Origin of the sequence: Muricaecibacterium torontonense, assembly GCF_004793925.1 — a bacterium.
Taxonomy (GTDB): Bacteria; Actinomycetota; Coriobacteriia; order Coriobacteriales; family Atopobiaceae; genus Leptogranulimonas; species Leptogranulimonas caecicola.
Genome location: NZ_SRYE01000004.1, coordinates 1 through 115,343, shown reverse-complemented (window position 1 = coordinate 115,343; position 115,343 = coordinate 1). Strand labels below are relative to the sequence as shown.

The following is a 115,343-nucleotide window of genomic DNA, read 5'->3' as shown; positions in this document are numbered from 1 at the left end:
CACCACGGCAGTGCGCGACTCTTCTGCAGCCGACGGCACCCCCATTCACGCCGGTGACGTCATGGGTATCCAAGACGGCGCCATCACCCAGGTGGGCTCTGATGTCTGTGATGTGGCTTTCAAGCTCATTGAGGCTATGCAAACCCAGGAAGAGGGCGACACCCTCACCATCCTGGCCGGCCAAGACATGGATGACGACGTCTTCGAGGCCCTCTGCGATCGCATTGAAGATGCCATGCCCGATCTCGAAGTCGATGCTCACCGTGGCGAGCAGCCTCTCTACCCGGTGATCTTCTCCATCGAGTAAGCGAGGTGCTATGGGCTCTTCTCAGCTCACATTGGCACCTTCTGTCGACCGTCTAGCCCGCACTGCGGCGCTAGACGGCGACGTGTCTCACGTGCGTTTTGTGTCGGGAGAGCGCCTGGATGCCCTCCATCATCTAGGCATCGCCACCTTGCGGGACCTGCTGCTCTGGTTGCCCCGCAGATATCTGGATTTTAGCCATGTCACCACCATCTCTCACGCCGATGTGGGCACCCAATGCACCGTGGTGGGCGTGGTGGACAAAGTGGAGCTCAAGCGCCCCAGGCCCCGTCTCTCCATAGTTGAGATCTATATTCAGGATGAGACCGGGGTTCTACGGGCTTCATTCTTTAAACAGCCTTGGCTCAAGGACGCCTTCAAGCGCGGCGATACCGTGGCACTGTCTGGAAAAGTGACGTTTAACTACGGCTTCAAGCAGATGGCAAGCCCCTTCCATGAGGTGCTAAGCGCGCAGGATGGCAGCACCTTTGGGCGCGTGGTGCCTGTGCATCCCGTAGGGGAGGGCTTGTCGGCAGCCTGGATGCGCCGCATCGTGAGTGCCGCTCTGGGGACCTATACCTCAACTTGTGATTTTATGCCTGCTTCACTCGTGGCGGCCCACAGGCTTCCCGGATGGCTTCAGGCTATCCGTTGGGCGCAGTTTCCTCCCAGTCTTGCCGCGGCAGAGGTAGCTCGCAGGCGCTTGGCCTACGATGAGCTGGTGTGTTTGCAGGTGGCTCTGCGGGCACGCCATGCCCTAGAGGAGACTCAGCGTCAGGGGGTCACCCATACCGTGGACGGTCCTCATCTTGCGGCGCTTATAGAGGCATTGCCTTTTGAGCTCACTTCAGAGCAGCAGGCAGCAGCCCAAGACATCCTGACTGACATGTCCTCGCCTCTGCCCATGAATCGCCTGCTCTTGGGCGATGTGGGTACCGGCAAAACGGCTGTGGCGGCAGTGGCTATGGCGGCTTGCGCAGACTCGGGCACCCAATGTGCAGTGATGGCTCCTACCTCGGTGCTGGCCCGCCAGTACGCTGACAAGCTGGGGCCTGTGTTGGATGCTGCCTCCATTGCCTGGTGCCTTATCACAGGGGCGACGCCCGCCGACGAGCGTCGCAGCTACACCCAGGCTATCTCTGAAGGGCGGATCACCGTGGTCTTTGGCACGACGGCCATTCTCTCAGAGGACGTGCAGTTTGCATCGCTCTCATTGGCTATCGTGGACGAGCAGCATCGCTTTGGCGTGAACCAGCGAAGCGAGCTCAAGGCCAAGGGCGCGGTGGCAGACGTGCTTACTATGACTGCCACGCCCATTCCGCGCACCCTGGCGCTCTCAATTTACGGCGACGTGGAAGTCTCTTCTATCACTCAGCGTCCCCATCCTGGAGTGGGGTCCACCACCAAGGTGATCCCTCCTAGCTCGTTGGATCTGGCCTATGGCGCCATTGGGGAAGAGCTTTCCTGCGGCCATCAGGCCTATGTGGTCTGCCCGTTGGTAGACGACAGAGACGAGGGAGCCGAGCTCGAGGACGTCCCGCAATCCGGAGACGCCCCTCTCAAAAGCGCCACCGCTGCCTATGAGCAGCTCAGCCGCTCCGTCTTTCCTCATGCCCGGATAGCGCTTTTGCATGGGCGTATGTCGGCTGCCGAGAAGGACGACATCATGGGCGCTTTTCGCGACGGCGACATAGACATCTTGGTGTCCACCACCGTGATCGAGGTGGGCATCGACGTGCCCAATGCCAGCGCCATGCTCATCTATGACGCCGATCGCTTTGGCTTGGCCACGCTCCATCAGCTCAGAGGCCGCGTGGGCCGCGGGACGATCCCTGGCCGGGTGTTCTTGGAGACCTCGGCCAAAAAAGACTCCGACGCCCGCAAGCGCCTTATGGCCCTTGAGAAAAGCACCAATGGCCTAGAGCTGGCAGAGCTCGACCTTAAGCTACGCCACGAGGGTGACGTGTTGGGCTACAAGCAGTCGGGTATGGCGACGCTGCGCGTGGTGGACTTGGCAGCAGACGAAGATCTGGTTGAGGCGGCCCACAGCGATGTGGTAGCCCTTTTGGCCAAAGACCCCCAGCTTAAAGCTCCCGACCATAGGCTTTTGGCCCACGAGGTACGAGAGCGCTTTAGGCTGGCATTCGAAGAAGGGGGAGGGGCATGAGGATTGTAGGTGGGCTCTGGCGGGGCCGTCCGCTCAAAGCGCCAGAAGGTACCAGCGTCACCCGGCCTTCCACCGACAGGCTGCGCGAAGCCATTGCCTCCATGGTCCAATCCTATTTTGGCCTAGACCTAAGCGATGTCTCTGTGTTGGACGCCTTTGCAGGTTCTGGCGCGGTGGGCCTCGAGCTGTTGAGCAGAGGAGCCGTCCATGCCACTTTTATGGAGTCGGACCGCAAAGCCCTTCGCTGCCTCAAAGCAAACATCGCTGCATTGGGTTGCGATCCCGCTCGAGTCTCGGTGCTCACCGGAGACTCCGGGCGCCTGGCGAGCGTGCCGGCTTTGGAGGGCGCACCCTTCTCGGCAGTCTTTCTAGACCCGCCCTATGCCAAAGACCCTGAGCTCTCAGCCAAAGTGGTGGAATGCCTGCTGGCTGCAGGCCACCTGCAAGACGGGGCATTGCTGATTCACGAACGCGCGGCCGATGCCGCGCCTCTGCAAGTTGCAGGCGCTGCTTTAGTGAAGTCTCGCTCCCATGGGGGCACTGTGGTGGAACTGCTTAGGGTATCAGACTAGTGCTCTTATCTGTTGGCCCCAGACTTTTATGGACATCGCTATGACTAGCCAAAAGACCCCAATGACTTCTGCGCCGCTGCAACGAGTGGTGGTTCCTGGCACCTTCGATCCGGTGACCTTTGGCCATCTAGACGTGATAAGCCGTGCTCGACGCATTGCTCCTCATGTGACAGTGGCGGTGGCTGCTTCTGCCGATAAGGGCGGAACCTCCAGGGCTTTTAGCCTTGAGGAGCGCGTAGAGATGATCCAAGAGAGCATCGCCGAGCTCAACATCGATAATATCGACGTGAAGCCCATGAGAGGCCTTTTGGTGGATTTTTGTGCCAAAGAAGGCGCAGATGCGGTGGTAAAAGGCCTCAGGGCGGCCACGGACTTCGAGTACGAGCTCGCGCAAGCGGACCTCAATGTGCGTATGAGCCCCCACTTGGAATCCATCTTCATCATGAGCAATCCGGAATATGGCTATGTCTCTAGCTCGGTGGTGCGAGAGATCGCTTCTCTAGGCGGCGACGTCTCCTTTTTGGTGCCAGAAGGGGTCGCAGCACGTCTAAAGGAGCATTTTGGCACGGATTCTATGGTCTAACTGCGCGAACGGCCTTCCTGGCATGCAGCTTTGCTAGGATAGACAATGTATGCTTGCATGGATTCTTATAAGTCTTGCGGCCCCGCAAATCTCACTGTCGCCTGAAGGGAGCTCAAATGCAGCCAGGTGAAGAAATTGAAAACCTCGTGGCAGAACTCGAGGACACCATCAACACGGCCAAGCCGGCCTTTGGTGGCGGCGGTCAGCGCAAGATCGTCAACGCTGAGGACGTCTATCAAATCGTGGATGACATTCGCGCCGTCTTCCCAGAAGAATTCGCCACTGCCCGCCGCATCATCAAAGAGCAGCAGGAGATCTTGGCTCATGCCCAGACTCAGGCAGACTCCATCATTGCTGACGCCCAACAGCAGGCCATGATCCTTGCGGGCGATCAAGAGATCGTGCGGTTGGCTCAAAAGAATGCTGAGGATATCCGCGACGCTGCCCAGCAGTATGAGCGCGACACTCGCTATAGCGCAGAGGAGTATGCAGAGGACGTGCTGGCACGCCTGGAAGACAACCTCAAGTCCATCGTGGGCCAGGTGACTCGCTGCCGTCAGTCCATCGCAGAGAATGCCAGCGCTCGTACAGGTCAGCAGCAAAACTGGTAGGGTTTCATGAATTTAGATCCAATTATTATCTCTGTAGATGACCACCTGGCGAATCCGGGCGATTTTTGGCCCGTGGCTGGCCATATAGGCATCACAGGTTATGAGCTGGGCGACCACACCTTCCAGCTGCCTCGAGGCATCGACTATGACATTGTCCTCACCAACACCGGCGACGGGATCCTGGCGTCCGGTCTGGTGAAGGCCGACGTGGTGGGCACCTGCGATCGCTGCTTGGAAGAGGCTCGCTTTTCCATAGCCTCTGAGGTAGACGAGTACTTCCTCTTCGAGCTTCCTGCCAAAGAGGATCAGGCAGACGATGAGGACGACGTGGACTTCTCCTTGGTAAATACCGAGAACAACACCATCGATCTCTCCGACGCCATCAATGCCGGCATCATAATGGAGACTCCCTTTGTGGTGCTGTGCTCCCCGGACTGCAAGGGTCTCTGCCCTCGCTGCGGCGCCAATCTGAACGAGGGAGATTGCGGCTGTGCCGCCAAGAGCCAGGCTGAGCCTGACCCCATGAAGCCCTTCTCGGTATTGGCCCAGCTAAAAGAGGATGTGGCCCAAGAGACCGTTGCAGAGATAGAAGGCCAGGAGGCCGCCGATGAGGCAGCCGCAGAGACCTATGCCCGCACTATGGACGGAGTCCAAGAAGAAGGCGACCGCTGCTAACACCCAGTTCGCGGCGATGAGGCTTTCATTGGTTCCCAGCTGTGCAAATGTAGTGAATGCCTGGGGGTAAAAGCCCAAAATATTGGGCTTTGTGTAGACAGCCCCTCTGTGCGTGGTATAGTTACAGACCGTGTCTGTGCATACATCGCCCACGTGTGTGGATCGATAGATCGGAAGAGGTTCATCATGGCAGTACCTAAGCAAAAGAAGGGCCGCGGTGCCACTCACCGTCGTCGCTCCGCTAACAGCAAGCTTGCTATGCCCGCACGTTCTGTGTGCCCGCAGTGTGGCGCCGTAAAGCTCCCTCACCGCGTATGCCCCAGCTGCGGCTATTACCGCGATCGTCAGGTCATCGCTGTCGACTAGTGATCGCTGCATAAGCTACATGAGGAATGGCCGTCTTTAGGGGCGGCCATTTTTTGTGAGCAGGCATCTGCGGGTACCATTCCTGAAGCTGTGGGAATTTGGACGAGGAGAACGTTATGGATACCGTATGCGTCGATGCGATGGGCGGCGACCTGGGTAGCCAGGTGGTGCTTGACGGCATTGAGCTGGCCTTAAAGGCCGATAAGGACCTTCAGGTGCTCATTGCGGGCAATGGTGAGGTCGTGGAGCCTTTCTGTGAGGCGCATGAACGCGCATTGTCTCTGGTGACCACCGAGGTCATCGCCATGGACGAGCATCCCGTGAAGGCTGTGCGCTCCAAGCGCGACTCCTCCATAACCCGTGGCTGCATGGCGGTGCGCGACGGCGAGGCGCAGGCGTTCTTCTCTGCAGGCTCTACGGGGGCTTGCTTGGCGGCCGCCACCCTGTTCATTGGTCGCGACAAGGGCGTGTTGCGCCCGGCGCTCTCGGCGGTGCTCCCTGGATTGGATGGTCATCAAACCTGTGTGTGCGACTTGGGCGCCAATGCAGACTGCCGCCCGGAGATGCTGGTGCAATTCGCTCAGATGGCCTCGGTGTTGGCTCAGGTAGAAGCCGGATGCGGCCCCAAGCCTTCTGTGGGGCTGCTTTCCAATGGTTCCGAGAAGACTAAAGGTTCTGAGCAGGCATTGGCCTTTCACGAGGCCCTTGAAGCCGCCGGTGAAGAAGGACTCATCAACTTTGCAGGCAATTGCGAGGGCAACGACATCCTTATGGGCTCCTTCGACGTCATTGTGTGCGACGGCTTCACCGGCAACGTGGCTTTGAAAGCCATGGAAGGCACTGCAAAATACATCGCCGCATCGCTTAAGGCTGAGGCCAAAATGTCTCCGGTGGCGGCGCTGGGCGCCCTTATGATCAAGCCGGCATTCTCTTCCATTGCGGCTGGCCTTTCCGGCGACGAGCATGGCGGCGCCTGCCTTTTGGGCGTCAAGGCGCCGGTATTGGTGGGTCACGGTCACACAAGCCCTGAGGCCATCAAGAACGGTGCGCTGGCTGCGGTGCGCGTGATCCGCGAGGATCTAGTGGGAAAGATCGCAGCTCAGCTTTCCAGCCAAGATAAGTAAGGCTACTGCTGGCAGTGGTGGCCTTTATCGGCAGAAATAGATACGTGAAAGATGCGCTGAGAGCCTTTATGCCTTGGCTATGCACTACAATGCAAACCATCGCGAACAGGTGCTTCGGCGCTTGGAACCAAAGGAGCGTAGGGTATGAATAACGATGAGATTTTTGAAAAGGTTGCAGATATCGTAGCCGAGACCATGAGTGTCGACGCAGACGAGCTCACTGTTGAGACCACTTTCGAGTCCCTCTCGGCAGACTCGCTGGACCTCATTCAGCTGGTCAGCGCCATCGAGGAGGACCTGGGCATCACCATCGACGACGATGACCTGACCTCCATCAAGACGCTGGGCGACGCGGTGACTATGATCGCCAACGCACAATAGTGAATCCAAAAGCAACACCGGCCCAGGTCAAGGCCGCAGAGGCCATCCTGGGCCATCACTTTTCCTGTCGCCGCTATATCGAGAGCGCACTCACCCATCCCTCAGCCACCGAAGGTATGCCGGTCTCTGAGTGTTATGAGCGCTTGGAGTTTTTGGGCGATTCCATCTTAGGCGCCATCGTGGCCAAAGAGCTCTTCGAGCGCTACCCTTCCCTGGACGAGGGAGCCCTCTCAAGGCTCAAGACCTCCTTGGTGTCCGGAGAAACCCTTTCTGCCGTGGCAGAGGATCTGGGGGTAGGCCCTTGCATCGCCTTTGGCGCCTCTGAGAAGTCCAAGAGCGCCCGGGGCATGCATTCGGCGCTGGAAAACGTCTACGAGGCTTTGGTGGGCGCCCTCTATTTGGATGCGGGCATCCAAAAGACCCGGGAGTTCGTGCTGGGCACGCTGGAAGATCGCATCGACAACCATGAGGCGCAAGCTCCCTCCAACCCCAAGTCTGCCTTGCAAGAGCTGGTGCAGCGCACGCTCAAATGCGCTCCCGAGTATGTGGTGGTAGGACAAGAAGGACCTGCTCACGACCCTTCCTTCACCGTGGTGGTCAAGGTGCAGGGCATTCGTGTGGGTCGGGGCAGCGGCTCTTCCAAAAAGCATGCCAGCGCCCAGGCGGCGGCAGACGCCTTGGAACGCCTCACCAAAGGGCGTGCCGACGGTGCGCTGTGCGGCTCGGTGCTGGCCCACGACTTTGACGAGGAGGGGACGTGTACCTCAAGTCACTGACCCTCAAAGGCTTCAAGTCCTTTGCTGACCGCTCTTTGCTCTCCTTCGACCCAGGCCTCAATGTGGTGGTGGGTCCCAACGGCTCCGGCAAGTCCAACGTGAGCGACGCCATCCTTTGGGTGCTAGGGGAGCAATCTGCCAAGCAATTGCGTGGCCAAGCTATGGAAGACGTGATCTTCTCGGGGTCTTCTGTGCGTCCTGCAGTGGGTGTGGCTGAGGTCACGTTGGTGCTGGACAACTCGGCCCATGAGCTGCCGGTAGACTTTGACGAGGTGGCGGTGACCCGCCGCATGTATCGCTCAGGCGAAAGCGAATACCTCATCAACTCTTCGCCCAGCCGCCTCATGGACATCCAGGACATCTTGCATGACTCGGGCCTGGGCAAAGACACCCATTCCATCATCAGCCAGGGCAAGCTCGACAGCGTGCTCAACAGTCGGCCAGAGGACCTGCGGCCGCTTGTTGAGGAGGCTGCTGGCATCTCTAAGCACCGACGGCGCAAGGAGCGCTCGACCAGAAAGCTCAAGGCGATGGAGGAATCGGTGCGAAGGGCCCGTGACCTAGATCGCGAGATGCGTCGGCGTTTGCGTCCCTTGGAGCGCCAGGTGGACAAAGCCCAGCGCTACGCAGATCTGGAGAGCGAGCGCCAGCGTTTGGAGACCCTTTTGGCCGTGGACGACCTGCGCCGGCTTCAAGCCGAGTGGCAGGCGCTGGGGTCTCAGCGCGCAGAGGCAGAGGCAGCCGTGGAGCTGGCTCGCTACCGTTCGGAGGAAAAAGCCAAAAACTTGGAGAAGCTCCAGAGCCTGCTGGAGCAAAAAGGCCTCTTTGTGGGCGACTTGGGCGAGCAGCGCCGCCGAGTACAAGACCAGCTGGGGCGCCTTCGCTCTGACATGGGTCTTCTAGAGGAAAAAGGCCGCAACATGGTGGCGCGCCTCTCAGATACCCGCATGAATCTGTCTTCGCTTGATCGCCGCCACGATGCCGCCTTTGCCACCCTGGCCGAGGCCCAGCAAGACCTTCAGGAGGCCAAGGGGCGCCACCAGCTGCTCTCGGGCGAGCTCGAGTCTCTGGCTCCTGCCGCCAAGAAGGCTGCCCAAGACTTGGCTGACCTGGATTCCCAAGCGGCTCAGCTTGTCGCCGATCAGCGCATCGCCCAGCGCGCCAGCGACGAGGCGGTGCTTGCCCGGGCCCGTTTGCAGGAGCAGGTGGCCAACGCCAAGGCAGAAGATGACTTGTTCGCCCAGCGCATGGATGCCATCTCCGAGACTCTAGAGGCCTCAGAAGCCGAGCTTACCAGCCTTAGAGCCTCCCTGATCGAGCACACCCGTGCTATCGAGGAGGCCAGAGACGACGTTTCTGCTGCCGAGAAGCACCAGGCCTCCTCATCCCGAGCCCTCTCGGAGGCTCGGGCCGCCCAAGACAAGACCCAAGGTGCGTTGCGCGAAGCCCAGGCATCTCTCAAGGCTCTGAAGTCTGTAGCCACCCCTGTGGCTGCCACTTCCCGCATGGCTCGAATCCAAGAGGATGCGGCGCTCAAAGCCCTGGCAGCTCATACGGTGGCCTCAGAGTTGCACCTCTGCCCCTCTCTCGAAAAGGCTGCAGAGGGCTATTTAGCCGCAGGCCTCCAAGACATCGTGGCTTCCACGCCCCAAGACGCCCAGGCGCTCATCTCCTGTGCTCTGGCGGCTGCAAAGGCTTCCGGCGATGTGACGGTGCAAGTGGCGCCCACAGACGGTGGCGATGCGCCTAAAGCCCCTGCCTGTATGCCGGCTTCTGGAGCGGCGCCCTTCTTGGAAGAGATGGCGTCCCAGGGACTCAAGGCCGGCAGGTTGGAAGGCAGGCTTTTCTCGGCAGTGGCTGTGGTAGAAGATGCACGCAGGGTGCTGGAGGCCCATCTGGCCGAGCCTCGCTGGTCCTATGTGAGCCGCGACGGCGCGGTGGTTGCGGGGACTGATGGCCGCGTGCGCGTAGGCCTCCCTGCAGGCACGGACCGGGGAGCGTTGGAGCGCAACCGCCGCATCCACGAGTTGGAAGACTCCCTCCCTCAGCTGGAGGAGGCGCAAAAAGAGGCTTCGGCGGCCGTGGCGGCTGCCCGTCAGGCCACAGACGAGGCATGCCGCGCGACAGAGGCGGCCAAGAGCCAGCTTTCCTCCTTTATTGGCGAGGAGTCGAGTCTGCGCCGTGAGGTGGCTCGCCTAGAACAATCTCAACAGCGCTCTCAGGCCGAGCTCAAAGCGGTGTCTGAGCGCCGGGCCAAGGCTGCCGAGAAGACCGCAGACGCCACCCCGCGCATCGCGGAGCTCGACAGTCAGATTAAGGTCGCAGAGGCCCAGTTGGACCAGCTGGCTTCCCAGATAGCCGAGGCAGAGGAGCGTCGCCGCGACTTGGCGGCCGCCGAGGCCGAAGCCCGTGCGAACGCCAACGAGCGCTCGCTGGAACTGGCTACTATGGATGAGCGCATCCGCCATCTCTCGGTGACGGTGGACTCCATGGGCCGCGAGCTCGAATCGCTGGAACGCCAGCGGGTGGCAGCGGTGGAGTCAACCCGCTCACTGGAAGTGTTGCGCCTGCGTATCGACCCGCTGCACGAGCGTTACGAGGCCATTCATGAGCGAGTGCTTCAGTGGGCCGAGCGTCTGCGCGACACCGCCAGCCTTGCAGAGGCTGACTCAGATTCGCTCAAGCGCACCATCAACGATGCCAAGGCAGAGTCTGCTGCAGCCGCCAAAGAGCTCGAGGAAGCCAACAGCGCCTTGAACGCGCTGTTGGTGGAGGCAGGAAAGCTCGAGGTGCAGGTGCAAACGGCAGTGGAGGCCGTGCGTGCGGCAGGATCTATGCCCATAGAAGAGGCCCTGGAGCTGCCTGCGCCAGAAGATCGCGCAGCAGATGAGGCGGCGCTGGCTCGCACCAAGAGCGCCATCGAGCATTTGGGGCCGGTGAACCAGGTGGCCATGGAGGAGTACCGCGAGCTCAAAGAGCGTGCCGACTACATTGCCGCCCAGCTGGCAGACCTGGAGAGCGCCAAGGGCGCTTTGGACAAGATCACCTCAGCCATCGATCGCAAGATGCGTCGGGCCTTCCTGGAGACCTTTGCCACGGTGAATGGCTTTTTTGAAGAGATCTTTTCCATGCTCTTCCCTGGCGGCACGGCTCACCTCGAGCTCACTGATCCCGATCATCCCGACCAAACGGGTATCGAGATCGTCGCTCAGCCCAAAGGCAAACGTATTCCCAAACTGGCCCTCATGAGCGGTGGCGAAAAATCTTTGACCGCGTTGGCTTTGCTCTTTGCGGTCTATCGCACTCGCACGGTGCCCTTCTACGTCTTTGACGAGGTAGAGGCCGCCCTAGACGATTCCAATCTGGGCAAGCTCTTGGGCGCTATCGAAGTGCTTAAAGAATCTACGCAGCTTATCGTGATTTCGCACCAACGGCGTACCATGGAACAAGCAGACGTGCTCTATGGCGTCTCCATGCAAGCCGATGGCGTGAGCCGCGTCGTGTCTCAGCGCTTAGATCAACGAACCGGAAAGGTGGTGGATGTCTAACCATGGGATTCGCCGAACGCCTTAAAAAAGGTCTATCGCGCTCCCGCGAGGCCTTGAACGAGATCTTCTATTTTGGTGGCGAGGTAGACGAGGACTTCTGGGAAGACCTAGAAGACACCCTTGTCATGGGCGACCTGGGCGCCGAGGTGGCCATGAACGTCACCGACGACCTGCGCGAGCAGGCAGCCCGAGAAAACCTCACCACTGACCGCCAGCTGCGCCGGGCCTTGGCCAAGCGCCTGGCAGACGAATTCACCCCCATCGCCCGCGACCCCTTCGATGAGGCCCCTTCCTGCGTGCTCTTCGTAGGCATCAATGGCGCGGGTAAAACCACCACGGTGGGAAAGCTCGCCAACGCCGCTCGAGAGCAGGGTACCCCAGTGATCATCGGCGGCGCCGACACCTTCCGCGCTGCCGCCATCGAGCAGCTGGACGTCTGGGCCGAGCGCGCCCATGTGCCCCTCGTCACCCGCGATCGCGGTGCGGACCCCGCTGCGGTGTGCTACGACGTCCTCGAGGCTGCCGAGAAGGACAGCGCCCAGTTGGTGCTCATCGACACTGCCGGACGACTCCATACCAGCTCGGATCTCATGCGAGAGCTTGCCAAGGTGGTGTCGGTGACGCGAAAACGCGCCCAGATGCCCGTAGCGGTAGTCCTGGTAATCGATGCAACCACTGGTCAAAACGGCCTCAACCAGGCAAAGGAGTTTAACGATGCGCTGGAGCTGGACGGGCTTATCGTCACCAAGCTCGACGGCACTGCCAAAGGTGGCATCGCGGTAGCTATCAGCCACGATCTCAAGCTGCCTATACTGCGCATTGGCGTAGGGGAGTCCATCGACGATTTCCAACGCTTTGATGCAGCTGCCTTCTGCCGTGCGTTGGTTGGCGACGAATAAGGAGCTAAGGAGCTTTCTTCATGTTCAACAGTCTTTCCGATCGCCTCCAGGACACCTTTGACAGGCTGCGTGGCAAAGGCCGCCTTACCGAGGATGACATCAACGTCGCCATGCGCGAGATTCGCCTGGCGCTCCTTGAGGCCGACGTCAATTTCAAAGTAGTGAAGCGCTTTGTGGCCTCCTGCAAGGAGCGCTGCATGACCAGCGAGGTGCTGGAATCCCTCACGCCATCTCAAAACGTCGTGAGAATCGTGCTGGACGAGTTGACTGAGCTTCTCGGCAGCACCGAGTCCAAGCTGGTGCTCGCACAGAATCGCATTCCCAACGTCATTATGCTGGTGGGCCTTCAGGGCTCCGGTAAAACGACTGCTGCAGCCAAACTCGCTTACTTGTTGAAGAAGCAGAAGCGCAGCCCCCTTTTGGCTGCCTGCGACGTCTATCGTCCTGCAGCCGCCGATCAGCTGGCAACCCTGGGCGGCGAGATTGGCGTACCTGTCTATCGAGGCGACGGCAAAGATCCTGTGGCTATCGCCAAGGGCGCTGTGCAAGAAGCCGTGGATACCTTGCGCGACGTGGTCATTGTGGATACTGCTGGCCGCTTGCAGATCGACGAAGCCATGATGCAAGAGGCGGCGGCCATCAAAAACGCGGTTCGTCCCGACCAGGTACTCATGGTGGTCGATGCCATGACCGGCCAGGATATCGTGAATGTGGTCACCGAGTTTGCCGAGCGCACCGATTTTGACGGCGTCATCATGTCCAAGCTCGACGGCGATGCTCGCGGCGGCGGCGCGCTCTCGGTGCGCGAAGTCACCGGCAAGCCCATCAAGTTTGTCTCCATGGGAGAGAAGCCCAGCTCGCTGGAGGTCTTCCATCCCGATCGCATGGCCAAGCGCATCCTGGGGATGGGCGACCTCTACGGCATCATCGACGCTGCTCAACAGGCTGCCGACGAGGAGCAGATGGCCCGCGCCGAAAAGATGCTTCGCGAAGGCTTCACCATGGACGATATGCTTCACCAGCTGCAATCCATTCGCAAAATGGGTGGATTGTCCAAGATCATCTCTATGCTGCCTGGAGGCGAGCGCATGTTGGGGCAAACTCCAGATGCAGCCGACGAGAGCCAGTTGGTACGCATCGAGGCCATGATTCGTTCCATGACCCCCGAAGAGCGACAGCGTCCCAAAATCATCAACGGTATGCGTCGTTCGCGCATTGCCAAAGGATCTGGTCGCACTGTGCAGGAGGTCAATGCCCTCATCAAACAATGGGGCGAAATGAACCGAATGATGGGCAAGATCCGCGCCATGGCTAACGGAGGCGACATGAGTCCCAAGGCCATGAAACGCATGATGAACCAGATGGCCGCTGGCGCCACAGGCGCAGGGAAGAGGCGCGGAGGCGCCAATCCTTACAACCGCCGTTAGGCAAGGGAGCTTTAGGTACCCCACTCCGCGCGCACTGGCCGAGAAGGAATAGGGTTGGGTTCTTGCGGATCCAAGCCGGTTGATTGAGGGTCACGAGGTATCACTTATAGAACATTATGGAGCGCTGTCTTTGAGGGCAGCGCTCAATTTTTGTTGCGCGAGGTCTAAGTTTAGTGAGCAACAAACCCATGTGCCTTGGACGATTTAGATGCAAATAATTCGATGCAATAAAATAAGTATAGAAAGTATAATCATGTATGCTATGTGAAGGAGAACGATCGGGTATCGTTATCCGTTGACCTTCGGGAACTGTCCCTTGATAATGTTTCTCAGCTGGACCGCGCATCCATTGGAGGGGCGGCTTTTCTCGGCAAGGAAGCCGGTGAGGAGTTGAAAGAGTGTCGGCTGAGGCGCCCACCTTTGCGCATTTGATATAGGTGCTAAGTGAGCCAGTGGATAATACCAGGTATCGAAAGAAGATGCGGATATCTGGCTTACGGGAGCTTCCTTATGTCTAGGAGTGCTTCTGTAGCATCTAATACAACCAAAGTAGGACGCACCCTGCATAATGCATTATGTTGTGCCGTCCACTGTATTGGAAACCTTTCTTCTTGGGAGAAAGGGAGGGGAATCGCTATGGATGGAAAGATAAAGTAATTGAATATATAGACATAATAATGTGCGTGAGCATCTGTTAAATAGCTATGAGTAGATAATATGCGTGGATGCCTATGGTATATGGGTGCTTTGGACCTAAAGGCCTTCACTTGTTAATGAACCGCTGGCAGTGGTCTGGTCATGTTGTCCTAGTTGTATTAGTTCTCGCCTGGATTTTAGGCGCTCGTGTGTATGTGGTGAGAAGCGGGTCAATGCTTCCAAGCCTTGCGCCAGGCTCTCTTGTGATGACGCTGCCGGCAGATTATGACAACGTGCAGGTGGGATCCATCATTTGCTTTGATCGTGGGGGCCAATTAGTGGCTCATCGAGTTAAGGCCATCAGGGGATATGGCCTCGTTACTCAGGGAGATAACAATTCTTCCTTAGATCCCGGAACGGTAGGTAGAGAGGATTTAAAAGGCCGGGTGGTGACAGTTATTCCTGGAATAGGTTGGCCCATCTTGCTTATACGTGCGTTCCCCTTGGTTTTTGGGGGACTCGTGGCGCTGGTCTTTGCTGTCAGATTTGCCTGCCATTCGAGGAGTTGCCATAAAACCATTGGTTAGGAAGGGGTGGTTATGAATTGGATGAGTAAACGGGTGAGGATTCGGTCCTCTAGCAAGTTGCACAGGCGACGGGCAGCCATAGTGGCTTTTGCCGCTTTGTTGTTGCTCAGTGTGGGAGGTCTTTGGGCGTACTTTACCGACAGTCAGTCAGTTTCTAATGCCTTCACTGTAGTGAAATATTTGAAGATATCCATTGAGGAGCCAGCGTGGGATACCACTGACACTGACGGTGATGGAATTCCGGATGCCTCCCAAAATGTCACACCTACCAAGGAAGTAGCGAAAGACCCTCAAATCAAAAATGAGAGCGACACCGCAGTTTGGATGATCGCGCAGGTAAAGGTTCCATATGTTACTGTGGCCACTGCCACTGACGAAGGGGCCCGACAAGAAGAAGCGCCTCAGCAACTCTTCGAATGGGTTTTGGAAGAAGGGTGGATAGAGCCTGAGGAGCCACAGCTGGTAGACGATGGAGCGGCTATGCTCCATACCTATCTCGCAACGCAGCCGGTGGGAGTACACAAGTCCACTCCGCCCCTTTTTACCAAAGTGAGGTTGATTAATCTCATAGAAGGATCCTTTAGTGGACCTTGTTCAATCGATATTACTGGCTGTGCGATTCAGGCAGCGGGATTCGAGACACCCGAAGCTGCCTGGTCAGCCTATCAGACACAAAACGCATGAGAGGCGATGATATCTCATGCTTAAAAAACAAATTTGTATGATGAGTAGGCTATGGCATCAATGGTGGGGTCCTTCTTTGAGATCTGATGCAAATAGATCTCATATTGTAGGTGCTTTAATTGTGATCCTAGGAGTGGTGGCGCTTGGTTGCGGTGCGGTTTGGTCTTTTTTAACTACCCAATCTCAAGTGCAGCGCAATGATTTTAAAGTCGCGCTACAAACCATCGAGGTAGACGAAGAATTCGATCCCATTCCTGATGAGGAGGGCTGGGTAACAAAACGCGTGCGTTTTATAAATACCGGAGATTGTTCCTGCTTTGTGCGTGCGCTTATTACCCCCTCGATAGACGATGCTGCAACAAACTATAAATTTGATCTAGATGGATGGACTGCACCGGATGAGGATGGATGGCGTTATTGCTTGTCAGCCATTGAGCCTCAAGCTGCTACACCTTACGTCCTAGACGGTTTTACTGCTCACAGTTCCAGCGCCTTTGACATCTATGTGTTAGGCGAAAGCGTACAAGCCGAGGGGTTTCAAAGTCCCCAGGAGGCGTTTGAGGCTTTGAGAGGAAGTGAGCCTGGTGAGTAAGCAGATTAAGGGCCGAGGATTGAAGCTGAGGAGGCCGCTTTTCTCGGCAAGGGAAGAAGAGGATAAGAGAAAGTTTCTCAAAGGACTTTTCTTTGTCTTGACAGTAGCAGCAGTAACGGGCGTAAGTCTGGGAAAAGTGTCGCTACAGGCCTTGGGCGCCTCTGGAGATAGCTGGTCGTTTATCACCGGAGCATTTATGCACACCGTGGATATTGAGCTGGAAGATAAAGGCTTGACCTCGGAGCAAGTGGTGGGGGAGATAGGCCCTACTCATGAGGTGGATATCCACAATCGTGGTGCGAACTGTTGGATACGCATCTCTACCTCGATAGTTGATAGGAATGGAACAGCCCTCTTAATAAATGAAGTCCCCGAAGGTCAAGGGGAGTCTTATCGCAAGTGTGCGGATGGATATATCTACAGAATTGTGCCATTGGATGAGGGGGAGTGGACTAGCTGGCAAGAGACGGTCTTGGAGCCAGAAAATGATCTGCTTGAGGGCACAGAACGAACTCTAGTGACTCAAGTGGAGGCTATTCAGGCACAGAACTTCACTCCAGAGTTTGAATCGGATGCTCCCTGGGATGAGGTAGCTCCAGAGCCAGCAATATGGCAGGTCCAAGAGACCCTAGATGCCCACGGGGAGGTGAATGACCAGTGAGACGGATTCAAAAGGCTCTTGGATGGAAGAGAAAGACCTTATGGATCTTGTTTGTGATAGCCCTTTCTACAGTGTCGGGGGCTCGCAGTGCGTTGGCCATGAATGCTCATCTTAGCTATGGAGGTCCAGAAGGATTTAGCTGTGAGGCTTCATCTCTGATAGATAAGCTCTCTCGTGCGCTTCCCGGAGATAGTGATCTGGCTACTATTTGGCTTTCGAACGACTCTGATTATGCATTAGAGGCAGTGCTTAGTACTACGAATAATCATGAGATGAACCGGCAAGATTCTAACGCGCTGCTCTCGCAGGTATCGATGAGGCTATTGGATGAAGAAACAGTCCTCTATGAGGGTACTTTGGAGGGCGGTACATTGCTGGAGGGCGTTGTTTTGGCGCAGCTGCCTGCGCATAGCAGCCGAGCGATCACTTGTGAGATAGCTGTTCCATCAAGCCTTACCAATGAGCAAGCATTGGCTGGAGTCACCACAGAGCTGCTAGTTATGGGTCGTGAGCTACCCCCTGCGAGTTCTGAGCTACCTAAGACCGGTGACGATTCATTAGCAACTCCATTATTAGTGGGCTTGCTTTGTTTTGGTGGTTCCTTGGCGGCGCTCACAGGTTTAGTAGTGAGTGGAAGAAGACTACTATGAGAAGTAATTTGAATGAAATAGACATTAAGAGACTCTTGGGCTGCAAATTGCACCATTTGAGTCTGGTTGTATCTGCTGTAGGAATGTTGGTAGCTCTTCTCTGGCCACGACTGGCATTTGCTACATCGTTCAATGCCCAGATAGTAGATAGCTTTGACAATGCTCCTATGACTGAGGGCTATCTGGACCATATGAAAGGCAGGGCTCCTGATAGCGTTCAGTTAGCTCCACAGATCATTACTAAAGTTGATGGGGGAGAAACCGATTACTTGATAAATGATGCCTCCTATGTCTCTCCAACAAGCCCTAAAACAATCAATAATGCTGTAGTCTTGACATATAAAAATGCAGGAACAACCTTGCATGGACGATCACTTGATTTAAAAGTGACCATTGATGTGAGTTGGTGCCACAATTCCCCGGATGATACGGGCTATTATCCTTGTTTTTTATCCACTCCCTATAAAGATTACTACCTGCACCTGAGAGCCTCAGTTGGGTACGCAGATAGACCTGGAGGCCCAGGGGATGTGGCTCATCGCAATGGGATTAAGACTCATATTCGCTACTCCATTACCTATTCCGATACTCATGAGCCCTGCAAAGAAAAGATACTTATGTGGGTACAAGACCTTGATCAATCGACAATAGGCCCTTTTGCAAACGAGTCTCTTACCCTCCATTCGGGGTTTGACGGTGAATTATATGTATTAAGAAATACAAAACTTAGCTTTGAGGATCTCAAGCAGGGATATCTGCACTCTGCTCAAGGACCCGATGACGGACCTTTAACTAGCTTTGTAGGCTATATCACAGGAGGGTCTTGTGAGTTTACCTGGCAGGGAGAGAGCTGCAGCACGGCCATTGGAGCCATCTATCCGGCTACGTATCCACAGCTCAAAGACGATCCAGTCTATGCCCCTACAAAGGCTATTGAAACAATAGATGGCGAATCTCCCTCAGGCAATGCCCCCTATATACTCCAAGGACAATCTGTCACATTTCTAGTGCACCAAAAACTGCCCTACGTGGTGGAGGACAATAAACCAGTAATGACTCAGCTGGTTGATGATTTAGATTCTTGTTTAGATGCGAGTGCTGCCAAAGTCCAAGTGATAAGGCAAGGACGTGATGTGACTAGCAATTGGAAAGTGTCTATAGCGGGGCAAAGAATTACGCTTATGGCGCTCGATACCAGCCTTGCGACCTTGGATCTTGAATTTAGAATCACTGTCCCTGTTAAGCATGATGCGGCTGCTGGACACTACAGCAATCTTTCGCGCACCCTAGTTTCTACAAGAACGAAAAGAAACATCGAGCTAGAGAGCAACTCTGTGCAATGGAATGTGGGAGTGGTACCAAAAACGCTTCGAGTCACGAAGCGTTTGAGTGTCTGTGATCTCAACGACTTCCATGGAATTGCGGCATTTCCAATCGAGCTAAAGGTGTTGGGAAAAGAGGGGGAGGGCTGTCTGTTGAGAAAGATGATTGTGTTTAGTGGAGAAGAACCGGTGTCTGATGACGGGACAGTTTCTCAGCAGTGCACCTTTAACCTTGCGGATGCATCCATCGCTTATCCTTCTGAGCTGCAATTACGAGAAGTGCCCACTTCTAGATTCTGGCTTGAAGACTGTACAAGCGGTGATGACGGATCGTCCAAAAGTGACGGCATTCTGATTTGGGATTTGAGTCCAGGCAATGTGACAAGCGAGCAGCTATCTTGTGAATTGAAGAACTGTAAGACAGAGCACCGTTGGCTCAGCCATAGTGCGATGGCGACTAATACCGTCCAATCGCATCGATAGTGCCTATGGAACCTTGAGTGATAATTAGCACCTTGATAAAAGAATATTAGTGGGCTCCCAAGTAGTGACAATGCTTGGGAGCCCACTAAACATGGATCGAGTGAGATTTGGGCATGGCTAGTTATGCACTACCACAACTGTGCCTACGTTAATTAAGCCTGCAAGTTCAGCCGCCTTGTCGGGAGGTAGATTCACACACCCATGGCTCCCGTTGTATTCATAGATGTTAGAACCAAACTTGCTGCGCCAATCAGCATCATGAAGACCTACAGAGTTGCCTACAAAAGGCATCCAATAGGCCACAGGCGTCTCGTATTCAGGTTTTTTTGTCTCAGGGTCGATTTTCCCACGAAGCACAGAAGCGGGTGCGCTCTTATTAAAGTTGCTATTGATGAAATAGACGCCGGTGGGAGTCTGGTAGTTTTTAGCCGCATCACCAGAGACGCAATCGGTTTCCCAGACAAGGTTGCCGCTGTCGTCGTAATACCGGACATGTTGCTCGGAGAGATCGACGTCGACGTAAGAATTGCCCCAATCTCGTCCGCCGTCACCGGGAAGAATTTGTGCAGTTTGATAGGTGGGAACCTTGATAGTGGTGGTTTCACCTGCAACTACGGCTTCAGTAATAAGCGTGGCCAGAGATTTGGAGTCCACGTTCCAACCGTATGTGCCGCCAACTACCGTGACCTGTTTTCCATCTGGGCGAGTATAAGAACGCTCTGAACCCACAGTATCAAGCTCTTTGGAAAGCACATCGCGGCCCCAAGCAGTCACTGCATCAGCATCGAGAGTGGCCTCAAGGCTATCGTTGAGGGTTACCCAATCGATAATCTTGGAAGAATCGATGGTGCCTGCATTTTTGCCATCGAGATCCAGAGTGATTTTTGCAGAAAGAAAACCATTGGCAGCTTCGGCAGCTTGGGCCAGACTTTCGTCATCTTGAGTGATAGAAGCCTGTACTAAAACGTCATCTCCAAGCTCTACAGAGGTTTCCAGGGTGGAGAGGGCATCGTTAACCTGCTGTAAGACTTTATCGGTATCGACCTTTGTTCCTGCCTGCTCTGCTACTACGGCAAACATTGAAGAGCCTTTGTCAAAGGCGATGGTGGCGTTTACTGGGTCTTTAGCATCTTTGTTATGGGCCTCGCACGCCTCGTTAACCAAGGCAGCAACCTTATCCACGCTATAAGAAGATCCGCGGGCATGATCGATGGCATGAGGAATAAACACTTCAAATGGCCAGCCCCAAGGATGTGTCTCTTGAATGGCACTTTTGACATAGCTGGAGGCATCGAACGACAAGTCAATCTCATTTCCAGGAATGGAAAAATCCAGACCATTGCCAGAGACTTTGAGCACATAGGCGTCAGTTCTGTCGGAAAGACTGCCCGCTACCTCACTTATGCTTTTGAGAGAAACGTTGCGTCCCTGAATAGAAGTATTAGGCATGAAGAAGTGAGAAAAGAAGAAGCCGCCTGCCACATAAATAGCGGCAAGCGCCAAGACAGTAGCAAGTAAAGGTTTGAGGAAGGGAGGGAGCTTGCTAGGCTTTTTATGAGAAGATCCTGCCTTGTTGATCTTATTGGCAGAAAGGGTTCCAAACTTATTTTGGAATACCGATGCCTTGACTGCCAAGGCGCCGGTAGGGAAACCTTGGGCAAGATGAGCAGCATGGCCTTTAGGACTCAAGGGCATGAAAACTCTCTTTCATAGGTATAGCTTGCCGTGCATCGCAAGCGGAGGGTTACCGAATCAATGCCCCATATCGTAACCTATACCGGTAGGTAATAAGTCTGGTTAGTATATGTAATATTTATTAATAGGGATAGGGAAGCGGGCATTCATGGTCATTGAGGCATCACAGGCTGCTCATGCACCAGAACTGGATTATTTTCTCTCTCTTACCGACCACGAGTTGCGCAGGAGAAGAGAGGCAGAAAATGGCATCTTCATTGCAGAGAGTTCAAAAGTAGTGAAGTCTGCTTTAGATGCAGGTATAACGCCTTTGGCATTTCTTGTGGAAGATCGAAGATTAGAATCTATCGCTTCTCTTTTGGCACAAATTGATGATGAAGTGCCAGTTTTTTCTATGCCTCGTGACCAAATAAGTCAACTTGTAGGCTATCCCCATAATCGCGGGGTGCTTTGCGCTATGGAGAGGCCCGCTCCCCAGGATCCACGTATAATCTTAAATGACACCTCCTTGGTGGCGGTTATCGAGGATGTGACTGATACCACCAATGTGGGCGCGATTTTTCGATCAGCTGCTGCTTTGGGTGTAGATGCAGTCTTCATCACGCCACGTTGTGCCGATCCACTTTCCAGGCGCTGTGTGCGAGTTTCAATGGGTGCGGTATTTGATATACCTTGGGCTCGCTTTGAAGACTGGCCTGAACAAGGCATAGAGCTCTTCCATGAAACCGGTTTTGAAGTACTTGCCTGCGCACTTTCAGATGACTCTTGGAGTCTCGACGATCCTCGCGTGCACGAGATTGAACGGGTGGCGTTGCTGTTTGGAACCGAAGGCGATGGGCTGAAAGAGACCACTATTGCCCAGGCGGATCATGTAGTAAGAATACCCATGGCTCATGGGGTGGATTCGCTCAATGTGGCCGCTGCTTCTGCAGTGTTCTTCTGGGAATTGGCTTCGAAGAGGCGACACAAGTGAATGACGGTTTGTGGGCGTTTTCAACAGTCGCTCGACCATTGAACGATGTTCTCTAATAAATGTGGTTATATAGGCAAACGCCTGTTCCACAGAGAGGGAACCACGAGGCGGTTTTTTCTGTAGCCTGCGTCCTTGAAGGAGGCAACATCAGGCATGGATAATAAGAAGAAGCGTCAATCAATGATGCTCTATGTCATTATCGCGCTTATTGTCTTCGCGATATTGCGAGCCTTTGTGTATCCGTCAGTGATACCTAACACGGTCAAAGAGACTGACTATTCCACTTTTATCTCGATGGTGGATGATAACAAAGTAAATAAAGTGCAGCTTAATACAGAGACCGGGTCTATCGTCTTTGTAAGCGGCGAGGGCGATAACGCGCAAACCTACCGCACCAATCGATTCCCCGGTGACGATACGCTGGTCGAGCGCTTGGAAAAGCATAATGTTGAGTTTGCTGCAGAGATTCCGGACGGCAATGACAACTTCTGGCTTGCTTTGCTGCTTTACGGCTTTCCCTTCATTCTTATCCTCTTGGGAGGCTGGGCTCTCAACCGTCAAATGAAAAAAGCCATGGGTGACGATGGCCCCTCTATGTCTTTTGGTGGCGGCGGACTTGGCAATTTTGGCAAGTCCGGCGCAAAGGTGGTTGCCGAGAAAGAGACGGGAGTCACCTTTAAGGATGTTGCAGGTCAAGATGAAGCTAAAGAATCATTGGCTGAGTTGGTGAGCTTTCTCGAGAAGCCTCAGCGCTATGAGGCTATTGGCGCAAAGCTTCCACGCGGCGCTTTGCTCGTAGGCCCTCCGGGCACAGGTAAAACCCTTTTGGCTAAAGCTGTGGCTGGAGAGGCCAAGGTGCCCTTCTTCTCCATCTCCGGTTCTGAATTTGTCGAGATGTTTGTTGGTCGCGGCGCTGCCAAGGTACGTGACCTCTTCAAGCAGGCAAATGAAAAGGCTCCATGCATCGTCTTTATCGACGAGATTGATACGGTTGGCAAACGTCGTGATGCTGGTTTGTCCACCAATGACGAGCGCGAGCAGACGCTCAATCAGCTGCTCACCGAGATGGACGGCTTTGACAATCACAAGGGTATTGTGGTCATTGGTGCTACCAACCGCCCAGACACTCTGGACCCAGCCCTTCTGCGCCCTGGGCGTTTTGACCGCCGTGTGCCGGTGGAGCTTCCTGATCTTGCTGGTCGCAAAGCCATTCTGGCTCTTCATGCCAACGATGTGAAGATGACTGGCGATATCGATCTTGATGTCATTGCGAGGGCTACTCCTGGCGCATCTGGCGCAGATCTTTCGAACATCATCAACGAAGCAGCTCTTCGTGCGGTTCGTATGGGGCGCAACCGTGTGACCCAAGAAGACATTCAAGAGTCTGTTGAAGTTGTCATTGCAGGCGAAAAGCGCAAGTCTACCGTGCTTTCCGAGCGTGAGAAAAAGATCGTGGCGTACCACGAGATTGGCCATGCAATGGTGGCAGCGGCTCAAAAAGGATCGGCTCCTGTTTCGAAGATCACTATCGTTCCGCGCACTTCCGGCGCATTGGGCTACACCATGCAAGTAGAAGACGACGAACATTATTTGGTCACAAAAGAAGAGACAATGGAGCAGATTGCGGTAATGTGCGGTGGCCGTTCTGCAGAAGAGCTGATCTTCAAACAGATTACTACCGGCGCTTCAAATGATATCGAGCGTGCTACTAAGCTGGCACGCAACATGGTTACGCAATATGGCATGAGCGATAAGTTTGGCATGGTAGCGTTGGGGCAGGTGCAAAATCGCTATCTATCTGGGGACGCTTCGCTTACATGCTCAGAGGGCACTGCCCAAGAAATTGACGAGGAGGTCATGCACATTGTTGAGGAGGCTCACCAAAACGCCCTCAAGATTCTGCGCGAGAATCTCTTCAAGCTCCATGAGCTCGCACGCTATCTGCAGGTCAAGGAGACCATCACTGGTGAGGAGTTTATGAATATCTTTACCCGTGATAATGACTATATGCCTAAACCTGACGCTCAATAAGAACGCCGTAATAATCTAAGGCAAGCAAGGCGCCAGTACCATTTCCCTAAAGGAAATGGTACTGGCGCCATTCTGATAATAATTGAGTATTCGATAACTCTAAGTTAGCAATGCTGGCGAGTTAGCGCTTGGCCCGCTCTTTAAGAAGGCCGTGATTGTAAGAGTCTAGGAGTGCGCGCAACTCGAGAATGCGCTGGCGGATGGTTTCTCCCGTATCAGAGTCTTCTACAAGCAGGGGATGTTCTGCGACTTCAAATCGATCGGTGTCGCTCATGATGTCAGCATTGAGATCAAGCACATTACCAATGGAGGTAAAAGCACGATGTGCCTTGATGCGAAGGCCGCTTTTATCGGCAATAAGGGTATAGCCCGCGATGCCCGTAGTCTTGTGGTAAGCCTTACAAAAGCCGCCATCGATTACAATGTGATAACCACCCGAACGAACAGGGTTTTCACCGCTAGAAGCCTTTACTGGAGTATGGCCATTGATAATATGGCCTCGCTTGGGATCGGCACCAAATTCCCGTAGGACTTGTTTGCATACGGTGGGAGAAGAGATGAGATTCCAATATTCATCTCTGGGTTCGTGCCAACAAGATTCATCGGCTACAAGACTGCGCTCAAAGGTTTTGGTTATGCGACCGCAGAGCGGGGAGTGAAAGCCACAGTACAGATAGTACATAAGATCGAGCGACTCTTGGGAGGGATCCATCCAGGCCTGGCGCGCTTCGCGGTCAAGCCAGTCAAATAGGTCTCGGCCGGCGAGGCCATGGCCTCGGAGTACAAATCGAGGGAACAAGTCGTCTTCTGTCATGGGGACGCACCCATGGAAAAGCACGTTATTGTTGCAGACCTTATACATGCCACCATGCTCGTAGAGAAAGCCTATGTGAGCATGGAGCCTGTCGCTGGCTTCAAAGGCACTCGCCAGAGATTCGATCACCGCTTCCTCTTCTAATGTGAGCTGGCAAACATCCTCGCCTTGGAGTGTGGGAAGGTCGCAGGTGACTAATGGCACATCGCCTTCGGGAAGATGGATGCAGTCTTCCTCGATATCCACCAAAGGTAAAAGCAGGCGGTCGCCCATCTCAAAATCGGGATTTCGCCTAATGAGTTGGGCTTCGAGCTTGAACAAAATGATGTCGATGGCCTTTTCCATAGGGGAGAGCACATCGCCGTCTAAGTAGGTACGTTCTGCGAAAAGCGCCAGCTCGCGAAGGGAGATGCCATAGGCACTCTCAAGAATCTCCAGGTTGCCATAGCGAAGATTGTTTCTTACCACGGCAGCCTGGCAGACACGGGAGCCACAGGCAGCCCCCATCCATACGATGTCGTGATTTCCCCATTGAATATCGACACCGGCATAGTCCATGAGGCGATCGAGGATTTTGTCGGCATGGGGGCCGCGATCAAAAAGGTCGCCCACAATATGGAGTCGGTCGACTGCGAGACGTTTGATGAGAGAAGCTAAAGATTCCACGAAGTCAGGGCCACTGCCTGTATCGACAATAGTGTCGATAATGCGCTCATGGTAATGGGTTCGGGCATCGGGTTGGTCGATTTGGTCGCGAAGAAGCTCGTCGATGATATAGGCATAAGATACCGGCATGGCTTTGCGTACTTTGGATTGCGTGTAGGCAGAAGCAAAGTGCTTTGCTACACGCAAAAGACGCATAAGATGGGTACGCCACCAGCTAAGATCGATGATTCCAGCCTCGAACTCTTTCACCATCTTTTTGTCAGGATAATAGATGAGCGTGCAAAGGTCGTCTTGATCTGCTTGGCTTAGCTCACCTGCAAACTCATGGCGAACTCCTTCGCGAATGACGCCGGAACAGTTGTTAAGAATATGCTCAAAAGCGGCGTATTCGCCATGAACATCGCTCATGAAATGCTCGGTGGCTTTGGGAAGACCTAAAATAGCTTCGAGGTTGATAATCTCGGTAAACACTGCTTGGCGTGTGGGGAACTGCTCTGAGAGAAGCTCGAGACATCTGATCTCTGGATCTGTGGGGGTTTCGCGCATAACCATCTCCAAAAGCACCAGCTAAAAGCATTCCTATATATCAATATACTCTAGGAAAGAAGTGCCTGAAAAAGCCCCCTAGGTCTCTCCACATCTTGGATCGTCATGGGATAAAGGCGAAAATCGAGTAGGCCGTAGACTGCCTGAAACACTTGTTTTATAACTGGGTGCTATTATCTTGTGCGCCTATGCATATCTAATAAAGCAAGGGAGCCGCCCGATGGCCAATCAATACAAGAAGACCACCAATCTGCCCAAGACTGGCTTTCCCATGCGTGCGGGTCTCGCTTCCTCGGAGCCTCGCCGTTTGGCGAAGTGGGAAGAGAACGATGTCTACGAGCTTGCACGCTCGCAAAATGAAGGTCATGAGACTTTCGTTTTGCATGATGGCCCTCCCTATGCAAATGGTCCTATTCACCTTGGTCATGCTCTAAATAAAATAATAAAGGACTTCATCAATCGCTACCAAATCATGCAAGGTCGTCAGATTGCCTATGTGCCTGGCTGGGACTGCCATGGTCAGCCTATCGAGCATAAGGTAGAAGAGCACCTGGGCACTAAGAAGTTCAATGAAACCGATCCCTACGATATCCGCCAGCTGTGTCGGCGATTCGCGGTAGAGAATATTGACCTTCAGAAAGCCGGATTCCGCCGCTTGGGTGTGCTTGGTGATTGGGCACATCCCTATCTCACGCTTTCCAATACTCATGATGCAGCTGATATCGAGGTGTTCAAAAAGATCTGGGATAGTGGCGCCATCTATCGCGGACGCAAGCCTGTTCATTGGTGCACCCATTGCCATACTGCCCTTGCCGAGGCGGAGATCGAGTATGCCGATGTAACAGGCCCCTCCATTTATGTGGGCTATGCCATGAAGGAGCGCCCCGAAGGACTCGAGTCCATCGAAGAGCCTCTCTATGTGATGATTTGGACCACCACTCCTTGGACTCTTCCTGCAAACGCTGCCGTGGCCATGAAGCCCGAAGCTATCTATACCGCTATTAAACATGATGGGAAAGCTTATATTGTCCTTGCCGATCTTGCTCAGAAGGTCTGCGAGGTTGCAGGCTGGGATCTCGATTATGTGGAGGTGAACGGCAAGCCTTGGCAGGCGGTCTCTCACGAGCTTGAAGGTCTTACCTATGCTCAGCCCATCTTTGATGACGTCACCTGCAAAGTGATCTTGGCAGATTATGTGGGCACAGAGGACGGTACGGGTATCGTCCATATTGCTCCCGGCCATGGTGCTGATGACTTTTATGTAGGTGTCGAGAACGACGTGCCCATCATCATGCCGGTTGACGATGACGGCCGCTTCTATCAGGGGGATACCTATGGCACAGGTGGCCCTTGGAGCGGCATGGAAGTCACTGAGGCCAATCCCAAAATCATCCAATGGCTTGATGAGCGGGGCGTGCTTGTGCATGCGGGCAAGATCACTCACAGCTATCCACATTGCTGGCGCTGCAAGAACCCCGTGATCTTCCGCGCTACCGAGCAGTGGTTTGTCTCCATGGACGACACCCATCTACGCGACAACGCCTTGGACGCCATTGAGCATGATGTGCGCTGGTACCCTGCTCATTCGGCCAAGCGTATCTATTCGATGATCGAAGGCCGTCCTGATTGGTGCATCTCCCGCCAACGTGTCTGGGGTGTGCCTATCCCTGCTTTCACCTGCGCAGACTGCGGCGCCACTGTAATGAATGACGCGACCTTGGATGCCGTGATAAGGCTCTTTAATGAGAAGGGCTCTGACGCTTGGTTTATGGAAGATCCCTCTGAGTACCTGGGCGATGCGGACGTATGCCCCGAATGTGGAGGCCACCACCTTAAGGCCAACAAGGATATCTTGGATGTCTGGTGGGACTCGGGCGTCTCGCATACTGCTGTGCTTCAAAGTCGTCCAGAGCTGCGCTTCCCCGCAGATCTCTACGTCGAAGGATCTGACCAGCATCGAGGCTGGTTCCAAAGCTCGCTGCTCACCTCTATGGGCGCCTATGGGTGCCCCCCATTCAAAGGCGTGCTCACCAATGGCTTTACTTTGGATGGCCAAGGACGCAAGATGAGCAAGTCGCTGGGCAATACCATCGATCCCGGCGAGGTATGCGACTCTCTGGGCGCAGAGATTGTGCGTCTGTGGGTGGCATCCATCGACGCCACTACCGACATGCCTTGCGACAAGCAGATCCTCGAGCGTGTCTCTGATGCGTATCGTCGCTTCCGCAATACCTTCCGCTTCCTGTTGGGCGAGCTTGAAGGTCAATTCGATCCGGCTGTCGATGGAATTCCGTTCAACGAGCTTACTGCCTACGATCGCATGACATTGGCTCGTTTGGCCCAGGTACACCAAAAGGTGAGCGATGCCTATGCAGACTATCGCTTTAACCTTGTGTATCGCACGCTCTATGACTACGTGATCACCGAGCTCTCCAATGGCTACCTCAACGCCACCAAGGATCGCATGTACTGTGATGCTGCAGATTCTGTCACCCGTCGCAGTTGTCAAACCGTTTGGTACGAGATTCTCTCCATGCTCCTGCGCGACCTACAGCCCATCTTGGCCTATACCACCGACGAAGTACTCGAGTATGTTCCTGTCGCCATGCGTGAGGGCAAGGACTTCGCAGCATTGCTGTCATGGTATGAGGCTCCCACGCTTGACCAAGATGAGACGTTGCTAGCCGCCTATAATGCCCTGCTTGAGGTGCGCTCTGCCTACACCAAAGCCTATGAGGAGGCGTTGGCATCTGAGGTGATTACCGAGAAGACCACCCAAGCCACCAAGGCCCATGTGGTGCTTCCCCAAGACGATCCGGCGATGAAGTCGCTCTACGAGGTCATGGGTGGAGATCTTGCCGAGCCTTTGGTCTGCTCTCAGGTTCAGGTGTCCTTTGGCCCCGAGCTCAGCGTGACCGTTGAGCCTGCGGCTGGCGAAAAATGCCCTCGTTGCTGGAACTGGCGTGAACTTGGTGAGGATGGCCTATGCGATCGTTGCCATGAAGCCCTCGATGCTGAGCAGGGAGAAGAATAGGTGAAACATGCTCGCTCCATGGCCATCTGGTCTATTACTGCACTGCTTTGTGTGGTGGTAGATCAGGTGGTCAAGGCCTGGGCCTTAGCTAATCTTGTCCCCGGAAAACCTGTGACCTTCATCCCTCATGTGATGGATCTCCTGCTGGTGAAAAATACAGGAGCTGCCTTCTCCTTAGGGGAGGGAGCGGGCTGGCTCTTTATTGCCATAGCCCTCGCAGTAGTAGTTGGCATTGGCTATGAGATCTGGAAGCATCCCTCAACTCCCACTTACCTTCTTGTCATCGGTGGCGTTGTAGCCGGTGGTGGTCTTGGCAATCTAATTGATCGTGTGGCCCATGGCTGGGTATGCGACTTTTTTGCTACCACTTTTATGGACTTCGCCATTTTCAATATGGCAGATATCTTTGTATGCTGCGGCATTGGTGCGGGGCTTGTTGCCCTTTGGCATTGGGGCTCTCAGCAAGAGAAGGCAGCCAGAGCCAAAGACGCTGCTGCCGCGCGCTCTGTCAAGCTGGGAGATACATCCGTAGGCGCTGCTGATAGGCTGCGCAACTCCGCTAAGAAAGGCCGCTAGCCATGGCGGTGCTTACAGAGTTGGTCGACGATAAAGCCCATAACATGCGTTTGGATACGTTCCTTGCAAGTCTTGAGGGAGCTCCAAGTCGCTCAGCCTGCGCCAAAATCATCGAAGAGGGACATGTGACCATTAATGGCACCCCTGCTTCCTCCAAGTCTGAGCGCGTGCAAATGGGGGATTATGTACAGGCCGAGTTACCTGACCCTCAAAGCGTAAATCCAATACTTACGCCAAACCCCATTCCTTTGGATATTCGCTTTGAGGATGACCGTTTAATTGTACTTTCCAAACAGGCCGGCCTAGTATGTCATCCTAGCCCGGGCCATATAGACGACACTTTGGCAAACGCGCTTGTGGCGCACTGTGGCCCTGAGCATGTAGGGCTTTTGCAGGGAGAGGATCGTCCTGGCATTGTGCACCGTTTAGACAGAGACACCTCTGGTCTTATGGTGGCTGCAAAAGATGATGAGATCCAAAAGGAATTGCAAGATCTTATCCGCATGCGCACTCTCGATAGGCGCTATGTCACTTTGGTCCAGGGCTATATAGCTCCTGATAGCGGTATCATTGATGCAAATATTACCCGGTCGACGAGGGACCGTACGCGTCAAATGGCTACTGAGGATCCTGCTGCTCGTGGCGCCATCACTACCTTCGCCACTCTTGAGCGCTTTGAAGCCGGCCCAAAAGACGATGGCTATACCTTGGTAGAGTGTCACCTCTATACAGGCCGCACGCATCAGATACGCGTGCATATGGCTCATATACATCATCCAGTAGTGGGCGATCCTCTCTATGGTTTGGGTGATCTTAAAAAGAACCTAGGGCTTACTCAACAATTCCTTCATTCTTGGCATATAGAGTTCGAACATCCAGCGACTCATCAGTTGATTTCTCTGGCAGACACCCTTCCGGAAGATCTCTCACAGGTCCTGGAATCTCTCGAAGATAGGTCAATGGGAAAGACTGAGGCAGGGGAGCGCATCGTTTCCCAATTATTCAGTCAAGCCTCTCATTCGGCTTCTTGAGGCAATGAGGGGTCAGGACTTCATTCTTTGAAGCCAACTGCGCCACATAGGAAAGAGGTAATCGTGGATTTTGCCCGTATAGGATTCACTCCCATAGTGATCTTTAACTTCGTTACCTTGGTATTCTTTAGCGTGGCTTTCTTCTATCAGATCATCTACTTTTTTGTGGGCTTAAAGCAGGGAGAAGTGAAGCTCCCTGATGCAAAAAAGAACCATCGTTTTGCCTTCATGATTGCCGCGCATAACGAGGAAGTAGTCATAGGACAGCTAGTAAAATCCATTCAAGACCAAAATTATCCTTCTGAGCTTATCGATATCTATGTGGTTGCGGATGCCTGCACAGATGAGACGGCGCGGGTGGCCAGAGAGGCCGGCGCTTTTGTCTACGAGAGAAATGATCTGGCGCGTCGTGGCAAAAGTTGGGCGCTAGACTTGGGCTTTAACAACGTGCTCGATGAGAAGGGCGAGGATTACTATGACGCCTTTATTATCTTCGATGCAGACAACCTCCTGTCTCGCGACTACGTGCACATCATGAACAAAGTGGTAGACATGGGTTATTTGGCAGCCACGAGCTACCGCAATTCCAAAAACTTTGATTCTTCTTGGATCAGCTCAGCCTATGGTATTTGGTTCATCCGCGAGGCGCGCTTCTTGAACAATGCTCGCATGATTTGCGGTGTGAGCTGCGCCATCTCTGGATCGGGTTGGATGGTGTCGAACAAGATTATCCGCTCTATGCGTGGCTGGGCATTCCACACCCTTACGGAAGATATCCAGTTTTCTACCTTTTGCGCTGCCAATGGCATCCGCATTGGCTATGCCCCTGCAGAGTTTTATGACGAGCAACCTGTGACCTTCGCTGCATCTTGGACACAGCGTCTTCGATGGTCAAAGGGCTTCTATCAGGTATTTTTCTCATACTGCAAAGAACTGCTTCACGGTATAGGTATAGGGCGGTTCTCAAGCTACGACATGTTCATGACGGTAGCTCCGGCAACGATCCTCACAGTCCTTTCCGTCATGATCAATGGCACTTATCTCATTGCAGGGTCATTAAGCCACGGTTTTTTGGCCACAGACGTTGAGATATCTATGTGCTTAGGCTCAATTGCAATGGCGTTTATCTCGGCCTATTTCACCTTCTTTGTAGCAGTGTTGCTCACAACGATCTTTGAGCGCTCCCACATTCATTCCACCAAGCGCTGGCGCATCATTGCAAATATCTTTACCTTCCCGCTCTTTATGCTCACCTACATCCCTATTAACTTGGTGGCACTCTTCAAAAAAGTGGAGTGGGTGCCCACCAAGCACGAGTTTGCGATGTCGGTGGATCAAATCACTAGCGAGTAGCTGGCTTCATCGCAGGTACCAATCGTTGGCTTTGCGTTATCATTGCGAAGACTTGTGGCTACATTCAGTAGGCATAGCGATTGTCCTCAGCAGACCAAGGAGCATGCATGGCAACTTTCTTCCCTGGCGTATCTCACACCTTTTCCGAGTACTTGTTGGTGCCCGGCTACTCGTCTTCCGAGTGCATTCCGGCCAATGTCGATCTAAAGGCGCCTCTAGTCAAGTTCCGCCGTGGCGAAGAGCCTGCGATTACCCTCAATACTCCCATGGTGTCTGCCATCATGCAGGCAGTGTCTGGCCCCCGCCTGGCTATCGCTCTGGCTCAAGAAGGCGGTATGAGCTTTATCTATGGCTCTCAAACCGCCGAGGATGAAGCCCGCATGATTCGCGAGGTGAAGTCATACAAGGCCGGCGTCGTAGTTTCAGACTCCAACCTCACGCCAGATATGACTTTGGCAGAGGTCATGCGTTTAAAAGAGCAAACCCACCATTCTGCCATGCCTGTGACAGAGAACGGTGCTCCCCACGGCAAGCTGTTGGGTATCGTGACCTCCCGTGATTATCGTCCTAGCCGTGATCCTCAAGATAAGCTCGTTCGTGAGTTCATGACTCCTGTGGAAAAGGTCATCGTGGCTCCTGCCACCGTCAACCTCTCTGAGGCCAACGACATAATCTGGGAAAACAAGCTTAATCAGCTGCCCATTGTTGAGGAAGACGGCTCTTTGGTAGGCCTTGTGTTCCGCAAGGACTATGACTCCCACAAGTCCAATCCCAATGAGCTTTTGGATGCTTCCAAGCGCTATGTGGTAGGCGCGGGTATCAATACCCGCGATTATGCAGAGCGTGTGCCTCTTCTGGTGGAGGCCGGGGCAGATGCTTTGTGCATCGACTCTTCCGAGGGGTATTCGGAGTGGCAGGCTCGCACCTTGGCCTGGATCCGCGAGAATTATGGCGACAGCGTCAAAGTAGGCGCTGGCAATGTGGTGGATGCCGAGGGCTTCCGCTTTTTGGCAGACGCCGGAGCCGACTTTGTCAAGGTGGGCATTGGTGGTGGCTCCATTTGCATCACCCGTGAGCAGAAGGGCATTGGCCGAGGCCAAGCCTCTGCGCTCATCGATGTGTGCGAGGCTCGAGATCAGTACTTCGAAGAGACTGGCGTCTATGTACCTGTATGCTCTGACGGCGGCATCGTCTATGACTACCATATGACCTTGGCGTTGGCTATGGGCGCAGACTTCCTTATGCTTGGCCGCTACTTCGCCCGCTTCGACGAGAGTCCCTCTGAGCGTGTGACGGTGAACGGCTCCTACATGAAGGAGTACTGGGGCGAGGGCTCTGCTCGCGCCCGCAACTGGGCCCGCTATGACTTGGGCGGAGACAAAAAGCTTTCATTTGTAGAGGGCGTAGATTCCTATGTGCCCTACGCTGGTCCTTTGCGCGACGGCGTTCAGAGCTCTCTGCTCAAGATCCGCTCCACCATGTGCAATTGTGGTGCTCTGACTCTCGACGAGCTCAAAGAGAAGGCACGCCTTACGCTGGTGAGTGCCACTTCGTTGGTTGAGGGCGGCGCCCACGACGTGGTACTTAAAGAAACCAACCAACAGGTTCTTTTCAATAATTGACTATAATCGATATGTGCAAGCTTAAAAGCGCTTGAACTGCCACCCATACTCTGGGTGGCAGTTGTTATAGGAGGAATAGTGTCCGATAGCACCAACCGCAACTCTGAGCTCGTGATTCCTGAGTACAACGCCACCCAAATCGAGGAGAAGTGGCAAAAGATCTGGGAAGAAGAGAGCCTCTATAAGACAGAGGAAAATCCCGATAAGCCCAAAAAATACGTGCTTGAGATGTTTCCCTATCCCTCCGGCGATCTTCACATGGGACATGCTCGCAACTACACCATTGGCGACGCTATGGCCCGCCAGGCACGCATGCGCGGTTTTGACGTGCTGCATCCCATAGGATTTGATGCCTTTGGCCTGCCGGCAGAAAATGCCGCCATCAAGCATCACACCCAGCCGGCTACCTGGACTTATGACAACATGGATCGCGCCGTAGCCACCATGAAGCGCATGGGCTTCTCCTATGATTATGATCGCCTGGTGCGCACCTGCGACCCCGACTACTACCGCTGGGGCCAATACATCTTCCTCAAGATGTGGGAGAAAGGCCTGGTGGACAGGCGTAAGTCTCCTGTGAATTGGTGTCCTCAGTGCAATACCGTACTGGCAAACGAGCAGGTGACTGAAGGTCGTTGCTGGCGTTGCGGCACCGTGCCTGAGCGCCGCGAACTCACCCAGTGGTATCTAAAGATCACCGACTATGCAGAAGAGTTGCTAGACGATATCGACAAGCTCGACCATTGGCCTGAGCGCGTCAAGCAAATGCAGCGCAACTGGATTGGCAAGTCTGAAGGCGCAGAGATCGACTTTGCCCTGGCAGACGCCAATGGCGAGCCCACCTCCCAGCTCATGACGGTGTTCACCACCCGTCCTGACACCCTCTTTGGTGCCAGCTTCTTCCTCCTGGCGCCTGAGTACCCGCTTCTTCATGAGCTGGTAGATGGCACTCCCTATGAAGCGGCAGTGCAAGAGGTCATCGATATCGCCGAGGCTACCAGTGCAGTGGATCGTGCTTCCGGAGATACCGAGAAGCACGGAGCCTTCACTGGCCGCTATATGGTCAACCCTGTAAACGGTCGCTTGCTGCCTATCTGGGTAGCCGACTATGTGCTTACTGACTACGGTACCGGCGCTGTCATGGGCGTCCCTTGCGGCGACGAGCGCGACTTCCAGTTTGCTCGTAAATACGATCTGCCCATTCCTCCCATCATCCTCGAGCCAACCGACCCCCTCTATCCTGAGCTGGCTCAAGAAAAAGATCTGATAGTGACCAACGTGCCTTGGGATCATGCCATGGCTGCCGAGGGCATCTTGGTACAATCCGGCCCCTTCACCGGTATGAAGGGCGGCAAGCATTCCGAGGGTACTCAGGCCATCATCGAATTCTTGGAAGAGAAGGGCGTGGGTCGACCCGCGGTCAACTTCCGCCTGCGCGATTGGCTCATTTCTCGGCAGCGCTATTGGGGAAATCCCATCCCTGCCGTTCATTGCCCTCATTGTGGCATCGTGCCCGTGCCGGAGAGCGACCTGCCGGTAATGCTGCCGGATAGCCTGGATCTTTCGGCAGGGGAGACGTTGGCTGAGTGCCCTGAGTTTTACGAGACCACCTGCCCTGTGTGCGGTGGCCCTGCTCGGCGTGAGACTGACACCATGGATACCTTTACGGATTCCAGCTGGTATTACCTGCGCTATTGCGATCCCCACAACGATCGGGAACCCATCAGTCACAAGGCGGCAGACCGCTGGATGCCGGTGGATAACTACATCGGCGGCATCGAGCACGCCATCCTACACTTGCTCTACTCGCGCTTCTGGACCAAAGCCATGCGCGACATGGGCATGATCGACGTGGATGAGCCTTTCCTGGATTTGCTGTGCCAAGGCATGGTCAAAGACGAGAACGGCGACGTCATGTCCAAGTCCAAGGGCAACGTGGTGCCTCCCTCGAGCGTCATCGACCCCTATGGCGCAGACACCATGCGTCTGGCGATCCTCTTTATCGCCCCTCCCGAGAAAGACTTCGACTGGGATCCCAAAGCGGTAGCCGGCTGCAACCGCTTCTTGAAGCGCGCGTGGAAAAGTCTCTGGGAGGCCTCGCTTTCGGCTGCACAAAACGCCGGATCCATCCAACAGGCCAAGGCAGACGCTAAGGCTGGTATCGATCCTCGCGAGCTGGATGAGGCTGGCCAAGAGCTTCTGCGCGAGATCCACAGGCTTGGCATCAAATGCACCGATGACTATGAGCGCAGGCAGTACAACACTGCCATCTCGGCGCTCATGGAGCTCATGAATGCCGGCAACGCCTATCTCGCCAAGACGCAGCCAGCAGACCGTCATGCCGCCTTGCTCTATCGCTATGCCCACGATCTGGCCACTATGCTCTCGCCGGTATGCCCCCATTGGGCCGACGAGCTGGGTCACGAGGCCTTGGCTATGGACAACTCCATGTTCGATGAGCCTTGGCCTACCTTTGATCCTGCACTGGCAGCGGCCGACACCGTGGAGATCGTAGTGCAAATCAAGGGCAAGATCCGTGCCCGTCTCAACGTATCTGCCTCCGCCACCAAAGATGAGTTGGAGGCTGCCGCTCTCGATGCCGTAGCCTCAGAACTGTCTGGCAAGCAAGTGATGAAAGTCATCGTAGTGCCCGGAAAGCTCGTGAATATCGTCGCCAAATAAGGAACGTGTCTATGAAATGCCCTCATTGCGACACCGATCTAGGCGAAGGGCTCCTTCCTGCCCGTTGTCCTGCCTGCGGCGCCAATCTGAGCCCCGGTCGCGGGGGGCATGCGGCGGCTGCTCAACACTCGCGCCTATCTGTGGAAGGGCTCTCAGGCGTGGGCAAAGGTAACAAGAAGGACCGTCCGCGCTATATTGGACGGTCCATCATCGCCTTTCTGTTAGTTGCGCTCTTTTGCGTGGGTCTCTATTTTGTGGTGACTCGCTTTATCGATGTCAATAGCGGTCTGCCTGACGTGGTGGGCTGGCGCGTTGAGCGCGCCCAAGACAAACTCGAAGAAGCTGGTTACTCGGTCAAAGTAGTCGAGGCGGCCGATCCCACCTCCCACTCTGGCCTGGTGACTGCCCAAGATCCCCCTGCGGGCGCGAAAGCCGATAAAGGCGACCTCATTACGCTCACGGTAGCCAAGGCTCGTACCATGCCCGATTTGGTAGGGCAGGCAGAGACCGATGCCATCGCTGCCCTGGATGACCTTGGCATCGCCCATGAGAGCGTCTATGAGCCGAGCGACGAGGCAGATGGCACGGTGCTGTCCACATCTTTGGTGGCAGGAGTTGAAGTTCCCAACGACATGGTCTGCGAGCTTACGGTGGCAAAGACCCCGGTAGTGCCAGATCTTTCCAAGATGTCAAAAGACGAGGCTATGGACGCTCTGCAAAAAGCTGGCTTGGTAGGGCAGTTCGAGCCTGCCAAGCCCAAGGACGGCCAGGCTATGAACACCGTGGTCTCCCAGGAACCTGCAGCGGGCACTCAATTAAAGGTGGGTGGCCTTGTCAAGGTGACCATCACCTCACCCAAGAGCAACTTGGCCAAAGACACTGCTGAGCAGATCATCTCCATCGTCTACAACACCGACCCTTCGGGAGATGCCATTGGGGCCAAGCTAATACCCCTGTTGTCACCCAGCTCTCCTTACTACGGAAAGTCTGCTCATGAGGTGTGGTATGGCCTGGTGAAGGGCGGTGGCAAGCACCAAGACATCGACGAGAAGATCCAAAGCCTCCAGCGATCCATCTCCTCCATGGCGGTGGAGATGGCAGACGACGGGCTCTCGGCTACCGCAGAGGTGCATGTGAACTGGGACTGGTCGCGGTTTGGCACTGATTACGCAGGGGTTACCTCATCGGACACCCATTACGTCACAATGACCTTTGATGACGAGGGGAGGTTGGTGAGCTTCTCGGATCCCCAAACCGATGTGCCTGCCTATGAGGTGCAGGCTACTGTCAGCTAGGCTTGGAAGCCGTGTGGGTCCTGTGCAGCCAGTATCCTAAAGCGTCTGTCCCTTGACGCGTTAAGTTAAGGCTGGCATACTGACTTTGTTCATATGATGTTCAAACGAGGAAGTGGGAGCGATTTTTCGCCCCGCTTCCTTCTTTTTGGAAACGAAAGGGGGAAGGCTATGGCCAAGACCAGCGAGATTAGAGATCGCCTTATCGAGGCTTTAGAAGCTTCTGCCCCATCTCATGGCATCGATATTGTAGATGTGGAGGTCTCAGGTTCTGCAAAGGCATCCATAGTCCGTGTGCGCATTGACCGGCTCGATCCTGCTAAAGATCCCATCACTTTGGAGGACGTGGCAGCCCAAAACGCCTGGATCGACAAGATTATCGAGGCAGACGATCCCTTCCCCGGCTCTTATATTTTGGAAGTGTCCAGTCCGGGTCTCGACAGGCCCCTGCGCAGACCTCAAGACTTCCAGCGCTATGTGGGTGAGACCGTTCAAGTGAAGCTTCGTGGCCATGAGGGGCGCCGTAACTTCACCGGCGAGCTGGCAGGTTTCGAAGACGGGCAGATCCTCTTGGAGTGCGATGATGTCCAAGAGCATTTGCCTCTGGGCGAAGTGCAGTCGGCCCACATCAAGCCCCGCTTCTAACCGGTCAGGCAACCACCAGTCAGTTTCGACCTTCGAGGCGCGGGTTTCTCGGCAACAGAAAGCCCGCGCAGACGATAAACGCAGCTAAGAAAGGATGTTGGCCACATGGCACAGACCAAAGGATCTGAACACAACAACGAAATGATGGAGGCCCTCATGGCCCTCTGCCATGAGCGACACATCGACGAGCTTTATCTTCTGGACCGCCTGGAGCAGTCGCTGGCCAAAAGCTATAGCGAGCTGGATCCGCAGAAGTTCCCCTATGGCGCCAAGGTCACCATCGACCGTACCTCTGGCAAATTCTTCCTCTATCGCCTGGAGCCAGTGGGGGAGGAAAACCCCGAGACCGGCGAGTATGACGAGTTTGAAGAGGTGGCGGTAGACGACCCTGGCATCAGCCGCATTGCCGCCCTTCATGCCAAGAGCGAGATTGCAGCCATCAGCCGCAACGCTGCCCGTCAGCTCATATACGAGGAGTTCTCCCAGCGTATCGGCGATATCATCACCGGCACGGTCATCCAATCGGTGCCTGACTTCACCATCATCAAGATCCGCGAGGGCATCGAGGCTGAGCTGCCTCACTTCCGCGGTGTCGAGGGTCATGACGAGGCGCGCCCCGATGAGCTCAATGAGAGCCCGGCCAACGAGCACTACCAGGTAGGTCAGCGCATCAAGGCCTTGATTATCCAGGTGCGCGATCCTCAGACCCGTATGCAATCGGTCCGTGGCGAGATGTCTCGTCCCTCCATTGTGGTGTCTCGCAACCATCCTGACCTTTTGCGCCGCCTCTTCGAGCTTGAGGTGCCTGAGATCTATGATGGCGTAGTGGAGATCGACTCCATAGCCCGCGAGCCTGGCCGTCGTTCCAAGATTGCAGTGAGCACCCTGGACGATCATCTGGATCCGGTGGGCGCCTGCGTGGGCCCCAAGGGCACTCGCGTGCGCAACGTGGTGGCAGAGCTCCGTGGCGAGCGCGTTGACGTGGTGCGCTGGAGCGACGACCCTGCTCAGCGCGTGGCCAACGCCCTCTCTCCTGCGCGCGTCTCCCGTGTCATCGTAGATCCCGACCCTGAGCGCACCTACGCCACCGTCATTGTGCCCGACGACCAGCTTTCTTTGGCCATTGGCAAGAAGGGTCAAAACGCCCGTCTGGCAGCTCGTCTCACCGGCTACCACATAGACATCAAAAACGAGAGCCTAGCTCAGAGCCTCATTGCCAAATATCAGCAGAAGGCCAACGAAGTTCCCGACTTAGTCGATGCTGAGCCCGAGATGCCTTTGGACATGGAAGACTCTGACGACACCGTTTCTCTTATCTGATCGGCCTTCTTAAGGCCCGTAATTCTCAACACGCCTAAGGAAGGTTGATTGCATGGCAAAAACCCGCGTAAGCGAACTTGCGAAAGAGTTTGGTATCCCAAGTAAAGAGATGCTCGAGCATCTCCGCGACATGAAGATCCCGGCAAAGTCCGCCTCCTCCGCCTTGGAAGACGCCTACGTCTCCATGGTGCGCAAGAAGCTGGCCCCCGTGCTCAAGGCTCGCGAGGAAGAGATCCGCCGCGCCCAAGAAGCCGAAGAGGCCGCCCGCAAAGAGGAGGAAGAGACTCGCCGCGCCGCCGAGGAGGCTGAGCGCCGCGCCGCCGAGGAGCGCCGTGCCAAGGAGCGCGCCGAGGAAGAGGCTCGCCGCGCCGCCGAGGAAGCCGCCCGCAAGGCCGAGGAAGAGCGCCGCGCCGCCGAGGAAGCCGCTCGAAAGGCCGAGGAAGAGAAGAACCGCGTAAAGGACACAGCTCCCACTTCCATGCCTAAATTCACCAGCCTGCTCGAGCAGATCGCTCAGCAAGAAGAGGTGCTCAAGCAGCAGAAAGAGGCTGCCAAAGAGGCTAAGGAAGCCAAAAAAGCCGAGAAAGCCGAGAAGGCCAAGCAGCGCGACAATTCCGGCGAGCGCCGTGGCCGCCCCAATAAAAACGCTGGCCGAGAAGCCCGCGGCGCCGCCACCGCATCTCGTCCTATGCCTGCCGACATGGCTCCTTCGCCCGAGAAGGCTGCCGCTGCTTCCAACCGCCGCAACAACAAGAAGCATCGTCACGACAATCCCGACGAGGACCGTTTTGATCGCAGCACTCGCTCCCAAGAGGAATACAACCGCGAGCGTATCTTGGAAGATGCTCGAGCCTCGGTAGAGGAAGCGAACCGGGAGTCCACCGGTCGTCGCAAGAAGCGCAAGGAGCATCGTCAGAAGCAGGCCGAGGAGGCCGCTAAGAAGCAGGCCATCCAAGAGGCTTTGGCCAACGACCAAGACATCACCAAGCTCGATGTGGTGAAGGTGCCCCAGGGCTCTACCGTGGCCGAGGTGGCAGACCTTCTGGAGATCCCCGCCAACGACATCGTCAAGCGCCTCTTCCTTCTGGGCGTGTCTTTGACCATGACCCAGACCATGTCTGACGACCTCATCGAGCTCATTGCCGACGACCTGGGCCGCAAGGTCAAGGTCATGACCAAGGAGGAGGAGAACTCCTTCACCTTCTATGATGATCCCAAAGACCTGGTAAGCCGTCCTCCAGTGGTTACCGTCATGGGTCATGTCGACCATGGCAAGACTTCCACTTTGGACGCCATCCGTCATACCGGTGTGGCAGCAGGCGAGGCCGGTGGCATCACCCAGCACATCGGTGCTTCTCAGGTAAAGATCAACGGCCGCATCATTACCTTTGTCGATACCCCTGGCCACGAGACCTTCACCGCCATGCGTGCTCGTGGCGCCAAGGTCACCGACATCGTTGTTCTTGTTGTGGCTGCAGACGACGGCGTGATGCCCCAGACCATCGAGTCCATCAACCATGCCAAGGCGGCCGGCGTGCCCATCGTGGTGGCGGTCAACAAGATCGATCGCGACGACGCCAACCCTGACCGCGTGCGTCAAGAACTCACCGAGTATGGCGTCATACCCGAGGAGTGGGGCGGCGAGAACATGTTCGTCAATATCTCTGCCAAGAAGGGCATCGGTATCGACGAGCTGCTCGAGACGATCCTGCTTCAGGCAGATGTGCTCGAGCTTAAGGCCAACCCCAACACCTTCGCCTCTGGCTATGTGCTCGAGGCCAAGCTGGACCGCGGTCGCGGCTCGGTAGCCACCCTGCTGGTAAACCGCGGTACCCTCCACGTGGGCGACTCGCTGGTGGCGGGTATGAGCTATGGCCGCGTGCGCGCCATGCTCGACCAGCACGGCAATCCCGTTGAGGTTGCAGGCCCCTCTGATCCTGTTGAGATCCTGGGCCTTTCCTCGGTACCTGCCGCCGGCGACGAGTTCCGCGTCTTCCAAGACGAGCGTGATGCGCGCGACCTGGCTGAATCCCGCGCCCTCAAAGCCCGCATCGAGGAACAGAACAAGGTCAAGCACATCACCCTGGAGAACCTCTTTGACACCATGCAGGATGCTGAGGTCAAGGAACTCAACCTGGTGGTCAAGGCCGACGTGCAAGGTTCTATCGAGGCCCTCTCCGACGCCTTGGGCAAGATGGATCAATCCGAGGTGCGTATCAACATCATCCACAGCGCAGTGGGCGCCATCTCCGAGACCGACGTCATCCTGGCAGACGCTTCCAACGCCATCATCATCGGCTTCGGCGTGCGCCCAGAGGCTAAGGCCCGCACTGCCGCAGAGCGCGACAACGTGCAGATCAAGTGCTATCAGGTCATCTACAAGGCCATCGAGGACATCGATGCCGCTCGTATCGGTATGCTCCAACCCACTGAGGAAGAGGTGCAGACAGGCGTCGCCGAGGTGCGCGATACCTTCAAGGTTCCCAAGGTGGGCATCGCTGCCGGCTGTATGGTTACCGAGGGCGAGATATCCCGTGATGACTCAGTGCGCCTGACCCGCAACGGCATCGTCATCTACGATGGCAAGATCGCTTCCTTACGCCGCTATAAAGACGACGTCAAGAGCGTGAAGAGTGGGTATGAATGTGGCATTGGCCTGGAAAACTACCAGGACATTCACCCCGGCGACCTCATTGAGGGTTACAAGATCGTTCAGGTGGCCCGCACCGAGTAGCTCGCCTCTTAGGTGGCACCACACAAATCTAGGGGGCGCCCGCCTGTCGGGCGCCCTTCTTTTTCAGAAGAAGGACCTATGAAGCAAAACAAAAACTCTCGACGCATCAATGAGCAGGCTCGTGAAAAGCTGGCCTATATCCTGATGTTTGATGTGAGCGATCCTGCGCTTCAATTCGTGACGCTCACCGGCTGCGAAGTCTCTATCGATAAGAGCTTCCTCAAAGCCTACGTCTCCTGCGATGCGGATCGCTATGAGGAAGTGCTGCAGGCGCTAACCCGGGCAAAGGGCCGCATTCGCAGCCTTTTGGGACGTGCTTTGGGATGGCGCGTGACCCCAGAGATCGCCTTTGCCATCGATGAGTCTACTGACGAGGCAGACCGCATTAGCCGTGCGTTGGAAAACGTGCCGCCCACGCTGTCTCAAGAAAAAGACGAGAACGGCTATCCTGTTGCCAGCGAGCCTTTGGTACAGGAACCAAAAGAGTCTTAAAAGATGCGTCCACTTGTCCTAGACTCTGTGACTAGCTCGACCACTTACTAAAGGATTTTGTGTCCATGCGTATCACCGGCAACCCTAGCCATGTCAAACAATTAGAAGCTTTTGAGCTGCTCACCCGTATGATCGAGGGAGCTCAAAAGATAGTGCTCTGTGCCCATACTGGTCCCGATGGCGATGCCCTTGGCTCGGTGTTGGCCATGGGCGCCATCATTCGCGAGGCCTTTGATGAGGACAAAGACGTGGCATGCCTTTTGGCAGACGAATCAGCCATTCCTGCGACATACGAGTTTCTACCAGAGGCAAAGAGCTTCGTGCGCCCCAGCCAGTATGAAGAAGATCCAGACCTCTTCATCGCGCTAGACTTGCCGTGCGCTTCTCGTCTGGCGGCGGCCAGGCCCATTATGGAGCGCTCGGCTACCGTGGCAGTGGTAGATCACCATCCTGCTGACGGCTCTTTTGGCGAACCTCATATAGAGCGCACAGATGCGGCAGCCACCGGTGTGGTGGTGGCGGAATACGCCCTGTTCTTAGGAACTCCCATCACCTCGGAGATCGCTACGGATCTCTTCTGTGCCATTCAGACCGACACTGGCCGGTTCATGTACCAAAACGCCAATCCCGAAGCCTTTAAAATCGCTTCGTTACTGGTAGATTCAGGAGCCGATCCCAGTGAGATCTCCCTCCATGTCTACCAAAGCTTCCGTCTGCCGTATTTGCATTTGGAATCCATCGTCATGGGCCGCATTGTGACGCTAGACCATGGTCGCATCGCCTATAGCTATGCCACTCGGCGCGATCTGGAGCGCACGGGCGCCAAGGATGACGAGTGCGACGGCCTCATTGACGTAGTGCGCTCTGTGCGCGGAAGCGAGGTGGCCCTCTTCCTCAAAGAAGGCAGCACCCCCGGCATCGTGCGCGGCAATCTTCGCGCAAAGGGCGATCTGGACGTCTCGGGTATTGCCAGGGCCATGGGAGGCGGCGGGCACAAGGCGGCTGCGGGTTTCTCGGTAGAAGGCACAGTGGACGATGTCTTTGCTCGGGTATTCCCGTTATTGCGCGCTTTGGTGGCCAAGAGCTCCTCAAAGAATGAGGCCGCTTCATGAAGCGCCGTCCAAGCGCTGTAAACGCTCTGTTTGCTGTGGATAAGCCTTGTGGGATGACCAGCCACGACGTGGTGGGCGTGGCCCGCAGGGCACTAAGCGAGCGTGCGGTGGGCCATGCGGGAACGCTGGATCCTGATGCATCGGGAGTATTGGTGTTGGGCGTAGGTCAAGCCACCAAGCTGTTAGGGCTCCTTACTCTGGAGACCAAGGCCTACGAGGCTTCCATCCGCTTTGGGTGCCGTACCACCACCGACGACGCTGAAGGCGCGCCCGTGGCCATAGCTCCAGTGCCCTCTGCTCTGGCAGACCATGAGGCAGCCTCCACCTTGGTCGGATCTCTTCCTGGCGACGTCGATCAAGTGCCTCCAGCCTATAGCGCAATTTCTGTGGCAGGAAAGCGAGCCTATGATCTAGCTCGTCAGGGCGAAGAAGTAATGCTTGCCCCTAGGAAAGTCTCCATCTTAAGGGCGGGGCTTTTATCGGTTGCCTCCTACGACGCCATCGTCACCTGGCGCGTATTTTTGGAGGTATCCAAGGGCTGCTATATTCGCTCCATTGCACGAGATCTGGGAGAAGACATTGGCTGCCATGCTCACATATGCGGGCTTAGAAGGGTGGCTTCGGGATCTATCAACCAGGATCTATGCTTAAGCTTGGAGGAGCTCCAAGCCGGCGGCGTCCAGGCAGTGCGCGATGCCATGATCGATCCAGTGGCGGCATTGGGGTTTCCGGTGCGCGAGCTTTCCGCCCAAGAGCAGGTAGCGGCTGCTCAGGGGAAACATTTGGCGCGAGGTCCTGAGCCGCTTGGCCAAGGAGATCACGTATGTTTAGTGCGCCAAGGGCAGCTCTATGGCGTCTGGGAAGCGCGCGGGCGCCATTTGGTGTGTGCGACCAATTTGGTGCGAGGCGTCGAGGGGGTGCGGAGTGGAGGCGCTCGGAAGTCCTAGGGATGCCTTGGTGCGCAGTTTGGGCCTCGAATGCACGCTTCCTGCTCCCAAACCTTGTCAGTGGGGATGGCGCTATGGCCAGATAGATCCCCATGAACACTGCGTGCTTGTCATCGGTGCGTTCGACGGCGTGCATCGAGGCCATCAAGACCTCATAAGACAGGGGGCTCTCCAGGCCCGGGAGCTGGGCGTGCCCTTGGTCATTTTGACCTTCGATCCTGACCCTTCAGCGGTGCTTGGCACCCCTGAGCCTCAGCTCCTGCTCACCCAGGATCGCTTTCGGCAGCTTTGGGCTTTGGGCCCCCAAGAGCTGAGAGTGTGTGCGTTCACAGAGAAGCTTGCCGCTCTGAGCCCTGAGGAGTTCTTGGACCGCGCTGTGTTTGGTGACGGGCTGTCCCCCTGCCTAGTGTGCGTAGGGGAGGGCTTTGCCCTCGGCGCCCAGGGCAAAGGGACGGTGCCTTATCTTTCCTCTTTGGGGAAGGCTCGGGGGTTCCGCCTGTTAGCACAGCCCTTGCTATCATTGGAGGGTGCGCCTGTGAGCGCTACGCGCATTCGCCAGGAGATTGCCTCAGGAGATACCCTAAAGGCCGCTCGGCTTTTAGGCCGCCGTCCCTTTGTGCGAGGCACCGTCATGCGAGGGCGCGGTCAGGGAACCTCCTTTGGGTTTCCCACGGCAAACCTCATGTGCGCGCCGGGTACGGCACTCCCTGCTTCAGGGGTCTTTGCAGGTTTTGGCGTATTGGACGGCTCTGCCTGGCCGGCCGCCATCAATGTGGGAGAGCCTCCCACCTTTAAAAGCCAGGGCCTCCAGAGCTCTCAAGGGTTTCTAGAAGCCACACTCTTGGGCTTCTCCCAAGACATCTATGGGGACTCAATGGCCATAGTGCTCTATGAGAGGCTGCGTCCTTCTCGGCCTTTCGACTCCTTTGAAGAGCTTGTGGCCACTGTGCGCACTAACATGGACCAGGTGCGCGAACGCTATGGAGAGGGTCCTTTAAAGCTTATCTCGCCTGTGCGCTGAAGCGAGGCGCACAGATCACCACGACCTGGCAGGGAGGCGCCATGATCTCCGATGAAGAGCGCGAGCAGATACGCGACGCCATCGATTTTGTCTCGTTGGTGGGAGAGACCGTGCAGCTGCGCGAGCGGGGGAGTGGCGATTTTTGGGGGTGCTGCCCCTTTCATCATGAGAAATCCCCCTCGTTCCACGTACGGGCTGACACTGGCTTTTGGTACTGCTTTGGCTGCGGAGAGGGCGGTGACGTCTTCGACTACATCAAGAAGAGAGAGAATCTCACATTTTATGAGGCCATGCAGTATTTGGCAGATCGAGCAGGCATCGAGCTCCATGAGACTTCGGCTCCCACAGGCCCCTCCAGGGCGCGCCTGATGGATTGCTTGGCTGCAGCCGAGAAGTTCTACACCCAGCAGCTGCTGCGCACCGCTGGTCCCGGGCCCGATGCCGCTCGTTCCTATCTGTCCCAGCGCGGCTTTTCCTCTTCACTTTGCCGCTCCTGGGGGCTCGGATATGCTCCAGGGCGCAATCAACTGGTGAACACTCTGTTCTCCCAGGGCTTCACCCGCGACGAGATGCTGGCGGCAGACGTGGCGGTGCCTCGGGGTTCTGGCCTGGCTGATCGTCTCTATGAGCGGGTAATCTTTCCCATCCATGACGGCTCCGGGCGCACCATCGGCCTGGGCGGTCGCGTGATGGACAACGCAAAGCCCAAGTACATAAATTCAAAAGATTCGCTGGTGTGGCATAAGTCGCGCAATCTCTTCGCCTTCGACCGCGCCAAGGAGGCTATTCAAGAGACTGGCCAAGCTATCGTGGTAGAGGGCTATACCGACGCCATCTCACTCCATGCCGCCGGCATAACCAATGTGTGCGCCGTGCTTGGCACTGCGCTTACAGGCGAACACATCAAGTTGCTCTCGCGCCTCAAGCCCCACTCCATCGTCATCATGCTCGATGGCGACGAGGCGGGACAACGCGCTGCCGAGAAGACCGTGCGCTTCCTGGACAAAACCTCGGCAGAGCTGCTCTCGGTGGTGCTGCCCAACAATCAGGACCCTGCAGAGTATGTGGCATCCCAAGGCGCAGAAGCGCTGCGGCAGCGACTGACAGAGGCGCGCCCGCTCATTGACTTTGTGATGGAAAAGCATCTGGCAGGCGCCGCTTCGATGTCTCCTGGCGCACGTGTGCGGTCAATGGATGAGCTGGCGTCGCTTTTGGCGCCGCTCAAAGATTCGATCCTTATCGAGGGTTACGCCCGCCGCGTGGCCGATGCGCTGGGCACCTCTTCCGAGGAGACCTTGCGACGCATCAAGGCAGCTCCTATAGAGGATCCAGATCGTCCGACCACACGCTCGACTGAGTCCGCTTATGCAGCTCAGCCAGCTCCGGTATCTGAGCCGACTGCCTATAGGGCGCCTGCGCCCGCGCAAACCCAGACCCTGACGGCTGACGAGCGCATGCAAATCAAGATGGAGCGCGAGCTTCTATGCCTTATGGCCGAGTGTCCCGATGCCTTCAGGGAGTCCGCCGAGCGCATTGCAGGGTTCTCTTGGACCGATCCACGACATGAAGCTATGGCGTGGGCGCTGTTGGCGACTCCTGTGGGAACTACGCCCAAAGAGGCTGCTCGAGCTGCTGAAGCCGTGGAGCCTGCTGCCCGCACCCTTCTGGCTGGAGGCTCGTTGGATGTGCTTTCTTCGGGATCTCGGGAGCAAAAAGCCCAGTTCTTGCTCGATAACCTCGACCTCTTCTCCAGCAAGCGACGCATTCGCGCCATCCGCGCCAAGCTGGACACTGCCGGGCAGGGAGAGAATGCCGCCACATTGCTTCAGGAGGCCACACAGCTCCAAGAGCGTGTCAACCAGCTCCAGGCGTCCCTTGTCTCAAAATACTCTTAGGGAAGTCCTGAGGCCTGCGAGCTTTCTAGGCTCCAATGCCGCATCTTCTAGGCTCCAATGCCGCATTGTAGGTTAATCGCCCAGATTTTTGTCTTTTGTGCACTTAGCGCATATACCCCTATAAATCCCAATGGTCCCATTCAAAGGACCAGCCGAGCAGGGTATGATATTGGGCAGTATGCACATTGAAGGGAGACTTTTTGGCTACTAAGAAATCTAAAAAGACCGTAGCTTTGTCTGACGAGGTCGAAGGTGTACGCTCGTCGCTTGTTAAAGCCTCTAAGAAAAATGGCGGGTCCATCTCTGAGGATGACATCCAAGTGGCGCTCTCGGCCATCGATGTGGATGATGATGAGCTTAGCGACCTCTATGATGCCCTGAGAAACGACGGCATAGATATTGTCAGCGAGGCAGAGGCTCCTGCGGGCGTTGCTGTCACCGTCGAAGAAGAGGACGACTTAGACGACGAGGAGATCAGCTCTGACATCGACAATGTCTCTGAGGACGACGATGACGTGCCTTTAGACGATGACGATGTCAAAGTCACCCTGCGCGAGCCCCGTGCCCCCAAGCGCAAGCGCCGTTCCAAGAAGCGCCGTACAGATTCTTCCACCGTCATGCTTACCGGCGACCCTGTGCGCATGTACCTCAAAGAGATCGGCAAGGTAGACTTGCTCTCCGCTGCCGACGAGGTGCACCTGGCCATGAAGATCGAAGCTGGTACAGAGGCTACCGAGAAGCTCGAGGCCTTCCATGCTGGCGAGATCGACCTTACCCGTGCCGAGCAAAGGCGCCTCTCTCGCATCGAGCAGATGGGCCTTGAAGCCAAGCAGCAGCTCATCAGCGCCAACCTGCGCCTGGTGGTCTCTATCGCCAAGCGCTACGTAGGCCGCGGCATGCTCTTCTTGGACCTCATCCAAGAGGGCAACCTGGGCCTTATCCGCGCCGTCGAGAAGTTCGACTACACCAAGGGCTTCAAGTTCTCCACCTATGCCACCTGGTGGATTCGTCAGGCTATCACCCGCGCCATCGCAGACCAGGCCCGTACCATCCGCATCCCGGTGCACATGGTAGAAACCATCAACAAGCTGGTGCGCATTCAGCGCACCTTGCTGCAAGACCTGGGCCGCGACCCCACACCTGAGGAGATCGGTGCAGAGATGGGCCTTTCTGCCGACCGTGTGCGCGAGATCCAAAAGATCAGCCAGGAGCCCGTCTCCCTTGAAACCCCCATTGGCGAGGAAGAGGATTCACAGCTAGGAGACTTCATCGAAGACTCCGGCGCTGTGGCTCCTCCCGAGGCAGCCAGCGATTCCATGCTGCGCGAGCAGCTGGAACAAGTGCTGGACGGCCTGGCAGACCGCGAGCGCAAAGTCATCAAGCTGCGTTTTGGCTTGGAAGACGGCCATCCTCGGACCCTGGAAGAGGTAGGCCGCGAGTTTGGCGTCACCCGCGAGCGTATCCGCCAGATCGAGTCCAAGACCCTGGCCAAGCTGCGTCATCCAGGTCGTTCTGCCAAGCTAAAGGACTACATGGAAGACTAATGGCCTTCAGGTCAAAAAAAGTTTTCATCGAGGCTTGCAATGAGTGGGCAGGCAAGCTATAGTTTCTTCTCGTGCCCACGAGCACCAAATTCCTCGGTAGCTCAATGGTAGAGCACGCGGCTGTTAACCGCGCTGTTGTAGGTTCGAGCCCTACCCGAGGAGCCAGTATGTTATAAGCCTCCGCTACGGCGGGGGCTTTTTTCGTATGTCGATCCATCTTTGCGATTGCCTGAGAGGCGCTTCCATAGGTCCAGCTCTGGAGTGTGGGATCTTATCGGCAGGAATAGATGGTAGCCAGAGATGCTGGCGCTAGGCTCCCAGTGTGGCTTTTACTGCAAATAGGGTACTCTAGCTGGGCAAACAAGAGCCCTTAGGCCTCTGGGGGTTTCGTGGCCTTGGCTATCCTATGCTAGAGTGATTGGATGCTCGGATGCTGAGGTCAAAGGCGTTGGCTCTGAGCGTCATAGGTGCATAGTGCCAACCGGAGGTCTCGTGGCTTCATCACATAAAGATCCGTCGTCCATCCAAGAGTCTGTTCAGCAGGTGGCGCCTGTTTCTTCAGGAGAGCTGGTTGCTCAGGGATCCGTCAAAACCTGGAACACCGGCGTCAAGCGTGATGCTGCAATCCTGCAAGAGCTGGTGCGCAAAGACTTCAAGCTCAAATACCGCAGGAGCGTGTTGGGCGTGGCGTGGTCGGTGCTCAACCCGCTGCTCATGATGATCGTCATGGCCGTGGTCTTCACCCATTTCATGCGCGGCGCCAACATGCCGGCCAATGAATATCCTCTCTACCTCATATTGGGAAACATCACCTTCGGCCTTATGAGCACGGCCACTAACGATGGCATGATGTCTATCATCAACGCCGCCCCGTTGCTTAAAAAGGTCAAGATCAACCGTATTGTCTTTCCGGTGCAAAAGGTGCTCTTTGCCCTGGTAAACTTCGCGCTTTCACTGGTGGCAGTGGTGTTGGTCATGCTTTGGAGCGGCATCGGCATCACCTGGAACATCATCTTTATCGTGCCGTTCTTGATCTACCTGGTGGTGTTCTGCTGTGGCCTGGCCCTTCTGCTCTCCACTCTGGCGGTGTTCTTCCGCGATGTGGTCCATCTTTGGAGTGTCGTGCTTACCGCCTGGACCTACCTTACGCCCATCTTCTACACCATGGACATCCTGCCGGAGAGCCTGCAGTCTCTCATGAGGTTCAATCCCATGTACCAGCTCATCAATTACTTCCGCACCATCGTGCTCTGGCAATCTACACCCAGCTTTACCTCTAACCTCATCTGCTTGGCTATGGCTCTGGTCATGCTGGGCTTGGGCTACTGGGTGTTCCGCCGTCATGAGCACAAGTTCATTCTCTACATCTAGGAGTTGCGGTGAATCCTGTCACTGAAGCTGCGTTTCAAGAGTCGCTCTTCCCTGAAGGCCATGCCCAAGAAGTGGCAGAGGCTCCAGTGTGCATCGAGGTAGACGACGTTTCCGTCATATTCAACATGGCCTCCGAGCAGCTCAATTCTTTGAAGGAGTACTTCATCTCCCTCATGCATCATCAACTCTTCTTCAAAGAGTTTCGCGCGCTCAACCACATCTCTTTCAAGGTGCACAAGGGCGAGGCCTTCGGCCTGGTGGGCACCAACGGTTCTGGCAAATCCACCATGCTCAAGTGCATCGCGGGCGTGCTGGAAGCCTCTGAAGGCACCGTGCGCGTGGCAGGTTCCATCGCCCCGCTCATCGAGCTGGGCGCAGGCTTTGACATGGAGCTCACCGCTCGCGAGAACATCTACTTGAACGGCGCCCTTTTGGGCTACACCCGCGAGTTCATCGACAGCCATTTTGATGAGATCATCGACTTCGCCGAGCTTCGCGACTTCATGGACATGCCTCTCAAGAACTATTCTAGCGGCATGGTGGCCCGCATCGCCTTCGCCATCGCTACCATCACCGAGCCAGACATCCTCATCGTGGACGAGACTCTCTCGGTAGGAGACTTCCTCTTCCAGCAAAAGTGCGAGCGCCGCATTCAAGAACTGGTGGAGTCCAACAACGTCACCGTGCTTTTGGTGAGCCACTCCATCGATCTGGTGGAGCGCATCTGTGACCGCGTCTGCTGGATCGAGAAGGGCCAGCAGCGCATGATAGGCCCCACCCAGGAGGTGTGCGATGCCTACAAAGCCCTCCAGCAAGGCTGATAGCTCTGTGGACACCCCTCATACCCCGCTTTTCTCACTCGTCATGCCGGTCTATGGTGCCGAGAAACACATCCACGAAGCTGTAAGCGCGCTCTTGTCCCAAAGGTTCCGCGACTTCGAGCTCATTTTGGTAGACGACGCATCACCAGATGCTTCGATTGCCATAGCCCAAGAAGCCGCAGCGGGCGACTCGCGGGTGCGCGTGCTCAAAAACCCCTCCAACCTAGGAGCCTCTGCCGCAAGAAATCGAGGCCTTGAGGAAGCTCGGGGCGCCTATGTGACCTTTCCCGATGCCGATGATGTGACAGATCCTCGCTACCTTGAGCTGGCAGCAGAGGCTATCGATGCTACCTCGGCAGACCTCATTGTTGAGGGTGTGATCGAAGACCATTACACAGCCCGGGGCAAACTGGACTACAGCCTTACCTATGTGCCTCCCAAAGCCTACCTCGCGAGCGCTCAAGAGCTGGCAGGGCAGGTACTGCCCTTAGAGCAGCTCACATTGCTTGGCTATCCCTACAACAAGTTCATCAAGCGCTCGGTCATTGGCCCGACGCGCTTTGATGAGGAGGCCACGCTCTCTGAGGACTTTTTCTTCTTCATGGACGTGCTGCCGCGCATCCATAGCGCAGCGCTCATAGATCAGGCGGCCTACCACTATGCTCGTCGCGAAAGCGGCAACCTCACAGCTCGCTTTCATCGCAATTACTGGGATGCGCTTTCCCGCCGCATGGAACTGTTGCAGGCATTCCAAGAAACCTCCGGTCTGGACACTTCTGAGTCCCGGGGAGTATTAGGCGCCATGTATGCACGCTATCTTCTCTCGGCAATTATGCAAACCCAAGATCCCCGCGCTCACATGAGCCTCAAAGAGCGTTCACGCTGGCTTGAACAGGTATTCTCCTCCGAGCTCGCCTGCAAGCTTTTGCCTCAAGCCCAAAGCAGCTCTGCGGTAACCCAGGTGGCTGCCAAGGTCTTGTCCTGCCGCATTGTGCCGCTCGGTTTGGGACTGGGTAGGGGAGCGTCGCTGGTGCAAAAAGCTGCCCCCTCGCTGTTTTCCAAAGCCCGCTATCGCCGCTAGGAGCTCTCATGGAACCGCTGCTTACCATCTGTGTGCCTGCCTACAACGTCGAGGCCTATCTAGAGCACGGGCTCTCCACCTACAACGAGGATCGCTTTGTGGGGCGCCTGGAAGTGCTGGTGGTAAACGACGGCTCTACTGACTCCACCGCTGCCATCGCGCGCACTTTTGTGGATAGGCGCCCTCAGGTATTCCGGCTCATCTCCAAAGAAAACGGCGGTCATGGCTCGGTGATCAACAAGGGTATTCGAGAGGCGTCTGGCCGCTACTTCCGAGTGGTGGATGGTGATGACTGGGTAGATCCCAACGGCTTGGATGAATTTCTGGATGTGTTGGCGGCCACCTCGGCAGATATCCTCATCGACGAGCGCGTGGACGTCACCTATGGTTCCGGTCAAACCCATCCTCGCCCGCTGCCTCAAGACCTTCCCTTCGGCCAAGATGTACCCTATAGCCAAATGGCTCAGCGGGTGGTGGCCGATGCCCTCATCTCCATCCACACCTTGTGCGCCAGGACTAGCTACCTGCGCCAACAGGGGGTCTCAGTGCTTGAGAAGACCTTCCATGAGGATGCAGAGTTTTGCGTGAAGACCATAAGCACAGCTAGCACCATCCGTTTTGTGCCGACCTTTGTCTACCAGTACCTTGTTGGCAATGCGTCCCAATCCATGGCAGCCGATAACATGGTGCGCCGCTATAAAGATCACGAGCGCGTGGTGTTCTCCATCGCCGCCTATGCAGACTCCCTGCGCACCGCCTCGCTGCTCAAGACTGCAAGCGGGCTTGATGATCCTGAAGCTTGGCGCGCCCAAGCTGCCGAGAAGAGCGCCCAACTCATCGCGAACTCCCACTACAACTTGCTGCTCGTCTTCGATACTCAGCGTGCTCGGGGGCGGTCAAGAGCCAAGGCTTTCAGATCACAGCTGTCCAGAGACTACCCTTGGCTCAAGGCGTCCACTGACAAGCGCTACTGGATGGCACTGGCCGCCGGCGCCGTGGGCGTGGACGCCCTCAAGTTGGACAAGCTCCAAGGCCGCGCCTCTGTGCAGGCAGATTAAGAGTCCTAGGTATGGAGTGTCCCTCCAATTATCATATATTTCCCTAATTGTCCACTGAGAGGTAGCGGTTGCCTTTCAGAGACCGATTGACGCCTTTCAAACAGAATTTGCGTCCGGTGGCCCTTTTTTGTCTTTTCGGATTGCACAAGAGTCAGAGAATATGACTGAAATGTCACTTGGCCGATTTCTGGACTTCTTACCTACTTCTTACCTTATGGAGAGATTTATAGAGAAGCGGGAAGTCCTAGATTTTTTTTGGGTTCAAAGGAGCGCTGCAGGCAGTGGCGTTCGGCCAAATGTGAGCCACAAGGGATTCAGGGAAGGACGCACCATGAACGTTTCTCGCAAGGGCTTCATTGAGGGTAGTGCACTTGCCATGGCTGGCTTGGGTTTGACAGCCTGCTCCGGTGGCGACAAGGGCGCCGAGGCTGAGGCCGAGGCTTCCCAAAACACCGTCAATGCCCCTCAAGAACTCATCGATGCCGCGAAAGAAGAGGGAACACTGGTAGTTTACGGTTCCTGCGAAGAAGAGCATGTGCAGGGTTGCGTGGATCACTTCAAAGAGCTTTTTGGCCTTGAGGTTGAGTCTCAGCGCCTGTCCACTGGCGAGGTCCAAGCCAAAATCGAGGAAGAGAATGGCAATCCTTCCGGCGACGTTTGGTTTGGCGGCACTACCGACCCCTACAATGTGGCCGTGACCGAGGGTCTGCTTGAACCCTATGACGCCCAGAACGCTTCTCATCTGATCTCTGACACCTATCGCGATGCCGATGGCCAGTGGTATGGCATCTATAAGGGTATCCTGGGCTTCATGGTGAACAAGGACGAGTTGGCTCGCCTGAACCTCGATGAGCCTAAGGACTGGCCTGACCTGTTGGACCCCAAGTATCAAGGTCTCATTTGGCTGTCCAACTACAACACCGCCGGCACCGCCAAGCTGGTCATCAACACAGTCATCCAAAAGTACGGTCATGACGAGGGCATTCAGTACCTCAAGGATCTCGACAAGAACATCGCCGTCTACACCAAGTCTGGCTCCGGCCCTTCCAAGAACGTAGGCACCGGCGAGTGCGTCATCGGCATCGGCTTTTTGCACGACGGCATTATGCAGATCGAGGACAACGGCTACAAGAACATCGGCCTCATCATTCCTTCCTCCGGCGCATCCTACGAGGTGGGCGCCACCGCAATCTTCAAGGGTTGCAAGCATCCCAATGCTGCCAAGCTCTGGATCGAGTACGCCCTGTCCCCCGATTGCGTCGAGCGCGCTGCCGAGAACAAGGCCTATCAGTTCCTGGTACTGGACAATGCCAAGCAACCTGAGGTGGCCACCGAGTACGGCCTGGATCCCGACAACGTCATGGAGTACGACTTCGAGGACGCCAAGAACAACACCAAGCAGTACGTGGAAGAGGTCATGAATGCTCTAGGTGGCGGCGACGACCGCTTCCAGACCGAGTAAACCGAGAGACACTCATTCGTTTTATCTGTTCACCTGTCAATCCGCGGTGACTTCTAAGGATTGATCCTGAGACCGGGAGGGCCGCATTGGTGGTCCTCCCGGTGTCGTGAGGTTCAAAAAATTAAGGTAGTCAGCGTGTTTTAATCTTTAGGTAGGGTTCTATGGCAAAGGACCAAGGCTCAGCGCTGGATCGCAAGAAGCTTCATGGCGATCCCATCCTCATGACCACCATCGTGGTGCTTATCGCATTTCTCACCCTGTTTATTCTCTATCCTCTCGCCATCCTTATGGTGGACTCCTTTATCTCAGAAGAAGGGTTCACCTTGGCAGTGTTCGATCGCATCTTCCAGATGCCCTCCTTTACCACGGCCATCACCAATACGCTTTCGGTAGGCTTTTTGGTGGGCATTAGCAGCGCGCTGGTTGGCCTGCTCTTTGCCTATGTCGAGGTCTATGTGCAGCTCAAGACCCGCGTTATGCGAGGGCTCTTTAGTCTCGTCTCCATGCTGCCTGTGGTAAGCCCTCCCTTTGTGCTGTCGCTTTCCATCATCATGCTCTTTGGCAAGTCGGGCATTATCACCCGCTATCTTTTGGGCATCTATGACAACAGCGTCTATGGCTTCTGGGGCATCTTTACCGTGCAGACGCTCACCTTCTTCCCTGTGTGTTACATGATGCTCAAGGGTCTGCTCATGAATATCGACCCCTCCCTAGAAGAGGCGGCTCGCGATATGGGCGCTTCTCGGTGGAAGGTCTTTACTTCGGTCACCATGCCCCTCATCCTGCCAGGCTTGGGAAATGCCTTCTTGGTAACCTTCATCGAGTCTATCGCAGACTTTGCGAACCCCATGATCATCGGCGGTTCCTACGACACGTTGGCTACCACCATCTACCTTCAGATCACCGGCGCCTACGACAAACAAGGAGCAGCGGCCATGGCCGTGGTGCTTCTCTGCATCACCTTGATCATGTTTGCGGTGCAAAAGTACGTGCTTGAGGCTAAGTCCACTGCAACGTTGTCTGGCAAAGCCAGCCGTGCGCGTATGCTTATCACCGATACTTCGGTGACTCGTCCGCTTTCGATCCTTTGCTCCATCTTGGCGATCTTTGTGGTGGCCATGTACCTCTGCGTGCCTTTTGGCGCCCTCTTTAACACCTGGGGTTATGACTTCACCCTCACCACCAAGTGGTTCCAGCAGCTCTTCACGCATTATCACGGCCTTGAAGCCTTTACCGACTCCTTCGTGCTTTCACTCATCGCGGCCCCCATCACCGCAATCTTGTCCATGATCATCTCTTACCTGGTGGTCAAACGTAACTTCAGGAGTCGAGGCTTCATCGAGGCAGTCTCTATGCTCGCTATGGCAGTGCCTGGCACGGTATTGGGCGTAGGTTACATCCGTGGCTTTGCGGGCGGCCTTTTTGGCACTGGCATTCTGCAGGGGCTCTATGGCACGGCGGCCATCTTGGTGATCGTCTTTATCGTGCGTTCGCTGCCCACAGGCACGCGTTCAGGTATTTCTGCGCTCAGGCAAATCGATAAATCCATCGAGGAGTCCGCCTATGACATGGGAGCAGACTCATTCACTGTCTTTCGCACGGTGACCCTGCCGCTTATCCGTGAGTCGTTCCTCTCGGGTTTGGTGACGGCCTTCGTGCGCTCCATCACCGCCATCTCCGCCATCATTTTGCTGGTCACCCCCTCGGTGCTGCTCATCACCGTGCAGATCAACGAGTTTGCCGAGAAGGGCGCCTATGGCATTGCCTGCGCCTATGCCACCATCCTCATCGTGATCACCTACGGCTCGGTGTTGTTGATGAACTTTGCCATCAGGCATTTTGGCACCAGCCGCAAGAATCAGGACTTTGATGATGACCTGCCTGCTCAGATCGAGCATGACTACGTAGAAGACAGCCGCCAAGTCGAGGAGCTTTAATCATGGCTAAAGAGAAGAAAGGCGTTCGCCTAGATCACATTTCCAAGATCTATCAGGATCCTAAGTCCGGCAAGGATTTCTATGCCGTCCACGATGTGAGCCTGGATATCGCTCCTGGGGAGTTCGTGACGCTATTGGGCCCCTCTGGTTGCGGCAAGACCACTATCCTGCGCATGATTGCCGGTTTCGAATCTCCTGATGAGGGCGAGATCTACCTGGGTGACGAGCCCATCAACGAGCTTACGCCCAACAAACGCGACACGGCCATGGTATTCCAAAGCTACGCGTTGCTGCCGCACTACAACATCTTTGATAATGTGGCCTACGGTCTGAAGCTTCGCAAGGTGCCCAAGGAGGAGATTCGTGAGAAGGTCAAGAATATCTTGGGGCTCGTGGGCCTTCAGGGCATGGAAGAGCGCATGACCAACCAGCTTTCAGGCGGCCAGCAGCAGCGCGTGGCTCTGGCTCGAGCTTTAGTGCTGGAACCCGGCGTGCTGCTCTTTGACGAGCCCTTGTCTAACCTGGACGCCAAGCTGCGCGTGGATATGCGCAATGAGATTCGCCGCATCCAGCAAGAGGCGGGCATCACAGCCATCTATGTCACCCATGACCAGTCTGAGGCCATGGCGCTGTCCGACAACATCATCGTCATGAAGCGCGGCGTGGTAGAGCAGGTGGGCGATCCTCAGACTATCTACCATCGTCCAGTCAACGAGTTCGTTGCAGACTTCATCGGCGAGTCCAACTTCCTCCATGGCACTCTTACCACCTCTGATGGCTCACAGGGAATTGCCAACATCGAAGGCTACGATGTCCCTCTGGACAACGTGGAGCACCTGAGCGAGGGAGATGCCTGCACATTGGTGCTTCGTCCCGAGGCTGCCAAACTAGCAGACCAAGGCGTGCTCCCCTGCGAGGTTATCCTTTCGCGCTTTATGGGCAACTACCATAACTACCACGTCAAAGTGGGCGACACTCTGGTCAAGATCACCGATTTCAACCCCAAGACCCACAAGGTCTATGAGGTGGGAGACAAGGCATTCGTCGCATTCACCCCAGCAGACGTCCACGTGCTCTAGGCCACCTGTCTTAAGGAAAGGTTGCAGCGGCCTTTTCTGAGAAGACTTTGTGCACTTCATCCAAGGCGCTCGGATGAAGCCTTGCAAACCCTGACCCGCCTGGAAACAATGAATGTTTTCAGGCGGGTCATCCTTTACCATACTGCCCGCAGGCATGCCTGGAACATGAAGGGGGTTGTTCATGGAACCTGATAAGGTACGCGCATCGCGCGAGGCGTCGCCAGATCCCAAAGAGTTAGGTCAAGAGGCGCCTAAGACGCCTGAGCCTCCCATGTTTTCGTTGATCATGTGCCTCTTTGGCGTAGAGGAATATGTGCGAGATGCCATTGCGGCCATCCGTGCGCAAGACTTTGATAACTGGGAGCTCATCTTGGTAGATGATGCCTCTAAAGACCACACCATGTTAAGGGCCCTGCGAGGCATCAAGGGAGACAGCCGTATCCGCGTCATCCATAACGATGCCAACATTGGCCTTGCCGCCTCTCGCAATCGCGGCCTCGATGCAGCGCACGGCCGCTATATATGCTTCCCAGACGCTGAGGACCTGCCAAAGCCCAACTACCTCTCTCTGGCAGCGGCGGTCATCAAGGAGCAGGACCCCGACATCATTGTGAGCGGTGTCGTGCAAGATTTTTATAACCATAAAGGAGAGGTGGCCTTCTCTGAAGAGCAAAATCTAGAACCGGTCGTCGCCACTGGCAAAGAAGAGGTGGCAAAGATCCTATTGCCTCTAGAAAGTCAAAATGCCTTGAGCTTCATCTATACCAAATACTTCAGGCGGTCCCTTATCGGCGGCTTGCGCTTCGAGACCAGCGGGGTGCACTTCTCGGAAGACTTCTTCTGGGAGCTGGAGCTTTTCGAGCGCGCGCAAAAAGTTGTGGTAGTGGGGCAGAGCGCCTATCGGTTTGAGAAGCATCTGCGCAAAGAGCGCCAAATTTCTTATACCAAAGGTACGTTTTTGCAGCGTCATAGGCGCATTGCGGCCATTCAGGCCCATCAAGAGGACCATGGCTTGGATACCCCCGAGAGCCGCAGCCAGCTAGGACGGCTTTATGCCACACACATCTTGGCAGAGATCGCGCGCATCACAGATCCCGAGTCTCCCGTGCCTCTTGAGGAGCGCATCGGTTGGGTGGAGTTTCTCCATGAAGACCCGCTCTTTCAAAAACTCATCGAGGGCGCCCAGCCTCCCAAGGGCTTCATCAATCAGCGCGTCCATAAGGCGCTGGTGAGCAAGAATCCTAAATCGGCGCTGAGACTGGGCCATTTAGCGGGATATCTGTGGTCCTTTGGGCCCGAGACCTGGTCGCGCACGCAACCCTAAAAACAGTCCTTTGCCGAGAAACCCGCGCCTTCCTGCTAGAAAGCTATCTGAAATACCCTTTATTTGTTGGTTGCACGTAGCCCGGTGAGGTGTATAGTCAAGGTCGACCTTTAAAGCGGTACGGGATACCGTCAAGGCGAAACTCATATTGCTCCTCTTAAAGAGACTTTTCGCAGACGCCTGTGCCGCTCAACGGCAAAGGCGTTTTTTCTTTAGGAAGGGAGTCTGATGGATCACTGTGAACCCAAGGCCACCATCATGGACGAAGCCACGATGAAGCGTGCCATCACGCGTATCGCCCATGAGATCCTCGAACACAACGAGGGGTCAGAGACCATCGCGCTGGTGGGCATCGTGCGCCGCGGCGCAACGTTGGCTCGCATGTTGGCCGACGAGATCGAAGCTATCGAGGGGACTCGTCCACAGGTGGGTCTGCTGGACATCAGCTTTTATCGCGATGACGTGACCCGCTGCATCGCCCCGGTGCTTCATAAGACCGAGATTCCTTTTAACGTTGATGGTAAAGACATCATCTTGGTAGATGATGTGCTCTATACCGGCCGCACGGTGCGCTCGGCCTTGGACGCTCTGATGGACTTTGGCCGCCCGGCTACCATCCAGCTGGCTGTCATGGTAGACCGCGGCCACCGCGAGCTGCCCATTCGTGCCGATTATGTCTGCAAAAACGTTCCTTCTTCTCGCGACGAGGACGTGCGTGTGTGCCTGGAGCCCCTGGATGACCATGTGGCCGTCGAGATCTGGGATACCGAGTGCGAGAAGCACAACGGAGGTGTCGCCTAATGCTTTCGGTTCGCAATCTTATTGATACCACGTCGCTTACCGCCGACGATATCACCCAGATCTTGGATACCGCCCGCTCCTTCGCCGAGGTCAACAGCCGCTCCATCAAAAAGGTGCCCGCTCTGCGCGGCCGCACCATCGTGAACCTCTTCCTCGAGCCCTCTACCCGCACCCGCAGCTCCTTCGAGCTTGCCGAGAAGCGCCTCTCTGCAGACTCCCTCAATATGGGCGGCTCCACTTCTTCTGTAGTCAAGGGTGAGAGTTTGGCAGACACCATCCAAACTATCGACGCCATGAACGTAGATATGTTCATCTGCCGCGCCAAGTTTGCAGGCACCCCTCATCTCATTACCGAGAATACCGACGCCAAGGTGATCAATGCCGGTGACGGTAAGCACCAGCATCCCACCCAGGCCATGCTGGACCTCTATACCATCCGTGAGCATTTTGGGCATCTGGACGGCCTCAAGGTGGCTATCGTGGGCGACCTTCTCCACAGCCGCGTCTGCGGGTCTCTGGTGCCTGCACTAAAGACCATGGGTGCCGAGGTCACCCTGGTGGGACCCCCCACCTTCCAGGTGATTGATCCTTCCTACTATGGCGTCGAGCAGACTGCCTCCTTGGACGAGGTGCTTCCAGAGATGGATGTCATCTACATGCTGCGCGTCCAGCTGGAGCGCATGGGCGGAGCCGCCATCCCCAGCCGTCGTGAGTACAACCGTCTCTACGGTCTCGACGCCGCTCGCCACGCACGCATGAAGCCTGGTGCCATCGTGTGCCATCCTGGCCCCATGAACCGTGGCATGGAGATCATGCCCGAGGTGGCCGATGCTCCTAACTCTGTGATTCTTGACCAGGTCAACGCCGGTGTGTGCACCCGCATGGCCGCCATGTACCTGCTTTTGGGAGGAGAAGACAATGGTATTGCTTAAGGGCGCACGCGTAGTAGATCCCCAGGTGGGCCTGGATGCCGTTAAAGACGTGCTCATCGATGGCACGACTGTCGCGGCGCTCGACGATGTGATCGAGGCTTCTGACGGCGTTGAGGTCATCGACTGTGCCGGCAAGGTGCTTATGCCTGGCTTTGTGGATATGCACGTGCATTTCCGCGATCCTGGCTTCGAGTACAAAGAGGACATTCAGACCGGCGTCACTGCTGCTACCCATGGCGGCTATACCGACGTGGCCACCATGCCCAACACCAACCCCATCACCGATACGGGCACCAGCGTGCGCTATCAGATCGACCGTGGCATTGAGTTCGGTCTTGCCCGCGTCCACCCCATCGGCGCGCTCACCCACGGCGAGGAGGGCGAATCGCTGGCAGAAATCGGCGACATGACCATGGAGGGCGCATGCGGTTTCTCTGACGACGGCCATGGCGTGCAATCGGCCGGCATGATGCGCACCTGCATGGAGTATGTGAGCCAGTTTGACCGTCCTGTCATCGCCCACTGCGAAGACGAGTCCCTGACTGCCAACGGCGTCATCAACGAAGGCCGTGCAAGCACCCGCCTGGGTATGTTCGGTTGGCCGGCGCTGGGCGAGGAGATCGAGGTCATCCGCGATATCGAGCTTTGCCGTCTCACTGGGTGCCCGCTGCATGTGGCTCACATCTCCACGGCGCGCTCCCTGGATCTCGTGCGCCAGGCAAAGGCTGACGGCCTGCCTGTGACCTGCGAGGTCACCCCTCATCATCTCTTCCTCACCGAGGAAAACATCACCGACTCTTACAACACCAACCTCAAGGTGAACCCACCTCTGCGCACCCGCAACGACGTGGAGGCCCTTATCGACGGTCTCATCGATGGCTCCATCGATTGTGTGGTGTCCGATCATGCTCCTCACGCAGCCCATGAGAAGGACTGTGAGTTTGAGATCGCCTACTTTGGCACCATCGGCCTCGAGACCACTGTGCCTCTGCTGGTATCCAATCTTGTGAACCGCGGCCTTCTTCCCTGGAGCCGTCTGGTTGAGGCCTGCGCGGTGAAGCCCCGCGAGATCCTTCGTCTGGATCCAGTGAAAGTCGAAGTAGGCGGCGAGGCCACCTTCACCATCGTCGATCCCTGCGCTGAGGTCGCTGTGACTCAGGATTACTTCGACTCCAAATCCAAGAACTCGGCGTTCTTGGGAATGCGTCTCACCGGCGCCGCTTCCGATGTTTTTGTTGATGGCAAACAGACCTTGGTCAATGGCGTAGTGGCGGAGTAGCTACACTGAAATGGCGTCTCTCGGATGGGGGACGCCATTTTTGCGTGTGTTTCAAAAGAAAGGAGGACCCATGCCGACACCCTCTGCCGCACGGGTTCACACTGCCACTGTTGTGGACAACGTGCAGGTGGCCGAAGGCCTCTGGCGCCTGGTGTTTAGGGCGCCCAAGCTTGCTGCAAACATCTCATCTGGCCAGTTCTTCAGCATCGCGGTTCCAGGAGCCCCCAAGCAGCTGGCTCGAATCCCTCTGTCCTTCTCCATCGCAGATTTTGACGCCGGCACCATCGAGACGGTCTACGCCGTCGTTGGCCCAGGAACCCAGGCGCTCTCCCAGATGGCTCCGGGTGCCACCACTACGGTGCTTGGCCCTGGCGGGCATGGATGGAAGCTGGACACCTTCACCAAACGTTGCCTCCTGGTGGCCGGCGGCATAGGCGTCACCCCTATCATCTCTGCAGCTAACACCTTGGGTCTTGAGGGTTTGGAATACGACGTCATCATGGGCGCGCGCACCGCTTCCATGCTCTGGGGCGCAGACCGCCTGCTTACCTATGGCGCAGGCTCAGTGGTGGTGGTCACAGATGACGGCACTGCTGGAGCCAAAGGCACTACGGTGGATGCCCTTGAGGCGGCCCTTCCTACCGAGAAGTACGATCTCGTGCTCACCTGCGGCCCTGAACCCATGATGAGGTGTGTGGCAGAGCTTTGCCAGAAGGCCGATGTGGCCTGCCAGGTCTCCATGGAGCGTATGATGACCTGCGGCTTTGGCGCCTGCGCTACCTGCGTGGTGGATACCAAAGACGGCAAGGTAGGCGCTTGCATGGGCGGTCCGGTCTTTGATGCAAATGAGGTGGTCTGGTGAGCACTCCAAATATGGCCGTAAATCTTGGCGGCGTAGAACTTAAGAACCCTGTGACGACCGCAGCGGGCACTTATGGTTTTGGTTGGCAGTTCGAGGGCTTCTATGATGTCTCTTGCCTTGGCGCCATCACCACCAAGGGCTGTGCCAACAAGCCCTGGCCTGGCAATGCTGCTCCCCGTATGTGCGATGTCACCTCTGGCGTCATGAATTCTGTAGGCTTGCAAAACCCCGGCGTGCGCGGTCTGGTAAATCAGGCAGGGGAGTACTTGGAGAAGCTCTCTGAGCGCGGTTGCAAGGTTATCTGTCAGGTAGCCGGGCACTCTCCCGAGGAGTACGTGGAGGCTGTCGAGCTCTTCGAGGAGCTGGCTCCTTGGGCGGCTGCCCTAGAGATCAACATCTCCTGCCCCAATATCTCTGCTGGCGGAGCTGCCATTGGATCCACCCCCGAGGGTGCAGCCTCTGTCATCTCTGCAGTGCGCGATCGCACCAAACGTCCGCTTTTGGTCAAGCTGGCTCCTGCCAATGTGGTGGAAGTCTCCCGCGCTCTTGAGGCGGCCGGCGCCGATGCGCTCTCGGTCATCAATTCCATCCCGGCCATGGCCATCGATGTGAACACCCGCCGCTCCAAGCTCTCCCGTCCTACCGGCGGCCTTTCCGGCCCCTGCTTGCACAATATCGCCGTGCGCATGGTCTGGGAAGTGGCTCAGGCGGTCAAGCTTCCCATCAATGGCGTGGGCGGCATCATGACCTGGGAAGACGCAGCGGAGTTCATCTTAGCTGGAGCCACCTCTGTCTCGGTGGGCGTCGCCAACCTCATCAATCCCGATACTGCTCCCAAGGTGCTTGAGGGCCTTGCCCAATGGGTGAGCGACCAGGGCGCAGATGACATCAATGACCTCATTGGAGCCTTCGAATGCTAACAGACGACCAAGCTCGCGACGCCGTAATCGTGGCGCTTGACTGCTCTGCCCAAAAAGCCTTGGAGACCGCCCGCCTATTGAGCGGCCACGCCCGTTGGCTCAAGGTGGGCATGACGCTGTTCTACGCCGCCGGCCCCTCCATCGTCGAGACCTTTAAATCTCAGGGATACCAGGTATTTTTAGACCTCAAGCTCTTTGACATTCCCCATCAAATCGAGGGCGCTGCAGCCTCAGCAGCCGCCTGTGGAGCTGACCTTCTCTCCATCCATGGTTTGGGCGGTGCCGCCATGGCCCAGGCTGCTCGTCGTGGTGTGGAGTCTCAGGCTGCCGAGAAACCCGCCTGCTGCAACTTGGTGGCCATCACGGTGCTCACTTCCATGAGCGAAGAGGACGCTAGCTCTGTGGGCATTGAGACACCCATCGCCAAGGAGGTCTCTCGATTGGCGTCTCTGGCGTGCTCCAATGGCGCTGACGGCATCGTATGCTCGCCTCAGGAAGCTCAGGCCATGCGACAGCTATTGGGATCCCAGGCACGCATTGTGTGCCCAGGAGTGCGCCCTCAGGGCGCCCAGATGGGCGATCAGAGCCGAGTAGCCACGCCTCTGGTCACCCTTAAGGCCGGTGCGAGCCAGATCGTGGTGGGCCGCCCCATCATGAACGCCCCTGATCCCCTTAAAGCCTTCGAGGACATCGTCTTAGAGCTTCAGGGACAATAGGGTTTACTTCTGGTTTTCATTTTTTCTGTCCATTTTCTAGCCAAGGAGCACCGTTTCATGGAGACATCTGTGCGCTTAGACGACCAGGCGATCCTTCAGATCCTCAAAGACACCGGAGCCATTCGCCATGGCCATTTCGTTCTCACCAGCGGACGTCATTCAGACACCTATGTGCAATGCGCCCGCGTTATGGAGAGTCCTCGCACTACGGTGGACCTTGCCAGAGAGGCTGCCCTGCGCTTGCCGGAGGACGTGCGCTCCTCAGTGGATCTGGTCATCTCTCCTGCGGTGGGTGGCATCACCTTTGGTTTCGCCATGGGCTATGTGCTGGGCGTAGATTTTATCTTTGCCGAGCGTCAGGCAGGCGTTATGACCCTTCGCCGCTCCTTTGAGATTCCCCAAGAAGCCAACGTGCTGGTTTGCGAAGACGTAGTCACCACCGGTGGGTCTGTCAAAGAGGTCTGCGACCTCGTCGAGGATGCCGGCGCTACGGTGGCAGGCGTGGTGTCCATTATCGATCGTAAGACCGATCGCAAGTTTGATGCCCCATTTTTCCCGTTATTGGGTCTCGAAGTGGCTTCATGGACCCCTGAAGAATGCGAATTATGTGCCAAAGGCGGTAAAGCGGAGTCTCTTGGGTCCCGAAAACTTGCAAAATAGCCGCTAGATTGCCAAAATGCCTGTAGCGAACGCCGGCTCGATGGTATCATCCTGCCGGTGTTTCTATCTGTGAGTTCGATTCATACTGAATAGGAGTTCTTCTATGGCACTTCCCCAGCTTTCCGAAGAGCAGCGTGCTGAGAACCTTAAAAAGGCTGCTGCTGCCCGTCACGCCCGCGCCGAGCTTCGCGAGAAGATCAAGAACGGTGAGGTTTCCCTCGAGGAGGTTCTGAACTCTGAGGATCCTGCAGCCGCTCGCATGCCTGTCCGCGCTCTTATCGAGTCGCTGCCTGGCTATGGCAAGGCCAAGGCCACCAAGATCATGGAAGAGCTCGATATCTCCCAGAAGCGTCGCGTCCAGGGGCTGGGTGCCCGTCAGCGCGAGCGTCTGCTCGAGATCCTCTCCCGCTAGCATCATGGCACCGCGCCTGTTCGTTGTATCAGGTCCTTCTGGGGCCGGGAAAGGCACGTTGGTCTCTCGTGTGCGAGAAGCCCGTCCCGATCTTGGTCTCTCGGTGTCTGCCACTACACGCGATCCTCGTCCTGGTGAGGAAGATGGCGTCGCCTATCACTTCCTCACCGACGAAGCCTTTGACCAAGCAATTCAAGAGGGTCGCTTTCTTGAGTGGGCACACGTGGCCGGTCACCGCAGCGGCACGCTTTTGAGCGAAGTAGACAAAAACTTGTCTCAAGGCCACTCCCTCATCCTAGAGATCGATGTTCAGGGTGCCTTGCAGGTCAAAGAGATTTATCCAGACGCAGTGCTGGTCTTTATCGAGCCTCCTTCAAAAGAAGAGCTCGAACGTCGCCTTCGCGGTCGCGGCACAGAAGCCGAGAAAGACGTGCAACTGCGTCTGGGAATCGCTGCTCAAGAGATGGAGCTGGCTAGCTCCTACGATGCACGGGTAATAAATGATGATCTAGAAGTCGCCACGCACGAGTTGTTGGACGTTTTGTCGTCCTTTGAATCTGAATAGAGGTTGCATGTCCATCATTAATCCTCCTATCGACGATCTGCTGGCTAAGGCAGAGGAGAATCCCTTCCTTTTATGCTCCATTGCCTCCAAGCGCGCTTGTGATATCAACAATATGCTGCGTGGTCAGCATATGCGCGTGACAGCTGTTCAGGATGTAGATGACATCACCACCGTTGTGAGCGGTAAGGATCCCATCTCCATCGCCATGGATGAGATCGAAGATGGCGTTCTGAGCTATAACCAGGGCGATTTTGATGTAGAGATCGCCGACGGCGATACCAACAACTAGCATGGCTTCACGCTGCTGTCTGATTCACTATCATGAGATTGGCCTCAAAGGTAAGAATCGTTCTACCTTTGAGCGTCAACTTATGACTAATCTCGCTCATGGTTTAAGAGGGTTGCCCGTAGCTTCGATCTCGCGGGTTTCCGGTCACCTTTTGGCCACCTTCTCCAGTCCAGAGGCGCCTGAGCAAGCCATGCCACTCATCGCTCGGATTCCTGGAGTGGCAAGGGTATCTTTGGCGTTTCGCACCGCTCAAGATCCTGCTGAGTATCTTCCGGCTGCCGTTTCTGCTCTTGGAGAGGTGGAGCATTTCTCTACCTTCAAGGTGCAGGCCAAGCGAGCAAATACCAGCTACCATCTGCATACCATTGAGCTCAATCGTGAAGTGGGAGCAGCGCTTTGCGAAGCTTTCCCCACAAAAGATGTGGATGTACACAATCCAGAGGCGACAGTGCACGTGCTCTTTAACGAGGGCGATGTATATATCTATTCGCAGTCTGAGCGTGGTGTAGGAGGCTTGCCTGTAGGCACTGCGGGAAAATGCGTGTCGTTGTTCTCCAGCGGCTTTGATTCTCCTGTAGCTACCTGGATGATGGGTCGCAGAGGTGCCACAATGGTTCCGGTTCATTTCTCGGGCAGACCTCAAACCTCTGATGCCTCAGAATGGCTCTGCCAAGATCTTGTAGAAGCCATGGCATCAGAGGGAGCTATAGGGCGTCTCTATGTAGTGCCCTTCGGTGATTGCCAGCGAGAGATTGCCTTGGCGGTGCCTCAGGCGCTTCGTATCATCATGTATCGACGCTTGATGTATGCGGTGGCAGAGCAAATAGCGCATATAGAGGGTGCCAAAGCTCTTGTGACCGGGGAATCGTTGGGTCAAGTGGCCTCTCAAACTTTAGAGAACATCACCGCTACTTCAGAAGTAGTAACCACTATGCCAATCCTGCGGCCCCTTATCGGCACAGACAAGCAGGAGATCATTGCGAGAGCCAAAGCCATCGGAACTTATGAGGTCAGTGAGCAGACGGCTCCCGATTGTTGTACGCTTTTCATGCCTCGCCGTCCTGAAACCCATGCGAAGCCAAAGGCAGTGTCAGAGGCTTGGGCAAGTTTTGACCATGCGGCTATGGTAGAAACCCTATTGGGGTCTCTAGAGTATGTTGACTATGATTTCTGTCCTTCTTACAAACCAGCTAAGCGTTGGGCAGAACTTCATACTGCGCTTGCTCATGCATCCTTCTAAGAACAGCGCTTCTGCAAGAAGAGATCTAGCGCGCCCTGACGGTATCCAGCATTTTTGGTAGTGCTGGATGCCTTTTTTTGTCAGACTCCTTTAATGTGGGGAAGCTGTGAAACATTCATATTGTGAATAATACAATAGATGAAATAACATCCTAGGTCTTACCTGCGAATTCAGACCCATTTTCTTCTACTTGACTAAAAAGTGTCAGAAATTGGTCAGAAGCCATTATTACTCTGAGCCATCCAAATGGCCTTCTGGCTTGGTCGATCTAGGAAGGGAAGGGCGATGGCTCAAAAAAGGATCAAGGAAAGCTCGATTCATAATTGGGCAAGGGCGGTAAAGCGCCTAGTTCCTCAACCACAAAAGATGCTCATCGTAGCAGTTGTGGCGGTACTGGGGCTTTCTGCCTTGGGCGGGATGGTCTTGTTGCAAGGACAAGGAATCGTAGTAGCAAGACCTCAAAACACTCAAGTAGAATCAACTAACACTCAAGTAGAAGATGAAGGTAATGGTAACTCGGAATCTCAACTAAAGGATGAAGATGGTTTAGAGTCGCGAACATCGAGTGATGAATCTGCGAATTGCGAAAGAGAACAAGTCATCAAACATTACAAAATACATGTGGATGGGGCAGTGGCAAACCCTGGTATCTATACACTTGATGCTTCTGATGCTCGAGTTTCTGATGCAGTGGAATGCGCCGGAGGATTGGTAGAAAGCGCGGATACAAGCGCGATAAATTTAGCCGAGGTGCTCGTTGATGGAGCAAAAGTGCACATTCCTTCAATGGGCGAGGAGCCTAAACCTCAAGGATCGGCTCAGGTTATAGAAGGTTCTAGCTCAACTGCAAGTTCTGGTAGTGGCGGGAAGTCCTTGTCGGCATCAGGGAGCCCAGAGAATGCACTGATCAATCTCAACAGTGCCACCATAGAAGAGCTGCAGACGTTGCCTGGTGTGGGGGAGGCTACTGCGAAGGCCATTGTGGAGGACAGAGAAGCTCACGGACCCTATGCCTCACCGGAGGATCTCATGCGAGTGTCAGGGATTGGCGAGAAGAAGTTTGCCAAGTTGCAAGACAAGGTCTGCGTGTAGCATGCAGTCCTCTCCTTATCCGGAACGTCCGGTATTGCCCCCTATGCTCTGGGCGTTTGTGACAGTGGCTTTCATTTGTGCTTTGATTCTTAGGGCAGATGTTCGTTGGCTTTCCTGGATCTACCTTGGTTGTGGCCTTGGATTTGCAGTGATCCTTTTGTGTGGGCTGCGCATTGAGAAGGCCAAAGGCCTTTGTATGCTATTGATAGCAGTGGGCCTATTGGCGCTTTTCGTCTCCACTCTCAAACGTCAACTGGTGGAAGATTGCAAAACCGAATTCAGCGAAGTGCCTATTTCTGCCATGGCCTTTGAAACCACTTCTGAATCCGTACCCTCGGCGCAAGGCTATAGAACCACTGCTAACGCCTATCTTCCCAGCGGGGCTCAAACAGTCTGCTGGCTCAGTAGCGATGAGCCTCTAAATGCAGGATACCTTCTCAAGGGTGTTGGTAGGTTTAGCGCACCTCAGGATGAGTTTGCGGCGTTTTGCAAGGCCAGAGGGCTGGCAGGCACAGTCAAATTGGTAGCCATTGGTAGTAGTGGGCCAGCCTCAGGGCTTCAAGCCGCACTTTTAAGGTGGCGCGCTCAGCAGTTGCAAGCCTTCGACGATCAAGCAAGCGACGAGCATGCGCTGCTTGCGGCTATGGTGACAGGATCTCGGTCTGCCGCACAGCAGCGAGGCATCATGGATTTATGTTCCCAGGTAGGCATCTCTCATTTGGTGGCAGTATCAGGAGCTCATTTGGCTATCCTGGCAGCTCTTATGGCCGCCGCTATCCAAAAACTGCCGCTTGGCCATAAAACCTCTTTGGCCATTCAGGGGCTGATGGGCCTGGTTTATGTATGCTATTGCGGCTCTCCACCTTCTGCTCTGCGAGCTTGGTCCATGTCTCAGCTTTCTTTGGGAGCCAGGTGGCGAGGAAGAAAAGCATCGTCTTTGAATGCTCTCGGTTGCGTAGGCTGCATCTATTGCTTAATCAATCCTGCCGTCACAGGAGAGCTGGGCTTTGTGCTTTCTGTTTTGAGTGTCGGGGCGATGGTGCTTTTTGGCCCTTGGCTAAGAGCTGCGACAAAACAAGTGCTGCCTCGGCGGCTAAAGGCCCCAGTTCATTCCCGGCATCTACGAGTGCTTGCCCAACAGGTGGGGCAAGCTTCCCAAGCGGGAATTTTATGCTTTTGTGCCACTTCGCTATTGGTGGCAGCTACCTTCTCGAGAATTTCGCTCCTAGGGCCTTTAGTATCGGCGCTTCTGGCACCTTTATTTAGTCCTCTCATGATGATGGGGCTCGCCTCTTTTGCTACATCTTCGATACCGCTAGTTGGTGTTCTTACCAATCAAGCGGCCTCTGGGTTGGCGGGCCTCTTTTTGGGCGGCGCAAGGCTGGCGGCCATGATACCTGGAACAAGCTTTTCTATTGAGCTGGAAGAGTCGGTCGCATTCTTAGGAATGGCGCTAATGACAGCAGTGTTTTTAGTGGCGTGGCCCAAGCCATCATCACGCGCTCTTAAGGCGGCGCTAGGCGGAATATGCTGCATTTTGATAGCAATGGCACTTAGCCCTATGACCATTCCGGCTCAGCTTGGCGTGCTCGATGTGGGACAGGGAGATGCCATCTTGGTGCGAGAGGGTTCCCAGGCCATCCTTGTGGATTGCGGGCCTGATGACTCTGTTGCCCAGGCCTTGCAGCGCCAAAACGTGCGCTCGTTGGATGCGATCATTTTGACCCATCAGCATGATGATCATTATGGGGGTCTTAAGGCGCTTGCATCTTATGTGCGACCAAAAAAGATCTTTGTCGCCAGGGGAGTGGCTTCTTCGCTGAGCCCAGAAGTATCCTCTCTAATAGATCAGATAGGCTGTCCTGTAGAAGAGGTTTCCTTTGGCGATCGGCTCGAAGTGGGCTCTTGGACCTTGGAGGTGCTCTGGCCTCAAGAGCAAGTGGACGGCTCGGAGAATGAGCATTCCCTATGTCTCAAAGCCACCTGTAAGCTGGGACTTGTGGCTCTGCTTACTGGAGATGCAGAGCAAGGAGAACTAGCTCATATCGCACGCGAGGTAGGGCAGATAGACTTACTCAAAGTGGGACATCATGGATCTGCGGTGTCGATTTCACCTGAGGAAGCTCATATTTTGCAGCCTGTGCTTGCAGTGGCTTCTGCGGGAGCCCACAACCGCTATGGGCATCCCTCTGAGGAATGTCAGCAGGTACTGGCTGAGGCTCATAGTGGGTTTTTGTGCACAAAGGATGCGGGAGACATCGTGGTACAAGGCCAGAAGACAGAGGAAGGCAATCTTTCCGTGCACTGTGAGCATGCCGGGATTCTCAAGGGGCCCTCTGGGCGAGAAACATTGGATGCGGTAGCCTAACTAAAGTGAGAAAGCGGGAAATCTAGGCTTGAGAGAGAAGGACCGCGAGGTGAATCCAGTATATGCTGCCATTGGGGGCAACAAACCCAAGCGTGATCGAGCGGTGGCAAAGCTCAAAAGCCACGTGGATCCAGCTTTTGAGAGCTTCAACCTGGCTGAGTTCCCAGAGGGTTCCTCGCTAGAAGCTGCAGATCTTATGTCCTCTTTAGAGCAGCTGCCTTTTGGTGCAGAGCAACGTATCGTGATTGTGCATGAGGCCGACAAGCTTCCCAAAGAGACCTCAGATGCCATTGTGGGCTATCTCAAAGACCCTAATTTGGCGTGCGTGCTGCTTTTAGAGGCAGATAAACTCGCCAAAAACACCAGGCTCTACAAAGCCGTGGCTTCCAGCAGCCCTCAGGCAATCATTGCGTGCGAATCTCTTAAGGCCTACGAGATTCCGGGCTATATCCGTCAAGAAGGCTCTCGCTTGGGTCTTACTGTGCTTCCGGACGCAGCCGATGAAATGGCCTCTCGTCTAGGGGAGACCTTAGAGCTTATCGACACTACTTTGGAGTCCATCGTGAGGGTCCATGGTCCGCGCACGTTGGTGGACAAAGCATTGGTCAAAGCAGAAGTGCCCCGAGTAGTGGAACCTAAACCCTGGGACTTTTGCGATGCGGTCTGCAGGAGAAATCTCAGAGAGGCCCTGGAGATTTATGGCCGGTTCGACGACAACACCGAGGTGCTCCTTCATAAAATGCTGGTGGACAGGCTGCGGGAGCTTCTGGTGATGAAGTCGCTGGTATCTCAGGGAAAGCCAGGGGATTTCAAGCGCCATTTTGCCAATAAGGCGTGGATGGCCAACAAGCTCACTGGATGGAGCAGGAACTTCTCGGCAGCGGAACTCCGGCAGGCTCTTGCAGCCGCCATACCCTGCGAGCAGGCCATCAAAGGATCAAAGGATGCCAAGACTGCCATGATCGCCTGGTGCGCCTCCATTTGTGCAAAAAATCCAAGCTGACGTAATTGTTAGGTTGCAGAAAGGCAGGTTGGGGGGCTATCGCTTAAGGGTTAGGGTACACTTCCTGACAGGAAAACAGGCATCAGGAGGTATCAGTGAAGCTCAAGTTCTTGGAGGACAAAATACATGCTGCGGACCCATCCGCGCCCGTGGGGACCTCCAACAATCCTAGCTTTCAGATCTTAACTGTTGCCAACTGCATCACTGTTGCAAGAATCGTTCTTACGGTCGTCTTCTTGGTGCTCTTCGTCCAGCATTTCAACAGACTTGTCTGCCTGATCATCTATGCCGTCGCAGCTCTTACAGACTTCGTGGATGGCCAGGTGGCTCGACGCACCCAAACGGTGAGTTGGTTTGGCAAGCTACTGGATCCTGCGGTAGATCGCTTCCTTATATTCACCGGCGTCATCGGTCTCTGTGTAGTGGGCGACCTCCCGCTCTGGATCCCTGTGGCCCTCATCGGCCGCGATGTGGTGCTGGCCTGTGGCATGGCGCGCTTGCAGCACTACCGCAAACGTCCTGTAGACGTGCTTTTTATTGGCAAGGTGGCCACTGCGGTTTTGCTTGCAGGATTCAGCTGGTTGCTTTTGGACGTGCCCATTGTGAATGGCTTTCACTTGATCGATGTGAGCTGGCTTCCATTGCTCAATTCTCAGCCTGGTTGTCCTGCGCTTTTGGTCATCTATGCAGGTGTTATCATATCTCTAACTACTGGTATACTTTATATACTTGAAGGCTTTCAGATTCGCGACGAGTTCATCGAAGAGGGCGGTGAGAAGTGACATTCTCTTCTGTCAGCACGTTTGCTCCTAGAACTGCCGAGAAACCCTTGCATCCCATCCTGCAGCCTTCACGCCCTCGAACTCACCTTTTCCCCTTTCGCTTTGTCGCCTGCCTGCTGCTTGCAGCCATTTATTTTGCTCTCCTAGGTCCTACTGCTGCGTGGGCGATCTCTAGCCAGCCCACTATTAGCGAGGCGCAAGCCTGGTGCATTACCGATGAGACTGGCGCCGTCTTGGCCTCATCCTCTGAAGACGAACTGTTTGCGCCGGCATCTATCACCAAAGTCCTTACTGCCTGCGTGGCGCTGGACAAAGGTGTGGCTCCAGACACGGTGATCACCATTCCTCAAATGCCCGAGGAGGGATGGGAGGCGGCCCAAAGAGCCGGTTATGCACCGGGGACCACGGCAACTTTTAAAGATCTTTTGGCGGTGATGCTGGTCTACTCGGCCAACGATGCTGCCTATGCCATCGCCGAGTACGTGGGTGGAAGCCAGTCTGGATTTGCTCAAATGATGAATGAAAAGGCTCAGCAGATCGGCATGACCAACTCCACATTCAAAAACCCCCATGGGCTTGAAGAAGAAGGGCATCTCACCTGCGCTCGCGATCTGTGCCTTTTAGGCCGTTACGCCCTGACGCACTATCCGCTCATTGCAAAATGGGTGCATACGCCTCAGGTGACTGTGCCTGTGAATGGCCAAGATCTGACCTTTTCCAGTACAGATGAGCTCATGGGAACATACAAGCCGCTCATTGGTATAAAGACAGGCAAAGTGGAGGCAGGATGCACGTTTTTGGGGGCGGCGCGCAAGAACAATGTGACCCTGTATACCTGCGTCTTGGGCTGCGCCACCAGTGACGGCCGCTTCAGGGATACCCGCAACCTCATGGAATGGGCTTTTTCCACCTATAAGAACGTAGCGGTGACACGCGCAGGCCAGACAGTGCAAACCAATCCCTTTGCCTTCAGGTATGGTTATGAAGTGCCTGTAAGCTCTCCGGTGACAACCCATGCCATGATTTGGCCCGATGATGTGGCTTGTTCTTATACGCGCACGCTCACTTCTTCAAACCAGTTGCTCTCTAGCCAGGCAACCTGTGGGGTTGAGCAATGGCGCCAGGGAGATCGCATCGTGGCCGCCACCTCTTTTGAGACCGGTTGGCCCCAACCCTCCTTTAGACCCTATAGATGGACTTTCGATTGGGCGGCTCACGCGGTTGCTCGGAAGGTGGCGTAACTCCTATGAGCGATCAGTCTGATTCTCGGGGAAAAAGCGGTGTTCTCTCTCAAGAGCACGCCTTGCTAGGTGCGGCCCTTGAGCCTGCAGCTAACGGCTATCTCGAGGCCTCCTATTATGGCGATGGATCTCAAGAACCTGAGGCATTCGATCAGGGGGCAGCCCTTTGCGATGTGGGCAGCCTGGTTTCTACCTGCATCTCTGGCAAAGAGGCCGCAGCTTTTGTGTCGGCAGTCTTCACAGGTCCCGTGCCCTTTGCAGGTCAGCTGGTCTGCTCGCTAGCACTCACCGGCACGGGCACTGTGGTGTCGCCTGCATTGGTAGCAGGTATCGGCCCTCAAGACTTTTGTATCTGGGCGCCTGCAGAGACTGCAGAGGGCTTGGACTCTTGGCTTCACGGCATTGCCGCCATTGATCAAGATGGGAAAGCCCCCTATGCATCGGTCGCCTTTGAGCCTGGAGCGCCGTTTTCAACCATGCTGGCCATGGTGGGACCACAGGCGCCTCAAGTCTTAGGAGACTACCTGGCGCGGGGCGTAAAGCTTCCTGCTCCTGGTACATTGTCCAACATCTCCCTCGATGCCATCGACACTGTTATGCTGCATCCGCAGATCCCCGGCGCCTCTCAAAAGGATCCGCACAATCATGCCTACCTTATGGTGATACCTAATCAAAAAGTGACGGTACTTTGGCGCAGCTTCTTGTCCTTCAATAGCGTGACTCCGGTGGGCACCTCGGCTTTCTGGGGATGGATTCAAGAGAAGTGTCCAGGTATCGTAGACCTTCTGGATGAGCCCACCAAGCCTCAGACCCCTCAAGACCTGCATTTGAAAGATTGGCTCAGGCCCACAGAGGATTTCATCGGGGCTCGAGCGCTGGCCGATGGGCAAATCCCATAGCCCAGATGTGAGGCTCGTGTAAGAGATAGGGGAGACTTTGCTATGACCTACGATTTCACTACGGTGCAAAACAGGCGCGGACAGGGTTCTTCCAAATGGCAGGCGATGGACGAGGCTGCACCCCATCACGGCCCTGAGGCAGTGCCCTTCTCGGTAGCAGATATGGAATTTGCTACAGCGCCAGAGATTGTGGCGGCTCTGCACGAGCTCTGCGATTCGACAGTTTTGGGCTACACGGTGCCTACCTCCAACTATCTGCATACCGTATGTCAATGGCAACGCCAGCGTCACAGCTGGGACGTCGACTCTTCTTGGATCGTCACTTCACCAGGTGTGGTGCCTGCTTTGGGTTACGGCATCGAGGCCGCTACGGCCCCAGGCGATCAGGTGATCATCCAGCCGCCGGTCTACTATCCCTTTAGCGAGGTCATAGAGCAAACTGGCAGAAAGGTCGCGCGAAATCCCCTGCGTCTCACTCAGGCTGGTTACCAGCTGGATCTGGAAGGATTCGAAGCCCTCTGCAAAGATCCGGCTACTACGGCATTCATCCTCTGCAACCCTCACAATCCTGTAGGTCGCGTATGGAGCCGAGAAGAGCTTACCTCCATAGCAGATATCTGCGCTGCTCATGGGGTGACTGTCATTGCTGATGAGATCCATGGCGACCTTATACTCGATGGCTACGAGCATTTTTGTTTTGGCAGACTGCTGAAGAAGCGACCTGCCCTAAAATCCATCGTGTGTACGGCACCTTCTAAAACCTTCAACCTTGCAGGGCTTCAATGCTCCAACATCTTTATTCCGGATCAAGAGCTTAGAGAGCGCTTTGCTGCAGCCGCTAAGAATGCTGGTGTGTGGAATCTCAACTGCTTTGCCTATCGGGCTTGCGAGGCGGCCTACAGGCAAGGATCTCCTTGGCTCCGCGAGCTTCTTCAGGTGATTCAGCGCAACTATGATCTGGTAAAAGAACATATGACCAATTCCTGGCCGAAAAGCTGGGTGGCGCCTCTGGAAGGCACCTATCTTGCTTGGATAGACCTTAGGTTTACAGGCGCTACCGCTCAAGAGCTCGAGCAAGCCATGCAGGCGCACGATCTCTTCTTTGACGAAGGCGCTATCTTTGGCCTCGAGGGAGAGGGATTCGAGCGCTGGAATCTGGCATGTCCCACTTCGCTTATTCTAGAGGCGCTTCCTCGATTGGATGTAGCCCTTCGTGATCTTTGCGCTTGTGACGCTCTCTCTTAAGCTGTGAGGCACGCTTCAATCCTCGCCGAGCTCTTAAGAGGATCATTATATTTTAAGGAGTTGATCTATGTACTCGTTGAGCAGCCCAAACGCGCCTCAGCCCTCAGGCCCCTTCTCTCAAGGCTCTTCGGCAGCGCGCTATGTCTTTATCTCTGGTCAGCTTCCTATCACCGCAGAAGGCCAAAAGCTCACAGAGGCTTCTATCGGCTCGCAAACGGTGCAGGTAATCAAAAACATCGAGGCTATTCTGGCAGACGTCGACCTCACCATCTCTGACGTGTGCAAAACCACCGTTTACCTGGCAGATCTCTCAGATTTGGCCGCCGTGGACGAGGTCTATTCCGAGCGCTTTGAAAAGCCTTATCCAGCCCGTTCGGTGCTTGAGGTGTCACGATTGCCCCATGGGGCGCGAATTCAGATGGAAGCTGTGGCCTGTAGATAAACTATATATGCCTACATAGGACCCAATGTCTGATGAGAGATGCCAGGCATGGGGCTCTTGGTGCGTTACAATGGAGATTCACAAGGTTACAGCTAGGAGGCTTCGATGTCAGACACCCCCCAATCCAACGACGCCACCAGCATCTTTCGTATGCCCTCTACAGATGCCACGGTTCCTGATCTCATGGGCTCCCAGCGTCTGTCTAACCCTACGCTCTCCATCGTAAAGGGACCTCATACCGGCACTACGTTTGTGCTTGATACGCCAGAGATCACCATTGGTCGCGATCCTTCCAACAGCGTCTTTTTGAATGACATGACGGTGTCTCGCCATCATGCCAAGATGCATCTTGTTCCGGGAGCTAACTCCATCGAGGATCTGGGCTCTCTTAACGGCACTTGGGTCGATGGCGCCATCATCAATCGTGCCATGTTGGAAGATGGCTCTACTATTCAGGTGGGCACATTCCGCATGATCTTCCATACCACCCAAAACACCAGCCGTATCCCTGTGGAAGCCTAAGCCTATGGCAGATGCCGGATACCTCACTATAGGTAAGGTGGTCAAGCGCCTGCAGGCAGAATACCCGGATCTCTCGGTTTCCAAGGTGCGCTACCTGGAGGACGAGGGCTTGCTCACGCCCTCGCGCACCCCTGGTGGCTATAGGCTCTACAGCTCAAAAGACATTAAGCGTCTAGAGACCATCCTCTACCTGCAAAAGCACAGGTTTCTACCCCTTTCCGTAATTCGCGAAGAGCTGGATGGCCATGGCGAGGAGTCTGTGGTGGCCCTAGCCAATGACTACCCTGAAGCCATAGTTGACGATGAGGAAGTGCGCAATTCCCTGCACCCTCTCGAGAATATGCCGGAGCTTCTGGGAGTTTCCATCGCGTTCGTGCGCGACTTGGCAAACATTGGCATCGTGGATCTCAAACGCAGCCCTCGTGGCCGCGAGTTGGTGAACGGGCACGATTTCCCTCTCATTCGCACCGCGGACTCCCTTAAACGTTTTGGTATAGAGCCTCGCAACCTGCGCCAGTATGTCAATGCTGCAAACCGCGAGACTACCATGTTCGAGCAGGCCCTCTCTGTCATGGGACCGCGCCAAGGCGAGTTCACGCCTGAGCAACGTGCCTCCTACAAACAGGCCTTTGAGCAATTGCTTTCCCTTACCAATGCCATAAGGGATGATCTTATCCGCAGGAATTTTCGCCAGGTGCTCGCAGCCATCTCGGACACCCAGGAGTCCTAGTGCTTCTTGGTTGTCCGATGGAAGGTATGCCGCCCTATAATCCCAAGGACAAAGCCCGGTTCTAAGGCGTACTATTTTATGGGCACTCACTCATAGGTGCCTTTTGAGAGCGCGCCCCAGTGCTCGTTTTGTCCTCTGCAACAGTCCCATGCCGGCCTGCTGCCCTTTACAAGGAGAAGCCACTGCCATGAGCAATTTTGCCTACACCGACCTTGTGGTCGACATCCCTGATTATCCGGAGCCTGGCGTCATCTTCAAAGACATCACCCCTCTTATCGCAGATCCCCAGGGCTTCTCTGCTGTCATCGATGGTCTGGCTGAGCATTTCATGGGTCTAGGTATCACCAAAGTGGTGGGCGCTGAGGCCCGTGGCTTTTTGGTTGGCGCTCCTGTGGCCTATCGTCTGGCCGCAGGTTTTGTCCCTGCCCGCAAGCCTGGCAAGCTCCCCCGTGATGTTATCTCCCAGGCTTACGCATTGGAGTACGGCACCGATGAGATCCAGATCCACGCAGACGCCCTCTCCCCGGAGGACCGCGTCCTCATCATCGACGACCTGGTAGCTACTGGTGGCACTGCCGTTGCCTGCGCTCAGCTGGTGGAGAAGGCCGGCGCCAAGGTCATTGGCTTTGGTTTTGCCCTCGAGCTGGCCTATCTCAATCCTCGCGAAGTCATCTCCCAGCACTTTGACCAGGAAGTCTACTCCCTCATCACCGTGGAGTAACTCGACTGGCTGCAGACTTCCTCATCACGCACGACCCCCTCCATGCAACGGCTCTCGAGCCGAAGGTGTGCAGGGGGTCTCTTTGTTACCCGTGAAACAAAGGGAGTGAGAGAGGAGGAGTTTCTCGGCATTGGATGCCGAGAAACTCCGCCGCCCAAGGTTTGAACCTGTGGCTCAATGAATTTAATGGGATGAGGCGGTAGGGCGGGGTGGACGTCGAAGCTCTTGGCGTATGAGCCGGTACACCACGGCGGTAAGCGGCACGGCAAAGATCATGCCTAGGATACCGCCAACTCCGCCGCCCAAGATCACAGTGGCCAGAACCCAAATGCCAGGCAGATCGATGGAAGTGCCCACTACACGGGGGTAGATGAGGTTACCTTCCACTTGCTGCAAAATCACCAGGTATGCCAAGAAGAAGAGAGCCTGGAGAGGGCTTTGGGTCAGGATGAGCAAGAATCCCACCAAACCGCCAATGAAAGCGCCAAAGATCGGGATGAGTGCAGTAAAGCCCACCACCACGCCGGTCATGCCCGCATAGGGGAGGCCAAGAATGGCCATGCCAAGAGCGCAGAGGGCTCCTAAGATGACGGCCTCGGTACACTGGCCTACCACAAAGCCACGAAAGCAGGAGTTGGCCACAGAGCAGATCTCTAGGAAACGGGCGTCTGCTCTGGCGGGGAGCCAATGGGCCAAGAGGCGCTTGGATTGCTCCAGGAGTTGCTCTTTGGAAATCAGCAGGTAGATGGCAAAAAAGAGGCCGATGATCCAATTGAGTGTGGTGTTCACTACTGTGCTTAGGAAAGTTGCAGTAAAGCCTAGAAGGGTATCGGCGCTTTGGGGAGCGAAGGAGCTGAAGAGGCGATCCATCTGATTGGAGAGGTCGCTTAGAGAGCCAAGATGGATGAAGCCGGTGTTGTTGATTTGGGCGACGAGCGATTCTAGAGTGGAAGGCAGTTGGGTCACAAGCATCTGGATGCACCTGATAAGCTCGGGAAACACCAACTGGCCTAGGAACACAAAGAGGGCGACGACGGTGAGGATAGAGGCCGTAAGACAGAGGCCGCGCTTGCCGCGGGAATGCCCTTTAGGCCAAAGCCCCTCATAAAAAGCCATAAGGATATTGAGCACATAGGCGATGGCGCAGCCCAAAAAGAGAGGGATGGCTGCAGCAAGCATCATTCCCAGCCAGTTCACCAAAAGATCCAAATAGTGAATAGCAAGGTAGAGCAGGAAGCAGGCGAGGCCCACTCTGCTTAAGGTCTTCCAGCTCAGATCCACAGAAGTCCTCTTTCAACGAGCGCTGCCCGCAAGGCGGCAGCCAAAGGTCTAAATGCACGTGGTGTAGAGCACACAAGCATAAAGACTACCCGACCCCTTTGCTCTTCATGAGAAATCCCCCAGCGGGGCCGGGGGATTTCGGGTAGAGGAAAGCGATGTGAACGTGCAACAGAGCTTTCTTAGGAGCCGGCCTTGAGGTGATTAGTCCTCGAGAAAGGCGTGGCCGAGGGCGTCGGCTTGGAACATGGCTGCAGTCAGCTGCTCGGGGGTCACGTCGCCTGCAAAATTGTGGATGGACTCGCCAGGGACGCAGGCCTTCTGGGCAGCGATGGCTACATGGCTGGGATCGGTGATGTTGATGGCCTCAAGGGTAAGGGGCAGATCCACAGCGTCCATGAACTCCATGACCTCGGCCAGCTCTTCGTCGGGAGCGTCCTCCAGCACCAGCTGCACCAGCGTGCCAAAGGCCACGATGTTGCCGTGGGGGATAGACTCGCACTCCTCCAGAGCAGTGGTGCCGTTGTAGACGGAGTGAGCGACGCAGAGGCCGGCGTTGTCGGCGCCTACGCCAGAAAGGTAGATGTTGGCCTCGATGCAGGATTCCAGAGCGGGCACCATCACGCCCTTCTCGGCAGCCACCTTTGCGCGGAACCCGTCCTTGATAAGGGTGTCGCGGCATAGGGTGCAAAGGGCCATGGCAGAGAGGGTAACCTCGGTGTTTTCCAGAGAGAGGCTCTTGGTGCGCTGGCAGGCGCGAGCCTCGTAGTAGGTGCCCAGGGCATCGCCCATGCCGGCCACCAGGAACTTCACGGGGGCATCCATGATGATGGTGCTGTCAACAATCACCACGTCGGGGTTTTTGGGATAGAAGAGGTATTCGGCAAAGGAGCCGTCGTCGTGATAGATGACGGAGAGACCGGTGCAAGGGGCATCGGTGGCTGCCACAGTGGGGATGATCACTACGGGTTTGCCCTGATAGAAAGCAGTGGCCTTAGCGGTGTCGATGGCAGAGCCGCCGCCTATGCCGCACACGACATCGATGTCATCATCTACTACGATCTGGCCCATCTTGGTGATCTCGCCCTCAGAGGAGATGCCGCCAAACTGCTCGAAGCGCAGATAGCTATCAGTGCCATCGCAGCTCTTGGTGATCTTGGGCTCTGCTGCAGCGAGGCCGCTGTGGCTGCAGATGAACAGGAAACGCTTGCCATACCCCTTGCAAATGTCATAGAAGTCGTTCAGGCAGTCCGGGGACTGGGCGTACATCGAAGGGGCGCGCATTGCTTTGTACATGGGAAATCCTTTCCACAACAGACATCCGAATGCCCACTTTTGAGCTGTCGGATGTCTCATTTATATGCCCTTTACCTGGGCAACGATCGGTTATTTACCACCCTCTACCTTGGCAGTGGCCTCGGCCAGGTCCTCGGTGAGGTCGAGGTCTGCAAACTCGGGATTGTCAGGCATGATGAGCGCGAGTTCTCGATAGCTCTCGAGGGTGCCGGAGACGTCGCCAATGGACATCTCGAGAATGTGGCCGCCGCGCTTCTTGTCCTCAGAGAGGAAGTGCAGGTGCCAGCCGGGCATATTGATGCCGTCTACAAAGCTGGGGCACCAGACGCCAATGACCCAGCCCTCCTCGTCACGGCTTACGAACTCACGCTGGTCGGTGGCTGCCTCAGAGAGCGTGGTGTAGGGCTTCTGCTGCTTGAAGCAGCTGCGCCACTTCATGGTGGGGAAGGTGCCCTTCATGGCTACCAGCCACCAGTAGTTGTCGTTTCCGTCGGTGCCGGCGCGCACCTCATCCAATGCAGCTTTGACAGCGGCCATATCGGAGGCGTCGGCAATGCCAAACTCCGTTGCCTTCTCGTTGAAGTTGGCCACAGTGGAGAAGGCCACCTTCTCGTCGTTGCCATAGGGCATGACCTCGCCGTCGGCATGCCCGTCATAGGCGACGCCGTCGCAGATGATGGCCTCTCCGTCGAGACCCTCATAGGTGCCAATGCCCCAAGAGCCATGGGAGAGAAGCTCGCCAACGGTCACTACGCCGTCGAAGTTGCCCAGCATCAGGGCGTTTAGGGTGCTCACTTGGTAAAAGACAGAGGACATGATGACTCCTTTGGTATCAAGTACACGGGTAGTTAACTTACGCGGTGGCGCGTGTTTCTCGGCAAGGGATTAGACGGCTTCCTCGGAGAGCTCGTCTACTGAGAGCGGGGTGACCTTGTCGCCCTGAGAGGCGGCCTCGGCAGCGATCTCGGCATTGGTCTTCACATGGTTCTTTTGGATGAAGAACTTGGTGATGTAGGGGGTGGCGAAGGTGGTGACAAACATGATCATGGCGAGCTGGGAGACGGCGTCGGCGACGAAGGGCTCATAAATGCCTGCAGCAGAGGCGGCCATCATGGGGATGGAGAGGGCTACGCCGGCGACCGAGCAGCTGGCTACAGAGGCATAGCCGCCGCCATGGAGCACTTTGCGGTCAAAGAAGTAGAGGGGCACGATGGAGATGACATAGAAGAGCACGGTGAGCAGGATGCCCTGGGGGATCTGCTTGGCGGCCTCGGCCAGGTTAATGACAGCGCCAAACTGGAAGCCGATAAAGGGGAGCACGCAGTTGTTGCCGCTCTTGAACAGGTCGCGGATTGCGGGGTCGATGTTGCCAAGCACGATGCCAAAGATAAAGGGAACTAGGAGGCTCACGATGGACATCCAGTTGATGTCGCCGCCGTTAGCGCTATTGAGCAGCACCATGGGAAGCACGGGCATGGAGAACATCATGAGGATGCCAAAGAGGGCATAGTCAACGGAGTTGCCGTAGGGCTCGATGATGCCCATGTAGAGGGCGCCGTTGCAGCTGGTGATAGCGATGGCGAAAGCCAGGAAGCTCACGCCCAGCAGGCCGGCTTGGCCAAAGAGGGACAAGAACAAGAGGGCTGCGCCGTAGGCGACGCCGTACTTAACCAGCAGGAAGGGGAGGCCTTTCTTGGCCACCAGGCCCAGCTGCGAGAGGGAAAGCTGGGTGCCGGTGAAGAAGAGGAGCAAGCCGATGCAGAGCTGCATGCCTGCGGCGGTGAACATGGATTGGGTGGGATCGCCAATCTCCAAAATCTGAGGGCAGAAGGTGTGGATAAGTGCGCCGATGATGGTAGGAACCAACAGAATGCCGGCAGGTACTTTTTGGATGGTGCGCAACAACTTCATGGGGGAGTCCTTTCTCCGCCGCTACAAAGCAAACCCGATTTGCGATGGGGGACCGGCTCCATCAAATACACCGGTGATTCCAACAGGCGTTGGTTTTGGTCAGTGGATATTCTGCCTGGGTATGCAACCAAATGCTCTGTTAAATGTGACAAAATGAAACTGTCCCTTGTGCACAATTGACAAATAATAGGGACATATGAGATGCAATATGTTCAGCAAACCTGCAGCATTACGGGATGAGGAGATTCGATGCTGGATTTTGGCAATGTGGTAGCGCATTTAGTGAGCGCCGGCGCCCGCGTGCCCTTTGCCTACGATCCCGACATTCACGTTACTTCTGTAGGCTACCTGGATTCCTCTGACACAGCCTCTGAATCTAGCCACATCCAAGTAGGATATGCTTCTACATTTTATAGATTGGGAGCCAATGCGCATCCGGGCCTCTATGTGCTTGCCACAGATATAGCTGCCGAGGAGATCCAACCTCCACGTCCTGGCTGCCATCTGATCCTGGTAGAAAACACCGACGATCTCGCTCGTCTGGTAGAAGACTTGCAGCTGTTGGTGCGCCAGAGCGGTTCTGCAGGCTCGCTGGATCGCCTTATGCGCATTTTGCTGGATCGCGACGATCTCCCTGCTTTGGCAGAGTGCGCCTCAGAGGTGCTTAGAAACCCAGTGATTGTGTGCGATGCATCCTATAACATCGTGGCTCACTCTGAATATCACGGCACGGCAGACGCGGTGTGGCGCACCGGCCTTACGCGTGGCTATCTCACCTTCGAGTTCATCGCCAAACTCCGAGGGCAAGACACCAACTACTTTGAGACCGACGCATCCCGTGTCTCAACGATCGTGGAGCGCATCTCTCCTCACCGTCGACTTATGCATAAGCTCATCTATGGAGGCTCCTTTGTAGGCTATCTTCTGGTGTTGGAGCTAGAAAGCGCACTGGAGGAGACGTCTACAACCCTCTATCGTCAGGTGGCAGAGATCTTGGCAAAGCAGATGGCCTCAGAGAAAGCCATTGCCGGTCAGTTTCACACCCATCGCAGTCGTGAGGTCAATCTCTTGTTGGACCTCATGAGCAACCGCGTGGTAAGTCGCCGTATGTTTGACGAGCTGGTGGGTCAAACCAGTTTCGCAGCCGAGCAATCCTATGTGGTGCTCGCTCTAGATTTGCGCCTCGAGCTCATGGACAACGTGGTGCAAGACTCTCTGCGTCAGCGCATCAATGAGATGGTACCCGACTGCTATGCGGTGTTCAGAGATTCCTGGGTGTTGGTATTGGTGTGCATGCCCAAAGATGCAGCGTTATCCCGAGCAAGCATTGCGCCAGGAGGCGCACAAGTGCGTATTGGCGCAACTATAAGCAAATATATGCATCCTGTACGCGCATTTTTGGAAGAAAGCGATCTTCGAGGCGGATTATCAGAGCCTTTTTCAGATCTCTATGACTTGCCCTGGCATGTCGAGCAAGCAGAGCAATCAGTGCGCGTTGCAGAAAGCTTGTCACGAGTACAAAGTGAAAGATTTGAATATTTGGGTGATGGGGGAGAGCTGTCAAAGACACGCTTTGGGGGAGCCGCCATCTTGAATCCTGTGCCATATGATCGAGTGCGCTTCGATCATCTTCTGGCATATGTGCCTGAACATCGCCGGCTTTGGTTTGTGTCTCCAGAGGTGCGCCATTTGATTGCCGAGGAAGGTGTCGATAGCGAGCTCTTCGAAACTTTGGATACCTATATGTCCCACGCCTCATCGTTGGCCCGCACCGCCGAGGCGTGCTTTGTGCATCGCAACACAGTGAAGTATCGCCTAGAGACCCTGAGACAAAAGTACGGCATTGATGTAGATGATGACGCTGGCTTCTATGACCTGGCGATGTCAGTAGCTATCGCACGGCGCAGTTCCGGTTATTAGGTAAACCATGCTTCTGAGTCGGGGAAGGGCCATGACGTCCAAGAATGCCCGTATAAGCAGATGCTCATAACCTCTACTTTACATAACATATATTATCCGAGAAATGCTGCAACCAGCGCAGGGGAGTCTCATCTAGAAGTTTTGGCTACGTAAGTCGAAAGCTCTACTGACGCTCTGTCATACTGAGCATTCAAGATCAATAGCCATCGATCGCTATAACTCAGAAGGGCTCTCATGAAACTCTTGCGCTGCGATGTCTGTGTAGTGGGATCTGGCATTGCTGGAATCTCTGCCGCTTTGGCCGCTCGCGAAGCGGGCGCCTGTGTGGTCCTGGTGAGCTTGGGCACGTTGGGATCAGGCGCGAGCTTTTCTGGCACTACCTGGGGTCTTGGTATGGTGGGCCCCCTTAGCGACAGCACTGAAGATAAAGAGGCTTTTGTTCAGGGCATCCTGGCCCCCGCAGGCGACGTGGCCACTTCAGGGATGGCAGAGGTGCTCGCAAATAGATTTTATGAGTCTCTGACCACCTTTGAACGTTGGGGTGCAGTATTAGAACCTGCCGAGAAAGGCCAAGAAACCCACCGGAGCTATGTGCCGTGCTTTGACACAGAGACGCGTGGATGGTTTGGTTTTCATGCCGGGCCCTCGCATGACCCATTGGTGAGTACGGTACTCCGATCAGGGGTGGAGTGTTTCTCGGCAGCCCAAGCCCTCTCTTTGTTAAAAGACCCAGACACCGGAGCCCTTAGTGGGCTTGTAGCTTCCTGTGAGGGAGAGCTCATGGCTGTGGTATGTCCCTGTGTGGTGCTGGCCACAGGAGGCATGGCGGCGCTCAGAAAGCCCACACTCTCTTCGGGGCAATGCCGAGGCGTCGGAGCTTCTATGGCGGCGGACGCAGGAGCTCAGGTGGCTAATCTGGAGTTCGAGCAGCTCATGGTGGGCATCAAGACTTCAGGGGCGCCTGCGGTATTCAATGAGAAGCTCTGGCGTTACACACGGCTGGAGAAAGACGGTAAAGACGTGTTCCGGCTTGCGGGCATTGACGAGCAGGAGGCCAAGGCAGCGCTGGAAGCTCATTCTTGGCATGGCCCCTATACCTCCCAGCGGCCTTCTCGCAAAGTGGAAGAGGCCATTTGGGCGGTAGGCGGGTCGTGTGACGCGATCATTAAGCGCCCCGAGGGCGAGCTGCCTTCCTTCATCGCCACATACATGGATTGGCTCCAAGAGGCCCATGGGCTGGGATTTGGCGACAAGCTGCCTGTCGCGGTCTATCACCAAGCTTCCAATGGCGGCATCGTGATAGATCCGAAGACCTGTCAAACCCAGGTAGAGGGCCTTTATGCCGCAGGAGAGTGCGCTCCCCTCTTCGCCATTGACCGGCTAGGCGGCATCGCCAGCTCTCAAGCCATGGTATTTGGCCAGTTGGCAGGGATTGAAGGGGCGGCCTACGCCAAGAGACGCCCGTTGGCGCCGGAAGTGCTGACGGATCAGTTGCAGTTGGTTTCTTGCCCGGATGAACAGGCAGCCACGCCGAAAGACCTGAAGAGCTTGGATGCCCCCCAATTAAAATGCAAATTTGAGCAATGGAGAGCCTATCATCAGGCGCACGGAGAAGCGCTTCTTAAGGCATGCATCCAGCGAAGGATCGTTTCTGGCAAGGAGCCGGGACCAACACTGTGTCCCTGACCGCTAGGCTCTGCGCACATCAGGCTTGACGCACCTGTGCCACCAGCACTTTAATCGGCTCATCGTCTATGGCCGGCCGCAAACGATAACTTTGCACCTGGGCTGGCACGATGACGGTCTCCGCATAGTGGATCTCTCTGGGCTCGAAGGCGCCCTGAGGGCTTTCGAGCCACGCGGCGGTCCCTTCTACCAGATTAAATACCTGTACTTCGCCTTGAGTGGACAAATCGATGGCGCGAGAGGAGCTATAGCGGCGCGTCTCTATGAACTCCAACTCGTGCAGGCCTGTCTTCTCTACCTTGAGGTCTTCGTCGTCGTAAAGCGTCTCAACCTGATTGATCAGATGTCCTTTCACCCAGGAGGCGTCTCTGTCCCACTGGATGTTTCGAGCGCCGTCTTCTATGTGAATGGGCCGGGGGTTTCCGTCAAGATCGGTGCGGTCCCAGTCCCAGAGCTTGTAGGTGAAGATGTAAGGGGTGGCGCTGACTTCCAACACCATGCAGTCTGCTGAGGAGCAATGGACGGTGCCGGCGGGAATAAGAAAGTGGTCATGTTTGGCTGCGGGCCAGAAGTTGACGTATTTAGCGGCATCAAAAGAGCCTGTGACCTGTGCTTCCTTGAGATCGCCAATCATTTGATCGCTATCGATGCCCTCTTTTACCCCAAGGTAAACCCCGCCATTTTGTCCTGCATCCAAAATGTAATAACTCTCATCCTGGGTGTAGGTCATGCCATAATGGTTTATTATATAATCTGTCGTGGGGTGCACTTGCAAGCTGAGGTTCTGGCCGCCCATGGTGTCCAGCAAATCGAACCGTATTGGGAATTCTGCGCCAAAACGTGCATAGTTACGGGTGCCAAGCAGCTCTTTTGGATGAGCCAAGACAATATCTTGAGCCGGCACCTCCACATTGGTGGTGCCATAGCGCAAAAGCACGCTGTTCTCTTCTGGCACTCCGTCAAAACTCCAGGCATAATTCGGCGCCTCAGAGCTTAGGCCAAAGTGCTCTCGCATCCATTGGCCGCCCCACACTCCCGGGTCAAAATATGGCACCATGCGAAACGGCGAACGCACCGCCTGGGCAAGCCCTGCGCGATAGGCGTCCCCGCTTATCATGAGCGGTTTTTGCCTATGGGTAAGCGCAAGCAGGTAATCGAGGCTGGGCTGGAGCTGGCGCTTGATTTTGTCAGCCAGCCGCCATTCAATGAAATAGCCGCGTTTGAATTTGCGCGTGTTGGACTCTTGAGGGTTGTCCCAAAAATGATTGGGCATCCCTTGGCGGTACCTTTGTTGGATTTCCCAACGAGAGATGTCTCCATAGACGGTAAGCACCTGCTCTTCAGGAAGCTCACGGGCACAAGGTTCTGCAATCAAAGAAGCCCCAAAACCCCAGACAATTACCGGCCTGTGAGCTTTTAGGCAACGGCGGATATCTTCCTGGATGCGAGCCTGTGCGCTTGTATCCATAAGGTCTTGCAGAGCGCCCCTGTACATGACGCCGCGAACGCTGTCAGAAGTGACGTGAGGGGCAAGGATCGCCTGAATAGCCTCCTGATCTAGATAAGCGTCCCTGGCATCTATCACTGTTGCGTCGGGAAATGCGGAGGCCACCAAATCCAGAGCTTCAGAAGATATCCCTGGGTATGCCTCCACCACTATGAGGCGTGCCTGCGTGCGGGAAGACAGCTCCTCCAAGATCGCCTGGGGAGTCTCCCATAGGGCATGGTCATAGCCATCAACTTTGATAGTGGGTGAAAGATCGTAGCGGCAATCGCTCATAAGGCCCCTCCAACTCGATGGCTTTTTGGCTCATTGGCACGACAGGGCTTCGGGATGAAATCCGGGAAATCCATCTGATACATCCTAATGTTATGACAATATGGACAATAGCATAGTAGAGGTCTAAAAAGAAGAGCTTGCGATGATGGATAAAAGCATGAAAGGTAAACAGTTCTCCCTCATACGTGCCGAGAAAAGCTTCCGCCTACTCCCCTAGCCGGATAGTAAGCTCGTAATCTTGGCCTCGATAGGTGGAGTTGGTGTATTCCACAGGCATCTGTCCAAAGGAACCTTGTCGGCAGCGCTTCAAGAGAGCTCCCTCCCCTAGCCCCTCGAATCTCTCACGATCTTTCCCTGTGGGATTAGCAGCACGCACGGTTTCTACAATAGAGGTCACGGGAAAGCCAAGCTCTCCCAAATACTCGTAGAGCGAGCCGGTGTCATCCAAGCGATCAAAAGGCACCTCTGGCGATAGATAGGTCTCGAAGTAGGCAGCCCTATGATCATTGATAACAGTGGCGCGGCAAAGCCGAACTACTTTCTGAGCACGAGGGATTCCAAAAAACTCTGCAACCTCCTCAGGAGGGGTTTCTCGGCTAAGAGACAGCAGCTTTCTCTCGGTATGGTTCCTCACTTCTGCAAAGTCAGAAAAACTCGAGTGCAAATGGGTTTCAATGAGGTCCTGAGGTTCGAGCACCAAGGTCCCCTTGCCCCGACGGCGTTCTATCAGGCCTCGGGACACCAGTTTGTCCAAGGCTTGACGCACAGTGATGCGTGAGACGCCAAACTCTTCCATTAAGGCCATCTCGCCGGGCATCGTGCTTCCCACAGGATAGGTGCCGTTGGCTATGCGCTCGCTGAGGATTTGGGCGATCTGGCTCCAAAGCGGCTTATCTCCGGGGAGACTGACGAGCTGCATGAGAGGGTCCTTCCTGAGGGGGCGAAGATGAGGGGGTTTCATTGGCCTGGTGGGGATATCCAGGCCTAAAGAGAGCTTCGATGCGAGCTTCTGCAATAGGAGCCAAGGCGGAGTCTATTACAAAAAGCACCCCGTCAGCGGCTTCCAGCACGAGATCCTGGCTTGGCACGAGCGAACGTCCGCAGCGGGTCACCAGGCACACCGAGCTGCCCTGCGGGCAATGCAACTCTGAGAGCCTTTTGCCTTCTGCCTCACAGCCAAAGTTCACATACCAGGTATGGGTAACCACTGAGCGCCTGGGCGCCTTTACGATCTCATCGCTGTCATGGGCCAGTAGATTTCCAAGCAGATGTTCGTAGTAGCCAGGCGTTTTAGTAAGGTTTGCCACCACATAGGCTACCAGGCTCACCAACCCCAAGGAAAGCAGCGCCGAGAAGCTTCCAGTGAGCTCGAACACCAAAAGGCATCCGGTCACTGGCGCTTGGACTGCGCCCGCGAAGAGGCCTGCAATACCCAGGAGCATAAAATTGTTGATATAGGCGCCATCGAGGCCGAGAAATGCCACCGCTGCACGCCCAAACAACGCTCCAGCAAGCGCACCCATGACTACAAGCGGGTAAAGGGTCCCTCCTGGAGCCCCGGAGCTGGCCGAGATATTGGTAAATAAGTATTTGCCCAACAGCAAGAGCAGCAGAAGGATCGTGGGGTGGTTTGAAACCCGGACGAGGATCTCTAAGATGGCGTCGCCGCCGTCCATGAGGGAGGGAGCTGCAAAGGCGCAGAGGCCTGCAAGCCCAAAGGGGATGGCCAGCCGCGACAGGGGAAGGTGAGAGCGGATCTTGCCATAGAGCGCTTGACCTAAGAACATGCCGCGATTATGCAAAGCCCCAAGCAGCCCCAAAAAGACCCCCAGAAGCGCTACCAGCCCATAGGCGATATGGGGCAAATCAAAGGCGAATCTGATGGGGATCAGGGGGTCTTCTCCTAAAAGGGCCCCTGTGCACAGCACCGCAGCTACCGCAGAGGCCATGGTGCCAATGACAAGCGGCGCAGAAAACGATTTGTGGATCTCTTCTACCGCAAACATGACCCCGGTGAGCGGAGCAGAGAAGGCTGCCGCCATTCCGGCTCCTGCCCCACAGGTCACCAGCAGGCGCCTCTCTTCTTCTGTGGCACGAGTAAGCTCTGAGACCGCCTTGCCGCACATGCCTCCGAGCTGGACCGACGGCCCTTCTCGGCCAAGAGAGAGCCCAGCAAAGGCAGTGATGCCGCCTTCAAGCACCTTGATGGGGACCACGCGACGCCAAGGAAGATCCAGCCGACCAAGGGCGTCTGCTTCAACCTGAGGAATGCCGGAGCCTACTGTGCCTGGGGCAAAGCGCATGAGCGCGCTCAGAAGCAAAAGCAGCAGCACCAGAACGGCGATCCAGAGAGGAATGATCAGTGGGCTGGTTGCTGCCTGCGAGGTAATGGCGCGCAGCATGTCTTCGCATTGCGAGAGCAAAAAGCGGTAACCGGCGACGAGCACTCCTACGATGCAGCCCACAAGCGCACCGCGCACCACCATAAAGATCTGAAATGTGCGAGAGAGAGGAGCCAGTGCAACCTGAGACTTCATAAGCCTCTACTCCCCTCTCTCGCACGCTGCCATCCAGAGCTAGTGTACTCCTTAGAGCTTAGATCACGAGATTGCCCAGATAGAGTGCAGCGCTGTTGGCTGCAATGGCGCCATCGGAGGCAGCCGTGATCACTTGGCGCAACGGCTTTTGACGCAGATCGCCTGCCACAAAAAAGCCGGGGGTGGCAGTGGACATATCCTCGTTGGCCACTACTTCGCCAGCGCCGTTGATCTGGGTGAAGGGGGCTGCCAGCTCAGAAGCCGGAATCATGCCGATAAACACGAACACGCCAAAAGAGCCCGCCTCGTGCGTGTAGGTTTGGGTCTCGCCGGTGGCCGTGTCTTTGAGCACGATGGTCTGGGGTAGCATGCCTTCGCCAGAGAGGCTCTTGATCGCGCACTGGTAGCGGATCTCGATCTTGGGATTGAGCGTCACCTTCTCCTGCAGCGCGGCTTGGGCGCGCAGATGGTCCTTGCGCACAATGAGCACGACTTTCTTGCAGATGCGTGAGAGAAAGTCGGCCTCCTCGCATGCAGTGTTGCCGCCACCCACGACATAGACCAGCTTGTCGCGATAGAACATGCCGTCGCAGGTGGCGCAATAGCTCACGCCATGGCCCTTGAAGGCATCCTCGCCCTCAAATCCAGCAGAGCGGGGCGAGCCGCCCGTGGAAAGGATCACTGCGCGCGCTTGATAGGTCTCGCTCCATCCGGTGAGCAAAAAGAGGCCTGTGGCAGGATCATGCTCGATCGAAGTGACGCTGTCCGATGTGAAGGCGGCGCCTAAAGACTCTGCATGGGCATGCATGCGCTCGGAGAGTTCGGCACCGCTGATAGACTCAATGCCAGGGTAGTTGTCTACCATATCCGATTGAGCGATCTGCCCGCCAAACATACCTGCTTCTAGAGTGATGGCATCCAGACCGGCACGGTCTGCATAGATGGCTGCCGTCAGGCCTGCAGGGCCCGCACCTACAATGGCAAGATCATGAGAGATCATAGTAATACCCTTTCTCAAAGGTCCCAAAAGACCTATGGCCTTGGGATCGCTACAGATCTAACAGCCCTGATACGAGGGCGTCGCTTGGTAAAGACACCTAGATCTATTCCCATAATCATGGCAGCAAGAGGTCGGCAGCGTTACCCCATAAGGGATTCAAAAGTTATCCAGTTAGACGGTAAGTTCGCCGCGCATGGACACTGGCACGTACGCAGCGGCTTGCTGTGGGGTGAGTCCCCGGCCAAAAAGGTGCATGAGTTTGGTCAAGGCTGCCTCGCAGGTCATATCGCACCCGGAGATGACGCCGGCTTTGGCCAGGGCATCTCCTGTGGCATAGCGCTGCTCTTCGACGCCGCCTGCGGGACATTGGGTAACGTTAACCACCAGTAAGCCGGATTTCACTGCATGGGCTATCGCATCCACGAACCATGGTTCTGTAGGGGCGTTGCCTGCGCCAAAGGTGCGAAGGACCACGGCTTTGAGTCCCGGGGCACTCAGTTGGCTTTCCAGGATTTGCTGGGTAATGCCAGGATAGAGATAGATGACGCTCACCGCAGGGTCCATGGTGAAGAAAGGCGTGAGCGGTGTGTCGCCTGCGGGGCGCCAGAGCTGCTTTTTTCTAAAGTCGATATGAAGGTCCATGGCGCAGAGCGCGGGATAGTTGTAAGAGGTAAAGGCGCCAAAATCTGTGGAGCTCACCTTAGTGGAGCGGTTGCCTCGCCACAGATAGCGGCCAAAGGAGATGGCCACCTCTCGCACCATGGCTCCCCCGTCTGTCGGGTCTTTGGCGGCAGCCACTTGAAGAGCGGTGAGGAGGTTCTCTGTGCCATCCTCGCGTATCTCGCCAATGGGCAACTGGGACCCCGTAAGAATCACTGGTTTGGTGAGCCCCTCAAGCATGAAAGAGAGCGCCGAGGCGGTATAGGCCATAGTGTCAGTCCCATGGAGCACCACAAATCCGTCGTAGTCCTCATAGGCATCGGCAATGGTGTGGGCGATTTGGCTCCAAGCGGCCGGATTCATGTTGGAGGAATCGATAGGCGGGTCAAACTCCTTGTGATTCAAGTCGTAGCCTAAAAGCTTTAGCTTTGGCACCCCATCCATGAGATGGGCAAAGTCAAAAGGCACAAGCGCCCCTGTGGCGGGGTCTTCCACCATGCCAATGGTCCCACCGGTATAGATAAGCAAAAGCCGAGGGCGTTTTGTCGCAGTAGGAGCAGCCATGGGCACGCCTCCAAATTAATGATGTCAACAGAAATTATGGCAACCAACAGAAGGATACCCTTCCAGAAAGAGTTCTAAGATAGCGTGAATACCGAGAAACACCTCCGACTTAGAAGGGACATGTTATGAAGATCGGCATCATTGGCGCCATGGAGAACGAGGTTCGCGATCTGGTGGCCCATCTTTCCCAAGAGAGCATCATCTGCCGCAGCCATCTGGAGTTTCATGAGGGAACTCTCGAAGGTGTCCCAGTAGTGGTGGTGAAGTCGGGCATCGGCAAGGTATCCATGGCCGCCTGTGCCCAGCAGCTGGTGGATCTCTTTGGCGTGGACTGCCTGATAAACACCGGCGTGGCGGGAGCCTTAGGCGATCAGATCGAGGTGGGCGACGTAGTTGTTTCCACCCGCGTGGTTCACCATGACGCAGATGTCACCGCACTCGGCTATCCCATCGGCACCATGCCGGGCTATCCCACCTACTTCGAGGCAGATCCCCAACTGGTGGAGGCTTTCTTATCGGCAGTGGCAGAGGTCGCCCCCTCTGTCCACGTCTATTCGGGAACCGTGGCCTCCGGCGAGCGCTTTGTGGCCTCGGTGGAAGATCGCAAGAGGATCCACGAGCTTTTTGACGGCCTTTGTGCGGAGATGGAGGGTGCAGCCCTCGCCCAGGTGGCGTGGCTCAACGACATTCCCTTCGTGGTGCTTCGTGCCATGAGCGACAAGGCGGATGGCTCGGGAGCCGAGTCCTACCAGGCCTTCGAGGATGGGGCTGCCTCCACTATGGCCCATGCCCTCATGGCCGCCCTGCCCACCATCGCAGCCCAAAGATAGGGCGTTGGCTGGTCAGGCATCTGAGCTAGGCGCTAACTGGACAAGAAAAGAGCCGGCGTTCTTGCGAAAACGTCGGCTTTCTGGGTCAAATAAGTGGGACGTAGGGCACAACCACCGGGCCTACTCGCTATAGACGAGATGCGCCTTGTCGATATCGCGCAAAGTGCGATCCAAATAGCGACGGGCTTCCCACTGGGCCATGGGAAGATTGAGGTCTAGATAGTTGCCGCACTCTTTAGGATCTGCGCCGGGGACAGCTCCCTCATAGCCGGCAACCCACTCGAAGAGCTCTGTGACAAGAGGCACGACGTCGCGGGAGTCCATATCGCCCGCCATCACCAGATAAAAGCCGGTACGACAGCCCATGGGGCCAAAGTAGATCACCCGTTCAGCCCAGGTGGAATGGTTGCGCAAAAACGTGGCGCCCAAGTGCTCGAGGCAATGGATGGCTGCCGTGTCTATGACCGGCTCCTTGTTGGGAGTGGTCATGCGCACATCGAAAGTAGTAATGACCTCGTCGCCTGCCTTATCCTTGCGAGACACATAGACGCCGGGTTCTAAGGTGAGGTGGTTTACGGTAAAGCTTGCGATTTTGTCCACGAACAGCTCCTTTGCATGGTTGCCTTAGCGGATTCGGCAGCGTGAAACCGGTGGCCAGCTGCGCTTCTTCGTGCCTAGTGTGACACACAGGCGAAGGTGGCGTGTAGGGAGCGTGATGAGGCATGAGGAGCTCTCCACAGCGGGTAGGTTCTCTTTAGAATGCAGCTTCGGCCTTAGGGGGCACGGGTTTCTCGGCAGCTCCTGGAATGTTCGTGTTTCTATACCTCGCTATGAAGGGTGATGACTCCATGCATCAGCCAGCCGATAAGGACAACCTTGATGAGCGCAACCTTGAGGTGACTCGGGCTTATGAGCAGGGATTGAAAGATGCACAGGTAAAGGGCAACGAGCCAACTGGAAGCTCTGATGACAAAAAAAGCGGGCTGTTGAGCGATCTCTCGGTGCCTCAGGTGGCCGCCGGCGCACTGGCTGCGGTGACCTCGATGCTTCTCACCAACCAGATTGGCATCGCAGGGTCGGTCATCGGCGTGGCGGTAGGCTCGGTGGTATCTACGGTGGCCAGCTCGGTCTATAAGCGCATGGTGGCTACCGGTGCTTCAACCCTTAAAGAGAAGATAAGCACCTCAGATGATGAGCCAGGGGTCACTCGCCCCCTGGATGTTCACGAAGGCACCGTCGACGCCTCTGGGGCGCGCATCGCTCCTGAAGAGCTACGGCAGAGAGTCCATGCGCAGCAGGCTGCCCGCACCCATAAAAAGGTGGCAGTGGGCGTCATAGTGGTGGCCGTGGTAGCTGCGCTGATAGGCGTGGCGCTCTCGGCCGGCTTTGTGTCTCTTGCTACCGCAGGCCAGGGTTTGGGCACGAAGACCTCCCTGGTGGCTCCTAAGGAGCCACAGAAGAGCGATCAGGCCGCTGCCGCTGACAACGACGCACAAAAAAGCGCCGCTGCGAATCCGGATAATTCTACTGAGAACTCTTCCAATAAACCTCAAGATAGCAGCGCTGCCACTAATGGCAACTCTGATGCCGGCGACCAAAACGCCGCTGCTGCGGGGGGCGACGGGACTAACAGTGCTGCGGACAACACTTCCAACGGCGGGTCTTCCACAAATCCACAAAAGCCGGAGGATGGCACCGCTACTCCCCCTTCAGATCCCTCTACCAATGGCGAACAGGCTTCTGGCAATGCTTCTGGCACTCCTGGTGCGCAGCAAGGAGGCCAGAGTGCTCAAGGCACACAGGGAACTCAGGGCCAAGCCTCTGCCCAATCTACCAATAATTAGCGGAATGTAGGGCAATTAAATACCGGACAGTCTCTTAAAATATCCTTTATTTCACGAGCTGAAGAACGCAGTAAGAAACCTGTAAGTTATCAAAAGTCCCCATTTATTGAATCGATGGTAATTGGTATTCTAAAGACAGTCTGAAACCCCAAGACCCATCGAGGCTTCATGAGCACCACGGAGTTTTCTATCATTCTTCCTGCGTTGCCCAATCGCCCTTGGGCCGCAGCACTCAGCAGCTGTTTAGCCCAAGAGGGCGTTCGTGCCACTGTGACGGTACTGGCCACTTATGACACGGCAGACGGCGCCCCCGCTTTGGATCCCGCAGAAAGCGCCCTTTTGGAAGGCCTCTCTGTGCCTGATTCCATCGAAGTGCGCTGGGTTTCCGCGCATTCTGCCGAGGATCTGCACTCCTACCTGGCAGTGTTGCTCTCTACGCCGGCTCAATGGGTGATGCTTTTGCACCCAGATTGCGTGCTGGCTCCCACTGCCTGCGCCCAAGCCCGGGATCTCGCAGTGGCTCACGAGGCTTCTCTGGTGATCCCTGGAACTCAAGAGATTACCTTGGATACCGCTCAGGGTGAGGCCACCCAAGCGATCTTTGGCAGCCATCTGGCATCCTTGGATCCCGCCTGTCTTTTGGCAGACCACACCAGCGCCATCCTTGCCTGTGCCGCGATGCTTTCTGCCACCGTCCAGACCCCTGTGCGCCATAGCTTCCTCTTTAGCCTTTGCTCTTTGGCAAAGCGGGCGCATATCACCCAGATGCCGCTGGCAGAAGAGCTTTTCGAAGGCGCCCCCAAGACGCTCTGCGATTGCCGGGAGGTCTCCGAAACCGCCGCCATCGCTTCTCAAGTGGGTCGCATGATCTCCCAAAACCAGCGCTGGGATCAGCTGCGTGCCAGCTACGAGGTGCTCTGCCAAGAGCTGATCGAGCCCTTTGCCAGAGCCTGCTTCCCTGCAGCTTGTCATGCCGAAGCCTCTAAAATGGTGGCCAAAGAAGGCCCGGTGTCGCTTTTTGACACTTTGGCAGAGTGCTGGCCTCTCCCCGAGCTTGTCTCGAGCATTGCCTACTGGGCTACCTCTCATCCTGAGACCATCGCTTCGGTGGTGCTTCGCGCCGGCTGCCTGGAGGCCCACCTCAGCGCCCTTGATCGCGTGATGGTGGTCACCTGCCCTCAAAGTCCTCTGTCGCTGGACGACAGCAATGAGATCCAGGATGCCTTGGATCGCTTCGCCATTCAAACTTCGAAGTTTTACACAATGGCCCCCCTTGCTGCCGAGATACCCCTCGATGCTTGCAGCATCACTGCCCTTAAAGCCACGTCCTCTAGAGCAGCGTCATCGGAGGGCGCCTGTGGCTTCCCTCTGGCTTTGGCCCAGCGCTGGCACCGGACCCTCAGGGAGGAGGCGCCGGATCTGGTAGTCCTTCCGCTTTGCAACTCCCCCGAGCTCTTCTGGGGCGCCCTCATGGCGCGCCTGGCGCACATTCCGGTGGTGGCCGTTGCTCAGTCTGACACCCAGGATGGCTCCAAGGCGCCCTGGGCCAAGGCTGCCGCCAGTTTGGCCTCGGTGGTAGCGGTGGATGCCGAGACTGCAGACCCTTTGGTAGGCTCCAATACCACGGATCTCAATGGCTCCCAGTCTGCCAAGGAGCGTTTCTCGGCATCGCTGACCTCGGCGTTATTGGCAGCTCATGGCAAAGCCCCAACCATCATTCGCGGCGCTTCTGAGCCATTGGCCCTTTGGGCCAGCCGAGTGCTGGATGCCCTAGAAGAGCGGCTCTCCCAGCCTCCCGCGCCTTCCATGCCTGCTGACGCCCTGTTGCCTCTGTTCGACGCACGGCTTAACAGCGGGCAGCGGTCGTTCTTATCGGCAGAGCAGATGGCAGCTCAGCTCGAGGATCGTGTAGAAATTCTTGAGGCACGCCTGGCAGCTTCTCGAAGCGAGGCAGCCATGTTGCGCAGGCGTTTGGCAGAAGCCCAGGGCTTCACCCCAGAACCGCGCACCCCCAATTGTCCCCTCTCCCCCCCGAGATGATTGCTAATGCAACTTTTTTGGAAGGCCCATTAAGGGTAGAGTGTGAACTATCCGCGCACTCACACCCTTAATCACACCCTGCGAGGAGGCCTTCTTATGGCATGCGACGTCTCGGTCATCATTCGCTCTTCCAACGGCGGGGCTTATCTCCCCGCGGCAATTCAGGCGGCAATGGCCCAAGAAGGATTGAATTTCGAGATTGTGGTGGTTGATGACGCCAGCACAGATTCCACCGCCCAGGTAGCGGCAGAGGCATCGCTGGCTCATCCTTCGCTGCGCGTGATCTCTATGGCAGAGCACTCTGGCCGCATGGAAAGCTATCGCGCCGGCCTCAGGGCTTCTTCGGGCACCTATGTGCTCTTCTCGGATGCTCCAGACATGCTTTTGCCTCAAAGCCTAGGCCGTCTTTTCCAAGTGGCCAGCCAAACCCGCGCAGACATCCTGGTGACCTCCTCCGAGTTCAAGCCGCTGCTAGATTCCCTGGATGCCAATGATGTGCAGAGACCCGCAGCTTCGTCTCAAGCCTCCGTATCGCCCGAGGATACAGGCAATATCTCTGAGGCCCGCCTCTTGGCTGCCGACATCTTTAGCGACCAAGATACCGGTGCCGCCTTGCGCGTGGTGTCGCCCCTGATGCAGACGGTGGACGGCGAGGCCATCATCGACGCCTTCTTCCGCACTCGCAGCGTGCCGGTGCAACTGCGCGGGCGCCTCTTCAAAACCGAGCTGGCCCGCCACGCATTTGCAGAGATAGAAATCAACTCTGTAGCTTCTCACGACGAGGCGGTAGCAGGGTTCATGTGCGCCATCCTGGCTCAACGCCTGGTGGTGCGCCCGGATCTCCACGGCCTCGTCATTGCCGAGAACCCCGCTCCATCCCTTCTGGAAGCCTCTGATTTCGCCGCCATCTGCGCCAACCGGTCTACCGCCGAGGTGGCGGTAGGCTACCTCAACCGCTCCGAGCAGTGGGAGCGCTACTACGATGCCTGGGAGGGTTTGGCGGTGGGTTTGGTGCGCCAAGCCACCGATATCTTCCCTGCTCGGGTGCAGCCTGTGGCCTGGGCCGATGCCGCCACAGAGCTTCTCAATTCCTGGGGCGCCCCCTATATCGCCGCAGCCCTGGAAGACAACGAGGACTCCGATCTTTGCTCGGTCTCCATCGCGCTTGCAAGCTCGGCCGCCTTGGCGCAGACAGGAGCCAGGCCTCACAGCCTTGCTATTTTGGTGCGCGAGGGCGACGACTTGGTGCAGCTGCGAAAGCTCCAAGACTCACTGGCTTCTCGCCGCACCAGCTGCTCCATCATTGCCGAGGAAGGCGCTGCCACAGGCTCCCTTGCGGTGGCTCAAACCATTCCTGCTTACAGCTCACCGCTGGAGCGTGCCCGAGAACTCTCGCGCATTTTGAGCGACCTGGAGATCGACGGGTTGGTGCTCTCTGCCGGTGATGTGCGCGGGGTTTACGACGAGCTGGTAGCCCGAGCCCAGATGGTTCCTGTCGCCCTCATCGCCACTGAGCCTATCGAGTCGGTGGCCGCCTATCGCGCCATAGCCGCCCAGGTGGCTTTGGCCAGCTGCGTGGTGCCGGCCACTGGAGTCGATTCAGAGCTATGGAGCTTGCTGGGAGTGCGCATCGCCAGCCTAGGTGGGCTTGTGGCTTCGCTTTCCTTGGGCACCACCAGGGCAGACCTCAATGCCCGCCGTCTGGCGCTGCAGCTCAACACGCTGGTTCGCTCCTATCAGACGTCTATCGACAACCTCAAGGAATCCTGCGCCCACGCCATCGACCGCAACGGCCGCATGGAGACCCAGATCGCCGGTCTCAAAGATCGCTGCGCCAATTTGGAAGGACGTTTGGAAGAAGCCGTAGCTGAGCGCGACGAGCTGGAACGAGAACTGGAATCCCTGCGCTCCTCAGGAATCTTTTCTCGGCTGCGCCATAAAGGCAAGTAAATCGACAGCTCGCCAACCATACGTACAAGCTGTCGGCATTTCAAAGCGACCGCCCTTCTCCATACGTGGTGGAGAAGGACGGTCGGTTCGTGCATAATCGGCAACGCTTAGTGCTCTAGCAGCTCCAGTACCCGGCGTTTAATTGCCAGTGCGTCGGAAGTGAGCATGAATTGGTCGCGATCTTTGCGCGGGCACCCGATAGCCACCTCTCCCACCAGGCGGCTCACCTGACCCTGAGCAGGGTTTCCTGCCAGTACCAAAATGCGATCGGCCATGGCGATGGCCTCGTCCACATCGTGGGTCACCAGCATGCAGGTGAGGTCTAAGCGGCTCATGAGTTCCAAGAACCAGGAGCGCATGTCGGCTCGCGTGAGGGCGTCTAAGGCCGAGAAGGGTTCATCCATCAGCAGCACTGGATCATCCATCAAGTAAGTGCGCAGCAGGGCCGCCCGCTGACGCATGCCGCCTGAGAGTTGATCGGGATAGAGCTCCTGCGTCCCTTCAAGCCCAAAAGGATCCAGCTGTGAGGCTACCTGTGTCCGCGCCTCTTTGAGACTCATGCCTTTGAGCAGCAGGGGTAAAGCGGCATTGTCCTGCACCGTGCGCTCGGGGATGAGCAGGTCTTTTTGAAGCATGTAGGCAACAGACCCCGGCGCACCGGTAACGTCTTTGTCTCCTACAAACACTTGGCCGCGCTCAGGGGCAGTAAGGCCAGCCAAGGCATGGAAGAGCGTGGTCTTTCCCGAGCCCGATCGGCCTACCAGACAGACCAGCTCTCCAGCTGCCACCGAGAAGGACGCATCCTCCACGATGGGCTCTCCTTCCCAGGAGAGCCAGAGGTGGGAGGCCGCAAGCCCTGCTACTTGAGGATCGATGTCGCCCATAGCAGTCTTTACGCCTCCGGCAGGTATTCGTTGGTAAAGCCGCCGCTGGCCTCAATGGGCACCGGCGTGAGCTGTTGGTCATTCATCCATTGATAGAACTTCTCCCAACGACCCTTGTCGATGTAGCCCCACTGAGGCGCGTCAGCCACGTACTTGTCTGACAGGTATTCCTGGGAAGCCTTCGCCAACGCCGGATCGATCTCAGGATTGGCCGCCACAAGAATCTCTGCGGCATCATCGGGATTTTGCACCGCATACTCATAGCCTTTTTGAGTGGCTGCCAAGAAGCGCTTCACGGTGTCTGGCTGTTCTGCCAAGAAGCTGTCATTGGCGATGATCACAGGCGTGTAGTAGTCAAAGGTGTCGTCGATGTCGATAAAGGCCACGTAGTCTACCGGGTAGTCTTGGATTTTGGCATTTTGACCTGCCCAAGCCTCATAGCACCAGATGGCGTCGAATTGATCTGCCTTGAGACCGGTGACCTCGTCGGTGGAATTGGCAGGTACCAGCTCAACTTTGGACCAGTCCCCTCCGTCAGACTCCACTACCGAGCGCACGATGGCTTTTTCCACATCTTGATCCCAGGTGCCGTAGCGCTTGCCCTCAAGCCCTTTAGGCCTGTCAATGCCATCGCCCTCACGAGAGATAAGACCTGAGGTATTGTGCTGGACGATGGCGGCGACGGCGGTCACCGGGAAGGGGTTGTCGCTACCTAGGTAGTTGGCCATCACATCTTGATAGGACATGCCCAGCTGAGCCTTGCCAGTGCCCACCAGCGCATCGGCGCCATCCTCAGGGGGCTGCACAATCTCAAGATCGATGCCCTTGTTAGCATAGAAGCCCTTTTCCTGAGCCACGTAGATGCCTGTGTGGTTGGTGTTGGGGGTGTAATCCAGCACAAAGGTAAGTTTCTCCAAGCCATCGGAAGATGCCTGGGGTGTGCTTGCAGCATCATTGGAGTTGCAGGCAGCAAGCGAGAGGCCTGCCAAGCCGGCGCCTGCCAGCTTAAGAAAGCCGCTGCGGCTATAGGAGCGAATCATCGAGGACCTCCAAAAAATGAATGCGTTATTTGCTTTGGGAGAGATAGGAGATCTCTCCAGACTTTTTTGTGGCTGCACGCCAGGGCATGGCAATGCGCGCTATCAAGTCGATCAAACCCATGAGAGCTAAAGAGAGTGCAGAAATGATAAGGATCACGGCAAACATCTGGTCATAGGAGTAGGATTTGCGCACGCGAGTCATATAGACTCCCAATCCATCGAAACCTCCGAGCCATTCAGCTACTACTGCGCCTACCACGGCGTAGGTAGCGCTGATGCGCAATCCCGAGAAGAACGAACCCGCCGCAGCCGGGATCTTCACATAGCGAAAGATCTGCCAGCGATTGGCCCCCATGGTGCGCATGAGGTCTATGGCATCGGGGTCCACCGAGGCAAAGCCTTCTGCCAACGCTACCGTGATGGGAAAGAAGGTGGTGAGCGCCACCAGAAGCACCTTGGGCAGCATGCCATAGCCCAGCCACAACACCAAGAGCGGTGCGATGGCCACTGTAGGGATGGTCTGGCTTAGGGTTACCAAAGGATTGAGGGCGGCTTTTACCAGGGCGAAGCGATCCATAAGTACCGCAAGGCCAAAACCCGCTGCAACGCCACAGGCAAGGCCTACTAGGGCCTCTGTGAGGGTCACCAGGCCGTGGGAGGCCAGTAGAGGCGCATCGGCAATGAGCGCTTCTACCACATCCAAAGGGCTTGGCAAGAGAAAGGCGGGGACGAGGCCAAAGCTTACTGTGCACTGCCACACCGCAAGCACCACAACTACGGTAACGGTAGGGGCCACCCAAGAGCGACGAGCAGATCTCACTAGTTCTCCTCGGAATGAGAAGCATCGAATGCCGCATTGACCTGGGCATACTTGCCCACTTTGCGCTCAGTGGTGAGCAGGGGCTCTTGCGCCCTCACATCGATCTTCGCGTAGGTCATGACTTTGCCTGCGCCGGCCGCGATGGCGATGCGTTGACACTCGGCCAGAATGCTCATGCACAGATCATAGTCGCCTTCGATGGCAGATTCAAAGGGACCCACAAACAGGCTTACCGGTTGGGATTTGAGGTAATCGATGACCTCGTCCACAATGCGTACCACCTCATCGTCGCTGGCGGCGTCCATAGGCAGCACTTGAATGGCAACAGCGCACTCCATTGCACGTCCTTTCTGGCGGTATAAAAAATCCCGCCACATTGCGGGACCCGGAGGCGAAGTCGCATGGTCCCTACGCTGGCATTATCCAGATCAGGTTCTTGGGTCGAGCCGCTTGGGTGCTCCTCTCAGCCGGGCCATAAGCTCCCAGCTCCCCTTTGTCCATGGATTATAGCGCGCGCTAGGTGTGACGCAAAGGACGAGCTTATATCTGACAAACTCTTGGATTTATATTTACAGGTGAGACAGGCTCACACACTACAAGTCGACTACTCTAAAAGGAGGCCAAGAACTCCACTGCGGGGAGGATGCATCAATGACAGCGCCCGAATCCACTGCCACTTCCAATACCTCTTACCAAAGCCTTGACTACAAGCGTTTGGGCGAGGCAGTGACAGAGGCGCTCTCAGGAGTAGATGCGGCTGTAGTGGACTCCCAAGAGGTCCCTCAGCTCATCAAGAAGCTCAGTCAGGCAGTAGAGCCTGCGATGATAGAGATCCGCCGCTTCCTTCACGCCCATCCTGAGCCGTCTCTCAAAGAAGTTGAAACCGCTCGCACCATTACGCACCAGCTGGAGGCCTTGGGTATCCCCTACTACATGCCTTATGAGAACAGCGTGGTAGCCACCATCAAGGGCACCGCTCCCGGCGCCTACGATTCCCAGAGCCATCCCCGCAAGCGCCTGCTCATGCGTGCCGATATCGACGCCCTTCCGGTTCAAGAAGAGACTGGCGCACCCTATGCTTCTCAAACTCCTGGAATCATGCATGCCTGTGGCCATGATTGCCATGCTGCCATGCTTTTGGGAGCAGCCGCCATCCTTTCCCGCATTGCTCCCGTGCTTTGCGGCGAGGTGCGCTTGGTATTCCAACCAGCCGAGGAAAACTCCACCGGCGCCTCCATGATGGTGAAGGCAGGCGTGTGCGACGGCGTCGACGGAGCCTATGGCTGTCACATTTGGAGCGAGGTGCCGGCAGGCAAAGTCTCTCTCGAGGCCGGCCCGCGCATGGCTAACGCCGACTGGTGGCGCATCGACATCAAAGGCAAGTCTGCTCACGGTGCGCTTCCTCACCGCGGCGCCGACGCCATCCTCGCTGGCGCCGCCATCATCGAGGAACTCCAAACCATCGTGAGTCGCTCGGTCTCCCCTTTCGAGCCCGCCGTGGTGACTGTGGGCCAGTTTCACGGAGGCACCGCCCGCAATGTGGTGGCAGGCTCTGCCTGGCTTGAAGGCACGGTGCGCACCTTCGATCCCGAGATCCACGCGCGCATGCCGCTTCTTATGAAGCGCGTTGCCGAGGAGACCGCAGCCGCCTTGGGTTGCGAGGCCACGGTGAGCCAGTACGATTTGGGCAGTTGGGCTGTGGTAAACGACGCCCATGCCTCACAGATCGCCGCGCGTGCGGCGGAAGCGGTTCTCGGCAAGGATGCCATCGCTCGCTACCGAGGCTCCATGCCCGGCGAAGACTTCTCTGAGTATCTTTTCGAAGTGCCGGGCGTCTTCGTGTTTTTGGGTTGTGCCAACCCGGCGAAAGGTCCGGTACATCCTCAGCATTCCTGCTTCTACAACCCCGACGAGACCGTGCTCAAAAACGGCGTCGCCCTAGAGGCTGCCTATGCCTGGGAATTCCTGGGCGAGGGGCTTGCGCACTAGGGTGTCGCGTGAATCAGTAGTGCGACTATTCTTTCTCTTCGCCAGAAAGCAGGCGATCCGCCATCACCTGGTTGGCAGCCAGCTCCACCGAGTCATCCAAAGGCTCCAGTGTGCCGTCGCCGTAGCGACGCTCTAGCGCTGCCGACAAAAGCGCGTCTGCCACACCCGGGTTCTTGGGCAGCAGGGGCCCATGGATATAGGTGCCAACTACGTTGTCTTGCCAGCAGCCCTCATAGCCTGTGGTGCCGTCGTTGCCATGGCCAAAGAGCACTCTGCCCAAGGGACGGACGCCTGCGCCCAAGTGGGTGCGGCCCCCATGGTTCTCATAGCCCACGATGGGTTGAGGGGAAAGATCGCTCTCGATGGCAATGTTGCCGATGAGGCGAGGGTCGCCGCGATCGGTATAGAAGTCTACCAATCCCAAGCCTTCTACCTTCTCGTCGCCCATGAGGTAGGAGTGGCCTAAGAGCTGATAGCCGCCGCATACGGCAAGCAGCACTCCCCCATCGGCTACGTAGGCCGCAAGCTCGGCTTTTTGGGCCAGCAGCTTTTCGCACACGATGCGCTGCTCGCGATCGGAGCCGCCGCCGATAAAGACCAGGTCCACCTCTTTGAAGCTGGGGGTATCGTCGATGGAGACCTCGGCGATCTCTGGGATGAGACCGCGCCACTCCAAGCGTTTGGCCAGCGTGATGATATTGCCGCTGTCGCCATAGAGGTTCAAGAGCTCGGGGTAGAGATGGGCGATGCGCACCGACTTACCGCTCATGACTCTCCCCAATCTTTTCAAGCTCTGCCTTGGCAGGCCACAGGGCAGAATAGTTGGTAAGCACGTACAGAGGACGGTCTTTGGGCAGGGATGCTATGTGATCCAAGGCACCCTTGACGTCTGTGCAGAGCGGTGCGTCCATGCCGGCATATTTCATGCGCACCTGCAGTTCGTTGGCACGATGGCCGCCCACTGCCAGTGCGAGGTCGTCTTCCTGAGAGAGGCGCTCGAAGTCCACATCCCAGATCCAGGAGATGTCCTTGCCGTCGTTGTAGTCGTCATTCACCACAAAGAAGGCGGCTTTGGGGCGATCGTCGGCAAGCATCAAAGAAATGTTCTGGTTGAAGCCAGTGGGGTTTTTGGCTAAGTTGAGCACCACTTCTCGACCGTCCACATCAAAGCGCTGCAAGCGCCCGTTCTCCGGATGGTAGTGGTCTAGAGTGTCTTGGAACTGTTCTGGGGTCACCCCGGCCAGTGTGGCCCCAATGAAGGCGGCGAGCAGGTTGTAGACCATGTAGACTCCGCCAAAGGACGCCTTAAGGTGCACAGGCCACTGGGGTGTTTCAAGCGGGGAGGCTGCGGGTTTCTCGGCAGCAAGGGTGTGAGGACCTGCGACATCGAAGGAGACGCCTGTGCGCTCCACCTTGACATGCGTGGCGCGCCAGTCCAGCTGAGGCCGGGCGAAGTCTCCATTGGGGCATGCGAAGTTTCCCAGCTGGGCGTAGTGGCGGAAGACATAGTCGAGCTCTGCTCCGCAGACTTGGCAAAAGCGAGCCTCGGGCACGCGGTCGGGGGGAAGGCCCAATGCCTCGTCGATGCCAAAGGAGATGATGGGATTGTTGCCGGCAAGACGCAGGGCCACGCCCATGGAGAGAGGATCATCGCCGCAGACCACCAAGGTAGTGTCAGGGGATGCATCTAGGGCTTGGGCGATGGTGTCTTGCACGCGGTCGATCTCTCCTGCGCGGTCCAGCTGGTCGCGAAAGAGATTGAGCAAGATGAGATAGCGGGGTTTTAGGGCCGGCAAGATCTTGACGGTGGAGAGCTCGTCTGCCTCGATGACAGCCCATTGGGCGGCAGGCTTGGTCATAAGGGCGGCTGTGACGCCAGGGGCCATGTTGGCGCCGGCGCGGTTGCACATCACCGTCTGCCCAGAGGCTTCTATGGCCGAGGCCAGCACGTTGTTGGTAGTGGTTTTGCCGTTGGTGCCGCAGACCACGATGGAGCCCTCTACGTGGGAGGCCAGCTCGCTCAAGAGCTCAGGATCAAGGGCAAGAGCGATGCGTCCTGGCAGTTGAGAGGCGTTTCGATGAAGCACAGAGACAAGGCCCCAGCGCGCCAGTTTTCCGGCGCCTAAGGCAAAAGAAGCGCGCAACGTCATGCTAGTTGGCCTCACGCATGTCGTCATCCAGCTCGTCGGCCGCGATAACGTCTTCGATGCGCAGGTTCACGCCGGAGACCTCAAGGCCGGTCATGGACGAAAGCTCGCGCACCACAGCCTTTTTCACGTCTTCGAAGACCTGGGGCGCGTAGGCGCCGTAGGCCATAAGGATGGAGATGTTCACGCGCACGGAGTTGTCTTGCATGACCTCTACTGTGACGCCCTTGGTGAGATCTGCGCCGGTGAGCGTCTCTTGAACGCGCTTGAAAAAGCCGCCCTTCATGCCTACCACACCGGGGACGTCGCGGCAGGCGATGGCCACGATCTTCTCGATGACGCCGTTGGAGAAAGTGAGGGAGTCCTCGGAGTCTGCATCCTCGACGTCTTCGATGACGTCATCGTCTGTGGTTTGGGCCATGGCGCTCACAGGCAGCTGCACCAATGAAGATTCTTGAGCCTCAGAGGTTGAGGTGGTAGAAGCGTCGTTCATGATGTCTCCTTAAAGCTCGCGCTTTAGCGGTAATCGTTAGAAGGGGCAAGTAGATGCTTGACGGCATTGATGATGCGCGGGTCGCCGTCCAGCCATTGACCAAAGGCTACCCCGGCGGTGGCCATAAGCGCCACAAAAAGCGCCTGGAAGAAACCGACCCAAAAGATAAGCAGAGCCACCACCACTCCAAGCACGCCAAAGATCACCGCATTGGAATGGCCGGGCGCCAACCCCTCTAACCAACTGGCAGCAGTGGATCGCGTTTTGGCGGCCAGTCTGCGTGCATGGGCTCCTTGCGCCTTGAAGTTTGTGGCTGCGTCGGCAGGCTGGGAGCCTTTTTCCTGCCGAGAAGCTCCTGCCTCAGTAGTTGAGGCTTTTTGAGTGGACTCGCCATCGGCAGACTCCACATCGACTTCGACGGTTACAGGAGGCTTTTTGGCCATGCTAGTGCACCTCCTTAGAGCCTGCAGGCTTTATAGCCTGAGGATGCACGATGGTAACCTCAGAAGAGCTGCTGGTAGAAGCTTCGGATTCTGGAGAGACTGCTTCTTCCGGTGACAAGCCTGTAGAGCTTTGAGCATCCTTCGAGGCTTCGATTCCGTAAGGTACGGGTTTCTCGGCAACTTGGCCGGTATCATGACGCAGGGCACGATCGGCCTTGTGGGCGGCGGTGGGCTTGAAGCTGCCATTCTTTTGAGGGGACACGGCGTTGCCGGGAGTGATGTCGGCAGTTTGGCGAGGCTCCAAAAAGCGCAGAGTCAACGATCCCAAACGGTCACCAATGAGAATGGTGAGTCCCCGGCGCAATGATTCTTGGAGGGCCTGAGCCTCGGCCTGGACATCGAGAGAGTGGTAGGGCTGGATCCAAAGGGCTACATCCACCTGATCGCGATGGCGAGTATCTACCACCACCTTGGTAACCAGGCATAGGCCGTCAGCCTCGGCCAGATAGGTGGCTTGGGACGCCACCGCAGAGCGCGCGATGGAAACGCGGTCGCCATCTTCATTGATGACTTCGATGTCTTTGGGTTTTTTGGCGCGCACCCCAGACACAAAGAGACAAATGAATCCTACGAGCCCTATGACGATGAAGGCTTCTGTGAGGAAGACGAACCAGTCAAGGGCGAACAAGGCAGAGATCTGGGCTGTCCAAGGGCCGAGCCACCAGACAAGGCCAAGACCAACCACTAGCAATCCCAGCAGCGAAAAGACTATGAGGCAGAAGCGCTTGAACCCATTCATGGACTTCATCCCTTCGACATTCATCTATGGGTGTGCCCAACGGCACGTGCAATAGATGCCTCTTCACTGTAAACGCTCCCGACCACTCAGGCGCTGATCCTGTGCAAAAAGAAACCCGGTTTCCAAAAACGTCACCAGACGTCTTGGAAAACCGGGCAAAAATGCAACTTTTGAGAAGCTAAGGACTACTCCTCATCCAGAGCAGCGGCGATCTCGTCTGTCATCTCCATGGTGTTGTAGACGTTTTGCACGTCTTCCAGCTCCTCCAAACGGTCTACCAAGCGCTGGACCTTCTTGGCATCTGCCACGGAGACCTGGCTGGGGGTGGTGGGAACCATGGTGAGCTCCGAGCCCTTGACCTCGATGCCCTGAGCCTCAAGGCCAGCCTGGACGTTTTGCATGTTGTCGTAAGCGGTGTAGACGATCCACTGATCGCCGGCATCCTCGTAGTCCTCGCCGCCGGCCTCTGCCACGGCCATCATGAACTCGTCCTCATCGGTAGCGTTGGGGCGGTCCTCGACCTTCTTGTCATCAGACTTGATGATCTTGTCTACGGCGATGGAACCCTTGCGCTCGAACTGGAAGGCCACCGAGCCAGAAGTGCCCAGGTTGCCGCCAGAGTGAGAGAAGGCAGAGCGCACGTCTGCGGCGGTGCGATTGCGGTTGTCGGTGAGGCATTCCACATAGACGGCGACACCAGCAGGGCCGTAGCCCTCATAGGTGACGTTCTCGTAGACGGCAGCATCTGCGCCGGCGCCAAAGGCCTTGTCAATAGCGGCCTTGATCTTGGCGTTGGGCATGGAAACCATGCGGGCGCGAGCAACGGCTGCAGCCAAAGAAGCGTTGTTGTCCGGGTTTGGATCGCCGCCCAGTTTTGCCGCAACGGTGATGTTGCGGGAGAGCTTAGAGAATAAAGTGGAACGCTTGGCGTCGATGGCCGCTTTCTTGTGCTTGGTAGTGGCCCACTTAGAGTGTCCGGACATGCATGCTCCTTCGATTTGGTACTGGCGCTCACCTGAGCGCTGCGGTTGGTGTCTTGGCGCTGATGCTGCCGGCTAAAGGCGCGCTCAGAGTAAACTCTGGACTCTACCTACCCAAAAGCAAAAGCCTTGAGGCCAGCCAACAGATCCTAAAGACGCACAGATCCATAACCCCGCAATGATACCACGGTGTCCCCATCGCACTACCCCCTATCTCACAGAAGAACGGCTCTCCATGAAGGGAAGGACGCTTGTGCATGATTGCATGGCCTGACGCCCTCTTTGAGATCTCCTATTCCAAGAGGCCGTAGCGTTGCTTGAAACGCTTGAGCACACGCCCCCAGCTATCCCAGAGCAACCACAGAAATGCCGCAGTGGCAACGCCATGTACCAGATCAAATGCGAGAGAGGCTGCACAGGTGGCCATGATACTGGCCCAACTCAAGGGCCTGACAAAGCCTACCAATGTATACCCGTTCATAATAAGGCCAAAGCCTAGAGCCGCTACAAAACCAAATGCTGCGGCTTGATATTGCGTTCTAAGCCATCCATGCTTAGCCCATATCCCTGCCATGTAGCCCATGAGTCCCCAGGCATACATCTGCCAAGGCGTCCAGGATCCCTGTCCAAAAAAGAGATTGGATACCAAAGCCGCCAGAGCTCCGCATAAAAAGCCGCTGCGCGAGCCTAGAGAGGCGCCTGTCAAAATAACGATAGCCGATAAAGGCTTCACATCGGGGACGGCAGCAAACAGCATTCTGCCCACCGCCCCGAGGGCAGCGAGGCTCACCGCAGGAAGAAACTGACGCAACGCGGGAGTGGAGGTCTCCCATCCTGCAAGCATTATCCCTAAGGCTGCAGACACCACCACTGCCGACAAGAGCGCCCAGGGGCCTTGAAACCAAAGCCCTAGCACCAATACGCAAGGCACTGCAGCCAGTGCGCAGGGTTCCAACTTTTGCATAGCAGGTCCTTCTGGGTAGATAGCTAAAAACTCCAAAGGGCATCTGATAAGAAGATGCCCTGACTCTCACATTGGGGGCAACCTGTGGCAGCCGCTCTATTCTCATTAGCCATTGTATGTGTGGCCACCTTCGTGGGGCCGTTTTTATCATCCCTTATTCCCGGCAATTGGATACAAGCGGGAGCGTTCATCCTTATTCTGGGATCTCTCTTAGGTCCCCACGGCGCAGGTCTCATTGATCCGGCTGCCCCAGGTTTGCCTTTGCTGCGTCAGCTAGGGTTGGCTTTCATCTTTCTTATGGGCGGCTACAATCTCGAGCCTTCTCGCGTGGTGGGCTCCACCGGGCGCCATGCCATGCTGGCCTGGCTGTCTTCCTTTGGATTGGGTCTTCTAGTGGCTTGGCTGTTGCCCTTGGAGTTTTCTGCCAAAGCCCTCATAGCCTTTGCCATTTCCCTTACCTCCACCGCATTCTCCAAGGTCGAGAGCATATTGTCTGCCCGTCATGAACTTGATACTCCTATGGGCAAAGTCACAGAATCCTATGGCGCCACAGGAGAGCTTCTGCCAGTGGTTGCCGTTGCGCTGCTTTTGGAAGAGAGATCTCCTTTGGTGGAGCTTGGAATCATGGCCTTCTTCGTGGTGGTGGCATTGGTGGGCAAGCGCCTGGTGCTCCATGAGGAACATGCCCATAGCAAGCTGGATGTCTTTGTGCATAAGGGCGCAGATTCCAACCAGATGATGCTTCGACTGGTGATCGCTATTCTTGTAGGTCTGGTGGCCCTAGGCGTCATTTTAGGTGCCGATATGATTGTGGCAGGCTTTGCTGCCGGCTTCATCCTGCGTCAGCTCACACCTGACGACTCTCCAGTCATAGGCCAGGTAAAGATTGTGGCCTACGGCTTCTTTGTGCCAGTGGCCTTTGTGCTATCCGGTTGCAATATCGATGTCTTCGAAGGCGGATCTGAGCCTCTCGTCGTAGCCGGGTTCATTCTCTTGCTTTTGTTGGTGCGCGGGTTGCCCGTCTTTGTGACCTTAAGCCTCGCCCCCGAGACCCGCTCCATGAATCCCTGGCGCCGCTTCAATATTGCCATCTATAGCTGCACTGCCATGTCCACCGTGGTGGCCATGACCTCAGTGGCCCAGGAAGCCGGCGACATGACTGCCCACATTGCTTCTGTGTTGGTATTCGCTGCTGCCCTTACCACTATCGTGGTGCCTATCATCACGCGTCTGGTAGAGAAGACCCATAGCCAGGCCCAGCTCAAAAGCCACGCCTGAGCGAGTGGCAACCTTTCGATCGCCTTCATATCCAATGATCTCGCACAAGACCTGCTTCGCTCTATGACGCTACCCCAAAAGCGAGTCCTGGAAATATGCGCCTGTCTCTTGCGTAGTGCAAATGCCTCCATCAAACATGAGAGAGGTAGCATGGCTGGCTACCCGCGCAAAGTCCAAGTCATGGGTGGCATAAAGGATAGCGCTCCCCTCCTGCGCCGCCTCGCACAAAAGATTTGCCACCAGGGATTTGAGCGAGCTGTCCAGCCCTTTGACCGGTTCATCCAACAAAAGAAGCAAGGGCTTAAGTAAGAGCAGCTTGCCTAGAGCGAGCAGTTGAAGCTGGCCTCCAGAAAGCGAAGGGGGGTCTTGTTCCCATGCCTTTAAAAGCCCAAGCCTTTTAGCCATGGCGCGCGCATCATGCTCTCCATAACCTACAGAGGTCGCCCACTCCATCAGCTCTTCTCCCACAGTCTCTGAGATCAAAAGCTCCATAGGATCCTGCGGCAGGTAGGCAACGCTTTGTGCTACCTGGTTGTGAAGAGTGCCCCGACTGGCTCTGGTGATGCCCGCCAGTGTTTTTAGCAGGCTGGATTTGCCAGACCCATTGCCTCCCACCAATGCGCGCATCTCTTTGGCGGCCAAGGTGAGGTCGCACTGCCTTAACACCCAGGGGTCGCGCTTGGTGTAGCGCATCCAAAGATCATGAGCCTCCACCACCGTTACTCCCAGCTGAGGCAACGGCGTTTCTCGGCAAAGAGGAGCGGGAGAGGCCAAGGAAGATAGCTCTTGAGCCTCCAGGCGCCCGTGAGAGAGACGCACGGCCATGGACGCATAAGGGGCGATGGCAGAAGCTCGGTGAGAAGCCACCACTATCGTGATGCCTAGCTGCTGGTTGAGCCGGTATAAACTGCCGAGAAAAGCCCCCTCAGCCACAGGGTCTAGTTGCGAGGTGGGCTCGTCAAGCAGGAGCACCGATGGCCTGAGGGCGCAGACTGCGGCGAGGGCTACCAGTTGGCGCTGGCCACCGGATAGTTCTGCACAGGGGCGATGCAACCAGGGGTCGAGACCCAAAAAGGCGCAGGTCTCAGCGATAGAGCGCTTCATTGCATCCTGGGGCACATCGAGGTTTTCAAGGCCAAACGCGAGTTCGCCAATGACGGTGTCGGCCACGATTTGAGCCGAAGGATCCTGGCCCACAAATCCTAGCGATCTGGCTGATACCTCTTTTGAGAGCCGGGATACCGGAGTGCCTTGGAAGGACACCGTTCCACTGAGATTGCCTTTGGGTGCCAACTGGGGTTTTGCTAAGCGCAAGAGAGTGGATTTGCCCGAGCCTGTAGCCCCAGTGAGAAGGCAGAAGGCTCCTTGAGGCACTTGGAGTCTCACGTCATGAAGAACATCGATGACAGGAGAGGCTGCATCCAGGGCTGGATAGCTAAAGCTCACCGAATCCCAGGATAGAATTATGGGACTGAGGCTCATGGCATCCTCCTCTCTTGAAAGGTCAGATAGCCAAAGACAGCCAGGGGCATTCCCAAAAGCACCAGCGACAAAAGGTTGACGGGGCCAGGAAGGATTCCCCCTAAAAGTGCCTGGGGTGCGAGAGCGCTTGCCCAACCTGCCTGGTAGTAGAAGGAGGAGCTGAGCATGAACCCGTCTGCCATGAGAAGCATCGCGAACTGCACCTTTTGGGATAGGGTCCAACGCCATTGGCGATAATGGCTTCTAGGGCCCACTCCCCACCCACGAGCTTCCATGGAAGAAGCGCGAGAGAGCGAGTCTGCTAGAGTCCAGCCCAACAGTGCGGTAGAGATGCAGGCAGCCCAACTCAGTTTTGCGCTGATTAATCTGGGGCGCACAACCTTTGGGGGCACGGGTTTCTCGACAAGGGTGGAGCCGGGAGCATTTTGAGCGTTTGGGGGTCGCGAGGCCGTGCAGGCTTCTCTAACAGCCTTGGCGCCTTGAGCCTGCACAAAGAGATCGGGCACCAGGCGCATTGCCATAGAGACCATCAGCGCCAGTGTGGGGGTCGTCGAACCCAAAAGATCGCAAAGACCATCGGCGGGAAGGATGAGTCCAAAGACCTCCAGCCAAGCCAGTGAGGCTGCAAACATGAGACCCATGAGGATTCCCCACATAAGGCTTTCACCATAGATGGCGAAGGGCCCTAGAGTGAGGAGCGCATGGGTGCCCGAAGGAGAAATAAGCGGATTGAGCACCATAATGACGATCAGGAGCGGCGCAGCTTGCCTGAGCGTGCGCAGGCAAGCGGCAGGCCCGCGGACAAAACCGATAAAGCCCAGGGCAAGCAGCAAGGACATGGCAAGCATCACCACAGAGAAGCATCCCAAAGTGATCAAGAGCGGCGTGAGGGCCAAGAGTGCTCTCAAGGCTGGGTGCAGCTGGCCAAAGAGCGGCTGCTGCGAATGGCATTTGTAGATGTCGAAGAAACCACTGGTCACAAACGAACTCCTTGGATGGCGAGGATTACCCAGCAGTCTAGCGAAAGAGGCCTCCTGTTACGAAGGCCTCTTTGAGGGGAATCAAAACCCCGTATTTCACCTAGAGTCTAAAGCCTTAGACGTAAAGGCGGCCCACTCCCAGATAATTGGCGCCTGAGGCTCGAATGGAAGCTTGGCGCACGCGTCCAGGAACGGCTTCGATCACCTGGTCGTTTCCAATATAGATAGCTACATGGCCGGGCCAGAAGATAAGGTCGCCCGGGGCTCGGCACTCGAAGGCGATCTTTTGGATCTTGCCGTAAGACCAGAAGTTATTGGCGTCGTGGCTATGCCACCCATGAGGTCCAGTGATCCAATGGTTATAAGGATTGAATTCTCCCAGATCCATGCCAGTTGCATAGGCGCACTGGTAAACCAAGCCAATGCAGTCCACCCCTACTCCAGGAGCGTCAGAGTAATTCCACCTGTAGGGGGTGCCTAGGTAGTTGCGAGCCCGCGCCAAGAACGCGCTGATGCATTGCTCTCGAGTGGCATCTGCCCTAATGGTAGGCACGGTGACATAATAGCCATGGCCTGCCCCCGGGAACCGCACCCCATAGGAAGACACCTGATAGTAGTTGGAAGGGTTTTGCCAACCTGTCTTTCCCGATGCAGGAAGGCTGGGATCCCAGGCGCCCGACCCATTGACCCACCAGGAGCCAATCCATTCGTTGTGTGCCATGGCTCCCGAGCCATCGCAGTAATACCAATAGTCGCCGTCTTGAAACCACCCTGTCTTCATGGCGCCGTCGTCGGGGCCGCCCAGATAGTACCAGGCCCCT

At 56.1% G+C, this 115,343-nt stretch carries 101 protein-coding genes and 1 tRNA gene (1 of these 102 running past the window's edge); 76 read left to right on the top strand and 26 right to left on the bottom strand.

The window, feature by feature from the left end; all coding sequences use genetic code 11:
* The 19 genes from E5334_RS06905 to E5334_RS06815 form a co-directional block, all read left to right on the top strand.
* Positions 1-307 carry the end of a DAK2 domain-containing protein gene (locus E5334_RS06905; protein WP_136012862.1) on the top strand. Its footprint begins 1,367 nt before the window's first position, so only the last 307 of its 1,674 coding nucleotides appear in the window; its start codon lies off the left edge, out of view; its stop codon occupies positions 305-307.
* Between the two features lie 10 nt (positions 308-317).
* Complete coding sequence (gene recG / locus E5334_RS06900; RefSeq protein ID WP_136012861.1) at positions 318-2,471, top strand: ATP-dependent DNA helicase RecG; 2,154 nt, start codon at positions 318-320, stop codon at positions 2,469-2,471.
* The gene (gene rsmD, locus E5334_RS06895; protein ID WP_136012860.1) at positions 2,468-3,043 is read left to right on the top strand and encodes a 16S rRNA (guanine(966)-N(2))-methyltransferase RsmD; all 576 of its coding nucleotides are present in this window, start codon (positions 2,468-2,470) and stop codon (positions 3,041-3,043) included. The genes recG and rsmD overlap by 4 nt, the downstream gene beginning before the upstream one ends.
* A gap of 40 nt (positions 3,044-3,083) precedes the next feature.
* The gene (coaD, locus tag E5334_RS06890; protein WP_265592250.1) at positions 3,084-3,626 is read left to right on the top strand and encodes a pantetheine-phosphate adenylyltransferase; all 543 of its coding nucleotides are present in this window, start codon (positions 3,084-3,086) and stop codon (positions 3,624-3,626) included.
* Positions 3,627-3,742: 116 nt separating this feature from the next.
* Positions 3,743-4,237 carry an ATP synthase F0 subunit B gene (locus E5334_RS06885; protein WP_136012859.1) on the top strand — a complete coding sequence of 165 codons (495 nt, stop codon included), beginning with the start codon at positions 3,743-3,745 and terminating at the stop codon, positions 4,235-4,237.
* 6 nt (positions 4,238-4,243) lie between these two features.
* Entirely contained in the window at positions 4,244-4,912 is a 669-nt protein-coding gene (locus E5334_RS06880; protein WP_136012858.1) for a YceD family protein, read from the top strand.
* Positions 4,913-5,098: 186 nt separating this feature from the next.
* The gene (gene rpmF, locus E5334_RS06875; protein WP_136012857.1) at positions 5,099-5,278 is read left to right on the top strand and encodes a 50S ribosomal protein L32; all 180 of its coding nucleotides are present in this window, start codon (positions 5,099-5,101) and stop codon (positions 5,276-5,278) included.
* A gap of 116 nt (positions 5,279-5,394) precedes the next feature.
* On the top strand, positions 5,395-6,402 hold the full coding sequence (plsX, locus tag E5334_RS06870) for a phosphate acyltransferase PlsX (protein ID WP_136012856.1): 1,008 nt from the start codon (positions 5,395-5,397) through the stop codon (positions 6,400-6,402).
* Between the two features lie 144 nt (positions 6,403-6,546).
* Entirely contained in the window at positions 6,547-6,783 is a 237-nt protein-coding gene (locus E5334_RS06865; protein ID WP_136012855.1) for an acyl carrier protein, read from the top strand.
* The gene (gene rnc / locus E5334_RS06860) at positions 6,783-7,559 is read left to right on the top strand and encodes a ribonuclease III (protein ID WP_136012854.1); all 777 of its coding nucleotides are present in this window, start codon (positions 6,783-6,785) and stop codon (positions 7,557-7,559) included. The genes E5334_RS06865 and rnc overlap by 1 nt, the downstream gene beginning before the upstream one ends.
* Complete coding sequence (gene smc / locus E5334_RS06855; RefSeq protein ID WP_136012853.1) at positions 7,541-11,107, top strand: chromosome segregation protein SMC; 3,567 nt, start codon at positions 7,541-7,543, stop codon at positions 11,105-11,107. Before rnc ends, smc begins: the two co-directional genes overlap by 19 nt.
* Positions 11,108-11,109: 2 nt before the next feature.
* On the top strand, positions 11,110-12,006 hold the full coding sequence (gene ftsY, locus E5334_RS06850) for a signal recognition particle-docking protein FtsY (protein ID WP_136012852.1): 897 nt from the start codon (positions 11,110-11,112) through the stop codon (positions 12,004-12,006).
* Between the two features lie 20 nt (positions 12,007-12,026).
* A complete protein-coding gene (gene ffh / locus E5334_RS06845) occupies positions 12,027-13,433 on the top strand; it encodes a signal recognition particle protein (protein WP_136012851.1) in 1,407 nt (468 codons plus the stop codon).
* A gap of 725 nt (positions 13,434-14,158) precedes the next feature.
* The gene (locus E5334_RS08920) at positions 14,159-14,656 is read left to right on the top strand and encodes a signal peptidase I (RefSeq protein ID WP_136012850.1); all 498 of its coding nucleotides are present in this window, start codon (positions 14,159-14,161) and stop codon (positions 14,654-14,656) included.
* Between the two features lie 81 nt (positions 14,657-14,737).
* Complete coding sequence (locus E5334_RS06835; protein WP_167604339.1) at positions 14,738-15,340, top strand: SipW-dependent-type signal peptide-containing protein; 603 nt, start codon at positions 14,738-14,740, stop codon at positions 15,338-15,340.
* Positions 15,341-15,356: 16 nt separating this feature from the next.
* The gene (locus tag E5334_RS06830) at positions 15,357-15,932 is read left to right on the top strand and encodes a hypothetical protein (RefSeq protein ID WP_136012848.1); all 576 of its coding nucleotides are present in this window, start codon (positions 15,357-15,359) and stop codon (positions 15,930-15,932) included.
* On the top strand, positions 15,925-16,593 hold the full coding sequence (locus E5334_RS06825) for a hypothetical protein (RefSeq protein ID WP_136012847.1): 669 nt from the start codon (positions 15,925-15,927) through the stop codon (positions 16,591-16,593). The genes E5334_RS06830 and E5334_RS06825 overlap by 8 nt, the downstream gene beginning before the upstream one ends.
* 98 nt (positions 16,594-16,691) lie before the next feature.
* Positions 16,692-17,243, top strand: coding sequence for an LPXTG cell wall anchor domain-containing protein (locus E5334_RS06820; RefSeq protein WP_136012846.1), 552 nt, complete (start codon positions 16,692-16,694; stop codon positions 17,241-17,243).
* Positions 17,240-19,048 (top strand): hypothetical protein, encoded by a 1,809-nt coding sequence (locus tag E5334_RS06815; protein ID WP_136012845.1) that lies wholly within the window; start codon positions 17,240-17,242, stop codon positions 19,046-19,048. Before E5334_RS06820 ends, E5334_RS06815 begins: the two co-directional genes overlap by 4 nt.
* Before the next feature lie 117 nt (positions 19,049-19,165).
* Here the strand turns inward: E5334_RS06815 and E5334_RS06810 are convergent, their stop codons facing one another.
* Positions 19,166-20,743, bottom strand: coding sequence for a L,D-transpeptidase family protein (locus E5334_RS06810; protein ID WP_136012844.1), 1,578 nt, complete (start codon positions 20,741-20,743; stop codon positions 19,166-19,168).
* A gap of 148 nt (positions 20,744-20,891) precedes the next feature.
* On the opposite strand from E5334_RS06810, the gene E5334_RS06805 reads away from it, so the two are divergent.
* Both E5334_RS06805 and ftsH read left to right on the top strand, forming a co-directional pair.
* Positions 20,892-21,716 carry a TrmH family RNA methyltransferase gene (locus E5334_RS06805; protein WP_136012843.1) on the top strand — a complete coding sequence of 275 codons (825 nt, stop codon included), beginning with the start codon at positions 20,892-20,894 and terminating at the stop codon, positions 21,714-21,716.
* A gap of 153 nt (positions 21,717-21,869) precedes the next feature.
* The gene (gene ftsH, locus E5334_RS06800; protein ID WP_275438970.1) at positions 21,870-23,747 is read left to right on the top strand and encodes an ATP-dependent zinc metalloprotease FtsH; all 1,878 of its coding nucleotides are present in this window, start codon (positions 21,870-21,872) and stop codon (positions 23,745-23,747) included.
* A 121-nt stretch (positions 23,748-23,868) separates the two neighbouring features.
* Here ftsH and E5334_RS06795 read toward each other — a convergent pair whose 3' ends face one another.
* Positions 23,869-25,773, bottom strand: a complete 1,905-nt coding sequence (locus E5334_RS06795; protein ID WP_136012842.1) for a fructose-1,6-bisphosphatase — start codon at positions 25,771-25,773, stop codon at positions 23,869-23,871.
* Between the two features lie 220 nt (positions 25,774-25,993).
* Here E5334_RS06795 and ileS point away from each other — a divergent pair, with 220 nt between their 5' ends.
* The 47 genes from ileS (at position 25,994) to E5334_RS06560 (ending at position 78,927) form a co-directional block, all read left to right on the top strand.
* Entirely contained in the window at positions 25,994-28,807 is a 2,814-nt protein-coding gene (gene ileS / locus E5334_RS06790) for an isoleucine--tRNA ligase (RefSeq protein ID WP_136012841.1), read from the top strand.
* Positions 28,808-29,383 (top strand): signal peptidase II, encoded by a 576-nt coding sequence (gene lspA, locus E5334_RS06785; RefSeq protein WP_136012840.1) that lies wholly within the window; start codon positions 28,808-28,810, stop codon positions 29,381-29,383.
* Positions 29,384-29,385: 2 nt separating this feature from the next.
* Positions 29,386-30,414 carry an RluA family pseudouridine synthase gene (locus E5334_RS06780; RefSeq protein ID WP_136012839.1) on the top strand — a complete coding sequence of 343 codons (1,029 nt, stop codon included), beginning with the start codon at positions 29,386-29,388 and terminating at the stop codon, positions 30,412-30,414.
* A 63-nt stretch (positions 30,415-30,477) separates the two neighbouring features.
* Entirely contained in the window at positions 30,478-31,767 is a 1,290-nt protein-coding gene (locus E5334_RS06775) for a glycosyltransferase family 2 protein (protein ID WP_136012838.1), read from the top strand.
* Between the two features lie 107 nt (positions 31,768-31,874).
* Positions 31,875-33,389 carry an IMP dehydrogenase gene (locus E5334_RS06770; protein ID WP_136012837.1) on the top strand — a complete coding sequence of 505 codons (1,515 nt, stop codon included), beginning with the start codon at positions 31,875-31,877 and terminating at the stop codon, positions 33,387-33,389.
* Between the two features lie 78 nt (positions 33,390-33,467).
* Complete coding sequence (gene leuS / locus E5334_RS06765) at positions 33,468-36,071, top strand: leucine--tRNA ligase (protein ID WP_275438969.1); 2,604 nt, start codon at positions 33,468-33,470, stop codon at positions 36,069-36,071.
* A gap of 11 nt (positions 36,072-36,082) precedes the next feature.
* Positions 36,083-37,366 carry a PASTA domain-containing protein gene (locus E5334_RS06760; RefSeq protein WP_136012836.1) on the top strand — a complete coding sequence of 428 codons (1,284 nt, stop codon included), beginning with the start codon at positions 36,083-36,085 and terminating at the stop codon, positions 37,364-37,366.
* A gap of 168 nt (positions 37,367-37,534) precedes the next feature.
* Positions 37,535-38,008: a ribosome maturation factor RimP gene (locus E5334_RS06755; protein WP_136012835.1), complete on the top strand. Its 474-nt coding sequence runs from the start codon at positions 37,535-37,537 to the stop codon at positions 38,006-38,008.
* A 105-nt stretch (positions 38,009-38,113) separates the two neighbouring features.
* Positions 38,114-39,328, top strand: a complete 1,215-nt coding sequence (gene nusA, locus E5334_RS06750) for a transcription termination factor NusA (RefSeq protein ID WP_136012834.1) — start codon at positions 38,114-38,116, stop codon at positions 39,326-39,328.
* A gap of 52 nt (positions 39,329-39,380) precedes the next feature.
* Complete coding sequence (gene infB, locus E5334_RS06745; RefSeq protein WP_136012833.1) at positions 39,381-42,062, top strand: translation initiation factor IF-2; 2,682 nt, start codon at positions 39,381-39,383, stop codon at positions 42,060-42,062.
* A gap of 78 nt (positions 42,063-42,140) precedes the next feature.
* Positions 42,141-42,554, top strand: coding sequence for a 30S ribosome-binding factor RbfA (gene rbfA / locus E5334_RS06740; protein ID WP_136012832.1), 414 nt, complete (start codon positions 42,141-42,143; stop codon positions 42,552-42,554).
* A 65-nt stretch (positions 42,555-42,619) separates the two neighbouring features.
* Entirely contained in the window at positions 42,620-43,666 is a 1,047-nt protein-coding gene (locus tag E5334_RS06735; RefSeq protein WP_136012831.1) for a DHH family phosphoesterase, read from the top strand.
* A complete protein-coding gene (gene truB, locus E5334_RS06730) occupies positions 43,663-44,613 on the top strand; it encodes a tRNA pseudouridine(55) synthase TruB (RefSeq protein WP_136012830.1) in 951 nt (316 codons plus the stop codon). Before E5334_RS06735 ends, truB begins: the two co-directional genes overlap by 4 nt.
* A gap of 103 nt (positions 44,614-44,716) precedes the next feature.
* The gene (gene ribF, locus E5334_RS06725) at positions 44,717-45,634 is read left to right on the top strand and encodes a riboflavin kinase (RefSeq protein WP_167604338.1); all 918 of its coding nucleotides are present in this window, start codon (positions 44,717-44,719) and stop codon (positions 45,632-45,634) included.
* Positions 45,635-45,675: 41 nt separating this feature from the next.
* The gene (dnaG, locus tag E5334_RS06720; protein WP_136012828.1) at positions 45,676-47,529 is read left to right on the top strand and encodes a DNA primase; all 1,854 of its coding nucleotides are present in this window, start codon (positions 45,676-45,678) and stop codon (positions 47,527-47,529) included.
* A gap of 200 nt (positions 47,530-47,729) precedes the next feature.
* Entirely contained in the window at positions 47,730-49,073 is a 1,344-nt protein-coding gene (rpoD, locus tag E5334_RS06715) for an RNA polymerase sigma factor RpoD (protein WP_136012827.1), read from the top strand.
* 90 nt (positions 49,074-49,163) lie between these two features.
* Positions 49,164-49,238: transfer RNA gene (locus E5334_RS06710), tRNA-Asn, on the top strand.
* 327 nt (positions 49,239-49,565) lie between these two features.
* Positions 49,566-50,444: an ABC transporter permease gene (locus tag E5334_RS06705; RefSeq protein ID WP_265592276.1), complete on the top strand. Its 879-nt coding sequence runs from the start codon at positions 49,566-49,568 to the stop codon at positions 50,442-50,444.
* Between the two features lie 8 nt (positions 50,445-50,452).
* Complete coding sequence (locus E5334_RS06700; RefSeq protein WP_323373088.1) at positions 50,453-51,265, top strand: ABC transporter ATP-binding protein; 813 nt, start codon at positions 50,453-50,455, stop codon at positions 51,263-51,265.
* The gene (locus E5334_RS06695) at positions 51,237-52,346 is read left to right on the top strand and encodes a glycosyltransferase family 2 protein (RefSeq protein WP_136012826.1); all 1,110 of its coding nucleotides are present in this window, start codon (positions 51,237-51,239) and stop codon (positions 52,344-52,346) included. Before E5334_RS06700 ends, E5334_RS06695 begins: the two co-directional genes overlap by 29 nt.
* An 8-nt stretch (positions 52,347-52,354) precedes the next feature.
* Entirely contained in the window at positions 52,355-53,404 is a 1,050-nt protein-coding gene (locus E5334_RS06690; protein WP_136012825.1) for a glycosyltransferase family 2 protein, read from the top strand.
* 331 nt (positions 53,405-53,735) lie between these two features.
* Positions 53,736-54,866, top strand: a complete 1,131-nt coding sequence (locus tag E5334_RS06685) for an ABC transporter substrate-binding protein (protein WP_136012824.1) — start codon at positions 53,736-53,738, stop codon at positions 54,864-54,866.
* Positions 54,867-55,027: 161 nt separating this feature from the next.
* Entirely contained in the window at positions 55,028-56,803 is a 1,776-nt protein-coding gene (locus tag E5334_RS06680) for an ABC transporter permease (protein ID WP_136012823.1), read from the top strand.
* A 2-nt stretch (positions 56,804-56,805) separates the two neighbouring features.
* Entirely contained in the window at positions 56,806-57,882 is a 1,077-nt protein-coding gene (locus E5334_RS06675; RefSeq protein WP_136012822.1) for an ABC transporter ATP-binding protein, read from the top strand.
* Between the two features lie 181 nt (positions 57,883-58,063).
* The gene (locus tag E5334_RS06670) at positions 58,064-59,206 is read left to right on the top strand and encodes a glycosyltransferase family 2 protein (RefSeq protein ID WP_136012821.1); all 1,143 of its coding nucleotides are present in this window, start codon (positions 58,064-58,066) and stop codon (positions 59,204-59,206) included.
* Between the two features lie 228 nt (positions 59,207-59,434).
* Positions 59,435-60,007: a bifunctional pyr operon transcriptional regulator/uracil phosphoribosyltransferase PyrR gene (pyrR, locus tag E5334_RS06665; protein WP_136012820.1), complete on the top strand. Its 573-nt coding sequence runs from the start codon at positions 59,435-59,437 to the stop codon at positions 60,005-60,007.
* Complete coding sequence (locus tag E5334_RS06660) at positions 60,007-60,939, top strand: aspartate carbamoyltransferase catalytic subunit (protein WP_136012819.1); 933 nt, start codon at positions 60,007-60,009, stop codon at positions 60,937-60,939. The genes pyrR and E5334_RS06660 overlap by 1 nt, the downstream gene beginning before the upstream one ends.
* On the top strand, positions 60,926-62,218 hold the full coding sequence (locus E5334_RS06655; RefSeq protein WP_136012818.1) for a dihydroorotase: 1,293 nt from the start codon (positions 60,926-60,928) through the stop codon (positions 62,216-62,218). The genes E5334_RS06660 and E5334_RS06655 overlap by 14 nt, the downstream gene beginning before the upstream one ends.
* A gap of 70 nt (positions 62,219-62,288) precedes the next feature.
* Positions 62,289-63,080 (top strand): dihydroorotate dehydrogenase electron transfer subunit, encoded by a 792-nt coding sequence (locus E5334_RS06650; RefSeq protein ID WP_136012817.1) that lies wholly within the window; start codon positions 62,289-62,291, stop codon positions 63,078-63,080.
* Entirely contained in the window at positions 63,074-64,000 is a 927-nt protein-coding gene (locus tag E5334_RS06645; protein WP_136012816.1) for a dihydroorotate dehydrogenase, read from the top strand. The genes E5334_RS06650 and E5334_RS06645 overlap by 7 nt, the downstream gene beginning before the upstream one ends.
* Entirely contained in the window at positions 63,994-64,716 is a 723-nt protein-coding gene (pyrF, locus tag E5334_RS06640) for an orotidine-5'-phosphate decarboxylase (protein ID WP_136012815.1), read from the top strand. The genes E5334_RS06645 and pyrF overlap by 7 nt, the downstream gene beginning before the upstream one ends.
* A gap of 57 nt (positions 64,717-64,773) precedes the next feature.
* Positions 64,774-65,376: an orotate phosphoribosyltransferase gene (gene pyrE, locus E5334_RS06635; protein WP_136012814.1), complete on the top strand. Its 603-nt coding sequence runs from the start codon at positions 64,774-64,776 to the stop codon at positions 65,374-65,376.
* A 103-nt stretch (positions 65,377-65,479) separates the two neighbouring features.
* Positions 65,480-65,788 (top strand): integration host factor, actinobacterial type, encoded by a 309-nt coding sequence (gene mihF / locus E5334_RS06630; protein WP_136012813.1) that lies wholly within the window; start codon positions 65,480-65,482, stop codon positions 65,786-65,788.
* Positions 65,789-65,792: 4 nt separating this feature from the next.
* A complete protein-coding gene (gmk, locus tag E5334_RS06625; protein ID WP_136012812.1) occupies positions 65,793-66,353 on the top strand; it encodes a guanylate kinase in 561 nt (186 codons plus the stop codon).
* A gap of 7 nt (positions 66,354-66,360) precedes the next feature.
* Positions 66,361-66,642 (top strand): DNA-directed RNA polymerase subunit omega, encoded by a 282-nt coding sequence (locus E5334_RS06620; RefSeq protein WP_136012811.1) that lies wholly within the window; start codon positions 66,361-66,363, stop codon positions 66,640-66,642.
* Between the two features lies 1 nt (position 66,643).
* Positions 66,644-67,882 carry a tRNA uracil 4-sulfurtransferase ThiI gene (gene thiI, locus E5334_RS06615; protein ID WP_136012810.1) on the top strand — a complete coding sequence of 413 codons (1,239 nt, stop codon included), beginning with the start codon at positions 66,644-66,646 and terminating at the stop codon, positions 67,880-67,882.
* 285 nt (positions 67,883-68,167) lie between these two features.
* Positions 68,168-68,974: a ComEA family DNA-binding protein gene (locus E5334_RS06610; RefSeq protein ID WP_167604337.1), complete on the top strand. Its 807-nt coding sequence runs from the start codon at positions 68,168-68,170 to the stop codon at positions 68,972-68,974.
* Positions 68,892-71,342: a DNA internalization-related competence protein ComEC/Rec2 gene (locus E5334_RS06605; protein WP_136012808.1), complete on the top strand. Its 2,451-nt coding sequence runs from the start codon at positions 68,892-68,894 to the stop codon at positions 71,340-71,342. The genes E5334_RS06610 and E5334_RS06605 overlap by 83 nt, the downstream gene beginning before the upstream one ends.
* Positions 71,343-71,391: 49 nt before the next feature.
* Positions 71,392-72,345, top strand: coding sequence for a DNA polymerase III subunit delta (gene holA / locus E5334_RS06600; protein ID WP_167604335.1), 954 nt, complete (start codon positions 71,392-71,394; stop codon positions 72,343-72,345).
* A 95-nt stretch (positions 72,346-72,440) separates the two neighbouring features.
* Positions 72,441-73,127 carry a CDP-alcohol phosphatidyltransferase family protein gene (locus E5334_RS06595; protein WP_136012806.1) on the top strand — a complete coding sequence of 229 codons (687 nt, stop codon included), beginning with the start codon at positions 72,441-72,443 and terminating at the stop codon, positions 73,125-73,127.
* Positions 73,124-74,368 (top strand): D-alanyl-D-alanine carboxypeptidase family protein, encoded by a 1,245-nt coding sequence (locus E5334_RS06590; RefSeq protein ID WP_136012805.1) that lies wholly within the window; start codon positions 73,124-73,126, stop codon positions 74,366-74,368. The genes E5334_RS06595 and E5334_RS06590 overlap by 4 nt, the downstream gene beginning before the upstream one ends.
* A gap of 5 nt (positions 74,369-74,373) precedes the next feature.
* Positions 74,374-75,267: an aminomethyltransferase family protein gene (locus E5334_RS06585; protein ID WP_167604334.1), complete on the top strand. Its 894-nt coding sequence runs from the start codon at positions 74,374-74,376 to the stop codon at positions 75,265-75,267.
* Positions 75,268-75,309: 42 nt separating this feature from the next.
* Complete coding sequence (locus tag E5334_RS06580; RefSeq protein WP_136012803.1) at positions 75,310-76,512, top strand: MalY/PatB family protein; 1,203 nt, start codon at positions 75,310-75,312, stop codon at positions 76,510-76,512.
* 67 nt (positions 76,513-76,579) lie between these two features.
* Positions 76,580-76,954, top strand: a complete 375-nt coding sequence (locus tag E5334_RS06575; protein ID WP_136012802.1) for a RidA family protein — start codon at positions 76,580-76,582, stop codon at positions 76,952-76,954.
* A 105-nt stretch (positions 76,955-77,059) separates the two neighbouring features.
* Positions 77,060-77,476 carry an FHA domain-containing protein gene (locus E5334_RS06570; RefSeq protein WP_136012801.1) on the top strand — a complete coding sequence of 139 codons (417 nt, stop codon included), beginning with the start codon at positions 77,060-77,062 and terminating at the stop codon, positions 77,474-77,476.
* A 4-nt stretch (positions 77,477-77,480) separates the two neighbouring features.
* The gene (ftsR, locus tag E5334_RS06565; protein ID WP_136012800.1) at positions 77,481-78,206 is read left to right on the top strand and encodes a transcriptional regulator FtsR; all 726 of its coding nucleotides are present in this window, start codon (positions 77,481-77,483) and stop codon (positions 78,204-78,206) included.
* Positions 78,207-78,393: 187 nt separating this feature from the next.
* Complete coding sequence (locus tag E5334_RS06560) at positions 78,394-78,927, top strand: adenine phosphoribosyltransferase (protein ID WP_136012799.1); 534 nt, start codon at positions 78,394-78,396, stop codon at positions 78,925-78,927.
* Positions 78,928-79,110: 183 nt separating this feature from the next.
* On the opposite strand, the gene E5334_RS06555 is transcribed toward E5334_RS06560, so the two are convergent.
* The 4 genes from E5334_RS06555 to E5334_RS06540 form a co-directional block, all read right to left on the bottom strand.
* A complete protein-coding gene (locus E5334_RS06555; RefSeq protein ID WP_136012798.1) occupies positions 79,111-80,208 on the bottom strand; it encodes an AI-2E family transporter in 1,098 nt (365 codons plus the stop codon).
* Between the two features lie 201 nt (positions 80,209-80,409).
* Positions 80,410-81,501 carry a glycerol dehydrogenase gene (locus E5334_RS06550; RefSeq protein ID WP_136012797.1) on the bottom strand — a complete coding sequence of 364 codons (1,092 nt, stop codon included), beginning with the start codon at positions 81,499-81,501 and terminating at the stop codon, positions 80,410-80,412.
* A 90-nt stretch (positions 81,502-81,591) separates the two neighbouring features.
* A complete protein-coding gene (budA, locus tag E5334_RS06545; protein ID WP_136012796.1) occupies positions 81,592-82,317 on the bottom strand; it encodes an acetolactate decarboxylase in 726 nt (241 codons plus the stop codon).
* Between the two features lie 69 nt (positions 82,318-82,386).
* On the bottom strand, positions 82,387-83,412 hold the full coding sequence (locus tag E5334_RS06540; protein WP_136012795.1) for a 2-keto-3-deoxygluconate permease: 1,026 nt from the start codon (positions 83,410-83,412) through the stop codon (positions 82,387-82,389).
* A 249-nt stretch (positions 83,413-83,661) separates the two neighbouring features.
* On the opposite strand from E5334_RS06540, the gene E5334_RS06535 reads away from it, so the two are divergent.
* Both E5334_RS06535 and E5334_RS06530 read left to right on the top strand, forming a co-directional pair.
* Entirely contained in the window at positions 83,662-85,332 is a 1,671-nt protein-coding gene (locus E5334_RS06535) for a PucR family transcriptional regulator (RefSeq protein WP_136012794.1), read from the top strand.
* Between the two features lie 234 nt (positions 85,333-85,566).
* Positions 85,567-87,018, top strand: coding sequence for an FAD-dependent oxidoreductase (locus E5334_RS06530; RefSeq protein ID WP_136012793.1), 1,452 nt, complete (start codon positions 85,567-85,569; stop codon positions 87,016-87,018).
* Positions 87,019-87,037: 19 nt separating this feature from the next.
* On the opposite strand, the gene E5334_RS06525 is transcribed toward E5334_RS06530, so the two are convergent.
* The 5 genes from E5334_RS06525 to E5334_RS06505 all read right to left on the bottom strand — a co-directional run bounded on the left by E5334_RS06525 (position 87,038) and on the right by E5334_RS06505 (position 93,559).
* On the bottom strand, positions 87,038-88,798 hold the full coding sequence (locus tag E5334_RS06525; RefSeq protein ID WP_136012792.1) for a class I mannose-6-phosphate isomerase: 1,761 nt from the start codon (positions 88,796-88,798) through the stop codon (positions 87,038-87,040).
* 205 nt (positions 88,799-89,003) lie between these two features.
* Positions 89,004-89,717: a GntR family transcriptional regulator gene (locus E5334_RS06520; protein ID WP_167604333.1), complete on the bottom strand. Its 714-nt coding sequence runs from the start codon at positions 89,715-89,717 to the stop codon at positions 89,004-89,006.
* On the bottom strand, positions 89,689-91,335 hold the full coding sequence (locus E5334_RS06515; protein WP_136012790.1) for a chloride channel protein: 1,647 nt from the start codon (positions 91,333-91,335) through the stop codon (positions 89,689-89,691). Before E5334_RS06515 ends, E5334_RS06520 begins: the two co-directional genes overlap by 29 nt.
* Before the next feature lie 58 nt (positions 91,336-91,393).
* Positions 91,394-92,335, bottom strand: a complete 942-nt coding sequence (locus tag E5334_RS06510; RefSeq protein WP_136012789.1) for an NAD(P)/FAD-dependent oxidoreductase — start codon at positions 92,333-92,335, stop codon at positions 91,394-91,396.
* A 171-nt stretch (positions 92,336-92,506) separates the two neighbouring features.
* Positions 92,507-93,559 (bottom strand): asparaginase, encoded by a 1,053-nt coding sequence (locus E5334_RS06505; RefSeq protein ID WP_136012788.1) that lies wholly within the window; start codon positions 93,557-93,559, stop codon positions 92,507-92,509.
* A gap of 125 nt (positions 93,560-93,684) precedes the next feature.
* On the opposite strand from E5334_RS06505, the gene E5334_RS06500 reads away from it, so the two are divergent.
* Positions 93,685-94,389, top strand: a complete 705-nt coding sequence (locus tag E5334_RS06500) for a 5'-methylthioadenosine/adenosylhomocysteine nucleosidase (RefSeq protein ID WP_136012787.1) — start codon at positions 93,685-93,687, stop codon at positions 94,387-94,389.
* A 120-nt stretch (positions 94,390-94,509) separates the two neighbouring features.
* Here E5334_RS06500 and E5334_RS06495 read toward each other — a convergent pair whose 3' ends face one another.
* The gene (locus E5334_RS06495) at positions 94,510-94,989 is read right to left on the bottom strand and encodes an S-ribosylhomocysteine lyase (protein ID WP_136012786.1); all 480 of its coding nucleotides are present in this window, start codon (positions 94,987-94,989) and stop codon (positions 94,510-94,512) included.
* Between the two features lie 212 nt (positions 94,990-95,201).
* On the opposite strand from E5334_RS06495, the gene E5334_RS06490 reads away from it, so the two are divergent.
* From E5334_RS06490 to E5334_RS06480, 3 genes are all read left to right on the top strand, one after another.
* Positions 95,202-96,233 (top strand): prolipoprotein diacylglyceryl transferase, encoded by a 1,032-nt coding sequence (locus tag E5334_RS06490; RefSeq protein ID WP_167604332.1) that lies wholly within the window; start codon positions 95,202-95,204, stop codon positions 96,231-96,233.
* Between the two features lie 168 nt (positions 96,234-96,401).
* The gene (locus E5334_RS06485; protein ID WP_136012784.1) at positions 96,402-98,273 is read left to right on the top strand and encodes a hypothetical protein; all 1,872 of its coding nucleotides are present in this window, start codon (positions 96,402-96,404) and stop codon (positions 98,271-98,273) included.
* Positions 98,274-98,369: 96 nt separating this feature from the next.
* A complete protein-coding gene (locus tag E5334_RS06480) occupies positions 98,370-100,223 on the top strand; it encodes a glycosyltransferase family 2 protein (protein ID WP_136012783.1) in 1,854 nt (617 codons plus the stop codon).
* 107 nt (positions 100,224-100,330) lie between these two features.
* Here E5334_RS06480 and E5334_RS06475 read toward each other — a convergent pair whose 3' ends face one another.
* Genes E5334_RS06475 through E5334_RS06460 form a run of 4 tightly spaced genes read right to left on the bottom strand, consistent with a single transcriptional unit; the run spans position 100,331 to position 103,305 of the window.
* Entirely contained in the window at positions 100,331-101,107 is a 777-nt protein-coding gene (locus E5334_RS06475; RefSeq protein WP_136012782.1) for an ABC transporter ATP-binding protein, read from the bottom strand.
* 8 nt (positions 101,108-101,115) lie between these two features.
* Positions 101,116-102,147, bottom strand: coding sequence for an ABC transporter substrate-binding protein (locus tag E5334_RS06470; protein ID WP_136012781.1), 1,032 nt, complete (start codon positions 102,145-102,147; stop codon positions 101,116-101,118).
* A 25-nt stretch (positions 102,148-102,172) separates the two neighbouring features.
* The gene (locus E5334_RS06465) at positions 102,173-102,967 is read right to left on the bottom strand and encodes an ABC transporter permease (protein ID WP_136012780.1); all 795 of its coding nucleotides are present in this window, start codon (positions 102,965-102,967) and stop codon (positions 102,173-102,175) included.
* Complete coding sequence (locus E5334_RS06460) at positions 102,967-103,305, bottom strand: thiamine-binding protein (RefSeq protein WP_136012779.1); 339 nt, start codon at positions 103,303-103,305, stop codon at positions 102,967-102,969. Before E5334_RS06460 ends, E5334_RS06465 begins: the two co-directional genes overlap by 1 nt.
* Positions 103,306-103,618: 313 nt before the next feature.
* On the opposite strand from E5334_RS06460, the gene E5334_RS06455 reads away from it, so the two are divergent.
* Complete coding sequence (locus E5334_RS06455; RefSeq protein WP_136012778.1) at positions 103,619-104,956, top strand: amidohydrolase; 1,338 nt, start codon at positions 103,619-103,621, stop codon at positions 104,954-104,956.
* Positions 104,957-104,981: 25 nt separating this feature from the next.
* Here the strand turns inward: E5334_RS06455 and E5334_RS06450 are convergent, their stop codons facing one another.
* The 7 genes from E5334_RS06450 to E5334_RS06420 all read right to left on the bottom strand — a co-directional run bounded on the left by E5334_RS06450 (position 104,982) and on the right by E5334_RS06420 (position 110,782).
* A complete protein-coding gene (locus E5334_RS06450; RefSeq protein WP_136012777.1) occupies positions 104,982-105,725 on the bottom strand; it encodes a type 1 glutamine amidotransferase in 744 nt (247 codons plus the stop codon).
* Positions 105,715-107,106, bottom strand: a complete 1,392-nt coding sequence (locus tag E5334_RS06445) for a MurT ligase domain-containing protein (RefSeq protein ID WP_136012776.1) — start codon at positions 107,104-107,106, stop codon at positions 105,715-105,717. Before E5334_RS06445 ends, E5334_RS06450 begins: the two co-directional genes overlap by 11 nt.
* Before the next feature lies 1 nt (position 107,107).
* On the bottom strand, positions 107,108-107,596 hold the full coding sequence (locus E5334_RS06440; RefSeq protein WP_136012775.1) for an Asp23/Gls24 family envelope stress response protein: 489 nt from the start codon (positions 107,594-107,596) through the stop codon (positions 107,108-107,110).
* Positions 107,597-107,619: 23 nt separating this feature from the next.
* Positions 107,620-108,039 (bottom strand): DUF2273 domain-containing protein, encoded by a 420-nt coding sequence (locus tag E5334_RS06435; protein ID WP_136012774.1) that lies wholly within the window; start codon positions 108,037-108,039, stop codon positions 107,620-107,622.
* 1 nt (position 108,040) lies between these two features.
* On the bottom strand, positions 108,041-108,838 hold the full coding sequence (locus E5334_RS06430; RefSeq protein WP_136012773.1) for an Asp23/Gls24 family envelope stress response protein: 798 nt from the start codon (positions 108,836-108,838) through the stop codon (positions 108,041-108,043).
* Between the two features lie 185 nt (positions 108,839-109,023).
* On the bottom strand, positions 109,024-109,821 hold the full coding sequence (locus E5334_RS06425; protein ID WP_136012772.1) for a YebC/PmpR family DNA-binding transcriptional regulator: 798 nt from the start codon (positions 109,819-109,821) through the stop codon (positions 109,024-109,026).
* Positions 109,822-110,110: 289 nt separating this feature from the next.
* Positions 110,111-110,782 (bottom strand): ECF transporter S component, encoded by a 672-nt coding sequence (locus E5334_RS06420; RefSeq protein WP_136012771.1) that lies wholly within the window; start codon positions 110,780-110,782, stop codon positions 110,111-110,113.
* A gap of 84 nt (positions 110,783-110,866) precedes the next feature.
* On the opposite strand from E5334_RS06420, the gene E5334_RS06415 reads away from it, so the two are divergent.
* The gene (locus tag E5334_RS06415) at positions 110,867-112,060 is read left to right on the top strand and encodes a cation:proton antiporter (RefSeq protein ID WP_136012770.1); all 1,194 of its coding nucleotides are present in this window, start codon (positions 110,867-110,869) and stop codon (positions 112,058-112,060) included.
* Between the two features lie 69 nt (positions 112,061-112,129).
* On the opposite strand, the gene E5334_RS06410 is transcribed toward E5334_RS06415, so the two are convergent.
* The 3 genes from E5334_RS06410 to E5334_RS08655 form a co-directional block, all read right to left on the bottom strand.
* On the bottom strand, positions 112,130-113,542 hold the full coding sequence (locus E5334_RS06410; RefSeq protein ID WP_167604331.1) for an ABC transporter ATP-binding protein: 1,413 nt from the start codon (positions 113,540-113,542) through the stop codon (positions 112,130-112,132).
* On the bottom strand, positions 113,539-114,522 hold the full coding sequence (locus E5334_RS08660) for an energy-coupling factor transporter transmembrane component T (protein WP_167604330.1): 984 nt from the start codon (positions 114,520-114,522) through the stop codon (positions 113,539-113,541). The genes E5334_RS06410 and E5334_RS08660 overlap by 4 nt, the downstream gene beginning before the upstream one ends.
* Before the next feature lie 115 nt (positions 114,523-114,637).
* Positions 114,638-115,343 (bottom strand): C40 family peptidase (locus tag E5334_RS08655; protein ID WP_275438967.1); only part of this gene is annotated, 706 nt, incomplete at its 5' end.

Bases quoted from the DNA above. Each gene is read 5' to 3' on its own strand.
- recG (WP_136012861.1), top strand. From the start codon at position 318: ATGGGCTCTTCTCAGCTCACATTGGCACCTTCTGTCGACCGTCTAGCC.
- rsmD (WP_136012860.1), top strand. From the start codon at position 2,468: ATGAGGATTGTAGGTGGGCTCTGGCGGGGCCGTCCGCTCAAAGCGCCA.
- coaD (WP_265592250.1), top strand. From the start codon at position 3,084: ATGACTAGCCAAAAGACCCCAATGACTTCTGCGCCGCTGCAACGAGTG.
- E5334_RS06885 (WP_136012859.1), top strand. From the start codon at position 3,743: ATGCAGCCAGGTGAAGAAATTGAAAACCTCGTGGCAGAACTCGAGGAC.
- E5334_RS06880 (WP_136012858.1), top strand. From the start codon at position 4,244: ATGAATTTAGATCCAATTATTATCTCTGTAGATGACCACCTGGCGAAT.
- rpmF (WP_136012857.1), top strand. From the start codon at position 5,099: ATGGCAGTACCTAAGCAAAAGAAGGGCCGCGGTGCCACTCACCGTCGT.
- plsX (WP_136012856.1), top strand. From the start codon at position 5,395: ATGGATACCGTATGCGTCGATGCGATGGGCGGCGACCTGGGTAGCCAG.
- E5334_RS06865 (WP_136012855.1), top strand. From the start codon at position 6,547: ATGAATAACGATGAGATTTTTGAAAAGGTTGCAGATATCGTAGCCGAG.
- ftsY (WP_136012852.1), top strand. From the start codon at position 11,110: ATGGGATTCGCCGAACGCCTTAAAAAAGGTCTATCGCGCTCCCGCGAG.
- ffh (WP_136012851.1), top strand. From the start codon at position 12,027: ATGTTCAACAGTCTTTCCGATCGCCTCCAGGACACCTTTGACAGGCTG.
- E5334_RS08920 (WP_136012850.1), top strand. From the start codon at position 14,159: ATGCCTATGGTATATGGGTGCTTTGGACCTAAAGGCCTTCACTTGTTA.
- E5334_RS06830 (WP_136012848.1), top strand. From the start codon at position 15,357: ATGCTTAAAAAACAAATTTGTATGATGAGTAGGCTATGGCATCAATGG.
- E5334_RS06820 (WP_136012846.1), top strand. From the start codon at position 16,692: ATGAATGCTCATCTTAGCTATGGAGGTCCAGAAGGATTTAGCTGTGAG.
- E5334_RS06815 (WP_136012845.1), top strand. From the start codon at position 17,240: ATGAGAAGTAATTTGAATGAAATAGACATTAAGAGACTCTTGGGCTGC.
- E5334_RS06810 (WP_136012844.1), bottom strand. From the start codon at position 20,743: ATGCCCTTGAGTCCTAAAGGCCATGCTGCTCATCTTGCCCAAGGTTTC.
- E5334_RS06805 (WP_136012843.1), top strand. From the start codon at position 20,892: ATGGTCATTGAGGCATCACAGGCTGCTCATGCACCAGAACTGGATTAT.
- ftsH (WP_275438970.1), top strand. From the start codon at position 21,870: ATGGATAATAAGAAGAAGCGTCAATCAATGATGCTCTATGTCATTATC.
- E5334_RS06795 (WP_136012842.1), bottom strand. From the start codon at position 25,773: ATGCGCGAAACCCCCACAGATCCAGAGATCAGATGTCTCGAGCTTCTC.
- ileS (WP_136012841.1), top strand. From the start codon at position 25,994: ATGGCCAATCAATACAAGAAGACCACCAATCTGCCCAAGACTGGCTTT.
- E5334_RS06780 (WP_136012839.1), top strand. From the start codon at position 29,386: ATGGCGGTGCTTACAGAGTTGGTCGACGATAAAGCCCATAACATGCGT.
- E5334_RS06770 (WP_136012837.1), top strand. From the start codon at position 31,875: ATGGCAACTTTCTTCCCTGGCGTATCTCACACCTTTTCCGAGTACTTG.
- E5334_RS06760 (WP_136012836.1), top strand. From the start codon at position 36,083: ATGAAATGCCCTCATTGCGACACCGATCTAGGCGAAGGGCTCCTTCCT.
- E5334_RS06755 (WP_136012835.1), top strand. From the start codon at position 37,535: ATGGCCAAGACCAGCGAGATTAGAGATCGCCTTATCGAGGCTTTAGAA.
- nusA (WP_136012834.1), top strand. From the start codon at position 38,114: ATGGCACAGACCAAAGGATCTGAACACAACAACGAAATGATGGAGGCC.
- infB (WP_136012833.1), top strand. From the start codon at position 39,381: ATGGCAAAAACCCGCGTAAGCGAACTTGCGAAAGAGTTTGGTATCCCA.
- rbfA (WP_136012832.1), top strand. From the start codon at position 42,141: ATGAAGCAAAACAAAAACTCTCGACGCATCAATGAGCAGGCTCGTGAA.
- E5334_RS06735 (WP_136012831.1), top strand. From the start codon at position 42,620: ATGCGTATCACCGGCAACCCTAGCCATGTCAAACAATTAGAAGCTTTT.
- truB (WP_136012830.1), top strand. From the start codon at position 43,663: ATGAAGCGCCGTCCAAGCGCTGTAAACGCTCTGTTTGCTGTGGATAAG.
- dnaG (WP_136012828.1), top strand. From the start codon at position 45,676: ATGATCTCCGATGAAGAGCGCGAGCAGATACGCGACGCCATCGATTTT.
- E5334_RS06695 (WP_136012826.1), top strand. From the start codon at position 51,237: ATGCCTACAAAGCCCTCCAGCAAGGCTGATAGCTCTGTGGACACCCCT.
- E5334_RS06690 (WP_136012825.1), top strand. From the start codon at position 52,355: ATGGAACCGCTGCTTACCATCTGTGTGCCTGCCTACAACGTCGAGGCC.
- E5334_RS06685 (WP_136012824.1), top strand. From the start codon at position 53,736: ATGAACGTTTCTCGCAAGGGCTTCATTGAGGGTAGTGCACTTGCCATG.
- E5334_RS06680 (WP_136012823.1), top strand. From the start codon at position 55,028: ATGGCAAAGGACCAAGGCTCAGCGCTGGATCGCAAGAAGCTTCATGGC.
- E5334_RS06675 (WP_136012822.1), top strand. From the start codon at position 56,806: ATGGCTAAAGAGAAGAAAGGCGTTCGCCTAGATCACATTTCCAAGATC.
- E5334_RS06670 (WP_136012821.1), top strand. From the start codon at position 58,064: ATGGAACCTGATAAGGTACGCGCATCGCGCGAGGCGTCGCCAGATCCC.
- pyrR (WP_136012820.1), top strand. From the start codon at position 59,435: ATGGATCACTGTGAACCCAAGGCCACCATCATGGACGAAGCCACGATG.
- E5334_RS06660 (WP_136012819.1), top strand. From the start codon at position 60,007: ATGCTTTCGGTTCGCAATCTTATTGATACCACGTCGCTTACCGCCGAC.
- E5334_RS06655 (WP_136012818.1), top strand. From the start codon at position 60,926: ATGGTATTGCTTAAGGGCGCACGCGTAGTAGATCCCCAGGTGGGCCTG.
- E5334_RS06650 (WP_136012817.1), top strand. From the start codon at position 62,289: ATGCCGACACCCTCTGCCGCACGGGTTCACACTGCCACTGTTGTGGAC.
- pyrF (WP_136012815.1), top strand. From the start codon at position 63,994: ATGCTAACAGACGACCAAGCTCGCGACGCCGTAATCGTGGCGCTTGAC.
- pyrE (WP_136012814.1), top strand. From the start codon at position 64,774: ATGGAGACATCTGTGCGCTTAGACGACCAGGCGATCCTTCAGATCCTC.
- mihF (WP_136012813.1), top strand. From the start codon at position 65,480: ATGGCACTTCCCCAGCTTTCCGAAGAGCAGCGTGCTGAGAACCTTAAA.
- gmk (WP_136012812.1), top strand. From the start codon at position 65,793: ATGGCACCGCGCCTGTTCGTTGTATCAGGTCCTTCTGGGGCCGGGAAA.
- E5334_RS06620 (WP_136012811.1), top strand. From the start codon at position 66,361: ATGTCCATCATTAATCCTCCTATCGACGATCTGCTGGCTAAGGCAGAG.
- thiI (WP_136012810.1), top strand. From the start codon at position 66,644: ATGGCTTCACGCTGCTGTCTGATTCACTATCATGAGATTGGCCTCAAA.
- E5334_RS06610 (WP_167604337.1), top strand. From the start codon at position 68,168: ATGGCTCAAAAAAGGATCAAGGAAAGCTCGATTCATAATTGGGCAAGG.
- E5334_RS06605 (WP_136012808.1), top strand. From the start codon at position 68,892: ATGCCTCACCGGAGGATCTCATGCGAGTGTCAGGGATTGGCGAGAAGA.
- E5334_RS06585 (WP_167604334.1), top strand. From the start codon at position 74,374: ATGAGCGATCAGTCTGATTCTCGGGGAAAAAGCGGTGTTCTCTCTCAA.
- E5334_RS06580 (WP_136012803.1), top strand. From the start codon at position 75,310: ATGACCTACGATTTCACTACGGTGCAAAACAGGCGCGGACAGGGTTCT.
- E5334_RS06575 (WP_136012802.1), top strand. From the start codon at position 76,580: ATGTACTCGTTGAGCAGCCCAAACGCGCCTCAGCCCTCAGGCCCCTTC.
- E5334_RS06570 (WP_136012801.1), top strand. From the start codon at position 77,060: ATGTCAGACACCCCCCAATCCAACGACGCCACCAGCATCTTTCGTATG.
- ftsR (WP_136012800.1), top strand. From the start codon at position 77,481: ATGGCAGATGCCGGATACCTCACTATAGGTAAGGTGGTCAAGCGCCTG.
- E5334_RS06560 (WP_136012799.1), top strand. From the start codon at position 78,394: ATGAGCAATTTTGCCTACACCGACCTTGTGGTCGACATCCCTGATTAT.
- E5334_RS06550 (WP_136012797.1), bottom strand. From the start codon at position 81,501: ATGTACAAAGCAATGCGCGCCCCTTCGATGTACGCCCAGTCCCCGGAC.
- budA (WP_136012796.1), bottom strand. From the start codon at position 82,317: ATGTCCTCTGTCTTTTACCAAGTGAGCACCCTAAACGCCCTGATGCTG.
- E5334_RS06540 (WP_136012795.1), bottom strand. From the start codon at position 83,412: ATGAAGTTGTTGCGCACCATCCAAAAAGTACCTGCCGGCATTCTGTTG.
- E5334_RS06535 (WP_136012794.1), top strand. From the start codon at position 83,662: ATGCTGGATTTTGGCAATGTGGTAGCGCATTTAGTGAGCGCCGGCGCC.
- E5334_RS06530 (WP_136012793.1), top strand. From the start codon at position 85,567: ATGAAACTCTTGCGCTGCGATGTCTGTGTAGTGGGATCTGGCATTGCT.
- E5334_RS06525 (WP_136012792.1), bottom strand. From the start codon at position 88,798: ATGAGCGATTGCCGCTACGATCTTTCACCCACTATCAAAGTTGATGGC.
- E5334_RS06520 (WP_167604333.1), bottom strand. From the start codon at position 89,717: ATGCAGCTCGTCAGTCTCCCCGGAGATAAGCCGCTTTGGAGCCAGATC.
- E5334_RS06515 (WP_136012790.1), bottom strand. From the start codon at position 91,335: ATGAAGTCTCAGGTTGCACTGGCTCCTCTCTCTCGCACATTTCAGATC.
- E5334_RS06510 (WP_136012789.1), bottom strand. From the start codon at position 92,335: ATGATCTCTCATGATCTTGCCATTGTAGGTGCGGGCCCTGCAGGCCTG.
- E5334_RS06505 (WP_136012788.1), bottom strand. From the start codon at position 93,559: ATGGCTGCTCCTACTGCGACAAAACGCCCTCGGCTTTTGCTTATCTAT.
- E5334_RS06500 (WP_136012787.1), top strand. From the start codon at position 93,685: ATGAAGATCGGCATCATTGGCGCCATGGAGAACGAGGTTCGCGATCTG.
- E5334_RS06485 (WP_136012784.1), top strand. From the start codon at position 96,402: ATGAGCACCACGGAGTTTTCTATCATTCTTCCTGCGTTGCCCAATCGC.
- E5334_RS06480 (WP_136012783.1), top strand. From the start codon at position 98,370: ATGGCATGCGACGTCTCGGTCATCATTCGCTCTTCCAACGGCGGGGCT.
- E5334_RS06475 (WP_136012782.1), bottom strand. From the start codon at position 101,107: ATGGGCGACATCGATCCTCAAGTAGCAGGGCTTGCGGCCTCCCACCTC.
- E5334_RS06470 (WP_136012781.1), bottom strand. From the start codon at position 102,147: ATGATTCGCTCCTATAGCCGCAGCGGCTTTCTTAAGCTGGCAGGCGCC.
- E5334_RS06460 (WP_136012779.1), bottom strand. From the start codon at position 103,305: ATGGAGTGCGCTGTTGCCATTCAAGTGCTGCCTATGGACGCCGCCAGC.
- E5334_RS06455 (WP_136012778.1), top strand. From the start codon at position 103,619: ATGACAGCGCCCGAATCCACTGCCACTTCCAATACCTCTTACCAAAGC.
- E5334_RS06450 (WP_136012777.1), bottom strand. From the start codon at position 105,725: ATGAGCGGTAAGTCGGTGCGCATCGCCCATCTCTACCCCGAGCTCTTG.
- E5334_RS06445 (WP_136012776.1), bottom strand. From the start codon at position 107,106: ATGACGTTGCGCGCTTCTTTTGCCTTAGGCGCCGGAAAACTGGCGCGC.
- E5334_RS06440 (WP_136012775.1), bottom strand. From the start codon at position 107,596: ATGAACGACGCTTCTACCACCTCAACCTCTGAGGCTCAAGAATCTTCA.
- E5334_RS06435 (WP_136012774.1), bottom strand. From the start codon at position 108,039: ATGGCCAAAAAGCCTCCTGTAACCGTCGAAGTCGATGTGGAGTCTGCC.
- E5334_RS06430 (WP_136012773.1), bottom strand. From the start codon at position 108,838: ATGAATGGGTTCAAGCGCTTCTGCCTCATAGTCTTTTCGCTGCTGGGA.
- E5334_RS06425 (WP_136012772.1), bottom strand. From the start codon at position 109,821: ATGTCCGGACACTCTAAGTGGGCCACTACCAAGCACAAGAAAGCGGCC.
- E5334_RS06420 (WP_136012771.1), bottom strand. From the start codon at position 110,782: ATGCAAAAGTTGGAACCCTGCGCACTGGCTGCAGTGCCTTGCGTATTG.
- E5334_RS06410 (WP_167604331.1), bottom strand. From the start codon at position 113,542: ATGAGCCTCAGTCCCATAATTCTATCCTGGGATTCGGTGAGCTTTAGC.